Raw genomic sequence first — 115,343 nt, 5'->3', positions numbered from 1 at the left:
TCGCTTATAAAGGGCTTATATTTCACCATCAAAGCTACTTCAGCGTCTTAAAGGACGCCGAAGCCGTTTTTGCTTGGACATATTTCTTCGAGCTTGTACATACAGCTGAATAAGAGGGGGTATGTGATGTGGACAGCCTAATGATGTTTATGCAGATTGTGCTGATTAATGTTTTGCTTAGCGGAGACAATGCGATTGTCATTGCCATGGCGAGCGGGCAACTCCCGCCAGAGCAACGCAAGAAGGCTGTTTGGTGGGGCGCTGTGGCAGCGGTAGGACTTAGATGTGTGCTGACGCTGGTTGCAATTCAGTTGCTCCAGGTGCCTTTCTTGCAGGCTGCCGGGGCATTGCTTTTGTTCTATATCGCGGTCAAGCTGCTTGCGGATGCCGGCAGTGAGCTGGATAATCATACGGTCAAGAAAGTGACAACGATTGGATCGGCAATCTGGACGATCGTTGTTGCGGACTTCGTCATGAGTCTCGATAATGTACTGGCCATCGCAGCCGTTGCCGAAGGCGATCCTATTCTTATTATGCTAGGCATTGCACTCAGTATTCCGATGATTATTTGGGGTAGTCAGATGCTTGGGAAGCTGTTGCACAAATTCCCAGCGCTTTCCTACATCGGTGCAGCATTGCTTGCTTATGCAGCTGGAGAGATGCTCATGCATGATCCAGGACTGAACAAACTGTTGTTCCACGGGTCCAAAACACTTGCCGAGGCCATACCTTTGCTATGTATACCGCTCGTTATTGCACTTGCGGTTGTGAAGAAAAAGCCGGTATTATGACGATTATTGTGCGCTCCGTTCACGCAAAATAAGGCGGGGCGGTTTTTTTTTTGTTAAGACCCCTTAAACGTACTGGTATTTTCAGTTCAATTCCTATAAACTAATATAGATAAAAACTGTCGTCTTTCGTCATCATATGCGATTGACGTTGTAAGGAGCGGACGCGCGAATGCCTAATAACAAATATTCCGCTGGAATTATTTTGCTGTTAGCTGGGCTCGTTATTTTGTTGGGCAAGTTAGGTGTATTCAGCTTCCTTGGTGCCATTTTCTGGCCGCTGCTCGTTTTAATCCCCGGAGTGCTTCTGCATGTGTTATACTTCGGCAGATTGGTTCCTGCGGTCGTGCTTGTACCAGGCGGAATGCTTGTCGTATATGCCCTACTGTTTGTCGTTTGCAACCTTTTTGGATGGGATAGCTTGAAATATTTGTGGCCGTTGTTTATTTTTGGTGTAGCAGCAGGCCTTTACGAATATTATTTGTTCGGTTCATCCATACCGCGTGTGGTGCTTTCGGCATCTATTGCGCTTGCTGCCGCGTCGGCCGTGTTTGTCGTTCTTGTGCTTCTATGGAGCTGGGGGATTTATGCGATTGCTGCCGCGCTGATTGCAGCAGGTGGATGGATGATGCTAAGCAAACGCAAGCGTTGGTAAAAGTTTTAAATAAAAAACAATTGGAGTGGATTACAAGTTATGCAAGCAAGAGAGAAACTACGGAATATCGCCATTATTGCCCACGTTGACCACGGTAAAACAACATTGGTTGACAAACTGCTTCAACAATCAGGTACGTTTCGCGATCACGAAGCAGTACAGGAACGCGCAATGGATTCAAATGATCTTGAGCGTGAGCGCGGTATTACGATCTTGGCTAAAAACACAGCTATTAACTACAAAGACTATTTGATCAACATCGTGGATACGCCTGGACATGCTGACTTCGGCGGCGAGGTTGAGCGTATTATGAAAATGGTTGACGGCGTGCTCTTGGTTGTTGATGCGTTCGAAGGCTGTATGCCGCAAACGAAATTCGTATTGCGCAAAGCGCTTGAATCGAACCAAACACCAATCGTTGTCGTAAACAAAATCGACCGTCCTAATGCTAGACCTCAAGAGGTAGTAGATGAGGTTCTAGATTTGTTTATCGAGCTTGGCGCCAATGATGAGCAGCTTGAGTTCCCAGTTGTTTATGCTTCAGCGCTTATGGGTACATCCAGCATGGATCCTGAGAAGCAAGATGAGAACATGGAAGCACTTTACGAGACAATTGTTAGCAACATTCCTTCACCAACTGAAGATACAACCCTGCCATTGCAATTCCTTGTTACTTTGCTTGACTATAATGAATACCTAGGCCGTATTGCTGTTGGACGCGTTAACCGCGGTATCATCAAGCAAGGTCAAACAGTAGCTGTAATGACTCGTGAAGGCGGCAATAAGCAAGCCCGTATCGAGAAGCTATTTGGTTTCGTTGGTTTGAAGCGTGTTGAGATTGAAGAAGCAGGCGCAGGCGATATTATCGCAATCGCAGGTATCCGCGAGATCAATATCGGTGAAACGATCGCTGATTCTCAGAAGCCTGAAGCGTTGCCAGTTCTCAAAATCGACGAGCCTACTCTTCAAATGACGTTCCTTGTCAACAACAGCCCGTTTGCAGGCCGTGAAGGAAAATGGGTTACTTCCCGTAAGCTTCGCGAGCGTCTCTTCAAAGAGCTTGAGACTGACGTTGCACTTCGTGTAGAAGAAACGGACAGCCCGGATGCATTCATCGTTTCTGGCCGTGGTGAGCTTCACCTTGGTATTCTAATCGAGAACATGCGTCGTGAAGGCTTTGAGCTTCAAGTATCCAAGCCTGAAGTTATTATCAAAGAAATCAACGGTTCGAAGCAAGAGCCTTACGAGCGTCTATTGATCGACACGCCTGAAGAAAGCATGGGCGCTGTTATGGAGAGCCTTGGAACTCGTAAAGCTGAAATGCTCAATATGATCAACCACGGAAATGGCCAAGTACGTCTGGAGTTCAAAATCCCAGCTCGCGGCTTGATCGGCTACCGTACACAATTCCTAACACTGACACGCGGCTATGGAATCATGAACAACGCTTTCGACAGCTACGGCCCACTTGCTGGTGCAGGCGTAGGCGGACGTCACCAAGGCGTGCTCGTGGCTAGTGAGAACGGAACTTCAACATTCTATGGCATGATGGGCGTTGAGGACCGCGGTATTCAATTCTTGGAGCCGGGTACTGAAATTTATGAAGGCATGATCGTAGGCGAGCATACGCGCGAGAATGACATCATCGTCAATATTTGTAAAGTGAAGCAACTGAACAACATTCGCTCTGCTGGTAAGGACGACACCGTAACACTGAAAAGCCCACGTCTGTTCTCGCTTGAGCAAGCGCTTGAGTACTTGAATGATGATGAGTATTGTGAAATTACACCGAAGACGATCCGCCTTCGTAAAAAAATCTTGAATAAGAGCGAGCGCGAGCGTGCGGACAAAAACCGTAAAAATGCTCAAGCAAGCGTTTAAGAGCAAACCATTAAACAAACGTAAGGTTTTGCACCTATGCAGAGCCTTACGTTTTCTTTAAGAATATAAGTGGGATTATAAGTGCTTATGCTTATAGTCCCACTTATATTTCACCCGATTCCTTGTTGCGCTGCAACTAATTGACGGCGCAAGCCGTTTACATTCACTGAAGGGGGTTTGCGGCATGCAGGCATGGCTAAGCGACCATAAGCTAATCTCGTATCTAATCATACTGGGCTTTACGATATACATATTCAATAAAGTGTTTCGTGCGCAGCAGAAGCTACCGTTATTCAAAGAAATACTTGTGTATGCGTTGATCGCCTTCGGCTCCTTCGTCCTTATGATTCTACAAGTAGACAAGCTGCCGATTATTCAATGTATGGGAGTAGCTGTTCTTATGATGATGATGCTAAGAGGACGCCAGCTCTATGACAAGTGGAAGGGTAACAAAGCAGAGCGTGCACCGCAGGAAGTGAAATCTGGCGAATGAAGCTGGAGGATGCTTTATTCAACTGGCTGCAGATCAAAGTGGTAGCAGTTGGCAGGCCGGATGACCAAGCTGCGCTTGAAACGTTGACTTTTTTCGAGCAAATTCTATCAGAGGATCATGGTCTGTCTAATTATGTCATTATGAAGACCGACGATACGATGATACATGTGAAATATGAAAAGGATGGACGTTCCAAGCTTCAGCTATACCCACGTGAGCTCGGCGAACAGCTATTGACGGACATTGAATCTAATCCCAAATACAACTGAACTTGAAGGTGGAACATATGAGCAAAGGATCAACGACATTACCTCCAAGAACGAGTTCTCGTCAACCTGCCAAACCAAAAAAACAAAAACCGGCCAAGAAGCGCTCGTTTCTTAAAACGTTTTTTGTAATTGTGTTTGCGATTCTGCTTATAATGGCTGCGGGACTTGCTTATTTATATTTCAAAGCAGATGAGGCAGTTGAACAAATATCTTCACCTGTCGATAGTGAGGTCGTTATACCGCCAGGAGAAACAGTCGACAAAAAAGCGGTTGCTATGCTGCTGATGGGTATTGATGCGAGGGCTCACGGTGGAGGCTTGAATACCGACGTCATGATGGTAGCCGTCTTCAATCCGAATTCGAAATCAGCAACGATTGTCACAATTCCACGGGATACCAATATCAATGTGGACGGATACAGAGCGCGGAAAGCGAACAGTTTCTATGCCGATTTCTATATGAATGCATTGAATGAGAAGAAGCTCAAAAAAGAAGCGGCATATGCGGATGCGAAGCAAGAAGTTAGAACGGTAATGAGCACGTTTTTTGGCATCGATATTAAGTATTCTGCTGTTATCAATTTCCAAGGTTTTGCTGATGTTGTCGATGCGCTTGGCGGGGTTACAGTGGATGTTGATATGCGAATGAAATACAAAGACAGTGCGGACGGTACGAACATTGATCTACAACCAGGCGTTCAATCTCTAAGCGGAGAGAAGGCACTGGATTTCGTTCGTTACCGGAAGTCGAATAACGGCAAAAACATGTCAAGCGACTTTGACCGTAATGCACGCCAGAGCAAGGTAATCAGTGCGCTGACAGACAAGCTGAAATCGTTTGACGGTGTGACCAAATTGCCTGCTTTGATTGAAGCCGTTGGTAATAACCTAACGATGGATATGCCTTCCAAGGAAATCAAAAATATGATGACAACCTATTTGGGCATTAGCGCCAGTGATGTTACCTTTATTCCGCTAGAAGGTACTTGGAGAAGCCCATATGTCTATTTAGATGATGCGAAGCTGGAAGAAGCTAAGGCCGCGCTTCAAGCAAAATTGGCTGAATAACCATAGACGATCGTTAATATGTTAGTTATAATACAACTACAGAGGCCATAGTTGAATCTGTTCAGAAGGAGGTCATGCGAATGACCCATACCGTATCTGCAATAGCCGAGCCAATGATCGACGTGTTTTCCATGCTATCTCTCGTTCCTGTGCATAAGCTGGTTACGGTTTCTGACGATTGGACCTCGAGCATGCCAAGAGTGCGGGACGCGATGCTTGATGCCGCGTGCTTGTCCGCTACTATTGTGTGCGATCAACCGAATAACATAAATGCCGGCGGCAACAGGGTTGTACAAGTTTCTGCGGCTATGAAGAAAGCCTAGTGGTATGCCACTAGGCTTTTTGTGTCTTCAAGGGGATGTTTACAATTTCTTATTCATTGTTGGAGCTTCATGATGCTCTGGCTCCTGCGGGATGAGGTCACGAGGAAGCTGTGGAATTAATCTTCCCATAATATCGGCCATCTCTTCGGCGAAACCGGCGATCGGTCTGCCGCGCTTGATATCTGCTCCAATTTCATTGATGCGTTGGGAGAGATCCATGTCCGCTGTAACGAGTGCATCGATGCCGTAAGGATCTTTGCGGAAGGCTTCAGCAACTGAATATTTAATTGTACCGACTCTTGACCTTTCCATCTTGGCTTCAACATCAATGCCGACAATCGCGGTATTCCCGAACACGACACAGTGCGCGTTCGTTACTCCATCAATTCCTTTGGCCAACTGTTCCAGATGTGCCGCAACTTGCTCTGAATTTTTAATTTCCTTCTTACGCGGTTCAGTCTGTTGAGTATGAACACGGCCATTATTTCGTGGAGAGGGTGATGTCTCATTACGTGCGGCGGTGCTGCAGCCTGTCGCTACAATCGCAACAATGATCGCAGAAGTAAGCCATTTGAACATGTTTGCCACCTCTTTTTCTCGTTGAAAATGAAAGTTACTTGTCCGCCATAGTGTACCCGCAGCAGCGAATTGCTATGTATGGCCTCTAATGATATCCAACGCCGGGAGGGTTCTCATGAAAAAAATATTCGTGCTCGATACAAATGTGCTGCTTCATGATCCGCAAGCGATTTTTGCTTTCGATGATAATGAAGTCATAATTCCCGCGGTCGTGTTGGAGGAAATTGATTCTAAGAAGAGGTTGGCTGACGAATTAGGAAGAAACGCGCGCCAAATATCCCGACTGCTTGACAAGATGAGAGAAAAAGGACATTTGCACGAAGGTATTACACTTCCAAGCGGCGGTCTGCTGAAGGTGGAGTTGAACCATCGCAGCTTTATACGCGTTCAGGAAATGTTCGGTGAAATGTCCAATGATAATCGGATATTAGCGGTAGCGCTGAATTACCATATAGAGCAAGAAAATGAAACGGAGAAACGGAACATTGTTCTCGTAAGCAAGGATGTACTGGTACGGATTAAGGCAGACGTGCTGGGGCTCCAGGCGCAGGATTATCTGTCTGATAGAGTCGTTGTGTCGTCAGAGTTCTACGCAGGTTATATGACGCTGTATGTGCATCCTGCAGTCATTGATGAGTTTTATACGTATCGTTTCTTGACCGTGAATAACATGCATTTGAATATTCGTCTGAATCCGAACGAATTCGTTATATTGAGAGATGAAATGGGAACTTCGAAGTCGGCGCTACTGAAGGTCAGCCAGGATGGGGCAAGGCTTGAGCCATTATTCCTAAGCAATGATCCGGTCTGGGGCATAACCGCTCGCAACGCACAGCAGCGTATGGCGCTTGAGCTGCTGCTGAATGATGATATCCCGCTTGTTACGTTATCGGGCAAGGCAGGAACGGGTAAGACGCTTCTCGCGCTTGCAGCAGGCTTGCTGAAAACGGAGGATGAACACAAATACAAGAAGTTGCTGATTGCACGGCCGGTTGTCCCAATGGGCAAAGATATTGGTTATTTGCCAGGGGAGAAAGAAGAGAAGCTGCGTCCATGGATGCAGCCGATCTACGATAATTTGGAATATTTATTTGATACCAAGAAATCAGGCGATATCGATAAAATATTGATGGGGATGGGAAGTATTCAGGTGGAGGCGTTAACGTATATCCGCGGACGCTCCATTCCAGGACAATTCATCATTATTGACGAGGCGCAAAATTTAACGAAGCATGAAGTGAAAACGATCGTGTCGCGTGTTGGTGAAGGAAGCAAAATCGTACTCATGGGTGATCCCGAGCAAATTGACCATCCTTACCTTGACTCTATCAGCAATGGGCTCACGCATATCGTCGAGCGATTCAAAGCTGAAGGAACGAGCGGTCATATGACGCTGGAGAAGGGTGAGCGCTCGAAGCTGGCGCAGCTAGCAGCAGATTTGCTATAACGGCTAAGGCGGCAACCCCCTCGGTATGAGGGGGTCTTTTTTTGTGCTTGGCATGTTCACTAATCATGTTCATTTGGACAAAGCTTGAATTTATTGTTATCCTGTTTTTAGTAGATTTTAGGATGAAAGGAAGAAGGCTGTGACTCCCAGAAAATATGTGCCGTTTTTATTAGGTGCTTTATTGTTGGCGGCATTGCTGCTTATCCCCTTCTCAAAAGACGCTAATCCTGCAAGCATAGGCAAGCCGGATGGCAAATCCAATTTACAGACCGTACCTGGTGAGCTCATTGTCGATCAACTTACGAACATTCATGTAAACGTTTCCTTGACGTATATACAGTTCCAACAGTTGCAGGAGCTCAATCGCAATTTCATGATGAAATACCCACATATCCAGGTGAAGCTTGTAAATGAGCCATCAAAGAGGGATGCATATACGCAATGGTCGCTTCAGAGTCAACGTGGCGAGGCTGCCGATATTATGCTGCTGGACAACGGGTGGGTGAGGCCATTTGCAGTGAAAGGCTTCCTCAAACCCGCAGACAGTATAATGACAGGTGATACGCTTACGGATCAAATGGCTGGTTTGCTGGAACCGCTCAAATGGAATGGTTACTTATGGGGTGTTCCGAAGGATTTGAATCCCTATTTCGTCGTGTGGAGCAGTGCGCTGCTGGAGGAAGTGGGATTAAAGGAGCCTCCGCTAGATTGGCTTGGCTATCAAGCAGCTGCGCTTAAGATGATAGAACTTCATCCTGAAGCAAGCATAGTCAACTGGGGGGCAGGAGATCTTTATCAGCAGCTTGTGTGGCTGTCAGCTTTCCGCAACAATCTAAGCGACGGTCTGCAGGTGTTGCCTGTCAGCGAGAACCAGATGATGCAGCTCGGATGGTTCCAGGAGCGAAGGGCGAATATCAGCCGAATTGACGGGGATGAAACAGCTGCTCTAACCAAAGCATTCGAAACGAACAAGCTGCTCGCTGCTATTCTGACTTGGAATGATTATGAGAAGCTGCCAGAGTCTGTTCGGGGCAAGCTGAATGTGAATCGGGAGCAGATTCATTACCCATGGCTAAACGGACGCAGCTATGTCTTGTCTTCCAGCAGTAGGATGGAAGACGAAGCGATGTTGTGGATCCAAGAAATGTCCGATATCAACAACCAGCAGCTTGTTTATGATCGATCGGGACAGCTGCCGGCAAGAGCCTCATTATATGCGTTCAACAGCTCTTTGTTAAGGGAACAGGCACATATCCCGCCAGAATGGTGGACGAAAGTGCTCAACGCCAAGAAAGCAGATCAGCAGCTTCCGATTCCAGATCCGCATTGGCCTGAAAAGTGGCAGCAGCGTGAGCAAATATGGCGTACCTATTCAGAGACTACGCTTGAAATATCGGCATATCTGGACGCTCTGAATGAGCTTGATCAATAAAAAGAGCCGTTCTCGAGTGAATAGAGAACAGGCTCTTTTTTGAAATATAAGAATTTATAAGTTTGTTAGCTTATAAAGGGCTTATATTTGACCGTCAAAGCTCCTTCAGCGTCTAAAGGACGCCGCAGACGTTTTTGCTTGATGAAGACGGCTTTTATTCGAGTTAATCGTTCAAAATTTAATTCGCTAAAGCTTCAAGCTTAGCTTAATCGTAAGCTCGCCGTCCTTCATGTCAACAGACTTTGCTTTGAGGAAAGAAACAATAAGGTCAGGGTAGAAGCCAAGATCAAATTCTTCTTCCAATGCGCTTTTGGTCGTATCAGGCAAGGAAAAACCGTTGAACAGCAGCTCGTCAACGTGGAACATGATGGCATTCTTAGGCTCATCCTCGATCGTATAATGGCCGCTTATTTTTATTTCCATGTTCTCACGTTTGCCTTGCGCAATAACCTGGCCATTCACAAATGTGAATTCAAATTGATTGAAGATGTCATTCTGTTCTCTGAGAAAAGCGTTCAAGCTGTCTTGCGGCACTCGAATCGTGTAATTAAAGCCTTTAATCTCAAGAAGGTCTTTATTGTCCTGTACCCAGCCTGGCAGTTTCTTCATCGCTTTGGAGAGCGCGCGAAAATATTGTTTCACCTCAGTGATACCGGCTGTCTCCCAATAGGAGGTCAGCTCCGTCATTAAGATTCGAATTCTCTCGGCATCAGAGCGGCCGGACAGCTCCTGATCAAGCTCATTCTCAAGCGTCAGTACGCGCTCTCGTTGTGCTCGAAGCTGCTCTTCTACGGCGATCAATTCGTCACTTCTGGTTTGCAGTTGACGGTAGCCTTCCTTGACCTGCTTGTATTGATCGACATAAGTATGAAGGGTATGCTTATCATGGGTAAGTATAATTTCCGCATAATCGAGCATTTGGAACAGCTCTGATAACGAATTGAACGAGAGAAGAGCGCTAAGCAGAAAGTCTCGTTCACCCATATAATAAGCGCGCAGGACGCTGCCTGCTTCATCTTGCTTGTCCGCTATTTGCTGCTCTTGCAGTACAAGCTGTTTCTCAGTGTCTGTCATGGTCAGCATGAGCTGTTGCTTCTGTTCTCCGATCCGGGCAATTTCTTTATCGATTTCAACGACAGATAAGCTCTTCTCAAACAAAGCGTGCAAATCCGATTCATCAGCCGTTAGAGGTGCTGCCCACGCGGTAACTCGGAACAGGAGCGCTGTAACGAGCAGCAACGCCGTGGCTGCTATGGAAATACGATTGCGCTCAGGTGGCAAAGTCAACGGCATCGTCCCTCCTCAGCATTCATTTTATGCGGCAATCCATTCTATTATATCTTACATTTGGAAAAGGATGAACCTCATCATGTATGAAAAAGAGCTATCTGCTTCGATAGGAGCGAGCATTGCGGCTTCCAGTAAGACTGGCAGCTATGTCGACATGCAAGGCAACGCCGTTCACGTACCGTGCATCTCATTCCTAGACTACATGAATGTATGCTTATATGATTCTGATTACGGTTATTATCGGTCGGGTCAATCGCGGGTAGGCAAGCAAGGCGATTTCTATACAAGCTCAGGTATAGGTGCGATTATGGCCGAGGTGCTGGAGGGCTATGTTCATACCTATGCGGCAGCGATAGGCGTACCTCTAAAGCTTATCGAGTGGGGAGCGGGAACGGGCAGGCTGTCAGCCCAAATCGCAGCTTCCGTCTTGAAGAGAGATAGCAAGTGGCAGCACTTGATACAGCATATTCTTATTGAGGATCATCCTGGGCACCGGGAAGCAGCGCAGGAAGCTTTTGCACAATACGAAGCAATGGGGTTGGCTCCTTTATTCGAATCCTCGTCAGATGCTTGGGAAGCCCGCTGGCTTGGAGAGCCTGCACTAGTTATAGCTAATGAGCTTCTTGATGCATTTCCTGTACGCCGCGTTCAAACCGTAGCTGGCGAGCTGATGGAGCTTGGAGTGGCTGGCGATGCTGAGAGGGGCTTTTATGAGGTGCTGATGCCGCTGGAGGATCATCGTGTTCTAGAATGGCTTGCAAGAGACGGTATTAAGCTAGAGGAAGGACAACGTACAGAAATTCATACGGGGGCGAGTGAGTTTTTAATAAAGCTCAGTAAGGTAATGAAGAAATCAAGGCTTGTCCTGATTGATTACGGGCATGAAGCGGCTGAATATACGGCTGAGCACAGAATGGATGGCACATTGCTTTGCTACTGGCAGCATACCGTGAGTGATAATCCCTATATCAGGGTCGGCCAACAGGACATCACTTCTCACGTCCCATTTACCTTTGTGCGCAAGGAAGCGGAGGCTAACGGCTGGAGATTCATTGCGTATATGACGCAGAAACAATTTTTAATCGATAACGGCGTATTGGAACTTCTGCAAAACCATCATAATCCAGACCCCTTTAGCGAGGAGGCTCGGAAAAACAGGGCAATCAGGCAGCTGCTGCTAAGTGATCAAATGAGCGAATCGTTCAAGGTGATGATTCTGGATAATAATTAGCCTGTCCAAAGAAAAGGTGCCAGTCCTCGCGGACTGGCACCTTTTCTTAAGTATGTACGCCTTTCAGCTTCTGTACTTATACTCCGAACCTGTGAAAGGTTTGGGAACAATCTGCCTTCTACCAAGCTTAGTTGCTTAGGTTAGAACGGCAAGTCCATCTTGAAGACCGACCAATACGTGAAACCCACGAATGAAATGATCATATATCCCCAGAACATAACGATGTAAGTTCTTTCGGAGAAATTCAAGTAACCTAGAAATACGAAAGCAACGGCTTGTGCGAAAAACAAAAGCGCAAATTCCGTCATATGGCCTGCGAAAGCCATTAGTCCGATTACCAGGGTCCAAAAACCAAGTACCCGATACATGCGTGCCATGATAATATCCCCCTCTCGCTGCGACCCGATTTTCTAATGATCATTATAACGTTTGGTGAAATAAGTGTAAACCAAAATCAGTGATGAAATCACTTTTTTTTTGTTTAGGACAGGGAACTCCTGCTTATTCATACTTAGTTTGCTCAAATATAGGAGCAAACATGTATGAGTATGCTGAAAAATGGTTATACAAATTAGTATCCAATAGATTCTATGAACTCTACCAAGGGCATAGAGATAAAGTAAGCGCCTTTACGTTAGGAGGTTTTTGTTGCATGACAGCAATTAGACAAGATGCGTGGAGTCCAGACGATGATTTAATTCTCGCCGAGGTGACGCTGCGCCATATTCGCGAAGGTAGTACACAGCTTGCAGCTTTTGAAGAGGTTGGTGAACGTATAGGACGTACTTCTGCTGCCTGCGGATTTCGTTGGAACAGCTGTGTCCGCAAACGGTATGAGGATGCCATCCAAATCGCTAAACAGCAGCGCCAGAAGCGCAATTATTTGAAAAAACAAACCGTTGTAGCAACACCGCACGTTTCATCTATTGCTGTATTCGAGACAGATGAGCGTAGTTTCAAAGCAGAGGGCAGCACGATTGAAGAAGGTCTATCTGTAGATGCCGTCATTCGTTTTCTCCGTGGATGGAAGACGAGTTATCAAGATTTAACGCGTCAAATGAAATGGTATGAGAAGGAACTGAAAGAAAAAGAGGAAGAGCTATATCGATTGCGTGATCAGAATGAGAGATTGTCCAAAGAGGTTAACAGTGCTCAAACCGACTATCGTACCGTTAACGATGATTACAAAACATTGATTCAAATTATGGATCGGGCAAGAAGACTTACGGTGCTTACCAATGATGATGAAGCAAAGCCTAGATTCAAAATGGATGCAAATGGAAACTTGGAACGTATTGAATAAGTGCTATTGAAAGCGAAGAGAGGCTGACCTTGCAGAAGGTATAGCCTTTTTTTTATGCCGGAAAGCTTGCCCTGTTTTCCTATCATTTGATACGATAATGTCCAAAAGCGATGAGCAATTGTTGCTCAGAAGGGGAGTATAAGGTGCAAATCGATGTTATTGGCGGAGGCTCGCTCGGACTTTTATTCGGTGCAAAGCTGGCTGATGCAGGCGGAGTTGTGACCATTTGGACGCGCAGCAGTGAGCAGGCGGCTCTTCTGACCGAGAAGGGTGTTACGCTGCGGGAGCTGGGAGAAGGCGGAGAGCGGAGTGTTGCGGTTCTTGGTGCATCGGCGCTCGAAGCTGAGCGCAGCCATTCAATATTGCCAAGACGAAGCGAACGCGGTACGCGCTGGATTATAGTAGCGGTGAAGCAAACAGATGTGAATGAGCAGCTTCTATCACTGCTTCAGAAGTTGGCAACAAGTCGTGGAAGGGATGGAACTGCGATTGTTTGTTTACAGAACGGTATAGGCCATCTGGAGCGCATCATGGAAAGATTGCCCAGCATTCCGTTATATGCTGTTACTGTAACCGAAGGAGCGAAACGGTTGGACGGCCATACGGTTGAGCACACAGGCAAGGGTGAGCTCTGGATCGGGGAATGGACAGCAAATGGACGGAAACGAGACATTTTTGAAGATAAGTCACTAGAAATATTGGTTTCTATACTGGAATCGGCAGGATTTGCCACTTTTCTGTCGAATAACTGGGATAATCGTATGTATAACAAGCTGCTTATTAATGCGGTCATTAATCCGCTGACCGCTATATTTGATGTAGAGAATGGCCAATTGCCGCTGCATCCCTCGCGCGAGCAGTTCATGCGTGCGCTGCATGCGGAGACGGAGCAAGTTCTCATCCAGGCTGGGATGCTTCCGCAGCAGGACAGCTGGCAGACGATTATAGATGTATGCCGCAATACAAGCCGCAATGTTTCCTCTATGCTGAGTGATATTCGAGGTAGAAGAGCGACAGAAATTGATGCTATTAATGGAGGTGTTGTCATGCTAGCCAGGAAACTTGGGCAGCGGGCGCCGCTAAACGAAGCAGTGATTGCACTTGTGAAAACGCTGCATCCGAAGCCGAATATGGAGGAGTGAAGCAAGATGGACATGATCTGGCAGAGTGTTAAGCATGTATATGCTTATTTGGCCGTTATTCCAATCATACCTTTCGCAATCATCTTATTTGGTTATGGGGCTTACGTCCAAGACCGCAAGAAAGCGTTCCGAATGGCCATGGATATTACAACGGCATTATTGATCGGCTGCGTAGCCGTTCTGTTCGATAGGCTTTTCAACAGTCAGTTCGGCCTATACGGTATTCTGTTGTTTATGATTATAGGTGGCGGGCTGCTCGGCAATGCTCAGTTCCGCAAACGGGGCAAGGTGGATGGCAAGAAGATATTCCGGACCATTTGGCGGCTGAGTTTTTTTACGATGAGTTTGCTTTACATACTCTTTATGTGTATCGGAATTGGCAAATTAATGTTCACCGCATAACAGAAATAAGATGTGCCGTGCGCCTCTTCCAGAAAGAGGTGTTTTTCTTTTGACGGACGGCTTCTCCTTTGTGTACAATTGTACCGTTACGTTAATTCATATGAAGTCGCATTGGCGACATTTATACGGGAGGTTACAGGCTGCGCTATGAGAGAAGAATCGTATTCATTGCCAAGCGCTCAGCCTTTGACAGAGGCTTATATACGTCGTGAAGATGAACGCGTTGCAGCCTTATACGGCTATCATGCGGGAGCGGAAGAAGACTGGGAAACTAGGTTGAAGCAATTGGGGCAAAACAGCTCCAAGAGAGCAGACGCTGCCCAATTGGCTCGTGTGCTGCGTGCCTATAACGAAGCAGCCCATGCTGCACCGGAAGTGTTTGATTCCATCGCGGCAATAGCAAGCGGTGCTCCTGTTGTCGTAGGCGGACAGCAAGCGGGGCTATGGACGGGGCCTTTACTTGTCATCCATAAGGCTGTGTCTATTATTGGAGCAGCCAAATCAGCTAGCAAGCAGCTAGGTCAAACCGTCGTTCCTGTGTTCTGGATTGCAGGAGAGGACCATGATTGGGATGAGGCCAATCACGCTTATGTGATTACGACCGAACAGGAGCTGCGCAAGCTGTCTGCTGCAAGGCCCGATGGTGGACGCACTTCGGTCAGCCGTACTCGGATAGAGGATGACAAATGGGATCAGCTGCTTGAAGAACTTGAGCAGGCACTGCCTTCGTCAGAGTTTAAGCCTGTTATGCTGGAGGAGCTGCGGCAGATGTCTCGCAGAGCCCGGTCGTTATCTGATTTCTTTGCGTCCATACTTAGTCATCTGTTCGGGAAGCACGGCCTCGTTCTGCTTGATGCGGATGATGCAGAGATTCGTCAACTGGAAGCGCCGATGTTCAAAACCATCATTGAGCGGAATGACGAATTGGAGCGGTCCTATCAATATTCCGCTGGTCAGATCAAGGAGCTTGGCTATGCTTTGCAGGCAGATGTTACGTCTGGCAGTGCGAATTTGTTTATTTTCAATACGGCGAACGGCGAGGAAAGAACGCTGCTGCACAAGAAAGATGATGTTTTTCAAGATCGTAAAGGGCTGCTTTCATTGACAAAGTCGGAGCTGCTCTCCGTTGCTGAGGAACAGCCGACGCGGCTTAGTAATAATGTATTAACAAGACCGATCATGCAGGATTACTTGTTCCCCGTGTTAGCAACCGTATTAGGTCCAGGTGAGATCGCTTATTGGGCGTTGACGGGTGAGGCATTCCGAACACTCGGCATGGAGATGCCGATCATCGTTCCAAGGATGTCCTATTCATTGATCGAAGGAACGGTTGCCAAGCATATGGACAAATATGAGCTTTCATTCGGCGATGTGATGACCTGCTTCGAGGAGCGCAAAGGGCAATGGCTGAAGCAGCAGGATGGCTTGTCAATTGAAGAGCAGTTCGCGGAAGCGAGAGAATCGTTCGAGGAGCAATATAAACCGCTGCTCGCGCTTGCAACGTCTGTCCAGCCTTCACTTGCCAAGCTTGGGGATACGAATCTCCAGAAAATAATCGAGCAAATCAACTATATGTCTGCGAAAACGGTCGATGCGTTCAATAAGCAGTTCGAAGCTTCGACAAGACAGCTGGACCGGATTCATCTATCCATTAAGCCTTTAGGCAAACCGCAGGAACGCGTACTCAATATGACAGCGTATTGGAACCGTTATAGCCTAAGCTGGCTTGAGAAGCTTTTGGAAGCACCTTACAGCCGTACGGGCGGACATGAAATTGTATATTTATAATTGATTCAAGGAGGACATCACATGACCACAGCTAACAAAAGCATCATTGCCGACTTATCATTGGCACCAGAAGGTCGCTTGAAAATCGACTGGGTGGCCGCACATATGCCTGTGTTAAACACGATACGCAAGCAATTCGAGCAAGATCAGCCTTTTAAAGGACTAAAGGTTACAATCGCCCTTCATCTAGAAGCCAAAACAGCTTATTTGGCAAAGGTGGTTAAAGCGGGTGGCGCTGAAGTTACCATTACAGGCAGCAATCCATTATCCACACAGGATGATGTATGTGCAGCGCTTGTTGAAGATGGCATTACGGTATACGCCAAATACAATCCGAGTCCAGAAGAGTTTAAGGCGCTTAACGTCAAAGCGTTAGAATGGAAGCCGGATTTGATCATCGACGACGGCGGCGATCTGGCAACCATTCTTAATTCAGAACATCCGGAGTACGGTGAGAACCTTCGCGGCGGAGCCGAAGAAACGACAACGGGCATCATTCGTCTGAAAGCGATGGAGAAGGACGGTTCTTTGAGGTTCCCGATGGTTGCTGTTAACGATGCTTACTGTAAGCATCTGTTTGATAATCGTTATGGTACAGGTCAATCGGTATGGGATGGTATTAATCGCACGACAAACCTGATGGTTGCCGGCAAAACAGTCGTTGTTGTTGGCTACGGCTGGTGTGGCAAAGGGGTAGCGATGCGTGCCAAGGGTCTTGGCGCTAATGTTGTCGTTACAGAAATAGATGCGATTAAAGCTGTGGAAGCGTATATGGACGGCTTTGCTGTAATGCCCATGCTGGAAGCGGCAAAGGTTGGCGAGTTTTTCGTTACGGTTACAGGCAATCGGGATGTCATCCGCGGTGAGCACTACGAAGTGATGAAAGACGGAGCGATTATTTCCAACGCCGGACATTTCGATGTAGAAGCGAACAAGCCGGAGCTGGCTGCTTTGTCGTCAAGTGTACGTACCGTTAGACGTAACATTGAGGAATATAAGCTGAATGATGGTCGGAGCATCTACTTGCTGGCAGAAGGAAGATTGGTTAATCTGGCGGCTGGCGACGGTCATCCTGCAGAGATCATGGACATGACATTCGCGCTGCAAGCAGTCGCGCTCAGATATGTGAACGAGCAATATAAGGAAATTGGAAGCAAAGTGGTCAATGTTCCTTATGAGCTGGATGAGCAGGTAGCGAGATTGAAGCTGCAGTCGCTTGGATTCGGGATTGATCACTTGACAGAAGAGCAGAAGACTTATTTGGACAGTTGGAAAGAAACAGAATAACGGATAGAGAGAAGCCGCGAGCATTCGCGGCTTTTTTTTGTTCACGTATAAGGAAGTTGAGGGGCGAGCTCATATTTTTTCAACACGATTTGCTGAAACGATGGATTTTTAGAAAGGACGTCGCCAGGTGTTTCTTCTTACATAGTGAAATAATAGTGTAACCTTTTATTCCCAACTGCCGTCTGAAAGGTAATAAAGAGAAGGGGGTTTTGAAATGAACAGAAAAAGCAGCAGGATCGTTAGCAGTTTATTCGTTATGCTGATGGCATTAATCGTGATTGCGGGCTGTGCTAGCTCGAACAGCAATACCGCTTCTTTTGAAGCGCTGTCAGATTCTAAAGGCGATTCATTCCATTTAACGGAAAATGAGGCAGCGATTACATCAGCAGAACAGGAAGCGCCAGCGATTCAGAGCGGTGAAGCTGGTTCTAGTGATGGGGCAGGTGGAGGATTAACAGCTGATACAGCTGCTGATCTGAACGGTTTAAACCAGAAAATCATATATACAGCCACGTTAAGCATGCAAGTTGAACAATTGGATGTGGCGGCAACCTCGTTACGCAATGCCATCCATCAAAGCGGTGGCTATATCTTGCAATTTCAGGACACGAAGCATGAGGGTGAAATTGGTTCAAGCTATACGATCAAAGTCCCGGCTGCGGGGTTCATGCCGTTTATTGATCGCATCGAGCAAATTAAGCATAACAGCTTCGAAAGAAATATCGGCGGCAAGGACGTTTCTGAGGAGTATGTTGACCTTGCTTCGAGGCTCAAGGCGAGACAATTGGTTGAAGCCAGACTTCTCTCGATGATGGATAAAGCAGTCAAAGCAGAAGAATTGTTGAAATTCTCGGAGCAGCTCTCTGTTGTACAAGAAGAGATCGAACGGATTAAGGGTCGTATTCGATATCTCGATAACAATGTGGCTTTCTCAACCGTTGAGCTGCGTATGTACCAGACGGATCAGCATTTAACCGAAGCTCGTACGGAAAAGCGGGGCTTAGGCGGTCGGATGTCTGATGCAATTGCTAGCAGCACGAAGGTCGTTTGGGAGGGGATTAATCTTCTGCTAGTCGTCTTGGCAGGTGCAGTTCCCGTACTCGTGCTGCTTGCAATTGTTGGTATTCCTCTTCTATGGCTAAACCGCAGCAGGAAACGCAACTCAGTTGAAAAGCCGACTGATCGTGGAGCAGATGAGTAAGTATGCTTGTTTGGAACATTAATATTCATTAATACTATGAAATATTTCTGAAAAATCCTGCTCATGGAGCAGGATTTTTATTTTAGGTGGCGAACTATTGTATCTTAGTGGGGAAAAGTGGGGCAAAGTGGTGAACTTGGGGGAAGGGGTGGTTCAAAGTCATGTTTATGGGTGAATATCAACATAGCATTGATGAGAAAGGCCGAATCATCATACCTTCGAAGTTCCGTGAATCACTTGGCACCTCGTTTATTGCAACCCGCGGTTTGGACAATTGCTTATTCGTATATCCCATGAGCGAGTGGAGTGTCTTAGAGCAAAAGCTGAAGACGCTGCCGCTAATGAAATCAGACGCACGCGCATTCACCCGGTTTTTCTTCTCCGGGGCGACGGAATGCGAGCTTGATAAACAGGGAAGGGTAAATATACCTGGCCATTTGCGTGAATACGCAAAGCTGGACAAAGATTGCATGGTGCTTGGCGTTTCCAGTCGTGTTGAGATTTGGAGCAAGCAGACTTGGGACGGTTATTACGAACAATCAGAGCAAACCTTTAACGAAATTGCAGAGAAACTCGTTGATTTCGATTTCAACTTCTAGAATAGACAACAAGAATGGGAGGGCTAAGGCGTGTTTCAGCATATTACAGTGCTTTTGGAAGAAGCGGTTGACGGTTTGGCTATTAAGCCAGATGGTATCTACGTTGATTGTACGCTTGGAGGGGCGGGGCATAGTGAGCTTATCGCGTCCCGTTTGGGCGAAGGAGGTCGGTTAATCGCATTCGACCAGGATGATTCGGCGCTGGATAATGCTCGCATTAGGCTTGCACCTTATATGGATAAAGTAACGCTGGTAAGAAGTAATTTCCGTGATTTGGAGCAGGAGTTAAGAGGTTGTGATGTGCCTATGCAGGACGGGGTCCCGCAGGTGGACGGCATTCTGTTCGACTTGGGTGTATCAAGCCCGCAGCTGGACGAGGCAGAGCGTGGGTTCAGTTACAATCATGATGCGCCGCTTGACATGCGTATGGACCGTGAGGGAGATCTAACCGCTTACGAAATTGTGAACACATGGGAAGAACGGGATCTCTCACGTATCCTTGATCGGTATGGTGAAGAGAAGTTCGCACGCTCGATCGCAAGAAACATTGTAAAAGCACGTGAAAAGTCACCGATAGAGAAGACAGGCGAACTCGCAGAGCTCATTAAAGTATCCATTCCGGCCGCTACGAGGCGAACCGGCGGACACCCAGCCAAACGGTCTTTCCAAGCGCTTCGTATTGCAGTAAACGATGAGCTTGGAGCAGAGGAAGAAGCGCTGGAACAAACGATTCGCTGCTTGAAACCTGGCGGACGCGCATCCGTTATTACGTTTCATTCGCTGGAGGATCGCATTTGCAAGCAGATGTTTGCCAAGTTTGTAGAGAAATGCACATGCCCGCCTGATTTTCCGTTATGCGTATGCGGGAACAACGGCTCCGTGAAATTAGTAAACCGCAAGCCGATTCTTCCATCGGAGAGAGAGCTTGAGCTAAATCCGCGTGCAAGATCGGCAAAGCTTAGAGTGGCAGAAAAATTGTAAGAGGGGGATTTAAATTGGCGTACGTGAATGGCAATCTAGCGCTGCAACCTAAGCGAAAGCAGGATCAACAACCTGCAATTAAAGAAACAAAACGACTTGTAAAAACTCGCAAGTCATTGCCGGTCCAAGAGAAGCTATTGTATATGTTCACTGTACTAATGTGTGTTGTAGTCGCTGGTGTCATTATCTTTAGGTACGCTCAAATCTACGATATGAATCTGGATATCAAGAAGCTGAACAGTGAGTATCAGACCTTGAATGTAGAAATGGAAGATTTGAAGAAGCAGGTAGAGATGCTTAACGATCCTGAACGTATTCGCAAGCTGGCAGAGTCACAGGGCATGGTAAGCTCGACTGAAGGCGGAATAACGGTAAATACAGGCGATGATGAAATAAAATCGGCATTGAGTGAATAGGGTGATCGATGATGAAAAAGAAAATTAGAGTGCGTACGCTGCTGTTTGGAGGGGTCATGACCCTCCTTTTTCTTGTTTTAATAACCAGAATCTATATTGTGCAGGTCGTGGAAGGTGCAGAATGGTATGAACGTGCCAAAGTGAGATGGTCGACTGCGGAGGAACTGGTAGCCAAGCGAGGCACTATTTCAGATCGCAATGGCAACCTGCTCGCTATGGACACGATCGCTTATAATGTATCCATTGATCCTAAGACGATCAATGATGAGGAACTTGCAGATGATATCGTTAATGGCCTGCATGATATTCTTGGCATATCAAAGGAAGAACTAGAGAAAAACGTATCGGCTAAGAAAGAAGACGGTACCTATGTCGTTAATCGTGAGCTCCGCAATGGGGGCTGGCAAATCGACAAAGCAACAGCAGATAAGATCCGAGAATTCAGGAAAGTGCTGGCTGAAGAGAAGAAGGTAACCTCAGTAGGTATCGATCTAGCAGAGAGCTCGAAGCGATATTATCCGAGGAAGTCGCTTGCAGCGCAAGTAGTAGGCTATCTGAATCGTGAAGGCGAAGCAATGACGGGGATTGAAGCCTCATTCAATGAGCAGCTAAGTGGTGAGAATGGCTATATCAAATACGAGAAGGACGGTAAGCGCGTGCAGCTTGCAGAAGGTGAAGTTGAGCTGAAGCAAGCGCAGGACGGTCAAAATGTTGAATTGACGATTGACAGCGAAATTCAGGGTTATGTGGAGGAAGCGCTGCAGGAAATTGTGAAGAAATATGCGCCTAAGAGTGCTACGGCGATCGCAGCCGACCCCAATACGATGGAAATTTTGGCGATGGCGAATATGCCGCAGTATGATCCGAACATATATTGGAAAAACAATGCGAACTCCTACAATCATGCGATCAAATCCTTGTATGAGCCAGGGTCCACATTCAAGATCGCAACGCTTGCTGCTGCGGTAGAAGAGGGAGTCTTTCATCCTGAGGAAATGTATAAATCCGGTCAAATTACGCTTAAAGGCGTACCAACCCCCATTCGTGATATAAAACGCGGGGGCTGGGGAACCATCTCGTTTCTTGATGGCTTGAAATATTCAAGCAACGTTGCCTTTGTTAAGCTCGGTTATGAGAGAGTAGGCGAGGAAAAGCTGCGAGAGTACTATAAGAACTTTGGATTTGGACAGAAAACGGGCATTCAGCTCGGGAATGAGCTGACAGGTACGATTAATTTCCGTTGGCAGAGTGATATAGCGCGGGCAACCTTCGGGCAAGGGGTTGTGACGGTAACGCCGATCCAACAGGTTGCAGCGGTTGCAGCTGTCGCTAATGGTGGCAAGCTGCTTCAGCCACAAATTGTGAAAAGCATAACAGACCCTGCTACAAAGACGACTACGAAGATTGAGCCTAAGGTTGTTCGGCAGGTCATCTCAGAAGAAACCTCGCGCAAGGTAGGCGAATATTTGGAGCAGGTCGTTTCCGATCAGGAAAAGGGAACCGGCAAGAACGCCTACATTGAAGGCTATCGTGTAGCCGGCAAAACGGGCACCGCACAGAAGGTTGAAAAAGGCATTTATTCGACTACTAAATTTGTCGTTTCCTTCATCGGATATGCGCCTGTCGATAATCCGAAAATCGTTGTTTATATCGTCGTTGACGAACCGAATGACCCGCTTGTTGGGGGAGGAAAGGTTGCTGCGCCAGCGTTCCAGCAAATTGTGCTCAAGAGCTTGCGCAAGATGGGCGTAGCACCGAATTATGGTCCCGATTCAGATAATGCAGCGAAGGAAGTTACGATGACGGTTCCTAAGGTAACCGAGTTGCAGGTTGCTCAGGCAAAGGCAGAGCTGAAAGCAAAAGCGATTACGTTCGAGCTTGTTGGAAACGGAAAAACGGTGCTTCAACAAATTCCTGCGGCAGGATCAGTCGTTCATCCGACGCAACGAATTTATTTGATTACTGAGCAGAAAGAAAAGCTATCAGTTCCGGATCTAACTGGCGTTTCACTGCGAGATGCGCTCGAGATTACCTCACTCATTGGAATCCGTCTCATTCCTGAGGGACAAGGCTTCGTTGTATCACAGAATCAAGAGACGTTAAATAACGTCAGAGTACTGAATGTCGTACTTGCACCGCCAACTGGTGATGACACCCCAGCAGATCAACAAGCAGTTGATTCTGCTGAGGATGGCGGCGCAGATGATCAAGAGTCTTCTGATGAAGAGCAATTGGATCAGTCAGATACCGCGTCTGGATCAGATTCTGCGGAAACGCCAGACAACTCCACTTCGGAATAAAGGCGTATCGTCTAGCTGGTGACCTTAGTATACTTCCGAACAAGGATAGCTTGTTCTATCCTCCGCTTGTCCCGAATAGTCTGGAATGAGCGTCAATATGCGCTCCTTTGCAAACAGTCAAGCGGAGGGGGAACAAGTCGTGAAAGTATCCAACGTAACGGTTAGACGACGTTTATTCATCGTGCTTATATTGGCAGGGGTATTATTCCTTGCCCTGTGTTTGAGATTAAGCTATGTGCAGCTTTGGAAGGGCGAGGAGCTCGCGGACAAAGCAGAAAATTCATGGAGACGGGATATTCCATACGTGGCTAAACGCGGTGAGATCGTTGACCGCAATGGCATCCAGCTCGCGTATAACGTCAGCTCCCCAACCGTGTACGCAATTCCTGTACAGATTAAAGACAAACAAGCGGTCGCTTCTGCGCTTGCGCCGCTTCTGGATATGTCACAGGAATCACTGTATGAGAAAATAAAAACAAAAAAAATGATCGTAAAGCTGGGACCTGGCGGCCGTAAAATCACGATAGACAAGGCTGATCAAATACGGGACCTTGCACTTCCAGGTGTAGTCGTTGCAGAAGACAATAAGCGATTCTATCCGTTCGGAAGCCTTGCGGCCCATGTGCTGGGTTTCACCGGAATCGACAATCAAGGCTTGACAGGTATTGAAGCCAAATACAATAAGGAGCTTAGCGGCATTGGAGGGAGTGTTTCCTTCTTGTCTGATGCTGCAGGCAGGCAGATGCCGAATTCGCCCGATACATATGTGGAGCCTAAGGATGGGCTTACGATGCAGCTTACCATCGATAAACAAATACAAACCGTAATGGAGCGCGAGCTTGATCAAGCAATGACGAAGCTTCAGCCTAATGGCATTATCGCGATCGCCATGGACCCTAATAATGGTGAAATTCTAGGGATGGCAAGCCGGCCAACCTTCGAGCCTGACAAATATCGCGAAGTACCCACGGAGGTTTATAATCGCAATCTTCCGATATGGATGACTTACGAGCCGGGGTCTACCTTCAAAATTATTACGCTTGCCGCGGCATTGGAAGAAAAAAAAGTTGATTTAAACAATGAGCGTTTTTTTGATCCAGGCGCAATAGAGGTGGGCGGTGCGAGATTGCGCTGCTGGAAGAAGGGCGGTCATGGTAGTCAAACGTTTCTGGAGGTTGTAGAAAATTCATGCAATCCAGGCTTCGTTACATTAGGCCAGCGACTTGGGAAAGAGAAGCTTTTCGACTATATTAAAAATTTTGGATTTGGGACCAAGACGGGCATTGATATCGGCGGAGAAGAAAACGGAATCTTATTTAAGCTGAGTCAGGTTGGACCTGTTGAGCTTGCAACAACTGCTTTCGGGCAAGGGGTTTCGGTTACACCCATTCAACAAATCACAGCAGTGTCCGCAGCGATTAACGGGGGGACGCTTTATAAGCCACATGTTGCAAGTGCATGGATAAACCCGGAAACGGGCGAGACAGTTGAGACTGTAAAATCAGAAGTGGTACGAAAGGTTATTTCTGAGGATACCTCCAAGCAGGTTCGTGAGGCACTGGAGAGTGTCGTTGCCAAGGGTACCGGACGCAATGCGTTTATTGACGGGTATCGTGTTGGCGGGAAAACCGGGACTGCTCAGAAAGTGATCAATGGGCGCTACTCGCCAAACGAGCATATCGTATCTTTTGTCGGCTTCGCGCCTGCAGATGATCCGCAGATTGTTATCTATGTTGCTGTTGACAATCCGCAGGGCATTCAATTCGGCGGGGTCGTCGCTGCACCGATCGTCCGCAACATCATGGAGGATGCGCTTGCCATCCTTGAGGTGCCGTCACGTGAGAAGCAAATCGATCGTGTCTATAAGTATGGTGAAACGCCAATTGTTACAGTTCCTAATCTGATTGGCAAAACAGTATCGGATCTGTATGAGGATTTGAATATGGATTTCACACTGACGACGGCAGGTTCGGGCAAAATGGTCATTCGCCAAGCGCCAGCGGCAGGAACACGGGTGGACCGCGGCTCGACGATTCGGATCTATTTGGGCGAAGAAGATAATATATCCCACTCCCATTGACTATAATGGTAGTTAGCGAGGGCGCAGCGGCGGGAATCCTGAAGCAGGCAGCGCTCTAGGGAGGAGTGGGGCAGATGCGTTTAAAGGATGTTGCGGAGCTGCTAATAACGTCGCGTCTCATTGGCGATGGGGAGACCCAGTTAACGGGAGTCGAAACCGATTCACGAAGCATTACCGCAGGGCAATTATTCATCTGCTTGCGGGGTCATACGGTGGATGGTCATGCTTATGCTCCTCAAGCAGTTGCGGCGGGAGCTGCGGCGCTGGTTGTTGATCGGGTTCTTAATCTACAAGTCCCCCAGGTGGTCGTCAGGGACGGCCGCTTGGCGATGGCTGTCATTGCCAATCATTTCTACGGCTATCCGAGCGATAAGCTGAAGCTGATTGGTGTAACGGGCACGAACGGCAAGACGACGACGACTTATTTGATTGAACAAATATTGAATGATCATAACCTGGCTACAGGTGTTATTGGAACCATTGAGCGACGATATGCCGGAAAATCCTATCCGATGACGAGCACTACACCGCAGACACTTCAGCTTCAACGCTATTTGAGCGATATGCTGAGTGCAGGAACTAAATATTGCGCCATTGAGGTTTCTTCCCATGCGTTGGAGCAAGGGAGGGTAAAGGGGTGCAGGTTCCGAACAGCTGTGTTTACGAATCTTACGCAGGACCATCTGGATTATCACGAAACGATGGATCGTTACGCGGCAGTCAAAGGATTGTTCTTCTCCAGGCTAGGTAATGTTTATTCATCCCAGGCGTCAGGTCGAACCTATGCTGTGCTGAACGCGGATGATGCTGTCGCTAACGAGTATACAGAGCTGACGGCAGCAGAGGTCGTTACTTACGGAATTGACAAGGCTGCAGATGTGCGTGCCTCGAACATAAGAATTACAGCGAAAGGTACGACATTTCGCGTCCAAACCTTTCGTGGGGAAGCGGATGTCACCTTGCAAATGGCAGGTAAATTCAATGTGTATAACGCACTAGCAGCTATTAGCGCTGTTCTTATTGAAGGCGTGGAACTGTCAGCGATAACTGCGAGTCTGAGCGCGATTCCCGGTGTGCCTGGCCGTGTAGAAGCCGTCAATGCAGGACAGGATTTCGCGGTAATCGTTGATTATGCACATACGCCGGATGGGCTTGAGAACGTGCTGCGGGCTATCGAACAATTCGCAGAGAAACGGATCATCTGCGTATTTGGATGCGGCGGTGATCGTGACCGAACGAAACGTCCGCTCATGGGGAATATCGCGATGAAGTATGCAGATTATGCCATTATTACATCCGATAATCCCCGAACGGAGAAGCCGGAGCGTATTCTTATGGACATCGAGTCCGGTCTGATTAGCAGCAGAGTAGACCCGTCTGTTTATGAAATAATAGCAGACCGAAGAGGGGCCATTCAAAAAGCGGTTGAAATGGCAAGCCCCGGCGATGTAGTATTGATTGCGGGGAAAGGTCATGAGACCTATCAGGATATTAACGGTGTCAAGCATCCGTTTGACGATCGGATAGCAGCGAAAGAAGCGATAAGGGGAATCATACATTGATTAAACGTACGATCAAGCAAATAGCCGAGATGAGCGGCGCAAGATGGAATGGAAAAGAAACAAATTTGCAAATAGAGGGCGTCACGACTGACTCGCGGCAAGCTGCCGCGGGCCAGTTGTTCGTTCCGCTCGTAGGTGAGCAATTCGACGGGCATGCGTATTTGAAGCAAGCCGTTGATAACGGAGCAGCAGCAGCGCTCTGGCAGAAGGGGCGCGAAGTGCCTGCAGGACTTGAAGAAGTGCCGCTGCTGATCGTAGGGGACACATTGATAGCCTTGCAGAGGCTGGCAACGGCTTATCGCAGTGAGCTGTTCGTCCGCGTGGTCGGCATAACGGGCAGCAATGGCAAAACAACGACGAAGGACATGACGGCTTCCATTCTTGGAACCTCTTATAAAGTTCATAAGACAGAAGGCAACCTTAACAACCACATCGGCCTTCCGCTTACGGTGCTTCAGCTAGATGAGGATACCGAGGTAGCCGTGCTTGAGATGGGAATGAGCGGATTCGGCGAGATTGAGCTTCTCACCAAAATCGCACAGCCGGATGCGGCGATCATTACAAATGTCGGAGACGCACATTTGCTGCAGCTTGGCTCAAGAGCTGGTATTGCCAAAGCTAAGCTTGAGATCGCGCTTGGGTTAAGTGAAGATGGATTGCTGCTCTATAACGGCGATGAACCGCTGCTAGAAGAGGAGCTTGCACGAGCCATATTACCGGCAGGCATCATTCGACGTACATTCGGGCTGTCTGAGCAAAATGAATGGTCTGCTGCTGACATTGTAATCGAATCAGAAGCGGCTTCGTTCACAGCGATCTACAATGGTTCGCCCAGCGGCCTCGGAACGGTGCGCATACCGGTACCTGGGCAGCATAACGTCAGCAATGCGCTAGCAGCCATTGCAGTTAGCCGCTTCTTCGGCGTCCCTGCAGCCAAGATTGCGGAGGGGTTAAGCCATCTGAAGCTCACGGGGATGCGAATTCAGCCGGTGCGTGCCTTCAATGGCGCCATGATTTTAAATGATGCCTATAACGCGAATCCTACTGCGGTGCGAGCAGCAATCGACCTTGTTGAGCAGCTTCGCGGCTACAGCCGGAAGTGGATTGTACTTGGCGATATGCTTGAGCTAGGACCTGACGAGCAGGCGTTGCACTTTGAGACAGGTGCCTACATTACGCCAAGCAAAGCAGATGCTGTCTTGACGTATGGAACACTCTCGGAGCATGCTGCCGAAGGTGTCAAATCCCAGTTCCCACATTCTGATGGGACTGCTGCAGTACGACATTTTGATAGCAAAGAAGAACTGTCAAGCTGGCTTCGTGATCAACTACAGCCAACAGACCTTGTGCTAATCAAAGGCTCGCGCGGCATGCGGATGGAACAAATTGTTCAAGCTTTGGAAGTGGGGTGAGGAAATGGATATGATGGTCATTTTATTTTCAATTGGCGCCTCTTTTTTGCTAGCGGTTTTGCTCGGACCATTGTTCATTCCGCTGCTTCGAAGGTTGAAGTTTGGTCAGCAGATTCGTACGGAAGGGCCGCAAAGCCATCTCAAAAAAAGCGGTACCCCTACAATGGGCGGCATCATTATCATGATTGCGCTCATGATTGCATTCTTGAAATTCTCAGATAAAACGCCGGAATTTTGGGTGCTGCTGACAGCCTCACTTGGATTTGGTCTCGTAGGATTCTTGGATGATTATATTAAAATTGTGTTCAAACGATCGCTCGGCCTAACGGCGCGTCAGAAGTTGTTCGGACAGCTTCTGTTCTCGATTATCGTTTGTGCCATGCTTTATAATATGGGACATAGTACGGAAATTACGGTGCCTGGTACAGGATGGGGCTTTGACCTCGGGTGGTTTTATTATCCGCTTGTTGTCATTATTCTGTTCGCATCAAGCAACTCGGTCAATTTCACAGATGGATTAGACGGATTACTTGCAGGTACAAGTGCAATTGCTTTCGGTGCATTTACAGTTGTAGCTCTGCAAACGTCGGCGCATGAATCGGCTGTTTTCTCAGCAGCGATGATCGGAGCGGTACTAGGATTTCTCGTATTTAATGCTCATCCTGCAAAGGTGTTCATGGGCGATATGGGCTCGCTCGGAATTGGCGGCGGGATCGCAGCGGTAGCTATTCTCACCAAGACAGAGCTCCTTCTTATCATCATAGGCGGCGTATTCGTGCTAGAGATGTTGTCTGTTATTCTGCAGGTGGCCTCGTTTAAGCTTAGAGGTAAGCGGATTTTCAAAATGAGTCCGATCCATCATCATTTCGAGCTGAGCGGCTGGTCGGAATGGAAGGTAGTCACCGTTTTCTGGCTTGTGGGATTAGTGCTTGCTGCAATCGGTCTGCTATTTGTACTATACTAAGTAGAAAAGTAACAGAAAGCGGCTTCCAAGATTATTTGGAGCCGCTTCATGTATCCATAGGAGGGAATATCATATATGAACCATCCGGCATCGTATGAAGGTCGCCGTGTTGTCGTAATAGGTTTGGCTAGAAGTGGAGTTAGCGTTGCAAAGGTATTCCATCAGTTCGGTGCAGAGGTTGTAGTTAATGATATGAAATCTCGCGATTTATGTCCCGAAGCAGATGAATTGACTGCTTTGGGCATTTCTGTGATATGCGGCTATCATCCAGATGATCTTGTAACGGAAGAGACGGCGCTGCTTGTCAAAAACCCTGGTATTCCCTATTCCTCACCGCCTATTATGCGTGCGGAGGAGCTTGGCGTCGAAATTATTACGGAAGTAGAAGCAGCTTATTGGCTGTCGCCTGCGCCTATTATTGGCATTACAGGCTCGAACGGCAAGACGACGACAACGACTTGGATCGGCAGCATCTTGGATGCAGCGGGTCTGAAACCGATTGTGGCAGGTAATATTGGACGTCCATTATGTGAAGCGGCACTAGAAGCGGCACCCGATCAGTGGATCGTTGCGGAGCTAAGCAGCTTCCAACTCAAAGGAACAAGCGCGTTCCGTCCACATATTGCGCTTTTATTGAATATCGCAGAAACACATTTGGATTACCATGGAGACATGGACGATTATGTAAATTCTAAAGTGAAGCTGTTCGATAATCAATCTGAGGATGACATTGCCATTATTAACTGGGATGATCCCGAGTGCAGAGCCATCTCCGAATTTTTGGCAGCAGAGGTCATTCCGTTTTCGTTGTATGAGAAGCTTGATTCGGGTATTTACATAGATCCGCCGTTCGTACGTGATGAAGGGATTACGGAGGATGAAGCAGATACGGATAGCAGGCAAATCGTTTTCAAGCAGGCTGACGGTGTAGAGACGATTATACTGCCAGTGTCGGAGCTTGGCATTCCTGGCGTTCACAATGCCGCTAACGCGCTCGCAGCGATTGCAGCAAGCATTGGTGCGGGAGTTGCGCTAGAACAGCTTTTGGCACCGCTCAGGGAGTTTAATGCCGTAGAGCATCGCCTTGAGTACGTAAGAGAAGTGGATGGAGTGAAATATTACAACGATTCAAAAGCGACGAACGCAGTTGCGACTACGATCGCTGTGCGCTCATTCGCATCGCCTATCATCCTGCTTGCAGGCGGTCTTGATCGCGGTTCCGATTATATGGAGCTCGAACCTTTATTCCGCGACAAGCTGAAAGCACTCGTAACGTTCGGACAGACAAGTGAGAAGCTGTCGCTCGTAGCAGAAAAGGCAGGTTTAGCAAGGGTGGAAATCGTCGAACCTAATGAAGACGCAGAATCCGTCCTAAGGCAAGCGGTGAAGCAAGCGGCAGCAATAGCAGAGCCGGGTGATATCGTTCTTCTGTCGCCTGCATGCGCGAGCTGGGATATGTTTGCCTCATATGAGCAGAGAGGGCGCATTTTTAAAGATTCGGCGCATACCTTGTAAGTAGGGGGCATGTCCCTACTTTCCCATGCTAAGAGGTGTGTTCGTTATGGCCAAGGCACGTTCTGCCCCGGATATTTGGATGCTGACAGCAATCGGGCTGATTCTTGCAATCGGATTAATTATGGTTTACAGTGCAAGCGCTGTGCTTGCCTTTCATGAGTTCGGCGACCGCTACTATTTCGTGAAGCGGCAGCTGCTCTTTGCTGGACTTGGAATAGGTGCGTTACTGTTTACGATGAATACGCATTACACCGTTTGGAAAAGGTGGGCTCCCATGGCATTGATCGTATGCTTTGGGCTGCTGCTGCTTGTATTAATTCCTGGTGTGGGTGTTGTTCGCGGCGGGGCGCGCAGCTGGCTCGGCATCAGCTCGTTCGGTATTCAGCCTTCCGAATTCATGAAGCTGGCTATGATTTTGTTTCTATCGAAATGGCTTTCGGAGAAGCAGCAGACAATTACTCTGTTCACGAAGGGGCTAATGCCGCCGCTCGGCCTTGTTGGACTAGCTTTCGGTCTCATCATGCTGCAGCCTGATTTAGGTACTGGGGCGGTTATGGTTGGAGCTTCTATCATTCTGATCTTTACAGCTGGGGCTAGAATGGCTCACCTTGGGGGTCTTGCGCTAATCGGTGTCGCAGGTTTCATTGGACTTATTATTGCTGCTCCTTATCGATTGAAGCGGATAACCAATTTCCTTGATCCGTGGGCAGATCCGCTTGGCGGCGGGTATCAAATCATTCAATCGTTATATGCAATCGGTCCTGGCGGGTTAGTTGGTCTCGGACTTGGCATGAGCCGGCAGAAGTTCAGCTATTTGCCAGAACCTCAGACCGATTTTATTTTCTCTATTTTAGCTGAAGAGCTCGGCTTTATTGGTGGCGTTACCCTTATCTTATTGTTTCTGATTGTAATATGGCGTGGCATTCGCGCTGCGATCGCTGCTCCCGATACATTCGGAAGCCTGCTTGCAGTTGGGATCACGGGAATCGTAGGTGTTCAGGTTCTCATTAATATTGGTGTTGTAATTGGGATGATGCCTGTTACAGGTATCACATTGCCTCTTGTCAGCTATGGAGGCTCATCATTAACGCTGCTGTTAACCGCGCTTGGTATTTTACTGAACATATCCCGTTATTCGAGGTGAGGCTTCATGCCATACACTAAGAAGGACAGGCAACAATACGGTGTTCAATATGCTTTAGCTGGTATCGTTACAACGATTATAGTGTATGGAGTATGGATAAATGTAACGGACGAATACATTCGGCGAACAATTTGCTGCAGGTTGCGCTTCGCTGCTGCGGGTTGTTTTGCCGAATGCTGTTTTACCTTGTTTGAAGTGATTAAGGTTACACACATGCTATTTATGATGCATTATACGGATATATGTAAACGAAAGTGAAGCAAAGCGTTGTAATCATGCAAATGAGCGCCGTATGGGCCATTGTCACACAAGAGCCTATAAGGGCATAAGATACACTATATTCGTGACCGTCGCCCAACCGGAGCGGTTATTGCAGCAAAGCGACTAACGGCAGACTCGCAGGGGCTGTTGACAGTAGCTGCAAATCATTTTATTCTCATTTTTTACAGCAGACAGGTTTTGCTTCACAAAACCTTTAGGAGGTACAAATAATGGAAGCATTTAAAGCGGAATTGGAACAAGCCAATCTTGGCGAAGTTTTGTACAATGAGCCGCTCTCGAACTATACAACGTGGAAAATCGGCGGTCCTGCCGACATCTTAATCCTCCCTCGTAGCAAGGAAGAATTGGTTTCAGCGGTGCAGCTGGTGCAGAAACATCAGCTGCCGTGGACTAATTTGGGCAGAGGCTCGAACATGCTGGTGAGCGATAAAGGGATTCGCGGTGTTGTAATAAAACCGCACAGAGGGTTAGATTACGTGCGTTTTGAAGGGTCTCTAGTTACGGCAGGCGCTTCATATTCATTAATAAAGCTATCAGTCATGGCGGGTAAAGAAGGGCTGACCGGGCTTGAGTTCGCAGGGGGAATCCCAGGCACGGTAGGCGGAGCCGTTTATATGAATGCTGGCGCGCATGGTTCGGATGTGTCACGTATTTTTAAATCAGCTGATATTGTACTGGAAACAGGAGAATTGGTCCGCTTTGAACGCGAGGATATGAAGTTCTCTTATCGCCATTCTATTCTTCATGAGCAAAAAGGCGTCGTTGTTGAGGCTGTCTTCGAGCTGTTACCAGGAGATAAGAAGGAAGTTCTTTCCACAATGGCCTCTTATAAAGAGAGAAGATTGAGAACACAGCCTCTGCAGCTTGCATGTGCCGGAAGTGTGTTTCGCAATCCGCCGGGTGATTTTGCAGCTAGGCTCATTCAAGAGGCTGGACTCAAGGGCGAACGGCTTGGTGGAGCGCAAGTGTCGGAGCAGCATGCCAATTTTATTGTGAATACAGGGCAAGCAACAGCTGAAGACGTTCTCGCCCTCATGACTCATATCCAAAGCATCGTTCAGGAACGCTATGATATCCTGCTCGTGCCGGAGGTATTGGTGGTGGGTGAACGGTAATTCGGAGGTGATACATTGGACAAATTGGTGATTGAAGGCGGGAAACCACTCTCAGGAACCATAGTTATCCAAGGAGCGAAAAATGCCGCTTTGCCGATTCTGGCTGCCAGCTTATTGGCCGATGGCACAACAACATTAGATCATGTGCCAGATTTGCTAGATATTGATGTAATGCTGAACATTTTACGCGAATTAGGATGTCGGGCTGAGCATACTGGAGGAACGGTTGTACTGGATACGGAAACCGCACATATTTCCCATGTGCCGGAAGCTTTGATGAGGCAGATGCGTTCTTCTATTTTTTTGATGGGCCCCTTACTTGCTAGGTTTGGTGAAACGCAGGTGTATCAGCCAGGCGGCTGCGCGATAGGTGAACGAAAGATTGATCTACATTTGGAAGGTTTACAGGCACTTGGTGCAGAAATAGAAGAACTGGGTAATCGTATCATATGCCGTGCTGATAAATTACGCGGTGCAGACATTCATCTGAGTTTTCCGAGTGTGGGTGCTACGGAAAACATCATGATGGCTGCTGCGCTTGCAGAAGGCCGCACAACGATCAGTAATGCTGCAAGAGAGCCTGAGATTCAAGATTTGCAAGGCTTTCTGAACGCGATGGGCGCCAAAATCATGGGTGCTGGAACCGACACGATAACGATTGATGGGGTACAGTCGCTAACACCATGTCGTTATAAAATCATTCCAGATCGGATTGTAGCGGGTACAGTGATGGTAGCCGCTGCCGCTACGCGTGGGCAAGTCACTCTTCAGAATACACAGCCTGCTCATTTATCTTCATTAATTCATGTTCTTCGCCGCGCAGGTGTTCAAATTGTTATTGACGGTGATATAATTAAAGTTGGCTGTGCAGCTAGACCGAGAGCTGTCGAAAGAATCGTGACTTCTCCGTATCCGGCGTTTCCTACCGATTTGCAGTCACAGGTCATGGTTTTGCTAACGCTGGCTGATGGTGTGAGTGTATTGAAGGAGACGATTTTTGAAGGCAGATTGAAGCATGTGGATGAACTCTCACGCATGGGTGCAGACATTCGAGTAGATATGAATGCAGCTTTCATTCGCGGGGTTCCGAGGCTGTATGGCGCAACTGTTGAAGCAACCGATCTTCGAGCGGGTGCCGCTCTTGTTATTGCCGGATTAGCGGCGCAGGGGAGGACGGTCGTCGAGCAAATTCACCACATCGATCGAGGCTATGAGAAAATCGAAACGATGCTGTCTAGGCTTGGTGCGCGAATATCGAGATACACGCCTGTGCCTAATAACTAATACTATGCGCGTGAGCTGCTAGATAGAAACAGCCGGTACTCTTATTGATGCTAAGCGCAAGCTGAAGCATAGAGGATAACCGGATGTTTTTTGGGGAAAGAAGGGACAAGTTATGAGCGCGCAGATGCCTGTGTTAAAGGAACCTGCAAAAAAAAGAATGGGTAGTAAGAAGCTTTTGTATATTCTTATCCTATTATTTCTGGCTCTATTAGCCGTGTTGTTTTTTAATTCTTCTATTAGTAAGATTTCGGAAATTCAAATTGAGGGTACTAGATTTGTATCCAAAGATGAGATAAGTAAAACCTCAGGGATTTTGATTGGCGATGCTTTCTTCCGTACCTCTTCCAAAACGATTGAAGAAAGAGTGCTTACACTGCCGCAAATTAGTAAAGCAACAATAACCAAAGTATTTCCTGGTCTGTTGAAAATTCAAATTGAAGAGTTTCCCGTCGTTGCGTTCGAGCTTTCTAAGCAAGGCGAACTGACAGCGCTTTTATCGAATGGCACCACCGTGGAGGCGGATAACGACGAAATGCAGCTGGTGGACAAGCCGGTGCTATCTGGCTGGACGGAAAATGATCCCAATAAAGCAGAGCTTACGAAGCAACTTGGCAAAATTTCATCGAAGCAGCTGTCTGATTTATCTGAGATCATTCCATATCCTTCGACTGCTTATCCTGACAGGGTGATCATGTATACACGAACGAAATTCGAAGTTATCACTGCGGTTTCTGTGCTGCCCGAAAAAATCGAAGCATTGAACGCCGTAATTGAAACGCAGGAGCCGGGTAAAATAACGATGTTGCTAGCAGATACTTATGTTCCTTTTAAAACGGAAAGTCTAGAAAATGTAGACTCTGAACAAAAAGAGACTACTCAATAGCTTCAAAGAATGGTAGAATTTTATTTATCGCAATTAAACTCGCTGGGGCTGGATAACATTAGGTAATATAGGGTCTCGCAAGGGGCGAGGCTCGACATTAAGCGAAAAACAACGAAAAATCTGTTGAAAAAAGAGGGAAAATATTAAAGGCGTTGAATATGTAGAAAGACCTTAACAGTGTGGGAAAATAAATATTTATTTGAAACGGAGGTGCCGCAAGATGAGCAGCAACGACATCATCGTCAGTTTGGACATCGGTACATCCAAAGTTCGTGCTATTATTGGTGAAGTGAATAATGGAACCATTAATATTATTGGAGTTGGATCAGCCGACTCAGAGGGTATACGCAAAGGAGCAATTGTAGATATTGACCAAACTGTGCAGTCCATCCGCAATGCTGTAGAGCATGCGGAGCGCATGGTAGGCATTCAAATATCAGACGTTTATGTTGGGATTCAGGGCAATCATATTGCTCTTCAAACCAATCGAGGCGTCGTTGCAGTATCCAACGAGGATCGTGAGATTGGCGAGGAAGATATTGAACGTGTATTACAAGCAGCAAAAGTAGTCGCTCTTCCACCAGAGCGAGAGATTATTAATTTGGTACCAAAGCAGTACTTGGTTGATGGTTTGGAAGGTATTTCTGATCCGCGGGGTATGATTGGCGTTCGCCTAGAAGTTGAAGCGACAATCGTAACGGGAACGAAGACAGCTATACACAACCTAATGCGCTGCGTAGAGAAAGCCGGCTTACGTATTTCAGGAGTTATTTTGTTATCGCTGGCTTCTGGAGTTGTATCGCTTACAAAAGATGAGAAATCGATGGGTACCGTTCTTACGGACATCGGAGCGGGCTCTTGTACGATTGCCATATACGACCAAGGTGGCCTGGCAGCAACTTCGACGCTTCCAATTGGAGGCGAGTATGTGACTAATGATATTGCCTACGGCTTGCGCACGCAAAGCGATCAAGCTGAGAAAATCAAATTGAAGTACGGGTGCTCCAATGTTTTGGATGCAGCAGAAGATGTGAAGTTCAAAGTTGTGAGGATGGGCAGTAATGTGGAGAAGGAATTTTCACAAGTGGATCTCGCCAGCATTATTGAGCCCCGTATGCAAGAAATCTTCCATTTGATCAGGCAGGAAGTACGTAGACTAGGGTATGGAGACAAGGTTAACGGTTATGTACTGACTGGCGGCTCCGTATCGATGCCAGGAACGCTCGCTTTAGCACAAACCGAGCTGGAGTCTACTGTAAGAATCGCACTTCCAGATTATATTGGTGTCAGAGACCCTGCATTCAGCAGTGGAGTAGGGATGATACAATATGTGTCGAAGTATATGGGCGCTCGTGGAACTGGAGCAGTGAAGAAAACGGCAAGCCGCAAAGCAAATCCAACACCTTCAACTAAACCCGGTATGTTCGAGCGGATTAAGAGTATGTTTAATGAATTTATTTGAAAATATAAGATAATATAAGTTTCACCTTTGAAATATAGGAAAGCATATGGTTTCACCATCCTTTCTCTATATTTCTTGGAATGAAACGCGCCGCGCCGCCAGAGGACGGCGACAGCCGTTTCACCTTCTACGATGCTTATATTTTACCGCGAAACGTTGCTGTACCGTATCGCAGGATGCTAACAGCAGTTTACGCTTGACTGGGGGAAAATGAAAGATGTTGGAATTCGACTTTGAGCTTGAGTCGTTGGCTCAAATAAAAGTAATAGGTGTAGGCGGTGGTGGCAGCAATGCTGTCAACCGTATGATAGAGAACGGCGTTAAAGGTGTGGAGTTCATTACGGTGAACACGGATGCTCAGGCGCTTCATTTGGCGAAATCCGAGCATAAGTTGCAAATCGGCGATAAGCTTACACGCGGTTTGGGTGCCGGAGCTAATCCAGATGTTGGCAGCAAGGCTGCAGAAGAATCACGCGAAATCATCATGAACCAATTGAAAGGTTCAGACATGGTGTTTGTCACGGCAGGAATGGGCGGTGGCACCGGTACAGGTGCAGCACCTGTTATTGCTGAGATTGCTCGCGAATGCGGGGCATTGACAGTAGGGGTAGTAACAAGACCTTTTACATTCGAGGGCCGCAAACGTTCGGGACAAGCTGAGCTTGGGATCGAAGCACTGAAGGAAAAAGTAGATACGCTCATTGTTATTCCGAATGACCGTTTGCTTGAGATCGTAGACAAGAAAACGCCAATGCTTGAAGCATTCCGTGAAGCGGATAATGTGCTTCGTCAAGCCGTTCAAGGTATTTCTGATTTGATTGCTGTACCGGGTCTAATCAACCTTGACTTTGCAGACGTGAAAACGATTATGACGGAGCGCGGATCAGCGCTGATGGGTATCGGTATCGCTACTGGTGAGAACCGTGCGGCAGAAGCGGCAAGAAAAGCGATTCAGAGTCCGTTGCTTGAAACGTCGATTGACGGCGCACGCGGTGTGATTATGAACATTACGGGCGGCAGCAATCTATCTTTGTATGAAGTCAATGAAGCAGCCGAAATCGTTATCTCCGCATCCGATCCGGATGTCAACATGATTTTTGGTGCGATTATTGACGAGGATCTGAAAGATGAAATTAAAGTAACCGTTATTGCAACGGGATTCGAGCATAAGGCGCCTGCTCCGCGTCACGTGCCGCAACAAAAGCCAGAAGCGATCGATTCTAGACAACCTGGAACGACAAGTGGCGTTAAGCCTTTCGGCGCAAACAACACTTCAAGTGATCAACTGGAAATTCCAGCATTCCTTCGCAATCGCCCACGCAGCGATCGCTAGAGCACTAACTTTATCCGTCTTCTCCAATTATGGGGAGGGCGGATTTTTTGTGTACAGTCAGATAAGTATGCGCCAGCCCGTGGTTGTTGCAATTGGCGGTGGTATACATGGAGCTAAAGGGACGCTGTAAGTGCGCATATGCTCTTAAAGTGAAGAAGTAGAGCCGGTTGGTGTGCTGTAAGCGCACATATGCGCTAGAGCACTTGAACTGTGTAAACGGAGCTAAACGGAAGCTGTAAGCGCACATATGCTCTTACGTGGAAGAAGTAGAGCCAGTTGGCGGGCTGAAAGCGCAAATGTGCGCTTACAGAGCACCGGAACTGTGTAAATGGAGCTAAACGGAAGCTGTAAGCGCACATATGCTCTTATAGGGAAGAAGTAGAGCCGGTTAGTGGGTTGTAAGCGCAAATATGCGCTTACAGAGCGTCGTATATTAGCTATAACTCATGGGAGATCAATTCTAGCTGCTGCGGGTTTAGTTTGTAGCAGCGAACTCGCTGGGTGCCCTTGCCTGCTGGCAGCAACAGTTGTTTGTTGACCATGCTGTGAAGCAGCTTCTGAGCATTGCGTTTATCGATTTTTAGAAGCCGAATTACATCTGAAGGTCGAATGTGAAGCTGGGAATGAATGGCGTATCGTATCACTTCCAGCTGCAAGAATCGTTCTGCACTTGTTTCCTGCTTCCTGCCGATTAAGCTCCTACCCATAAATTGTTGAAGAAGCTGCTGACACATACGCGGCTTTTCTTTGATGTAGTCATAGGAGAAGCGCAGCAGCTTCCAGCCATCAAGTACGAGATGATTTTGGCGCATTAGGGAGTCTGAAAATTGCCAGCGTGAAGTTTCAGTTGCATGGGAACGAAAGCCGTCAATTTCTACTGCTAATTGTACGCCGTTTTTGATGTAGGCAAAGTCGAGATACCGAATGCCATCACGGAAATCGGCGATTTCATATTCCGGTACTAAACCGTCTAGCTCATGAAACGCGGGGAGCCATACATTCTCAAGAAATAGCTTCTCGGCATGTCCATGTCCTTGTTCTAATCTTCGCTTGCTATCGCCCTTTCGTTCCATTAGATGCTTGTCCAGCCATTGCTTATGAATTGCATGAAATGACAATCGCTCATCCTCCTCAGAAAATAAAAAAACACCGCATACTACGGGAGAAATTCGTTCCCTAGTAAGCGGTGTTCTTCACAGCTCTATATATCGAAAATCATAATACATCTTTCGTCACGGTACAAGTGGTATTGGCTTAATTCCTTTGCAATTTCTAAAATATGAGAAAGCACTCCTCTAGTTTATACAATAAGACAGTACAATCTCTATATTTTTCGGAATGAAACGCGCTGCGCTGCCAAGGACGGAGACAGTCGTTTCACCTTGTCAGCAAGCAGATTGAAAATTAGTAGTTTCTACGAGCAGTTGTGCTGCAAGTGATCTTTTGTAAACGAGCCGCTTTCATGTCAGTGTTTTGACGAAGGACCCAGGCGGTTTTTATACTCCTACTCGACAAAAAAAGATATGTCATGCTGTCATGAATAGACAGACTTTGAAATAGGATTTTAATATACTAGTCTCAATCGTTCTCTCGGGTGCCGGCTGCAGGCCCGTTTACCGCAAGTTGCAGGAAGGTGACCGAAGTGGCCATTTATGTAGATGTCATGTTTTTGCGAGAGCTGCTCGTGGATGGCGCAATTCTATTAACTTCCGCATGGGCGCGCAATCTGAAACCAAAGCCATGGCGAGTGTTAGTAGCTTCTGCTGTCGGAGCTTGTTATGTGGTGTTCATGCTTTTTCCGCAATTATCTTTTTTGTTTACGCTCGGAGTTAAGGTCGGGATATCGCTGTTCATGGTATGGATAGCATTCGGCTTTGCATCCATTCAGCATTATCTGCGAAATGTGGCGGCTTTCTATGCTGTTAACTTTGTTGCTGCGGGTGCTGTGCTTGGGCTGTATTATTTGTTCATGCAAGGTTCAGGCGAGGTATGGAGAACGATTACGTTCGTGAATGGCAGCATGCGTGTCGAGCTCAAGATGGGATTGTTTTATTTGATTGCTGCGTTTTGTATTGGACTTTATCTGTATCGTTCCGTGTTGACGCAGAAAAGAGAGCGGGAGTTGGTGCAGACACATTTGGCAGAGGTCAAAGTTTTGATTGGTGAACGGAACTATGTTTGTACGGGACTCATAGATACCGGCAATCAGCTTTATGATCCTCTTACGAGAACCCCTGTTATGGTTATGGAAGCATCCTTATGGCAAGATGATTTGCCCGAATCGTGGTTGAATAGCATACGAGATGCACAAGTAGATCGTCTTGTGGCGGGAATGGATGATCAGATCTTTGTTTGGCAAGATAGGCTCCGCCTTGTTCCATTCAGAGGCGTTAACCGAGGTTCGCAGTTCATGCTGGCGATAAAACCGGATGCGGTCGAGATAACTAGGGAAGGACAAGTTTTTGAAACGCGGAAGGTGCTGATCGGGCTGGACGGCGGCAAGCTGACGTCTGATGGGGCATATCGAGCCATTATCCATCCGTCTATGGTACAACAGTAAATTACGTATGCTCATACAAACGAGGAGGGATGGGCCAGATGCTCGTCAAGTACAAATTGATCTTTCAGTTATATTATTACCGTGTCATGTTTTTATTCGGATTAAAAAGTGAAGAGATTTATTACATTGGTGGAAGTGAAGCGCTACCACCGCCTTTAACACGTGAAGAGGAAGAATATTTGCTGGAAAAGCTGCCTACTGGCGATACGGCTATTCGCGCGATGCTGATTGAACGAAATTTAAGATTAGTCGTCTATATTGCTCGTAAGTTTGAAAATACCGGCATTCACATTGAAGATCTCGTATCAATCGGCGCGATAGGGCTAATAAAAGCAGTCAACACATTTGATCCTGAGAAGAAGATTAAGCTTGCTACCTATGCCTCGCGTTGTATTGAAAATGAAATATTGATGTACTTGCGCCGTAACAGCAAGACACGGACAGAAGTTTCTTTCGACGAACCGCTTAATATTGATTGGGATGGAAACGAGCTGCTCCTCTCCGATGTGCTCGGAACAGAGAATGATACGATTTATCGCAACATTGAAGAACAGGTTGACCGGAAGCTGCTTCATAAAGCACTCGATAAGCTGTCGGAGCGCGAGCGGATTATTATGGAGCTGCGCTTTGGTCTGGCTGATGGCGAAGAGAAAACGCAAAAGGATGTAGCTGATCTTCTTGGTATTTCACAATCCTATATTTCTCGTCTGGAGAAGCGAATTATAAAAAGATTACGCAAGGAATTTAACAAAATGGTGTAATCCCGCACCCTGCCTACAGTTGTCGAATGATGTCGCAATAGGAATAAAAAGGCCTCCTGAGGAGATAATGTACATTAATGTTTCTCCTTGGGAGGTAATCACGTTGACCCGAAATAAAGTCGAGATCTGTGGAGTGGATACTTCGAAACTGCCCGTCCTGAATAATGTCGAAATGAGAGAATTGTTTACGGCATTGCAAACCCGCAATGAGTGGGCAGCAAGAGAGAAATTAGTTAACGGCAACCTGCGGCTAGTGCTTAGCGTTATACAACGGTTCAATAATAGGGGAGAGTTTGTAGACGACTTATTCCAAGTCGGCTGCATCGGACTTATGAAGGCGATAGATAATTTCGATCTTGGCCAAAATGTCAAATTTTCTACCTATGCCGTACCGATGATTATCGGAGAAATACGCCGTTACTTGCGAGATAACAACCCGATACGCGTATCGAGGAGCTTGAGGGACATTGCCTACAAGGCGCTTCAGGTGAGGGACAGCTTGACGAATAGAAACTCGCGCGAGCCAACGATATTTGAAATATCAGAGGCGTTGAATGTTCCAAAAGAAGATGTAGTATTCGCTCTTGATGCGATTCAAGACCCGGTATCGCTGTTCGAGCCGATTTATCATGATGGGGGAGATCCGATCTACGTCATGGATCAAATCAGCGACGAGCGCAATAAGGATGTATCGTGGATAGAGGAAATTGCGCTTCGCGAAGCGATGCATAAGCTGAATGATCGGGAAAAAATGATTTTATCTATGCGCTTTTTCGAAGGAAAAACGCAAATGGAAGTTGCCGATGAAATCGGCATCTCACAGGCGCAGGTTTCAAGACTTGAGAAGTCGGCTATCCAACAAATGCAAAAACATGTAAAGACCTAAAAAAACGGTGCCGCGAGGCACCGTTTTTTTGCGTAAATACGGTACATAAGGTAATCCATGCATTCAAAAGATTAAACGTGAAAGAAAAAGGCATAGCTGGGCGCAAGCATAGGTTCCAAACCGTGCAACGGTATATCCCTAGTGCGTTTAAAAGTTTGTATGAGCTTGTATGAAATCATGTGCAGCCAACTGTTTTTTTGAACAGAAGGACATTTTGGGCGAAATGCTCATATAGTTATAGGAGAGGTAAATGGACGATCACTCTACTTGAAAAGTGGTGAACGGAATTGAAAATATCTGATTTTCAGACTAAGGATGTCATTAATATTGTAGATGGGAAAAAACTAGGCCAAATTAGTGATTTGGAGCTTGATTTGCGTCAGGGACGCATTGATTCAATCGTCGTACCCCAGTTTACAAAGTTTTTGGGGATGTTCGGCGGCGGAGGTACAGAGGTTGTTATCCCATGGCGCAATATTGTAAAAATCGGAGCCGATGTTGTGCTCGTTCGGATGGATGATACGAAACAGCTGCGCCCGGAGGAAGAGGATTTGCACGCTCGTTCATAACAGGATAAACTGGCTATAGCTGGCTTGCGATGCAAGTCAATAATAGAGGTGAAACAAAATGGAAGCATTTGAACGTAAGCAATCGGCGAAGGAACCTTCGCTTTTTTTATTGTCACAATGGAACGAACGTTATGCAGGCATGACTGCGGGATTTACAGGGAGGGACGGTGGCGTTAGCCAAGCGCCATGGGCTTCGTTCAATATGGGGATGCATGTGGGTGATTCGGATCAAGACGTCATTGCGAACCGTAAACGGTTGACGAACGCGATAGCGTGGAGCTTTGAGGCGTGGACCTGCGCGGAGCAGGTGCATGGGAATCGCGTCTCGCAGGTTAGGGAGCAAGACAGAGGACGCGGAAGAGCCTCGCTGGATGATGTGCTTAAGGATTGTGATGCCATCATGACGGACGTGCCTGGTGTGCTGCTCGCGTCTTTCTATGCCGACTGTGTACCGCTATATTTCTATGATCCACAGCATCATGCCGTTGCCCTTGCGCATGCAGGCTGGAAGGGAACCGTCCAGCAAATTGCTGCGGAGACGGTACGAGCGATGCAGGAAGCTTACGGCACGAGCCCTGAGCGTCTGATCGCGGCGATAGGACCATCCATTGGAAGCTGCTGCTATGAGGTTGACGGCCCTGTTATTGCGCATGTTGAGCGGCTTCTGGATGAACTTAAATTAGAAGAGGGGGAGGCAAATAAGCTGCTTCTGAAGGGCCCGAGCGGCAAGGCGAGCTTGAACTTGAAAGAAATAAACCGACAGATTATGATAAAAGCAGGAATTTTGCCGATCGGTATCGAATTAACAGAGTGGTGCACCGGATGCAGGACGGATTTATTCTATTCTCATCGCAAAGAAGGTGGCATGACCGGCCGCATGGCCAGTTGGATTGGCATTCAGGAGAGGTGAACCATGTCGTTAACTTTTGAAGATAGAATACTGCTCGTAGAAGACAGAATAGCGAGAGCTTGCGAGCGATCAGGACGCAGCAGGGACGATGTGCAGATTATTGCCGTCACTAAATACGTGTCTTTGGACACAACAAAGGCAGCACTTGCCCATTGTTTTCGTCAATTAGGTGAAAATAGATGGCAGGATGCACAGGAGAAATGGGAAGCGATTACCGAGAACACAGGTTCAGGAACAGACGATCAGCCTGTCTGGCATTTTATCGGTTCATTGCAATCGAATAAAGTAAAGGATGTCATCGGGAAATTTACATACATGCATTCGTTGGACAGGCTGTCGCTTGCGGAGACGATTGATAAACGGGCTAAACAGCTCGGCATTGTCGTTCCCTGCTTTATTCAGGTCAATGTGTCAGGAGAAGGCACGAAGCAAGGTTTAGCTCCTCAGGAGCTTCCGCTGTTCGTGGAGCAATTGGCTCGGTTCAAAGGCATAACCCCTATTGGTCTTATGACAATGGCACCGTATGAAGCTGAACCCGAGCAAACAAGGCCGGTGTTCAAAGCGCTGCGCGAGCTACGTGATGAGATCCAAAGCAGCTCAGAGTACGGTCATACGATCACCCATTTATCAATGGGGATGTCGAATGATTTTGATGTAGCGATTGAAGAAGGCGCAACTTGGATCCGATTAGGTACGATACTTGTAGGAAAAGAGGAGGAATAGACAATGAGTGTCATGAATAAAGTGATGAGCTTTCTCGGCTTGCAGGATGAAGAAGAAGTTGTAGAGAGAGAACGGGTTGTTCAACCAGAAGAGCAAGAAGCTGAAACTTCTCCCTTCGAAGCACGTAAAAACTCAAAGAGCAATAACGTCGTCAGCATCCACTCGCAGAAAAATGTTCGCGTGGTGCTTAGCGAGCCTCGTTCTTATGATGAAGCGCAAGAGATTGCAGATCATCTGCGTTCGCGGCGTGCTGTTATTGTGAATCTGCAACGCGTGCGCAATGATCTTGCTGTTCGGATTGTTGATTTCCTTAGCGGCACAGTGTACGCTTTAAGCGGAAGCATATCTAAGCTTGGCCCCAACATTTTTCTATGCACGCCTGATTCAGTGGAAATTCAAGGTGCTATAACGGAAATGCTGGCGGAGGAGAACGACTACAACAAAATGAGGTGACCTTGAGTTAATGAATGAAGTTTATAGCATAATTAAATTAGCCCAGCAGATCTACACGTTTATGATTATCGGTTACGTACTTCTCTCTTGGCTACCGAATGCTCGAGAGAGCTTTATCGGCGTCTTTCTGGGCAAGGCTGTAGAGCCGTACTTAGGCATATTCAGAAGATTTATACCGCCAATTGGAGGCATGCTGGACCTATCTCCGATTCTAGCTGTATTCGCGCTTCAATTCGTAGCAGCAGGCTTAATTGCAGTAATTGGATTTTTTATTTAAAGGAATGATCACGCATGAAACAAGGCATATACAATCATTTCCATCCCGATGAGAAACCTTTTGTTGATCGGGCTGAGGAATGGATCGAGCGGTCCGCACAGCAGCATGAGCTGAAGCGGACCGATTTTTTAGACCCTAGGCAAGTGCAGATTGTTACGATTCTTGCTAACCGCCATCCGGATGTTCATGTACGCTTCGATGGTGGATACGAGCAAGCAGAGCGCAAGCGCGCGATTATTGGGCCTGATTACCGAGATTTGGATGACGAGAGCACAGGCATTTCTGTGCTTTCTGTCAATGGGCCAGGCCAAGCGCAGCTTGAATTAGATCACGGCGATTTTTTGGGTGCCTTACTCGGACTCGGCATTAAACGCGATCGGATTGGCGATATCCATGTGCATGAGCAGTTTTGTCATATTGTCGTTATGGATGAAATAGCCGATTATTTAAACATACATTTGAGACAAGTTCATCGCATCAGTGTTCTGACCGACACACTCCCCTTGGCACAGCTGCAGACGGTCGTACCTAAGCTGGAGGAAATGAGCTTATCTGTTGCTTCCATGAGGCTCGATGGCATTGCAAGCGATGTCTATCGCATTAGCCGTTCCAAAATCGTTGATCCGATTCGCGCTGGCAGATGCCGTGTGAATTGGAAGTCGGAGGAGGATCCCTCGGAGCAGCTTAAGGCTGGCGATATCGTTTCCTTCAAGGGACTCGGTCGATTCAAAGTACTGGAAGTGGATGGCGTGACAAAAAAAGGCAGGATTCGAGTCAAGGTTGGTAAATTTATTTGACCGGATGCAGGATTCTACCTTTGCTTGTCGAATTTGTTCTCATTCAAATTGTATTTCTCGGTTGCAAGGGTCATAAATATATAGAGGAGGTGCGCCAATGCCGTTATCGCCATTGGACATACACAACAAAGAGTTTGGCCGGAGATTACGCGGTTATGACGAGGATGAAGTCAACGAATTTCTTGATCAGGTCATCAAAGACTATGAGTCATTAATTCGTGAAAATAAAGAGATGCAAAACCAAGTGCTTGGTTTGCAGGAGCGTCTGAACCATTTCACCAACATTGAAGAAACGTTGAGCAAAACGATTATTGTTGCACAGGAAGCTGCGGATGAGGTAAGAAGCAATGCGAAGAAGGAAGCGCAGCTTATCATCAAAGAGTCGGAGAAGAATGCTGACCGCATTATCAATGACTCGCTAGCGAAATCCCGCAAAGTTTCACTTGAGGTCGAGGAACTGAAGAAACAAGCTTCCGTTTACCGTGCCCGCTTTCGCACATTGGTAGAAGCACAGCTAGAGCTGCTCTCTGTAGATGGATGGGATACGCTTGAACCGCATTCGAGACAGTCGGAGCATGAGTTGACTCGAGGCTAGCACTCGCAACATTAGGTGAATTGCTATTTGACATTTGACCCTACGGTAAGCTATAACTATTAGTAATAAATTGATGATTCAAACTTCGCTGATAAGAACAAGTACGTTTTAGCTTCACTCCTCAGAGAGCCGGCGGCAGCTGAAAGCCCGGCGTGTGTGCTATTACGGAATATCCTCTTTGAGAAGCGGCGCCGAACCTGCGTGAGCAGCAGTAAGTGCTGACGGCTGTCCCCCGTTATAGGGAACACGAACGACATGTTCAAATATAGGAAAGTATAGCTTTCGGTTATACATTCTCTATATTTCTTGGAATGAAACGCGCCGCGCTGCCAGATGAGGGCGATAGCCGTTTCGCCTTGGTGACTAAGGTGCCGCATGAAGCACAGCGCAATTGGGCTGTATCCTTCAGTTGCTTGCTTATCATATGATAAGACTTGCTAGCGGAACAAGGGTGGTAACGCGACTAAGCCTCGTCCCTTCTCATAGGGATGAGGCTTTATTTTTGTTTACAAACAGGAGGCTGAAGAGATGCAACGCGTAGATGTTAAAGAACGTGCCCGTACTCGCGAGATGCGTGTGCTGAATCAATGGAAGACAGAAGATACCTTTAAGAAATCGATCTCAAACCGGGAAGGCAAGCCAAACTTCGTGTTTTATGAAGGCCCGCCAACCGCAAACGGTGCACCGCATATCGGCCACGTACTTGGCCGCGTAATCAAAGACTTTATTTGCCGCTATAAGACTATGGCTGGCTACCGCGTCATTCGTAAAGCTGGATGGGACACACATGGTCTTCCAGTTGAGCTCGGCGTTGAGAAGCAGCTAGGCATATCCGGCAAGCAAGAGATTGAAGAATATGGCGTTGAGAAGTTTGTGAAAAAATGTAAGGACAGCGTGTTCGAATATGAGAAGCAATGGCGTGAGTTGACAGAGGCAATTGCTTATTGGACAGATCTAGACAATCCTTATATCACGTTGAAGAACCAATATATCGAAAGTGTATGGCATATTTTATCCACGATTCACGGGAAAGGCTTACTGTACCGTGGTCACCGGGTGAGTCCATATTGTCCGGATTGCCAAACTACGTTGAGCTCGCATGAGGTAGCCCAAGGCTATGAAGACGTTAAGGATCTAAGTGCAACAGCGAAGTTCAAGCTTGTAGAGACTGGTGAGTTCGTCCTAGCTTGGACGACAACGCCTTGGACGCTTCCGGCGAACGTTGCGCTTGCTGTAAACGCTGAGCTTAATTATGTTCGTGCTTCCAAAAACGGTGAGGTTTATATCGTAGCTGAGAACTTAGCTGAAAAAGTGCTAAAGGACGATTACGAAGTGTTGTCGGTCGTCAAGGGGTCTGAGCTTGCAGGTTTAAGCTACGAGCCGCCATACAACTATGTGGCTATCGACAAGGGACACATCATTATTGCTGCCGACTTTGTTAGCGATACAAGCGGAACAGGTATCGTTCATATCGCGCCTGCGCATGGTGAGGACGATTACCGAGTATCTCGTGAGAACGGCATCAGCATGCTGAGTGTTGTCGATCTTGCAGGCCGTTATGTAGCAGAAGTAACAGATTTTGCTGGTCGCTTCGTGAAGGATGCAGAGCTCGATATTGATATCGTCAAAAATTTGAGCGAACGCGGTTTACTGTATTCGAAAGAGCGTTATGAGCATAGCTATCCATTCTGCTGGCGCTGCAAATCTCCGCTGATCTATTACGCGATGGAGAGCTGGTTCATTAATACAACTGCCGTTAAGGATCAATTGATCGCAAACAACAACAGCGTTGATTGGTATCCAGGTCATATTCGCGATGGCCGCTTCGGGAAGTTTCTTGAGGATCTAGTGGATTGGAACATCAGCCGCAACCGTTATTGGGGTACGCCGCTGAATGTGTGGGTTTGTGAAGTGACAGGCAAGGAATATTCACCGGGCAGCATTGCTGATTTGAGAGCGATGGCGATTGGTGAAGTACCAGAGGATATTGAGCTTCATAAGCCTTACGTTGACGGTATTAAGCTTAAATCTCCGTTCGCTGAAGGTGCGGAAATGATCCGTACACCAGAAGTAATTGACGTATGGTTCGATAGCGGATCTATGCCTTTCGCACAGCATCACCATCCTTTCGAGAACGAAGAGCAATTCGCAGAGCAATATCCAGCAGACATCATTTGCGAAGGTATTGACCAAACACGGGGCTGGTTCTACAGCTTGCTCGCCGTATCAACACTTTATAATGGCAAGGCACCTTACAAAGCGGTAATCTCGACTGGACATATTTTGGACGAAAACGGTCAGAAAATGTCCAAGTCAAAAGGTAATGTTATTGACCCTTGGGAGATCATCAATGAGTATGGAACAGATGCGTTCCGCTGGGCATTGCTGGCTGACAGCGCGCCGTGGAACAGCAAACGTTTCTCTCGCGGCATCGTTGGTGAAGCAAAATCGAAGGTTATAGATACGATTGTAAATACACATGCTTTCTTCGCTTTGTATGCTTCAATTGACGGCTTTAATTATAGCGAGCATGAGGAGAAGAAATCAGACAACAAGCTTGATCGTTGGATTGTTTCGCGCCTGAATAGCTTAATCAATACCGTTAATAAAGGTCTTGAAGTCAATGATTTCCTGAATCCGGCGAAATCGATCGAGGTTTTTGTTGATGAGCTGAGCAACTGGTATATCCGCCGTTCTCGTGACCGATTCTGGGGAAGCGGGCTTACAGCTGATAAATTAGCTGCATACCAGACACTTCGCAACGTGCTGCTAACGTTGTCGCGTGTAATAGCTCCTTATGCGCCATTGCTGGCAGAGGATGTCTACGGCAATTTAGGCGGCGAAGGCAGTGTGCACCTCGCGGACTACCCGAAAGCGGACGAGGCAGCGATTGATGAGACGCTGGAGCGCGACATGGAGAGCGCGAAGCAGGTCGTTGAGCTGGCTCGCAACGTGCGCAATGAAACGGGCATCAAGACACGCCAGCCTTTATCGGAGCTCATCGTATCACTTGACCGAGACTTTAACGTATCGGACTACGAGGATATTGTGAAGGACGAAATAAATGTGAAGTCGATCACCGTTCAACATTCAGACAGCGGCTTTGTTGATTTCACACTTAAGCTGAATTTGAAGGTCGCAGGTAAGAAATACGGTAAAAACGTTGGACCGATCCAAGCACAATTGAAAGGTTTGGATGCAGAACAAACGCGCAGCATCGTAAATGGAGGAAGCTTTGAATTTACGGGAGCGGACGGCGAGCAGCTATCCATTGCTGTTGATGAGCTTCTAGTTGAGAAGCAAGCGAAGTCAGGTTTTGCATCCGCATCCAGCAATGGTGTAACCGTTGCGCTGAATACGGACATCACACCAGAGCTAGAACAAGAGGGCTGGGTTCGCGAAGTCATTCGCGCCGTTCAGGATACGCGTAAGAAGTTAGATCTTCCGATTGAGAAGCGCATTGATCTGGTGCTAGACGTGGACGCAGAGCTTAAAGCGTCACTCGATGCATTCGAACAGGTGCTGCGGGATAACGTGCTTGTGCAGACGGTGGTCTTCGAAGCGTTGCCGGAAATGGAAAGAGTTGCGCTTGGCGACAAAGAAATAGGGATTTTCATCCGAGGTTAAGGTTATAGTATAGAGGATCATTACACGCAGAAAAACGAGGCTGTCGCCTGCCGGCTGCTGCAGCAAGCGACCGAATGGTCGCAGTGCTTGCAACGGCTGGCAAGTCAGGCCTCGTTTTATTGTTGACCCGAAGGGATGCCTCTTATGAAAACAAACAAGCCGGAACAACCGAAAATAGGCAGTGAGGAACAAATTTCGTTAGGCAGTCTCGATAGGCGGCTGCAGAAAATTGCTGCTGATTTGGAGCATACCCAGATAGCGGAGTATGTGGACTTGTTAAACAGACCGCGAACGCTGATCTGGAAAAACCTGCTTGCTGGTACAGCAAGAGGCGTTGGAATCGCTATCGGCTTCACTTTTTTTGCTGCAACTATTCTATACGTACTGCGTATTCTTGGCGCTTTGAACCTGCCGATTATCGGCGACTACATAGCGGATATTGTTAGGATTGTACAAATTCAGCTGGAAGGCAAAACCTATTGAGAATCAATTATTTTGGGCATCGTCCGTCTCAAGTCCATGGTCACCCTCACCTGTATCCAAATAATGCATATATTCACGATTGCGAATGACGGAAACGTGACGCCCGGTAATATCGGTAGCAAGAAAGCTCTCAAGCGGCTCAACATACCCATCATTCTCAAGAGCATCAATACCTACATGTTCATAATCGGTAACGTCTCGGTTCTCAGACATGGCAGGTGAATCTGCATTGCCCCATTGCTCGACAATCTGCCAAGCGTCTTCCCCATCGAAGCCGTTATAGGAATCTTGCTCATCCATACTGGTACGTCCAAATGGAGGATCAAGCACGAGTTCCTCAACTGGCCTGCGAAGAGACAAATGCTGCCTTGGCGCATGCTCAATACATTGAAGCGTATCGGGAACGGCATCCAGCCTCTCGAGAGGGATGGGTTCATTGCAGGTCGCACATATGCCGTAGGTACCGCTTGTTATAGCGTTCAAAGCGGCATCAATTCGTCTAAGATGAAGTTCTTCCTGTTCCAGTAAAGCAACATCCTTCTCCCGCTCATAGAGCTCGGTTGCCGTGTCGCCGGGGTGATTGTCAATGGATGTGAGTTCGCCGGTATCATCACGCAGCGAATGGGACAGGCCATAATGATCGTTGCTTTCTAGTCGGTGTTCAATTTCACGCTGCTCATCAAGCAATCTGCTTTGCAGCAACTTGATATGAGCGGTTGTTGGCATGGTCATTTGGAGCACCCTCCTTAACAGGGAACATAATTGCAGAGTTAGCTTTTGCAAAAACGCGGATTTTCAGTATGGACTTCAATGGAAGATCACACGGCAGCGCTGGCTCTCATTTGGCTTGTTATGCTACAATTGGCTGGTAATCGATAATAACGCACGCGGTTTGCTTGAAATATAGCAAAAATATGAGTTTGCTCATGCTTTCTCTATATTTCTTGGAATGAAACGCACTGCGCCGCCAGAGGACGGCAACAGTCGTTTTGCCTTGCTTGATGTGAGCCGCCATTCGTTAAAAACGTTGCTTTACAAAAAAATAGGAGTGATATGATGCGTTTTTATTATTACTGGGTAGCGGTTTTAGTGTTTATCCTTGATTTTGTAACCAAAAGATTAATTGAGTCAAAATTAGAAATCATGGAGCAAATTAGCGTTATCGGTAATTTTTTTCTCATTACATCGCACCGAAACCGGGGTGCGGCATTCGGCATTTTGCAAGAGCAGCGCTTTTTTTTCATCATTATTACGATCGTAATCGTAGCAGGTCTTATATGGTACATACAGGCAATGAAGAAATCTGCAAAGCCTAGACTGTTAATCGGACTCGGACTTGTGCTTGGAGGAGCGATAGGCAATTTCCTTGACAGAGCTCGGTTCGGCGAAGTAACTGATTTCCTGCAATTCAATTTCGGAAGCTATGCGTTTCCCATATTCAACGTGGCCGATTCGGCAATCGTCTGTGGTGTGGCCCTAATACTAATTGACACCTTGTTATCTGCAAAGGATGAGAAGGATCGTTCGCAAAATGGAGAGGACAAGGATCAAAACAATCATGAGCAGCAACCTGTATAACGAAGAACCATTGGAGTGGATTGCAGAAGCGGAGCAATCTGGAGAACGTGTAGATAAGTTTGTAACGGACAGTCTGGATGACAAGGCAGTATCCCGAACGCAGGTGCAGGAGTGGATTAAAGCCGGCGCCGTTCAAATTGACGGGAAAGTAGCGAAAGCGAATTTTAAAATCGTAGAAGGCAATCAGGTTGTCCTGCATATTCCTCAGCCCGAGGAAGCTGCAATTATCCCTGAGAATATTCCGTTAGAGGTTATCTATGAGGATTCGGATCTGATTGTTATCAATAAGAAACGCGGTATGGTGGTACATCCAGCGCCTGGACATTCTTCGGGCACGCTTGTTAATGCCCTCATGTATCATTGCAAGGATCTGTCCGGCATTAATGGCATGATTCGTCCAGGTATTGTGCATCGTATTGATAAGGATACAACCGGTTTGCTAATGGCAGCCAAAAACGACCTCGCCCATATTTCACTTGCCGAGCAGCTCAAGGATCATACGGTTACGCGGAAATATATTGCCCTCGTGCATGGCAATTTGCCGCATGATCAAGGCACGATTGACGCCCCAATTGGACGTGATCTAAATGACAGGAAACTATTTACGGTAACAGAACGCAACAGCCGGCATGCGGTCACTCACTTTCATGTATTGGAGCGGCTTGGCGATTACACGATTGTAGAACTGCAGCTGGAGACGGGACGTACTCATCAAATTCGTGTGCACATGAAGTACATCGGTCACCCGTTAGCAGGAGATCCTGTATATGGCCGGAATAAGACGGTTGCGTTGAAAGGACAAGCTCTGCATGCAACACTGCTTGGCTTCACGCATCCGCGAAGCGGAGAACGATTGGAATTTGAAATGCCGCTGCCTGCTGATTTTGAATTTGTGCTTAGCAACTTGCGCTCGAGATAAATCGAAACGTGCAAAAGTGCAAACTTTTCACCACTTTATTCATTATTTAGAGCAAAGAAGTACGTTATTCTAATGAATATGTACAGATGCAAATGAAAAATAAGGATAGGTGACAAGAAATGACATCCATTAACCAAAATTACTTGGAGCTGCAAGGCAGCTACTTGTTTTCTGAAATTGCTAAACGCCGTACGAAGTTCATTCAAGATAATCCGACTGCTGAAATTATTAGCCTAGGAATTGGCGATGTAACTCGCGGTTTGCCTGATGCTGTACTGAATGCTATGCACAGTGCGGTAGACGAGCTTGCTGCACCAGGTTCATTCCGTGGTTACGGACCTGAACAAGGTTATGACTTCCTTATTAACGCGATTATCGAAAATGACTATAAGGCCCGCGGCATCGAGATTGCGACGAATGAAGTGTTCGTAAGCGATGGCTCGAAATGTGATGTCGGTAATATTCAAGAGATTTTCAGTGAAAACAGCATCGTTGCGGTACAAGATCCCGTGTATCCAGTATACGTAGATACGAATGTTATGGCTGGCCGTTCAGGCAAGTACAACCAGGAGACGAAACGTTACGAGAACATCGCTTACCTGGAGTGCACAGCTGAGAACGACTTCAAACCAAGCTTGCCAGATCGCAAGGTTGATATTATTTACTTGTGCTATCCGAACAACCCGACTGGTATGACGTTGACTAAGGAAGAACTTAAAGTATGGGTTGATTATGCTAGAGCGAACAACTGCATCATTCTCTACGATTCAGCTTATGAAGCGTTCATCCAAGAAGAAGATGTTCCACACAGCATTTATGAAATCGAAGGTGCTCGCGAAGTAGCCATCGAATTCCGCAGCTTCTCCAAAACAGCAGGCTTCACAGGCGTACGCTGTGCATACACAGTTGTTCCGCGCGAGCTGAAGGGCCTAGATGCAACTGGTAATGAAGTGCTGATCAACGATTTGTGGAATCGCCGTCATACGACCAAATTTAATGGTGTATCCTATGTGACACAACGCGGTGCCGCTGCGATCTACTCAGCAGAAGGCAAAGAGCAAATTAAAACATTGGTTGATTACTATATGACCAACGCAGCGATTATTCGTGACGGACTAGCTTCGCTTGGTTTGGAAGTGTTCGGCGGCGTCAATGCGCCTTATATCTGGCTCAAAACACCGAATGGCATGGACTCATGGTCATTCTTCGACAAGCTTCTGACGGAAGCGAACATTGTAGGTACGCCAGGTGTAGGCTTCGGTCAAAGCGGACAAGGCTATTTCCGTCTAACGGCTTTCGGAAGTCGCGAGAATACGGAAAAAGCGGTTGAACGGATTCGTAAGTTAAGCCTTTAGTATCCAGCGCTATCTCTGCATAGCTCATCGGGATTCGACCACACTATGTACAAGCGGAATTACTCTTTTGTACTTGACATTGCTCGTCTGGCGTGGGATAATTCTTATGATAAACAGCAGTACCTTTAACTCAGTCCCGAGAGGCTGGCAAGGTAGCGTGAATAACAAGTCTATAGAAGAGAACAATAGGACAGCCTGCATGACTGCTTTCTGTGACGGAAGCAGTGAAGGCTTGTACCCTATCTCTTCATGACTTTCACAAGCTCCTTGCGATTTCTGCAAGGAGTTTTTTTGCGACCTGGCATTTGGGCGATAATGGAAGGAGTCAGCGGGAATGACGGAGGAAGAGCATTTGGTCATCATGGATGAAACAGCGATTCGTCGTGCATTAACGCGAATTGCTCACGAAATTGTGGAGAAGAACAAAGGGATCGATAATTGCGTAATTGTCGGCATTCGTACAAGGGGCATTTACTTGGCCCGTCGGATTGCAGAACGTATTGGAGAAATCGAAGGCAAGCCTGTACTTGTGAGCGAGCTCGATATTACACAATACCGCGATGACCGTAAGGTAGGAATGGGGGCGGATGTGGAAATCGCATCCGCAATCGGAGACACTGACGGCGTTCCTTTCAATGTCCATGACAAACGAATCATATTGTTCGATGATGTGTTGTATACCGGTCGGACGATTCGGGCGGCAATGGATGCGCTTATGGATTATGGGCGGCCGCAAAGCATCCAATTAGCTGTGCTCGTAGATCGGGGTCACAGAGAACTGCCGATTCGACCTGATTTCGTCGGCAAGAATGTACCGAGTTCCAAGCAAGAGCAGATTGAAGTGGCTCTTACTGAAATCGACCAGATTGACCAGGTAACAATCATTAACCAGAGGGGGCAAGCCGGATGACGATTACGAAGCTTAAACAACAGAGTTTGCTCGGATTAAAAGAGCTTAGCCAAGAAGAAATTGAGTCGATACTTGATCGCGCGGCATATTGGGAAAACCACGGTACAAAGGTTCACCAGACGCTGCAAGGCAAGTTTGCAGCCAATATGTTTTTTGAGAACAGCACGCGTACCCGCTTCTCCTTCGAAGTGGCAGAGAAGCGTCTTGGCACGGAGGTGCTGAACTTCTCGTCCGCTGTATCAAGCGTTCAGAAGGGTGAGTCGATCTACGATACCGTTCGCACGCTTGAATCAATGGGCATCGATGTTGGTATCATCCGCTTGAAGCCGATCGGCGTACTTGCTGAGCTGGCAACCAAAATCAAGGTGCCGCTTATTAACGCGGGCGACGGTAACAATGAGCATCCAACACAAGCGCTGCTGGACATGTATACGATGCGCAAGCATTTCGGACATCTTAAAGGCTTGACGGTTTCGATTATAGGCGATGTGCTGCATAGTCGAGTGGCAAGATCCAACCTGTGGGCGCTGCAGAAATTCGGAGTCAATGTGAACTTCTGCTCACCGCCTAACATGCAGGCAACTGAGCTTGATGTTAAGTATGTAAGTATGGACGAAGCGCTGAAGTCGGATGTCGTCATGATGCTTCGCGTGCAGCTTGAGCGTCATGAGAGTGGGATGCTGAGCTCAGCCGAGAGTTATCGTGAGCATTATGGTCTGACGGTGGAGAGAGCGAGCAAGCTGGCTAGCCACGCTATCATTATGCACCCGGCACCGATTAACCGAAACGTTGAGATTGACGACGAGCTGGTCGAGCACCCGCAATCGAGAATTTTCCCACAGATGGAGAACGGGGTTCCTGTCCGTATGGCCGTCATCGAGCGGGCACTTAGCTAGCAGCTGCAACATAAACTGAACAATTCCGGAGGGTGAATAAACGATGTCATTATGGATTATTAACGGTAACGTATGGAATGAAACTTCCGGCAGCCTCGAGAGCAAACATATCCGCATTGAAAATGGCATAATTGAAGCCATTGTAGACGGTACGCAAACGCCTGATACTGGCAGTGCACAAGTTGTTGATGCACAGGGCAAGCTAGTATCACCTGGCTTTATCGATATGCACGTCCATCTGCGTGATCCTGGCTTTGAATATAAAGAAGACATTGCAACAGGCACACGTTCTGCGGCGAAGGGCGGGTTTACGACCATTGCTTGCATGCCGAACACACGTCCTGTTACAGATACTGCAGAGACGGTTCGCTACATTACCAATAAAGCAGAGCAGGTTGGTATTGTGAAAGTGCTGCCTTATGCTTCAATCACCAAAAACGAGCTTGGCCGTGAGCTTACCGATTTCGCATCGCTCAAAGAAGCTGGAGCGATTGGCTTCACGGACGACGGTGTCGGTGTGCAAAATGCGCAAATGATGAAAAACGCAATGGCGCTAGCTCAGTCTATGGATATGCCGATTATCGCGCATTGTGAAGACGATACGCTGGTGGAGGGCGCATGGGCTTCGGAGGGCGAGTTCTCCCGCAAGCATGGTTTGAAGGGGATTCCGAATGAATCCGAAGCGATTCATGTCGGCAGAGACATTCTGCTAGCTGAAGCAACAGGTGTGCACTATCACGTCTGTCACGTGAGCACGGAGCAATCGGTTCGGTTAATTCGCCTTGCTAAACAGATTGGTGTGCGTGTAACCGCTGAGGTATGTCCGCATCACCTGCTGCTCTCAGACGAGGACATTCCGGGCCTTGATGATGCGAATTGGAAAATGAATCCTCCACTTCGTACGCCGCGCGATGTTCAAGCGGTTATCGAAGCAATCGAGGATGGTACCATCGATATGGTTGTTACTGATCATGCACCTCATAGTGCGGAAGAAAAGGCTCGCGCTGTCCAGCTTGCACCATTCGGAATCGTCGGCTTCGAGACGGCATTCCCGCTCTTGTACACGAAATTTGTACAAACAGGCAAATGGACCCTCGGGTTCCTCTTGCAGAGAATGACAGCTGACCCTGCCCGTGTATTCCGGCTTCCGACAGGTCGACTGGAGCAAGGTGCACCAGCGGACATAACGATTGTCGATCTAGAGAACGAGCGGGCGGTAGATCCAAGCACGTTCGCATCGAAGAGCAACAATACGCCGTTTGGCGGCTGGAAGCTTAGCGGCTGGCCGGTAACGACCATTGTAGACGGCGCAGTCGTTTGGTCGGAATAAACGCTTTTAATCGCTTACTTAAGCTAATATATAGGATGATTCAACACCTGAGGAGTGAAACGGATGCAAGCAAGATTATTGTTGGAAGACGGTACATTATTTACGGGCCTCTCGTTCGGCGCTGAGGCGCAAATGATGGGCGAAGTTGTTTTTAATACAGGAATTACAGGTTATCAAGAGGTTCTATCAGATCCATCCTACTGCGGACAAATCGTTACAATGACATACCCGCTAATCGGGAACTACGGCATTACACGCGACGACTTTGAAGCGATGCGTCCGTTCATTCACGGCTTTGTCGTACGCCGTCATGAAGAAGTGCCAAGCAACTGGCGCGCACAATATTCCCTAGGACAGCTTCTCAAAGAATACGGCATTCCGGGTATCAGCGACATCGACACACGGATGCTAACACGCAAGCTTCGCAACTACGGTACAATGAAGGGCCTTATTACAACAGGCAATGAGCGTATCGAAGAGCTGGCTGAACGTCTGAACATCTCCAAGCTGATGACAGACCAAGTAGCACGTACATCTACTTCACATGTGTTCTCGAGTCCTGGTCAAGGCGAGCGTATCGTCCTTGTAGACTTCGGTGCCAAAAGCGGAATTCTTCGCGAGCTGACGAAGCGCGGCTGTGACGTAGTAGTCGTTCCACACAACACAACAGCAGACGAGATTCGTCGCCTTGCACCTGATGGCATTCAACTGTCGAATGGCCCTGGGGACCCGCAGGATGTACCTTATGCTGTGGAAATGATTTCTGAGCTGCTGGGTGAATTCCCAATCTTCGGTATTTGCTTAGGCCACCAGCTGTTTGCCCTTGCATGCGGAGCTCAAACGACGAAGCTGAAATTCGGACACCGCGGCGGAAACCACCCAGTCAAAGAATTAGCAACAAACCGCTGCTATATTACTTCACAAAACCATGGTTATACGGTATTGGAAGAGTCGGTTAAGAATACACCGCTATCCGTTACGCATATCAACAACAACGACCGTACGATCGAAGGATTGAAACATAATACATTCCCAGCATTCTCGGTTCAATATCACCCAGAAGCAGCTCCTGGACCTTACGATTCCAGCTATCTGTTCGATGAGTTCCTGCAAATGATCCGTACGCATAAGAAAAATAACCCACAAAAACCTCGTCAAGCAGTGTTGTCGGAGACGTTAAAAGGAGAGCTTCAGTATGCCCAAAAATAATGAACTCAAAAAAATTCTCGTTATCGGATCCGGGCCAATTGTCATCGGACAAGCGGCGGAATTCGACTATGCCGGTACTCAGGCTTGTCAAGCGCTGAAAGAAGAAGGCTACGAGGTTGTTCTTATAAACAGTAACCCAGCAACAATCATGACTGATACGAATATGGCTGATAAAGTGTACATCGAGCCAATCACACTAGATTTCGTATCGCAAATTATCCGCCAAGAGCGTCCGGACGGACTTCTTCCGACGCTAGGCGGACAAACTGGCCTTAACATGGCGGTTGAGCTTGCCCGTGCAGGCGTACTGGAACGCGAGAATGTGAAGCTTCTGGGAACACAGTTGACTGCGATTGAGAAAGCTGAGGATCGTGACTTATTCCGCGACTTGATGCGTGAGCTTGAGCAGCCTGTACCGGATAGTGATATCGTCACAACCGTTGAGGCAGCTGTTAGTTTCGCGAATACAATCGGCTACCCGATTATCGTTCGTCCTGCGTACACGCTTGGCGGTACAGGAGGCGGTATTTGTGCGAACGAAGAAGAGCTTCGTGAGACAGTGGCTTCAGGTATTCGTTACAGCCCGATCAGCCAATGTTTGATCGAGAAATCGATCGCAGGCATGAAGGAAGTCGAGTATGAGGTTATGCGCGACGCGAACGATAACTGTATCGTTGTCTGCAACATGGAGAACTTTGACCCGGTTGGCGTACATACAGGCGACAGTATCGTTGTAGCGCCTAGCCAAACGTTGTCCGATCGCGAGTACCAAATGCTTCGTTCAGCATCACTGAAAATCATTCGTGCACTTAACATTGAAGGCGGCTGTAACGTACAATTCGCCCTTGATCCACAAAGTTATCAATACTATGTCATCGAAGTTAATCCGCGGGTTAGCCGCTCGTCGGCGCTGGCTTCCAAAGCAACTGGTTATCCTATTGCCAAAATGGCTGCTAAAATCGCAATCGGCTACACGCTTGATGAGCTTGTCAATCCGGTTACAGGCCAAACCTATGCATGCTTTGAGCCTACCCTTGACTATATCGTATCGAAAATTCCACGCTGGCCTTTCGATAAGTTCGTGAACGCGAACCGTAAACTGGGCACGCAAATGAAAGCAACGGGCGAAGTAATGGCGATTGGCCGTACATTCGAAGAATCGATCCATAAAGCTGTTCGCTCACTTGAGATTGGCGCACACCGCATTCATCTGAAGGAAGCATCGTCCCTTGAAGAGTCCGTACTTCGCTCACGCCTTGAGAAGCCGGATGATGAGCGTATGTTCCTGGTTGCAGAAGCGTTCCGACGCGGCTTCCAACTGCAAGAGATTCAAGATATCACCAACATCGACTGGTGGTTCCTGGATAAAATCGAGCAAATCGTAGCGTTCGAGGACCGTATTCGCAGCGAAGCTACATTGACGGAGCAAACGCTCTATCAAGCGAAGCGCAAAGGCTTCTCTGACCGCTCTATTGCTGAGATTCGCAAAGAAGGCTTCCCGAACGGCAGCCACACGAACGAAGATGATATCCGTGCTTTGCGTGTACAGCTTAACCTGAAACCTGTTTACAAAATGGTAGATACTTGCGCAGCTGAATTCGAAGCTTCAACGCCTTACTACTACTCCACATATGAAGTAGAGAATGAAGTTACCATTACCGATAAACAGAAGGTGCTTGTGCTTGGGTCAGGTCCGATTCGGATTGGTCAAGGTATCGAGTTCGACTATTCAACCGTACATGCGGTTTGGGCTATTCAGAATGCAGGTTATGAAGCGGTTATTATTAATAACAACCCAGAAACAGTATCGACAGACTTCAGCACTTCGGACAGACTTTACTTCGAGCCGCTGTTCTTCGAGGATGTAATGAATGTTATTGAGCAAGAAAATCCAATTGGCGTTATCGTTCAATTCGGCGGTCAAACTGCAATCAACCTTGCAGCGCCTCTTGCCAAAGCAGGCGTACGTATTCTTGGCTCCAGCCTTGAGAGCATCGACGCTGCAGAAGATCGCAAGAAGTTCGAAGCTTTGCTTCGCGGATTGAATATTGCACAGCCAGATGGTAAAACGGTCATCTCTGTTGATGAGGCGGTTGTTACGGCGCAAGGACTTGGTTATCCGGTACTTGTTCGTCCATCTTACGTACTCGGCGGGCGCGCAATGGAAATCGTATACTCGGATGAAGAATTGCTTAGCTACATGGAGGTTGCTGTCAAAATCAACCCAGAGCATCCGGTACTTATTGACCGCTACATGTTAGGTAAAGAGGCAGAGGTTGACGCGATCTGTGACGGCGACACAGTTGTCATTCCAGGTATCATGGAGCATGTCGAACGCGCAGGGGTTCACTCCGGTGACTCGATCGCCGTGTATCCGCCACAGTCTCTGTCGGAAGATATTAAACAGCAGATCGTTGACATCACAATCAGCATCACGAAAGCACTGAATGTTATCGGACTTGTGAATATCCAGTTCGTAATCCATCAAGAGAAAGTGTACGTGATCGAGGTGAATCCGCGTTCGTCTCGTACTGTTCCTTTCTTGAGTAAAGTTACGAATATTCCGATGGCTAACCTGGCTACGAAAGCAATCCTAGGCACGAAGCTTGCAGACCTCGGTTATGTAGATGGCTTGTGGCCTGAGGATGAATATGTTTCAGTGAAGGTTCCAGTGTTCTCCTTCGCTAAGCTTCGTCGTGTAGACCCAACACTTACACCTGAGATGAAGTCTACAGGCGAAGTAATGGGACGCGATGTACAATATGCGAAGGCTCTATATAAAGGACTTATCGGAGCAGGAATGAAGATTCCAACTTCAGGCGCCATTATTGCTACTGTTGCTGACAAGGACAAAGAGGAAGCAACAGAATTGCTGCGCGGGTTCTTCAATCTTGGATACAAAATCATTGCAACAGGTGGTACGGCTAAGGCTTTGGAAGATGCTGGACTTATCGTGACGACCGTCAACAAGCTGAGTGAAGGCTCACCTAACATTCTTGACCTCGTTCGTGAAGGCCAAGCACAGTTTGTGGTTAACACGCTGACAAAAGGCAAAGCCCCTGAACGCGATGGTTTCAGAATTCGTCGTGAAGCAGTTGAGAACGGCGTAGTATGTATGACATCGCTTGATACGGTTCGCGCATTGCTTGTCATGCTGGAGACATTGAACTTCTCATCTCGCTCCATGCCGGTATTGCTTCAAAAAAAATAAGCTCTTCGCAGCTTAAAAAGTACGGCCAGCGTTAATTGCTTTGCTAAGCTCCTTTGGACCTATAGTCCATCCGGAGCTTGGCAGGAAGCAAACGTATGGCCGTTTATTATGCAAATAAGCAAAGAAATGAGGAAATGACGGATGAAGTTAACGAATGAGCAGGCAGCAGGACGGATTATGGTCGCGCTGGATTATCCAGATGCGAATGCGGCTGAACGATTGATCTCAGAACTTCAGGGCATTCCGTGCTATATGAAGGTAGGAATGCAGTTATTCTACGCGGCAGGCCCTTCGTTTGTTCAAAGCTTGAAAGAACGAGGCTACTACGTGTTTCTCGATGTGAAAATGCATGATATTCCGAACACGGTTAAGGGCGGGGCAAACAGTGTGGCGAAGCTCGGCGTAGATATGTTCAATGTTCATGCCGCAGGTGGCAGCGCGATGATGGAGGCGGCACTGGAAGGTGCGGATATGGCGATATCAGGCAGCGGTTTGAAAATGCCATCCATTATTGCAGTTACACAGCTAACGAGCACTAACCAAGCGACACTAAACGAACAAATCGGCATTGAAGGGACAGTCGAAGCGGCTGTCATTCGCTATGCAGAACTGGCTCGAGGGGCTGGACTTGCTGGAGTCGTTGCGTCACCTTCAGAGGTAGAAGCAATTAAAGCAGTATGTGGAACTTCTTTCCAAACCATCACACCAGGCATTCGTCCGACTGGTTCGGCTGTTAATGATCAATCACGAATTATGACGCCGAGCGAGGCGCTGAAGCAAGGTACGGATTATATGGTTATCGGTCGTCCCATTACAGCTGCGGCGAATCCAAGACTTGCACTAGAGATGATAATTGAGGAGCTGACTTCCCATGAGTAATGTAACACTAACAGAATTGCCTGATCTAATTGCCAAAAGCTTGCTTGAAATTGAAGCTGTCGCGTTGCAGCCGAATGATCCATTTACTTGGACCTCAGGCATTAAATCTCCAATCTATTGTGATAACCGTCTTACGATGACCTATCCGGCTATTCGCGATCTGATCGCAGAAGGCTTCGCAACCATTATTCGCGAACGCTATCCCGATGCGGAGGTTATTGCAGGAACATCAACTGCGGGCATTCCACATGCAGCTTGGGTTGCGCAGAAGCTGAACTTGCCAATGGCCTATATCCGGGACAAAGCGAAAGGACACGGCAAGCAGAACCAGATTGAAGGCAAGGTGCTTCCTGGGCAGAAGGTCGTTGTTATTGAGGATTTGATTTCTACTGGTGGCAGCTCCATTAAAGCAGCGCTTGCGGTTAGAGAAGCCGGTGCAGAAGTATTGTCCGTGCTTGCTATATTCACATACGAGTTCGACAGTGCGAAACAAGCCTTTGAAGCTGAACAGGTACCACTAACAACGCTTTCCAATTACAGTGCGCTTATTCAATCTGCCGTCGAGCTTGGGAAGGTTGCTGCCGAGGATGTAGTAACACTACAAGCTTGGAGACAAGACCCACAAGCTTTCGGTAAATAGCAGCACGCTGCATATATCAAAAGGCATGTTCTCTTGTACAGGAGAATATGTCTTTTTTCTTGGAATTCTACAAAAAAATTTAAAAAATTTAACAAATGACTATTTCCAATTGCAATATATATCCGATAAACAATATAGAGATGATGAACTAAGAGGCGGGATGAGAAATGAGATTGTCGTTACGTTTTAGATTGGCTTTACTTGCAATTGTACCACTTGCGTTTTATTTTTTTACTGGTTTTTATTTGCTTGATCAGCAAGGCTCTAATTTTAACCAAATGAAAGATGAGATTTATGAAACGTCAAGCAGAGTAGATTCGTTGATTCTGAATGCAGATCGTGACATGTACCAAGCCTATCAAGCTTATTTGCGAATCGAATCAGGCACACTTGATCAGGCAACCGCAGATGCTGCACGTGAAGATTTGGCTCTGAACATTAAGCAAGTCGATGAACGTGTCACTGAAGCACAAACGATCTTGTTCAAAAAAGGACTGCAAACGCTGGCTGAAGGAGAGTCAAAGCGCAGCATTGATCAAATATTGATCGAATTCCGTGCGAATTATAATTTCTGGACCGAAGCAGCAGTGAAAGCGGCAGCAGACGGAACAGCAAAGTTTCAAAATAGTCAAATTGACGACAGTTTCAAGAAAAGTCGTTCGGGTATAGATGAAATTGGTCAAAGCATTGCCGTATACGCAGATATGATTATCGTTAACATTACGGAGGAGCTGTATACTACACAGCTTACTGTGTTTATCATTATGTTATTAGTAACGCTTGCTATTAGCTTCGCCGTCTATTTTACGATTAGGCATCTGATGAAAACAATTAAAAGCGTTGTGTTTAAAACGAAAAGCGTAGCCGAGGGTGACTTGACCGTGCTTCCGGATACGAAGTACAGCAAGGACGAGCTTGGCAGCATTTCTCGCTCAGTTGATCATATGATTGAGGCTATGAATCGATTAATTAGCGGCATTGCAGGTAATGCGGCTGAAGTAGCCAAGTCTACAGACGACCTTACGACGACTTCCAAAGAGTCTGCTGCTGCAGCTGAACATGTAGCCCAAAATATCAATGAGGTAGCCAACGGGTCAGAGGTACAGGCTAGAGGAGCGGAGGAGACTTCTCGTGCGATTGAAGAGATGACAATCGGCATTCAGCGCATCGCTGAGAATACGGCGTCAATTGCGGAAAAATCGTCATCAACCTCCGAGCAAGCAGGACTCGGCCATGATTCACTGCTTCGGCTGATCTCACAGATGGATGAGGTTTCCACAGTGGTTCAGAAGCTATCCACAACGATAGGTACGTTGGAGCATCGCTCCAAAGCAATCGGGGCAATTGCTGATAATATTACGACTTTCGCTAACCAAACGAATATTCTGTCCCTAAATGCTTCCATTGAAGCGGCACGTGCGGGTGAGCATGGCAAAGGGTTCGCAGTCGTTGCAGGTGAGATACGGAAGCTGGCAGCGGGATCGCTAGAATCTGCGGATGGTATTAATCAGCTTGTGAATGAGACGAGGACTGAGATCTCAGGTGCGTCTGCATTCATGGCTCAAACGCTTGAGGAAATGGAACGAGGAACCGAAAGGGTTCGTGATGTACGTCAGAATCTGGATATTATCGTAGCCTCTATTACTCAGATGAGCGAGCAGATTCATGAGAATTCAGCAATAACGCAGCAGATGTCTGCAAGCTCGGAGCAGGTTAGCGCATCGATGGAGCAATCAGCTTCAACTGCGATTGCCAACCTTGATAAGACGGAGAGCGTTGCAGCAGCAACGGAGGAGCAGCTTGCTCTGATGGATAACATTTCGTCCGCAGCCAATCATTTGAAAGATATTGTGCATGATCTGGATCAAGCGATTTCTCATTTTAAAGTGAAATAATTGTGAACGATAAGCTGCCGCTGGCGGATTGCGAAAGCAACTGTCGGGGGCAGTTTTTTTGAAAAAATATAGGAAAAGATATGAGTTTGCTCATCCTTTCTCGATACGTTTCGGCGAAATGATAGCTTCTAGGAAAAGGAAGTCGTCAGGCGTTTCTTCTTAATAAAAAAAGTTTTTAAAGTTGTTTGAAATTGACGTAACTTTTTGAGCATGTCCTTCGTCTATCATGTAAGATTAGAATTATGAAAGCTGGTTAAGGAGGGATCGGAAGCGCTAATGGCCATTCCGCAGGAAGAAGATCAGAGTACAGAAGCGCAGCTTGAGCCCGCCGAGGAAAGACGCAATCTACTGACAGTCAACGATGTAGAACGTACGTTTCAAGTGGGTGGTTCTCCGCTGCATGTATTGAAGGGCATCCGAATGGAGCTCAAGGAGAGCCAGTTGGTAATGCTAAGGGGCAGATCCGGATCAGGCAAGACGACATTGCTGAATTGCTTAGGTGGGCTCGATACGCCTAGCAAGGGAGAAATCTTGTTTAACGGCTTGCCTTTCCATAGTATGAGCGATAATCAGCGTACGTTAGTAAGGCGTAAGCACATGGGCTTTATATTCCAAGCTTTTGCGCTTATGCCGCTTTTGTCCGCTCGGGAGAACGTTGAGCTCTCTCTACGCATGGCCGGCGTTCCGCGTGCAGAGTGGAAAGAAAGAGTTCTTCAATGCTTGGAACTGGTTGGTCTCGAGAGACGCATGAATCACAGACCCTTCGAACTATCCGGAGGTGAGCAGCAGCGTGTTGCCATTGCGAAAGCCATTGCGCATAAGCCGATGCTGCTGCTGGCCGATGAGCCAACTGCTGAGCTCGACTCTGGTATGTCGGCACAGATCATGGCGGTTTTCCAAAACATCATTCGCACTGAACAAGTTTCTATTTGTATGACTACACATGATCCTACGATTTTGGAGGTTGCCGACCATGTCTATGAAATGGTGGACGGGAAATTTATTTAAGCGTTCAATTGTTGTTGTGATGAGCGTTTCCCTAATATTTGCAAGCGGGTGTTCATTATTGCCTGCAGAAGATGAAGAAGAGGTATTGCCTGAGATTGCTCCGCCCCAAATATCGAAGAAGCCTGAATATGAGGTGACAACGGCTACTTTGGAGACGAAGGTACAGGTTATTGGCAAGCTCATTTCCTTGGAAGAAGAGACGTTGTTCTTTACGTTAGACGGCAAACACTTGAAAGAGCTTAGCGTGAAAGCCGGCGATTCGGTGAAGGCAGGTCAGACGATTGGGCAGCTTGATGTCGATGATCTGGTTAAGACGCTGCGTATGGAAAGACTCGCATTCAAGAAAGAAGAAATTGCGATGAAGGAAACGCTTCGCCAGCGTGACGAAATGGATCCAATCGAGTTCGAAGAGAAATCGATTGCCTTCGAAGAACGCAAGCAGAAGCTGGTAGACATGGAAGAGGAGATCGGCAAGGCTACTTTGACAGCTCCTTTCAGCGGGACGATCGTTACGCTGAATGTGCAGAAGGGTGATTTGATTAAAGCCTATGCACCGATTGCAATCGTAGCGGATACCAGTAAAATTACAGCAGCCGCGAAGCTCACGAAAACCGAGCTTGAGAAAGTAGCTGTTGGACTTGAGGTTGTTGCGAACATTAGCAATGTGGGCACATTCAAAGGCAAGATCAAGCTGCTGCCTGTGAAAGCAGAAGAAACGAATAATGGTGGGGGAACACCTGGTGAAGCGAAGCCGGAGCGGCCAGAGGATTTCCTTATTGTCGATCTGAAGGATTTGCCGAAAAACCTGAACCGCGGAACACCGTTGTCCATTAACATCATAACGAAGCGCACCGAAAATGCCATTGTTATTCCTCCTTCAACGCTTCGTTCGATCGGTTCTCGGACTTATGTGCAGGTTATTGATGCCGAAGGCAAACGTGAGGTTGACGTAGAGGTCGGTCAGCAAACCTCGACGCAGATCGAAATTCTGCAGGGGTTGAAGCCGGGGCAGAAAGTTGTAGGTCGATAGCCAATGGGAATTCCGCTGTTTCGTTTTTTGTTCCGCAAAATGTGGAACACGCGCTGGCTAACCTTAAGCACGCTGGCAGGACTGACACTGGCGGTTGCTTTCGCAACAAGCATTCCGATGTATGCAGATGGCGCACTCAAAAGGGTTGTTGCCGAATCGCTTCAGCAGAAGAGCGCAGGACTGCCGGCCGGCTCCTTACTTATGAGGTACCAATCGCCTGCTGGTGGCAAAACCGATATAAACTCGCTAACGGAGCTTGAACGGTATATTACGGATGGGGTGCCTAAGGAAATTGGTTTTCCGTTTGGTACGTATGTCAACAGCTATTCCATTCGTGGTTCCGAGGTTGTACCTGAGGATCCAGCCAAAGTGGATGCAGGTCGCAATCGCCAATTGACGATGATGACGATGTCTGGCCTTGAAGCCAACACGGAGTTAACGCAAGGCAGATGGTTCGTCAACGCTGAGGGCGACGGTGAGCTGCTCGAAGCCGTTATGTTCGAGGAAGCCATGTACCGCAATGATGTACATATCGGCGATGTGTTTGAATATCCGATATACGGCGGGCTTGACCTAACCTTGCGTGTCAAAATCGTCGGGGCTGTTAAACCGATCTCCGATACGAGCTCTTATTGGTATCAAGGGATGGAGAGCCTGTTGAGCACGCTGCAGATAAGCGAACCAGCATTCGATAAAGTGCTGCTCGCGAAGAAAGGCATTCCGCTTCATAACGCAAGCTGGTATTATGCTTTCGATCTGTCGGAAATTCAAACGAGTCAATTAACGCCGCTTGGGAAGACGCTTGAACGATTGAATATCGAATTGTACCAGCGTCTGAAGGATACAAGGGTTGAGATTTCCTTTGCATCCACCCTTACCGAGTTTAAAAAACAAAGTCTTCAATTGCAGACGCTTCTCTTCACACTTGCTGCTCCTATGCTGGCTATGGTATTTTTCTTTATTGCAATGAATGCGCGCCAGTCGCTTGACAAGCAGCGAAGCGATATTGCTGTGCTTCGAAGCCGTGGAGCGGGGACACGCCAAATCATTTGGATTTACTTGCTCGAAGGCGTTCTACTTGGTGGCATTGCGCTCGCCAGTGGACCGTTTATCGGCTGGTTTATGGCGAAGAGCATCGGTTCAGCGAATGGATTCTTATCCTTCGTCAACCGAAAGTCTATACCGGTTGGCTTCTCAACAGAAGCCATGATTGCAGGTGCAGCGGCAGTCGTGCTGGCACTTCTTGCGACAATTATTCCTGCTGTTATCTACGCACGATCGTCAATTGTCAGCTACAAGCAGGATCTTGCTCGATCTGACCGTAAGCCAAGCTGGCAGCGCTGGTACTTGGATGTGCTGCTGATTGGAGCGGCTGGCTACGGCTGGTATATGTTTAATGAGCGTCAAATGCTGACATTTAAAACCGGTATGACGACGGATCAATTGAACGTTCAGCCGTTTCTTTTCTTCGTTCCGGCACTGTCTATTTTTGCACTAGGATTATTTTTCTTGCGGCTGTTTCCTTGGCTGCTCAAGCTATTTACATGGCTCGGACGCAAGTTTTTGCCTGTACCGCTTTATTTGACACTCATGCAGCTGTCACGCTCATCTAAAGGCTATTATCCATTAATGATTCTGCTCGTTCTGACTCTCGGACTAGGTGTATACAACGCATCAGCAGCACGAACGATCGATTTGAACTCGACGGAGCGCACGCTTTATAAGTATGGTGCGGACGTCACGATTCAAACGGTATGGGAAGGTTCAGCAGAACTCACGACGACGCCAAGTAATGGCGGTTCAGGCGGGAATGGCGGTGGTTCAGGCAGTGGTGGTTCAGGTGGCGGAAGCGGCGGCGGTTCAGGCGGTGGCTCCGGTGGTGGATCTGGAGGTGGCGGCGGTCAAAGCGTACCAACTAAGATCATGTATACCGAACCGCCATTTGAATTGTTTCGCAAGCTTGAAGGAGTAGAATCGGCAGCAAGGGTACTTCAAGCAAAAGGAAGTGTCGTTATTTCTGGTAAGTCCATCGGTCAAGGTACCGTTATGGGCATCGACAATGTCGATTTCTCCAAGGTAGCCTGGTTCCGCAATGATCTATATGCGGTTCACCCGTTTAACTATTTGAATAATCTTGGCGTGTATGAGAATGGGGCATTGATTCCATCTAAGGTAGCTGAGAAATATCAGCTCAAACTTGGCGATCCGGTGTCGGTTGGCTTCGCGGAAGGCAAGGTGGATTTTGTCGTAATGGGCATCCTCCCTTACTGGCCAAGTCAATACCCGGATAAATCACCATTCATCATTACGAATTTGGATTATATCTATGATCAGTTACCGCTTATTCCCTATGAGGTATGGATCAAGATGAAGCCTGATGCAAAGGTCGCGCCAATCGTTACGGAGCTGCAGAAGGCTGGGATTGAGATTGCTTCTATTAAGGATGTTAGAAGTGAATTAATCGCGCAATCGAAGCTTCCAACACGCGGCGGTGTGTTTGGAATATTGAGCTTAGGGTTCCTAGTATCCGTTGTTATAACATTGGCTGGCTATGTATTGTTTTGGTTCTTTAACCTGTCGGGACGTGTCGTTCAATTCGGTGTGCTTCGTGCGATGGGCTTATCCCGGAAGCAGCTTACGGGCATGCTCCTGCTGGAGCAGTTATTCACAGCAGGGCTTGCGATTGGACTTGGTGTTCTCATCGGCAAAGCAGTCAGTTTGCTCTTCTTGCCATTTCTTCAGACAGCAGAGAATGCGGCAGAAACGGTGCCGCCGTTCCGAGTTATTTTCGATTCGAATGATACGAATCAGTTGTTCATTGTAGTCGGTGTGATGATGCTGATTGGTGCCATGCTGCTCTTCCTTCATATCAGAAGGCTGAAAGTGCATCAAGCGGTCAAGATGGGAGAGGAACGATGACAACAGCGATGATCGATTGCGAGGGTCTTGTGAAGATATACAAAACCGACGATCTGGAGGTCGTCGCTCTGCAGGGCCTCAACTTGAAAGTAAACGAAGGCGAACTGATGGCAATCATCGGCAACAGCGGCAGCGGGAAATCCACGCTGCTCAATACATTGGGCGGTCTTGACCGCCCTTCAGCTGGCCAGGTGCATGTGGGTCCTTGGGATCTTCTCAAAATAACCGAAGAGGATCTTGTTAAGTACAAGAGGGAGACAGTGGGCTTCATATGGCAAAATAATGCTCGGAATTTGCTTCCATACCTCTCTGCACTTGAGAATGTAGAAATGCCGATGATGTTATCGGGCAAGGTTGACCGCGCATATGCCAAGCAATTGCTGGAGTGGGTCGGACTGAAGGAGCGGATGCATAACAAGCTTCATCAGCTGTCAGGAGGAGAGCAGCAGCGGGTCGCAATTGCGATTTCACTCTCGAATCGTCCGAAGCTGCTGCTTGCCGATGAGCCAACAGGCTCTGTGGATACAGCTACTTCAGATCTGATTATGGGCATCTTCCGCAGACTTAATCGCGAGATTGGCATAACGATCGTGATCGTTACGCATGATCTCACACTCGCAGGCAAGGTTGACCGCGTGGTCGCTATCCGTGACGGCTTAACGAGCACAGAGTTTATAAAACGAAATCCGAACATTAATGCTGATGGGGGTGAGGCTGACCTTCCCGTCGCTGCGAGTGGATTGCAATCTGTGCACGAGGCCTATGTCGTAGTAGATCGGGTTGGACGGTTACAAGTGCCTAAGGAGTATTTGACAGCTTTAAACATTAAGGACAAAGCAACGATGGAGTTTGACGGCGAGCGGATTATTATTACTCCGCCGAAATCATTGGGGGGTTAAATCGTATGAACAAAAAACGTTTTTCAGGATTGGGTATTCGCAAATTGACTTTAGTTAGCTTAACGCTTGCGTTGCTAATTGGATTGCTGGCTGCATGTAGCAGCGGTTCAGAGGATTCGACAGAGAAACGGGTACTGCGGATTGGCGTTTTGTATGGTGGATCGGATAATGAGCCGTACTTCCGTCAGCAGTATACCGATATGTATGAAATGTCTCATCCGAACATCGAGTTTCAAATCGTAGGTGCCATCAATTACGATGATCAACGCTTCGAGCAGTCTGAGCCAGCGAAACCGGTAACCCAGGCTGATCCGTATGAGAAAATGAAAGAAATGCTGAACGGTTCGAATCCAGTTGACGTAGTCGTTCTCGATTACAATATGCTTCGCCGCATGACCCAGGATAACTTGCTTCAGCCTCTAGATCCATTAGTTTCTCAAGATAAATTCGATCTTTCCGATTATGTTCCTACCGTAATTGAGGGAATCAAGTCTGCGGGCGACGGCAATCTATATGCCTTGACACCAACATTCAGCTCTTCCGCACTCTATTACAATAAGAAGCTGTTTAGTGATGCTGGCGTAACGCCTCCAACGGATAAAATGCAGTGGGCAGATGTGCTTAACCTTGCGCGTCAAGTAACGAAAGGTGAGAATGAGGATCGTACATTCGGATTTTCATTCAATCGCTGGCCATCTGACGGCTTTAACGACACACAAATTTACAGCCAAGCGCTTCAACTGAAAATGTGGGATGACAAAGGTGAGAAAATGCTCGTAAACAGCGAGCAATGGGAAAATGTATGGAATACCGTGTCTTCCCTTTATCAAGAAGAAATTATCCCTACACAAGAATATGTTAACAGTATTAATGAGAAGTTAATTGCTGATGGCGGCAACGGTAATGATCCGTTCTATGGCGATCTGTTCATCAAAGGTAAAGTAGCGATGACGATTGGTGATTACGGTTATATCAATGAATTGAAGAAAGCATCGGATAACGCATCCAAAATCAAGGATTTCGAGCCGGTTGACTGGGATGTCGTGACGGTTCCGGTTCACCCGAATGATCCTGAGGTAGGCGGAAGCATTGCGCTGAGCCAATTGATGGGCATCAACAACAAAGCACAAAATGATAAAGACGCTTGGGAGTTCATTAAGTACTCGAACAGCAAAGAATGGGCGAAGTTGAAGTCGAGAAGCACTTACGAGATGGTTGCACGCAAAGAGTATTTGACGCCAATCGGTGGCTTGCAATACAACATGAACGCTTTTACTACACTTAAGCCGCTTCCTCCGACAAGCACGGATGCTGAGAAGATATTCCGCGATAAACCAGGTATTTGGGAAGCTCAATCACCAGGATATGAGCTTTTCCAAGAGGTTATTAAGAAGACGAAAACAGCAAAAGAAGCACTTGCCGAATGGGAAACTCGCGGCAACGCTGTGCTTGAACGCCTGAAAACGAATCCTAATGGAGAAGTGGACGGCGGAGGCGGCCCGATCGACATCATGCCAGTGCCTAGATAAGGTAGATAATCTTAAAAGCCTGGAAGCGATGCTACAATCGCTTCCAGGCTTTTTGTGTGGAAAATAGTTATCCTCTTAGCAGAAACGATTGATACGCAGTCCAGGAGCCGTTATCGGTCTGGTAGAGAAGGTGAACGCGGTCGATTTTTGAAGAGAGATTAATCTCCTGCATGCGAAGGTTCCCGTATAGATCATGCAGCTCATCGGCTGAGAGCTCTTGCCCGATCGTAACATGAGGTGTGAAGACATACTTTGCTGCTTCAAGGACGAGTGGACCGCTGCATATGCTATCGTGAAGCTGCTGCGTCATATTCGTGTCTTCCAGAGCCATGTAGAGTACGTGGTTGACAGGGTAGAAGGTAGAAACACGGTTCAATTGGATAGTGAACGGAGACAGCGTAGAGGTTACTTGCTCCAAATGCTCTACAGCATGCTCAAGCTCCTCGTGCGTCCATTCGGCTGCTTCCCTAATTGTTAGATGAGCAGGGATGGCGGAGTAGTGAGGATCATGCCGTCTTCGCAAGCTGTTCGCGAAATCCTGTACATGCTTTTCCGGAAAAACAACGATACCATATAACATGGGCTTCAGCTCCTTCGAAATGGTCTAATTTGAGTATACCCGATTTGCATATAAAGTAAGAATCGATGTATGTCTTATACGGATTGTTGTAAGTGAAATAGAGAGTGTAAGCTCTTGTTGAAGATTACTGCTGCTTGCAATGGTAATATTCCAATTTCGGGGTATTCTAATGACTATAGCCTTTATGGATGCGGTAAATGGCGGCTTAACCTTATAGCAGTGGAGGGATTCGCATGAGATGGGTGTATTGGGTTCGCCTATACGAAACGAAGTTCCAAGCGGGTTGCTTGGTTAGAAGAATGGAAAATGATTGGTGGATTAATGGTTATGAGAGTCCACATGAAGTAGAAGTATTTCGATCGAAGAAAGGTCGATTTGGGGTAAGATTTATCCCTTAAAATAGATTAAAAAATAAATTAGAATATTTTGCTTGACTTAAAACATGCAACTATAGTATATTATTTTATGTCGCCATTTCAAGAAGCTTTGCTCAAATGGATAACGTCGCGGGGTGGAGCAGCCCGGTAGCTCGTCGGGCTCATAACCCGAAGGCCGCAGGTTCAAATCCTGCCTCCGCAACCAACCTTTCGATGAACACGTTGAAATATACGGTTTACGAGGGCCCTTAGCTCAGTTGGTTAGAGCGGTCGGCTCATAACCGATTGGTCGGGGGTTCGAGTCCCTCAGGGCCCACCATAAGCAAACTTTTACAACATGCCGGGGTGGCGGAACTGGCAGACGCACAGGACTTAAAATCCTGCGGTGGGTGACCACCGTACGGGTTCGATTCCCGTCCTCGGCATAAGAAGAAAAGACTAAGATCCCTTGATACATAAGGGGTCTTTTCTTTTTGTACAGCTATTTCCTATTCGACAAAATCAAGAAGAATGAGCGTCATTTTGACCGTTGGGGACGGATTGGGGACGAACTTTCGGATCGAACTTATCAAGGTGCGAAGCAGTCTTACGACTGAGCTTTTTTGTAACGTGAGCATACGTGTCGCTGGTGACTTGCGAAGTAGCATGTCTAAGGCGATGTTGTATTTCTTTTATTGATGCGCCTTGCTCCAGCAAGTAAGTTGCATTCGTATGTCGGAGCCCATGCAGGGTTACATACCTGAACTTATTATTATCGCACCAGTCTTTCCAGCGTTGTGTGGGTGTTGTGTGATAGTAAGGTTTTCCTAACCCGGAATGGAAAACGAAATTGCGAGCGCCACCTTGCCACTTATCCATCAGTTTCATTTTAAGTTTTCGGTTCGCTTTGACGTGAGTAGCCAACTCGTCCATATACCATAGAGGCATGTCAACGTAATCGTTAGAAGCTTCGTTCTTAGTGTCGGTTATATCAGCTTTACTATTTTTGGTACTAGAAATACTTTCATCAATTCGCAGCCTGGAATTTATAAAATCACAGTCATCAATTTCAAGCGCGATCAATTCGCCACGTCTAAAACCACCTACGATTGCACCAAGAAAATACATACGCCAAACAGAGTCAGTTTCGAGAAGTGCATTAATGACTGCTGTCGCTTCATCCTCCTCGTAATAGTTCTTTCGATCCTTCCTAGCTTTTTTGTCTTCTTTACTAATCTGTGGGCGTTTGACGCCATCAAGTGGATTGATTTTAAGCACGTTCCACTCCGCGGCCCTCTTAAATATGCTCATAGTCACGTCATACGTGTACTGGATCGTCCGAGATGACAGTTTGTCTTTGCCGCCGCGCTTATCGACGCGAGCGCCTGGCTTTCGCATATCGGCAAACAGTTTTACCAATTGCATTGTTGTGATCTCGTCGATGCGCTTGTGTCCAATTTGTGGAAGCACATGGTTATTGATCTTCGAGCAGTGTGATTGTAGAGTGGTACCCTTTTTTAGTTCTATTTCCGCATATTTCGGTATCCACTCTTTCTCATAGAAATCTATGAATGTCAGTTTGGCAGGGGCGATGTAATTCCCGCTAAGTACTTCCAGTTTGAAGGCTGCTAATTCATCATCCAAATGATCCTTCAAGCGTTTTGTCGTTTTCAACAAGGCTTCGTCTTCGATTTCGATAGTTTTCCTTGGCCGATTACGCGTGCCATCCGCATTTAGCCCAAGGTCTACGGTAAGACGCCACTTGCTCGCACCGCGCTTCTCAATGCTTCCTTTTGCCAATTTTCTTCCTCCTAAAGAACGTATGTTCGTTTTTTTGGTATATGTAAACAGCCTTTCAGCCGAGAAGCGAAAGAATGAATTGTTATGATTTTTTTTATGTTAAAGTACTGCTTTTAAATTGCTTTGTGATCGAGGATATTCATCTTCCCACGGTTTTAAAAGCCCATTTTTGAAAAATAGGGTTTCTGATCCACAGGTAACACAATAACGAGCATTGCCTGCTGCAACAGTGTCACATTGCCATTCTATATATCCGTTATTATCATAATCAACATTAGAGCATTTATTATTAACTGGTGCAGCGCAAATTTTACAATATGACCCTTGATCTCCCACCTCTTCATTCTGACAACGTCCACATACTGTAACACGTCCATTTAAGTCTGTTGTATGGCCTGAATATATCATGTTATCGTACCTCTTTCCTTTTATAATTTCTTCGGATCCACAAATAGGGCAGAAATTACATTGCTCATCAGAAAAAACTGCCTGACAATCTAAACAACTGTGTGCATATAGGTGGTGGTGAATTGCTTTGTTAAACAGTTTAATTAAGTTGTCCTTGAATATTTTACCCATTTCAAGTCCTCTTCTAATAAAGCTCAATACGTTTACAGCAGCCTCATTAGAAATTAAACATATATCCGATATAGTTACAACATCAAGTTTGCCTATTGCAACTAGTACACTCGAAGGGGCTAATAAAGATCGTGCGAAACAGTTCGCTTCTTTTTCAAAAACGTTATATTCTTTTTCAGATAAACGATTCCTTGTCAATTGAGTCCTATCTGATCTTTCATTGTGCTTTAATAAGTAGTGGCCTAACTCGTGAGCGATCGTCCATCGAATATGCCCCAAATTCGATATCGTATTATTGTACAGAATCAAGTAGCGTCCTTGTTCTGGCATGTACCAACAACATCCGCTCTCACTATCTGTAATTTCAACAACATCAGCAATAGTAATATTATGGATCTCAGAAAACCATGTATAGCTTTTGATCTGTAGATTAGGAAATGAGTCATAAAGCCGTTCCAATTCTATAGGCAGAGAATCGATTTTGAGAGTCTCTAATAACGCTCTCGCCGTTTTTTCAGCAGTAGCAAAGTCAGCTTTTATTGTTATCTTCCCCTTCAAACGCTTCTTCAAACGCCGCTTTGACCATATTTAACATCTTCTTCTTGTCTGTTGGAGTCATATTTTTTGCTGCTCTTTGAATAGCTCTAATTTCTGGTTCGTCAGTTAAATGGGGCATGGTTGATACTTCTAGGATGTTTATCTGTATCGGTTGTTCTTGAATTGATACGTCTAAATCTTTCGTTGAGTATCCTGCAGCTTCAAATAGACTCTTATCGTCAACTATGAATTTATATGGATTTTCATTGGCAATTTTCTTTAACAAGTCCAATGAAGGTTGCACTGTAGAAATTCCATAAGCGTAATCTTCTATGATTCCTAGATCAATACCTGTATCCTCTGCAAACTGCTCACATGTTCTTCTATTCATGATAATCCTAAATAGCTCCTCGAACCTAGTAAGATCAAAGCCATATAGCACAATATCAACTGATACTTTGAAATGGTCAGCAACTTTTTGAATTTTATCAATAGATGGTGAATTCTTATCCCAGTTATAGATTGCACCATTACCAAAACCTAATTCTTTTTCAAGCTTTGGTATTGAAGTTTTAGCATCCTTACATAAAACCCTAATATTTTCTACGATACTCATTCCAATTCTCCCTTTACTGCAAAATTTGAACCTAATATTTTCGGGAAAACTGTTGACTACCCTAAAATATTCGGGTAATATGATCTCAACAGCTTAATTAATAGCAAAAAGCAACAAAAAAACAGAGGTCGAATGACCTTCTTTTAAAAATCGTTCCCAAACGACGTTTATTTTGTTGTCGCTTCTTTCTGATATTAGAATATTTTCTGTCTGATGTCAACGATTAAGCTGTTATTTAAACAAAAAATTGGAAGAAGGTGAATGCGAATGGCGAATTACACTGAATTTGGAGCTGAAGCACGTAAGATTATGCTTCAAAAAAATATCAAGATGAAAGACGTTGCGAAAGAAGTTGGCGTTTCTGTAACATATGTGTCTGAAATTTTCAAAGGCACGCGTCCTGGTAAGAACCAAAAGCCAATCATTGCTAAGATGCTTGGCTTGGAGAGCGAGGTAATGGCATGAACCTTCGCTTAGAAAATTGGTTTGGGCACGAGATTCGCTTCGCTTTGGATGCGACAGGCGAATGGGTTGCTATTGCCAAAGACATTGCTTCTGCATTGCAATACAGCGATACAAATGCTATGACGCGGCATCTTAAAAGTAAATTTCTTACAACCGTCAGATTGACGGGTATGAATCAAAATTTCACTGCTTTATACGAACAGGGGATTTACAAAGCGATAACTCGATCACAAAGACCAGAAGCAGAAGAATTTGAAGACTTTATGTTTGATATTATCAGACAACTTCGGCATTCAACTGGTCTCGAAGGGTTCCAAGTTTTTCGGCTGCTCGATAAGGAACATCAACGTGAAGCTATGGCTCGGTTGTCTAAATCACTGGGAAATCCGGTTCAATTGGATTTTATTAAAGCAAATACGATTGCCAACAAGGCAGTCAGTCTAGCACATGGCCATAGCAAAATGATCAAAAAAGGCGAAATGACTCCAGATATGTTGATTGATAGAGGGCCGATTCTAGATGAAACGGTTGAGCTTATGGGAGTGGCTGAACGTTTTTCGTTACCGATCAAGGTTAGCGAAACAATCTATCAGAGGCACACTAGGAAGGTGACGATATGAACCTTTCAATAGAAGCTACAATTCGCGCCATAATTGCAGAGGAAGTTGCTGTTGCTGAACGACGCATTAGGGAAAGCCTGAGCGTTCAATCAGATGTAACACTATCGTTTCAGGAAACTTGTGATTATCTATCCATGAGTGAATACACGCTTCGCAAGCTTTGCCGCACAAAGAAAATTCCACATCGATTAGTTGGAGCTGACGGCAGCAAGAATCCGCGATACCTATTTAGCTCTGGTAGCTTAGATAAGTGGATGAAGCAGCAAGAGCAGGTTAACTACAGGGAGCAAACGCCATGACTACGCTAAACGAATCGACGAATCATATTCGTCTTGTTGATACCATTAAGCAGCTTTGCAAGAGCAATGGGACATCTATTTCGAAAATTGAAAAGGATCTATGGTTTGGCCATAACACGATTTACAAGTGGGAAAAGCATTCTCCATCGATTGAAAAAGTGCTTCAAGTCGCCCGTTACTTAAATGTTTCTGTTTTGCAACTGATTCACAATTCAGATTGTATCGAGTCTTCAACGCCAATCGAACCAACTGAACTGGACAAGCTCCACGCTGCATTTGAGGAAGCTGTCCAAGTCAGGCTGCATGAGATCCAACTTGTTGCTGATAGATTTGGACAGTTGCCCATCGACCCTGTAGACAATTCTTCGCTGATGATCGCTGTTAATACTGAAGCACATGTAAGGTACTGGAAGGCGGTGTACAACAGTGAACAAAGCTGAGTCTGTAAGTTTTGCCGCATTGGAAGTGTCAGAGGCTATCGCATCATTGGAGAAAGCCAAGAAGGCGCTTCTGGATGCACGTAGCGAGCATTATCTGCCAATCGCTATTAAGCTGGCAGATCTGAAACAGATCTATGGCATCCTGACAGATGACGAGGAGGCATAAGGTGGATAGCCTTCTTTATTCTAGCGAAGGAGGTGAGAGGGAATGAGTGTAACAGGCCGCGTATGGCGTGAGCTGACGCATGATGAACGTATGGTATGTCTGCGATTTGCAGCTTGGGAGAATCAGAAGCGCATGAAAAAGGCTATCACGGGTTAGGAGCCGTAATAGCCGGATAAATCAAAATAGTAGGGCTATTGTATCATGCAATGGTCTTGAACGGAAGAGGGTAGATGTATTGAATACAGCAGCTACTCAGCTCGAAAACGTGATTGACCAGCATCATAACCTAATTGGATTCGTTGTTAGGCGGTACCGTTGGGCGATTGGACAGCACGGAATTACAAGCGATGACCTGGAGAGTGAAGCTATGATTGGCATGATTAAGGCACATCATCGTTTTGATCCAAGTCGGTTGAATAAGTCTGGCCATCCTGTCCGCTTTGCTTCATTCGCGATTCCGTATATTTTGGGCGAGGTGCGCGATTTTCTAAAAAAGAATCAGCCATTGAAGGTGTCACGAAACATATACGAGCTGGCAGGGAAGATTTTGAGAGGCAATTTATTGGATAAGCCAGCAGCCGCGATTACAGAGGAAATACCCTGTAATGAGGTAGAAGCACAGCGGGCCCTGAAGTATCTTCGAGAGTCTAAGCCAGCATCATTGGAAGCTCCCGTTGGCGAGGATTCTTCTACATTAGCAGATATCCTGCCAGCAGGAGTGGACGAAACGGCAGCCGACGTCTCGCTATTTGAGAGCCAGTTGGATCCGTTGGAACTAAAATGGCTCGAGTTGCTCATAAGGGGAAGCGATGCGGAAACGGCGGCAAAAACGTTGAATATTTCCACTACTCGAATGCGCTGCTTGTCTGCAGAGCTGCGTCGTAAAGCTATACATTTCTTCGATTATAAAGGAGGCAGCACCTTGAAGCAGTTGACCAAGGCTTCATATGTAGCGCTAAAAGAGAAAGGCATTTCAGATAACAAGATTTCCAAAGACTACGGCATTTCTACAAGCTTCATATATGAAAGTAAGAAAAAGTGGGGGATAGTCGGATTGACACGTAAGCAAGGAGCCTTTGTTGAAGATGGACCTGCACAACCTCCGAGCTTATCTCAGCAGCCGCCAGCGGACAACTGGCAGGAGAAATACGAGGGGCTGTCGGCGGAATATGATGCTTTTTGGGAACAGCGGAATGAGCTGCAGCAAGAGAACGAGTTGCTGAAGGCCTTGCTTAAAAAATATCTGTAGGAGGCGGTTCGCTTGTCTCAAGTCGTCATAACCCTATTGCCGCCTGAATGCCATGTCTGCGGGCAGAAGATGGAGAGCCAATTTCTTCGACCTTTTCCGGGAGCACCTGACATTAAGGCCTGCCCGATCTGCATTGCAACCTATACACAGGAACGCCAATCCAAAAGCAAAGGAAGAGGAACACATGATCAAAATAACCAAACTCGAAGCAGAAAATATCAAACGCGTAAAGGCCGTTAAAATCGAGCCGATACAGTCCGGACTAACCATTGTGGGTGGCCGAAACAATCAAGGGAAAACCAGTATTCTCGATGCGCTTGCTTGGGGGCTTGGTGGTAATCGCTACCGTCCATCACAGGCGGAACGGGAAGGATCGGTTGTGCCTCCTTATCTCCATATCGTGCTCAGTAATGGCCTGATCGTCGAGCGGAAGGGTAAGAACAGCGACCTGAAGGTCACTGACCCGAACGGCCAGAAGGGCGGTCAGCAACTCCTAGATAGTTTCGTCGAAGAGTTGGCTATCGATCTACCAAAATTCATGAACGCCACGAACAAAGAAAAGGCCAACATCCTGCTGCGGATCATCGGTGTCGGTGATAAGCTGCATGCGCTAGAGGTCCAAGAGAAGGAATCTTTCAACCGCCGGCATGCCATTGGTCAAATTGCTGACCAGAAGGCAAAGTTTGCGAAGGAACAGCCGTATTTCCCTGATGCGCCTAAGGAGCCTATTTCCGCATCGGAGTTGATTCAGCAGCAACAGGGCATCCTTGCCCGCAACGGCGAGAACCAGCGTAAGCGGCAGCGACTGAGTCAGTACCAAACGTTGTATGCGAATCAAGGCCAAGAGGTAGAGCGGCTGAAAGCTATGCTAACGGACGCCGAGGCTAAGTATGCTCAGACTGGGGTGGATCTTGAAGACGCCCAGAAGGATTCCCTACAGCTTCATGATGAATCGACAGCAGAGCTTGAGGCTAACATCCAGCATCTCGACGAGATTAACCGCAAGGTACGTGCGAATCTGGATAAGGACAAAGCTGAAACAGATGCAAGTGATTACCGTCAGCAGTACGACACGCTGACAACTGAGATTAACGGGATCCGCGCACAGAAAACAGAGCTATTGGAAAACGCTAATTTGCCGCTTGAAGGCCTGTCTGTTGAGGATGGAGAGCTGATCTATAAAGGGCAGCGCTGGGGAAATATGAGCGGATCTGACCAGCTTAAGGTTTCTACTGCTATCGTACGTAAGCTTAAGCCAGATTGCGGCTTTATCCTGCTGGACAAGCTCGAGCAAATGGACATGGATACACTAAATGAGTTTGGTGCTTGGCTGGAACAAGAGGGCCTTCAGGCAATTGCCACAAGAGTTAGCACTGGGGAGGAATGCAGCCTAATTATAGAAGACGGATATGTAGCTGGGCAAGAAGGTGTAACGCTCCAGCAGCCTCCAGGAGAGATTGATCCGGGTCCAACATGGGAATCATCATCGACTGCAAATTGGAAGGCAGGTGAATTTTAATGCAAGTCATCAGCGGTAAGGTTCAGAAGGCAAAGAAGGTCGTTATCTATGGTCCGGAGGGAATTGGTAAGTCATCGCTGGCAGCTCGGTTCCCACGTCCAGTATTTATTGATACAGAGGGATCCACTACCGAATTGGACGTTGATCGGACGGCGAAGCCTTCAAGTTGGGAGATGCTTAACCAGCAAGTCGCATGGGTTAAGCAGCAGGGCAACAGGTTCGGAACACTAATAATTGACACGATTGACTGGGCGGAAATGCTTTGTGTGGAAGGCGTATGCTCCTCTCACCAGAAGAAAGGCGTCGAAGATTTTGGCTATGGTAAAGGTTATATCTTCGTGGCCGAGGAGTTTGGACGCTTCCTGAATCTGCTTAGCGATGTTATCGAAGCTGGTATTCATGTCGTGCTATCAGCCCATTCGCAGATTGTGAAATTCGAACAGCCGGACGAGATGGGGGCATACGACCGTTATCAGTTAAAGCTTGGTCAGAAGACCGGCTCACGGACGGCAGCTCTCGTCAAGGAATGGGCCGATATGGTCCTCTTCATCAATTACAAGACATTTTCGGTGGCAGCAGATAAGGATGGTAAGAAGCATAAGGCACAGGGTGGAACACGCACGGTTTACGCCACGCATCACCCGGCGTGGGACGCAAAGAATCGGCACGGGTTGCCAGATGACTTCCCACTCGAATATACATTTATTGCTCATATCTTCGAGCAGGGAGCAACGGTCCCAACTGGTGTTAATCCACCGTCACAGCTAATCCACCAAGTACAGGGACAAATGAACGGAGGGGATACGTCGCCGCAGACACAAGCACCTGCCGCAACAGCTCCACCTGCAGCACCGATAAACCAATCACCAGCTCCATCGGTGGTCGTGTCGCCGCTTGATCCTAATATTCCGAAATCACTTCTGGATCTGATGACACAGCACCATGTGACAGAGTCAGAGATTCAGATTGTCGTTAGTGCACAAGGTTATTACCCAATGAATACGCCAATCGCCAATTATGATCCTAATTTTATCAATGGTGTGTTGGTTGGAGCTTGGCCGAAAGTATTTGAAAAGATTCAAGAAGCGAGAACGCAACTTCCGTTCTAACAAAAAATTCTAGGAGGACTTATACATGACGCAAATTAACGAACGTGAACTGGGATGGGACGACACAATTGAAAAGGACGGTGGAGGCGGCTTCGTGCTGCTTCCTGCGGGAGATTACTTTTTCACGGTTGCTAAGTTTGAACGCAGTCGCTTTAACGGAAGCGAAAAAATGCCAGCTTGCAACCAAGCAAAGTTGGAGTTGACTGTTCATTCTCTTGAGCATGGAGACGTAACTGTATTTCACAACTTGTATTTGCACACTAAGACTGAGGGCCTACTATCCAATTTCTTCTCTTCCATTGGTCAAAAACGTAAGGGCGAACCGTTGCGTATGAACTGGAATGCAGTTATTGGTGCGAAAGGCAAAGCGAAGATGGAAGTCAGGAACTATAAGAGCCAAGGCGAAGACAGATCAGCAAATCAGGTCAAATCGTTTTTTGCCTATGAGGATGCTTTCCCGGCAGGGCAGCAGGCACCGGCACAAGGCTACCAGCAGCCGCAAGGGTATCAGCAACAGCCTTCACAACAAGGGTACCAAACGCCACAACAGCCACAACAACAATATCAGCAGCCGCAGTCCCAAATGCCATTCCCTCCTGCTGGTCAACAACCAGGCGGTTATGTCCCAGGGCAGTTTTAGGAGGCTATCATCATGGCTATGAAACTACGAGACTATCAAGAGGAAGCCCGCGCGTCTATTCAGACGGAGTGGGAAAAGGGAGTCCGGCGAACGTTGCTGGTTCTCCCGACAGGCTGCGGCAAGACGATCGTGTTTTCAAAGGTAATTGAGGACCGGGTTGTATTGGGCGAGCGCGTGCTCGTCCTTGCACACCGAGGTGAGCTGCTGGACCAGGCCGCTGACAAGTTGGAGAAGTCCACCGGATTGATATGCGCAACAGAGAAAGCGGAGCAGACGTCGATCGGTAGTTGGTACCGTGTTGTCGTCGGTAGCATCCAAACATTAATGAGGGATAAGCGGTTGCGGCAATTTGCTGCAGATCACTTCGACACGATTATCATCGATGAAGCTCATCATTGTATATCTGACAGCTATCAGCGCGTGCTGCAGTATTTCGAGGGAGCCAACGTTCTAGGCGTTACAGCTACGCCGGATCGTGGCGACATGCGTAACCTTGGATCCTACTTCGAGTCATTAGCCTATGAGTACACGCTACCCAAGGCAATTAAGTCAGGGTATCTCAGTCCAATCAAGGCCATGACGATTCCGCTGCAGATCAATCTAAGCGCAGTTGGCCAACAAGCTGGAGACTTTAAAAGTAGCGAGCTGGGAACAGCGCTGGACCCGTATTTGGATTCAATAGCTGCAGAGATGTGGAAAGTGGCGAATGATCGGAAGATTGTTGTTTTCCTACCACTCGTTAAGACTAGCCAGAAGTTTGCTTCTATATTAAGTGCAATTGGATTTAAGGCTGCTGAGGTAAACGGAGATTCACAGGACCGTTCGCAGATATTAGAGGACTTTGATAGTGGTAAATATAACGTCTTGTGCAACTCTATGTTGCTAACCGAGGGTTGGGATTGTCCAAGCGTAGATTGTGTTGTTGTCTTACGACCGACTAAGGTACGTAGCTTGTATAGTCAGATGGTCGGGCGAGGTACCCGGCTGTTTCCGGGCAAGGAGGATCTATTGTTGCTCGACTTCCTTTGGCATACAGAGAAGCATGAGTTGTGTCACCCGGCACACCTTATCGCAGAGAATGAGGAAGTTGCTCAGGCTATGACTAAGCAGATCGAAGAGGCAGGCATACCGATGGATCTGGAAGCAGTTGAAAAGACAGCTGCCGAGGACGTCATTGCCCAGCGTGAAGAAGCTTTGGCCAAACAGTTAGCAGAGATGAAGCGCCGCAAAAGGGCATTAGTTGATCCACTGCAATTTGAAATGAGCATTCAGGCTGAAGACTTGGCCAGTTATGTTCCTTCCTTCGGCTGGGAGATGGGGCCGCCGAGTGATGCCCAAGTGAAGACGCTTGAGAAGCTTGGAATCCTTCCTGACCAAGTAGACAATGCAGGCAAGGCGACTAAGCTGCTCGAGCGCCTAGATAAACGACGCGAAGAAGGTCTAACAACGCCGAAGCAGATCCGTTTCTTGGAGCAACGCGGCTTTGAACATGTTGGTACCTGGTCATTCGATACGGCTAAGAAGCTGATAGATCGGGTTGCAGCCAACGGATGGAAGGTACCGGACGGCATTACTCCTAACGGGTACCGACCAGAAGCCTGATACAACATATTGAATAATTAAGTGACCTAGTAAAAAGGAAATACCCCTCCAATACCTGAAGGGGTGGTTAACGAGGAGGGGGTGGCTGCCGAGTTATCCCAGACTTATTTTATTCAAGTACTTGATAAACGGTACCTGATGCACGGAGGAATGAGTTGCTACGTTTATTAGTAACCTTTACCATAGCCTCCGATACCGCCGACATTACCGCAGCCGCCGAAGCTTCCAATACCACAACTACACGCTATAATAACCAACAAAATAAACAGTACCAGAATAAAACCAATATTGTGATTAGCACCACCAACAAATCCAGACATCAATCATGCACCTCCTACGTTTTGAGTACTCTTTAAGTTATGTACTGGTGTTATTAAGTGACTGGGTATTTACAGAGGAGGTAAATGACCAATTCCAATTGTCATTAAGGGGTATTAGCAAGGGATGTATATGAATACAAAAATACATGAGTAAAGTACTTGTAAGCAGGGGCGGAACTTATGAAAAAATTGCCCCTGCAGTAAGTGCTTAGTTAATTTCTATTAGAAGATTTATTTTTACCATTGCAAAAACATGAACACATAATGACCATTTGCTTTTTTTTCTCATTGATTTTCAACCTCCTATCTATAGTTGGAGTGCCGGCCAGCAACTCTTGAAGTAATCATAAGTTGTTATTTAGGTTATAGAAAGCTCAGATTTTTTGATAAATCTTACCTTGACCTAGTGTTATTGAATGTGGTAATAGAAATCGATTACGCATATTTCGTGGTTAATATCAACAAGAAAATCACGCAAAACCACGCAAATATTTTGAGAGGTAGGGTAGCACGTATGGAACATAAACTGGATCTCATTGCTTTATTAGGCTACGTTGATCCTTCCTATCTAAACTATCAGGAATGGGTCAACGTAGGCATGGCCCTCAAATACGAAGGCTATACAGCCAGTGACTGGGATGAATGGAGCAGAAGAGACGGCGGAAGATATCGCCCAGGAGAATGCTTCAAGAAGTGGACAAGTTTCGAGGGGTCTGGCTCACCAGTTACAGGCGCTACGATTACTCAGATGGCCAAGGATAACGGTTGGATGCCGCGTTCAATGGGACGGGAAGATCGTGAGCTCGGCTGGGATGATGAAATATCGGGCGGCGATTATGTTGTCGTCGATCGGAATTGGATAGAAGGCAAGGAGATCCACGAACCCAAGGATTGGAACCCAGTACAGCAGCTAACCAAATACCTTCAAACGTTGTTCGAACCTGCTGAAAACGTGGGCTATGTTACGGATACGTGGCAGAACGATGAAGGCAAGTATTTACCCACTAAAGGGGCATCGGATCGTACTGCTGGCGAGCTGATTGAATTACTTCACTTGTGCGAAGGCGATATAGGCAAAGTCTTTGGTGATTACAAGCCAGAGGCAGGGGCTTGGATCCGCTTCAATCCTCTCGATGGTAAAGGTGTCAAAAACGATAACGTCACTGAGTTTCGATATGCGCTCGTCGAGTCTGACACTATGGACATTGAGAAGCAAAATGCCATCATGCGGGAGCTAGAGCTGCCGATAGCTGCTATGGTTTACAGCGGAGGTAAAAGCCTGCATGCCATCGTTCGAGTAGAAGCCTCTAATTACGATGAGTACCGTAAGCGCGTTGACTATTTATATAACGTCTGCAAGAAGAATGGACTGGCCATCGATAACCAGAACCGAAACCCGTCTAGGCTGTCACGTATGCCTGGCGTTGAACGTAACGGCAAGAAGCAATTTATTATCGATACGAATATTGGTAAAGCGAACTGGGCCGAGTGGCATGAGTGGATTGAAGGCGTTAACGACGACCTGCCGGATCCGGAAAGCTTGGATGAAACTTGGGATAACATGCCGGTGCTGGCTCCACCTTTGATCCATGGCGTGTTGCGACAAGGTCATAAGATGCTTATGGCTGGACCGTCTAAGGCAGGCAAGAGCTTCACATTAATTGAGCTGAGTATTGCCATAGCAGAGGGTGACAAGTGGCTTGGATGGCAATGCACGCAAGGCAAAGTATTATACGTTAACCTTGAGCTCGACAGAGCCAGCTGCTTGCACCGCTTCAAGGATGTGTACCAAGCGCTCGGCATGTCAGGACATAACATAAGCAAAATTGATATCTGGAACCTGCGTGGGAAGTCGGTACCGATGGACAAGCTGGCACCGAAGTTGATTCGGAGAGCGGCCAAGAAAGGCTATATCGCTGTTATCATTGACCCGATCTATAAGGTCCTGACGGGCGACGAGAACAGCGCCGATCAGATGGCACACTTCACTAACCAGTTTGACAAGATAGCAACGGAGCTCGGCGCTAGTGTAATTTACTGCCATCATCATTCAAAGGGTTCACAAGGCGGCAAGAAGTCGATGGATAGAGCATCCGGCAGTGGCGTGTTCGCCCGCGATCCGGACGCGCTGATCGATTTGGTAGAGCTCGACATAACGGAAGCTTTATTGAAGCAAGAGGAAAACAAGGCTGTATGCAAAATCTATCAACAGTACTTTGAAAAATACAATCCAGCCTACCTGAAGGAGCATGTCTCTCAGGATGATCTACTAAGTGCTAAGGCGATTGAGGACCATGCCAAGCGTGCTATGCCTGATCAGATGGGGAACGCATGGGAAGAGATCAAGCAAGCACTGCAGAGCGTACGTATCCGTTCAGCTTGGCGTGTGGAAGGCACACTGCGAGAGTATCCGAAGTTTGCACCGGTCAATATGTGGTTTCAATACCCGATCCATAAAGTGGATGATAGCGGCAGCCTGAAGGACATCGAGCCGGAGGGTGAGTCATCAGCTCCTGCATGGAAAAAGGCAACGGACAAGCGGTCATCTAAGGCTAAAGAGGAACGCAGGAGTAAGGCCGAGGAATTTGAGGACGTTGTAAGTAACTGTAATTTTGGAGAGCCGCCTACTGTACTTGATGTCATCGCATGGTATGGATCTACTGGCAAAGAGGTGGCCGAGCGTACCGTACGAGATTGGATCAAGAAATATGGTTATGAAATTGATCGTTCGATTGGCTTCCGCATTGTCAAGAAAGAAGAACAAGAGGATGAATAGTTGCGGCGGCAATCATGTTTTATGGATGTTGCGAGTTCTCGCGGCAATCATCATTTTAAGGTCGCCGCAACTTGCGAAAGTATGATTGCCGCAATGCCGCGATAAGTTGCGGGGATCTCCTATATATACACGCGATTGTATGTTTAGACTTAATGACTAATCTACTAAGGTAACCGGTAGGGAGAGAGAAGGTCGCCGCTACTGATTCCGCGGCGCCCCCTTCTCCTACAGCCTTAGCGGTTGCGCGAAAAAAGAAAAAAGAGAAGAGGATGATGACAGTGACCAAAAAATATTGGGAGAATGAAACGCCAGAAACAATAGAGTTCGGCAATTCATTTATGCGCTGTTTTGATAAAGCCGGTAAACTCCAATTCGGAATAAAATTAAACGGGAACTTTATCGTCAAATATGTTATCGATCGGAAAGAGTTGTTTGCCGATGATCAGGCTGCTAGCTATCTTCGTGGATTGATAGACGATTGGGAGGAAATGGCCGAGGGTCAGCAAGATGACTGAATTTTTTATGGCGATGAAACCGCCGACAGCAACGCATCAGGAGAAGCAGGTTGCCGTCATGGATGGTAAGCCGGTATTTTACGAGCCGGCCGACCTAAAGGCAGCTCGAGCGAAGCTGACGGCGCACCTTGGACAGCATGTTCCAGCGAAGAAATATACCGGAGCTCTCCGGGTCATCGTGAAGTGGCTGTTCCCTATCAAGGAAGGCAGCAAGCATTACGACGGAGAGTGGAAGATAACGAAGCCAGACACTCACAACCTTAACAAGTTACCCTTCGATATCATGACAGATCTTGGATTCTGGAAAGATGACGCAATCGTTGCGAGTGAGATTATAGAGAAGTTTTGGGCCGATCAACCAGGTATCTACGTCAAAATCGAGGAATTGTAGCCTATGGACTATCAAGCATTTTATAACGATGTGGTTGCTTGGATCGCTCAAGTTAACCAGACAGCTGCTCAACATGGATTAGGAAGTGAGATGTTTTGGGCTTGGGTAGCTGATTCGTGCGGAGTGATCAGCAAGAAGTATCAAGATAACCGACTTGTCATTAAGCAAATGGTGATGCTGGTCGAGTGGCTGGAGGGAGTATACGAAGATAGGAATGTGGCAGGCAGCAAAAACGTGAATTAGGTTTTACTGCCGGTCATCTGTAGTTCATCTACACAAGTCCCTAATTAAGTTAAATAAACATATCCTGTCTCAGACAGTGAGACTTTCAAAAAAACAGTCAAATTATCTGCAATAATTACAATCAGGAATTTGAACGATTCCACTACTCGTTAAAATAAAGTCTGGATTACTTGGTGGGGGGCAGGACTGGTCCCAGCGAGCACATCTACGATCAAAATGTCCAGTAGATTGACTTTGATACTCACAGCACCTAAAGCCTCCGAGAAAACTATCTGATTGGTGAGATTGGCTCGGCATAGTTTTTTGATTATTGGTAAATACAGGATGGAAATTGGGATTGAAAGGAGCAGGATAGCACCAGCAATTGATAGGGTAATAATTCATCTTCTGATTCCGCGGGTTTTGATTTTCCAAGAAAAAGACACCTCCGTATTGTTTGTTATAAATTATGTGGGTATGAGGCTAGTGGTGAATTTTTGACTTGAAAACAAAGCAATCTAGAGCGGATGCGCAGAGTTAGAGTAGTGAGTTATGGATTAATCGGCCGTAATCAGGAGTATAAACGATGTTCAAATGAATAGAGACGGCAGGGTGTATGTGATCGGTAAGTATTGAGAGACAACATGAGAGGAGCAGGTGCGATGACCGAACAAGAGACGATTGAACAATTAAGCAATTATAAGCGGATGATGGCAAGGATTAGTGTCCTTGAAAACTACTCAATAGGCGTGGGTATGACAGTTAGTCGGCTAAATGGTGACGATCAGCTACAGGATCTACACCGTAGGCTGAGAGTTATGCCCAGCTACATGTACCTGGGCAAGCGCGAACAGCAGCTAGAGGCTATAGCACACGCGTATCTGTCCCAATATCCTGCAGGCGTTAAGAGCCAGTTGGCTGTTATCCCGCAGTACGGAGCTGATGCAGAGGATGACAAGCTGTTGCAAGAGCTCCGTACTAAGATCAGCAAGGTGATTGCAGCAAGAGGGTACGATATTCGAGACGATCTCGATGCGGTGCTTGACCGACTGACTGAGCTGCAGGACTTGCAGGATGAGATTAATCGAATTGATACGGTACTGGCCGCGCTTGAAACATACAAGCCTGATTATGCAGAAGTATTGAAAATGGTTCACGTAGAAGGCCACCGAGTTGATGAGATTCGTAATCTGCTTAGCATATCGAATCGGACTTACTGGAGACGAGTTGCTGACGCAGAACGGGAGTATAAAATGTTGGCACGATAATGGCACAAAATTGGCGCACATACGTTCTATACAAGGGTGTCAAGCCGTGATATTATGATAGTGTCGAAAGAAATGTAAACGAGCAGAGCCGCCCTTTGATGGGCGGTTTTTAGTTAGAAGGAAATACACTCTCGTTGTCGAAATATGATGTTGAGGGGGAGTGTACATGCGAGCACCGCGCGATAAGGTATCTATTGCAGAAGTTTTAGCTACTGATCCGGATACCTTGGAGGAAATCATTAAGTTTCATGATGCATCAGTAGGTGAATTTTTCTTTTTGAAAGATGAGCCTAATCAAGTTCACCTCATCGTTGAAGAAGTGTTCGATGAAGTAGATAGAGAACATAGAGTTAGAAATGAACGTGGCGAAGTAATAGACTATTATGAATTGGCATTGCCGCTCTTTTCAGGAACAGCAATGATGGACATCATTCGGCAACACTGCCAAACAGAAATTCGGTCTGCCTATGGTCAATGGATGATTATTCTGCAAGGCGCTGATGTTATACAGAGTGAAGAAGGCGAGGATCTAATCGCGCTGCTTTGGAGAGTTCTGAAGAAAGTACATCTTGAATATCCGATATAAGTGAGTCGCCAATAGGCGGCTCTTTCTTTTTTAGAACAACATAAAGCTGGAGGTGGTGATTGTGTAGTGGACTGGGTAAAGATTCGTCAATCTTGGGAAACATCAACCATCAGCTTCAAGGATATTGCCGATGAATACGGGATCAAAGATGCCACGATCCGCAGTCGTAAAAATCGGGAAGGCTGGCAACGCAACAATGCAACGCAACGGAAACGCAACGTTGCAACGAACGGGAAGAAGGCTAGGGCTGATGCTTCCAAGCGAAAAGGGGCAGGCAACCCTGATCCACCGAATCAGTTTGCAAAACGGAACTCGGCAGCTGTAACGCATGGCCTGTTCCAGAAGTATATGCCCGCTGAGTCGCTGGAGATCATGGAGCAGCTTCAGCAGCAGAGCCCACTTGATATCGTTTGGGATAACATCATGATTCAATACACGGCCATTATTCGGGCTCAGCAGATCATGTACGTTAAGGACCGGGAAGATCAAACAAAGGTCGATAAGAAGCTGACCGATACAGGCATTGAATACGAGATTCAACACGCTTGGGACAAGCAGGCAACCTTCTTGCAAGCGCAGAGCAGGGCTATGAGCACGTTGCAAAGCCTTATCCGACAGTACGATGACCTGTTACGCACTGAGTTGGCTACAGAGGAGCAGAAGGCTCGTATCGATGTACTGAAATCTAAGGTGCCGAACAAAGACGGCGTTGATCCTAACGCCCAGATAACGGCATTGGCCGATCTGATCAATAACCCAGCTCCTGAGAGGGTGCTGGACGATGATTGATTATGCACCCTTAACAGCTAACCAGGCTGATTATATACGACGAAGTAAGGACTCATGGCTCAATGTGGCTGAGGGTGGTAAGCGAGCTGGCAAGAACATTATCAACCTGATAGCCTACGCCATGTGCTTGGAGATCCACCCAGATAAGCTTCACTTGGTATTCGGTGTCAGCCTGGGCGCAGCCAAGATGAACGTAATCGATTCTAACGGCTTTGGTCTACAGTGGCTATTTGAGGGGCGCTGCCGAGAAGGAGAGTACAAGAACCGCGATGCGCTGTACATTCAGACCAAGACTGGTGAGAAGATTATCATCATTGCCGGCGGCGGTAAGGCGAACGATGCGGCGCGGATCAAGGGTAACTCATACGGTACGGTATATGGCACTGAGGTTAACGAGTGCCATCAGTCATTCGTGCAGGAGGTATTTGACCGTACGTTAGCTAGTAGCTTTAGGCAGCTGTTCTTCGATCTTAACCCTAAGCCACCGTCACATTGGTTTTACAGAGATGTGCTGGACTACCAGGATGAATTGCTGGAGCGCGGTGAGAATCTTGGATACAACTACGGACATTTTACGGTGTTGGGCAATCTGAGCATTCCGAATGATCGCTTAAAGTCTGTGCTGGCTACGTATGACAAGGATAGCCTGTGGTATAAGGCTGACATTCTGGGCAAGCGAACAGCTGCCACAGGGCGAATCTACACAGGCTATAGTAAGACTGTTGTGGTCACACGGCAGGAGATTAAAGACTTCCGCTTTATCGAGTTCAGCATTGGTATCGATATCGGAGGCACTGACGCTACGGTGGCCACGCTGACAGGCATTACGCCTCGATATAAGGATGTTGTGCTGCTGGATGGCTATTATCACAAGCAAGGCAAGGAATCAGGATACACGCATGACAGGTATGCACAGGAGATCGTCAATAAGATAGTCGAGTGGTCGGAGATGTATCCGGCCTTTTTGTCGTGTACTCATATTTTTGCTGAGAGTGCTGACAAGTTGTTCCGACAGGCGCTAGCAAATGAGCTGCGACGCCGGGGCATTCATATACAAGTGGTGCCTGCCTACAAGAAAGAGGGCATCGTGGATAGGATCCGGTTGACGAACATCCTTATCAACCAGGGCCGCTATAAAGTCATGGCGCACCTTAAGCCGTGGCTTGAAGCGCTGGAGAATGCGACTTGGGATGAGAAGGAGCGAATGGCTGGTGAATGGGTACGAACCGATGACGGCAGCTATCCAGTGGACTGTTTGGACAGTAGCGAATACGCCGTGCAGCCGTTTAAGCGCAGATTGGAGGTGTAGGACATGAAACCAGTACAGACAGACACCGCTAACAGAGTTATGAAGGGCTCAGGCGATGTGCAAGATTTGCCGATAACGCGAATCGAATATGAGGATGGCGTAGGCTTAGAGAGTTGTTGGGAGTTGAGTGACGAGGAAATTCAACAGATTATAGAAACGAAGCGTATTCACATTCTCGTTCTTGGAAACTGGCATCCTCCGATCTTGCCGAAAGTGAAACCTGAGATTGAGGAGTGATAAGCGATGGGCTTATGGACGGGGGTGAAGAACATGGTCATGAAGATGCTGAAGATACAGCCGGCTGCTGAGAACCGAGTCATTACGATAACGGAGCCGCTTAGCTACGGTACCAACGTGCTACGCAATCGGCTCTGGTTCCGAGGTGATCCGTCCGAGCTGGAGCAATTCGCTATGCAGACGGCCACGGACAACGTGAGCAAAGCACGCTTCTGGGCGGCCAGTGCATCACAGGGGCTACGCATCCGAAAGATTCACAGCGGGCTGCCATCCATGATAGCCGGTACGTTGAGCGACATAATCATAGCGGATCTGGATGCAATCGAGTTGAAGCCACAGGAAGTAGCTGACAACTGGCAGGCAATAGCTGAGGATAACGGCTTTGATAAGCTGCTTGGCGAGAGCATCACGGATACGCTGGTTGCTGGAGATGGTGCGTTTAAGATTACCGTGGATCCAGAGGTGACTCAATATCCGATCATTGAGTATTACAGCGGTGAGCAAGTAGATTACAAGCGGCAGCGCGGACGGCTCCAAGAGGTACTCTTCTACACTGACTATAGACATAAAGATCGTGACTATAGGCTGGAAGAAACATTTGGCAAGGGCTATGTAAGGAGTAGGCTGCTGGATGCTTACGGCAAAGAAGTAGCATTGGCAACGATACCTGAGACTACACACCTTCAGCCAGAGGTTACGTATGACGGCGGCTTTATGATGGCCTTACCGATGCAGTTTTACAAATCGCCTAAGTGGACAGGACGCGGTAAGTCGTTGTTTGATTCCAAGAATGACGAGTTTGACGCATTGGACGAGGTCATCAGCCAATGGGTGGACGCGATCCGCGCTGGAAGGGTCCAAAAGTACATTCCAGAAGACATGATACCGCGCTCCAGTGAGACAGGCGAGCTGCTGCGGCCTAACCCGTTTGACAATCAATTTGTTAGGTTGGGCTCGTCGCTTGCAGAGGACAACAAGGGTCAGGTTATCACGGTGCAGCCGGCTATACTCTATGAGGCGTTTGTCGAGTCCTATGCATCGGCACTGGATATGTGTTTGCAGGGCATAATCAGTCCTTCCACGCTTGGTATCGACTTGAAGAAGCTTGATAATGCCGAAGCTCAGCGTGAGAAGGAGAAGGCTACGCTGTATACTCGCGGCAAGCTTGTTGAGGTGCTGAACGAAGTCATACCACAGCTCGTCGATACTGTGTTAAAGGTATACGACACGATGCGGAACCGTACAGCAGCCGATTATGAAGCTACCGTGACATTTGGGGAGTATGCTTCGCCATCGTTTGACGCTGTTGTAGAGACAGTAGGTAAGGCGCGTACGTTTGGTGTTATGAGCGTGGAGCGCGCCATAGAGGAAATGTACGGCGACACATGGAGCGAAGAGGACAAAGCTGCAGAAGTCGAGCGTCTGAAGGCTGAACAAGGGCTGCTGGAAGCTAAGGAGCCAGCGCTCAATCAAGATCCACCGCCTGATGATGAGGAAGACGATCTGGACGTTGATGATGAATGAGTAAATACAACATGCGTCAGATAATGGCTGAAATGGAGCTTGATCTGATTAAGAGCATGAAGCGTAATTTTCCCAGACATGAAGCGGAACAAGATAAACACGGCTTCAAGTGGACTCAATGGCAGGCCCGCAAATTATCAGCGCTCAAAGCTTACCAGAAGCGTAACGGCGGTATCTTAGAGGAGCACATGCCGGTAGCTTACGAGGCTATTGATCGGAGTATTCGCGGTTCTTTTATGCGAGGTGCCCGCAAGGTAGGGGATTTCGCTGGGCGGCTGTGGAATCGATTCGGATTCGGTAGGCGCAACGATATTACACGTCCTATACCGCGCATGGATGATGATAGCAACTTTTTTAAGATCAATGAGCGCCGTGTAGGGTCGTTGGTAAAAGCCTCACAAGGTGAGCTCAGAGCTACACAGCATGCTATTCTGCGGAAGATGGATGATGTATATAGGCAGACGATCTTCCAAGCTCAAGTTTACATGAACAGCGGTGCAGCGACATTAGGCAAGGCAATTGATATGGCGACAAAGGACTTTCTCGACAAAGGAATAGATAGTATTACCTACTCAAATGGCCGCCGCGTCAATATCGCCAGTTATGCTGAGATGGCGCTGCGTGCTGCTTCCCAACGTGCGGTGTTTGCCGGTGAAGGGGCTAGGCGAGACGAAATAGGCGTGCGTACTGTCGTTATATCAGCTCATAATAATTGCTCACCGCTTTGCCTGCCGTGGCAAGGTAAGGTATACATTGATGATGTGTACAGTAAGGGCAGCGAGAAAGACGGAAAGTACCCGTTGCTTAGTAAGGCGATTGCTGCAGGCTTATTTCATCCCAACTGCCGGCACAACATGGCGACGTTCTTCCCTGGGGTGAGCCGGTTGCCTGAGCCAGTGGATGATGAAGTCGCGCTAGGCAACTACAAGGCCGAGCAGAAGCAGCGGTATATGGAGCGTCAAATCCGGAAGTACAAACGGCGCGAGGCTGGCAGCGTCGATCCTGAGAATCAGGCAACGGCTAGGGCTAAGGTGAAGGAGTGGCAGAAGAAGCTTCGTGGTCATTTAGCTGAACATGATTATCTGCGGCGTGATAGTAGTAGGGAGCAGAACAAGCTACCGATTGATAAAAAGCCAGATAACGGGCTGAATAACGGCAATAAGAGAATAACAATTCAGCCCGAACACCTGTCCCATGCGTCTAAAGGGGAATTTACGAATCCGAAGAATCCTAAGAAGCAGGCCGTTGGTAAGTTCGCTAAAGGCGGTCATGGTGAAGAAAATATCCAGTTGTTGGAACAGCATGGCATCCCGTATAATATCGTTAAAGAGTATACGAATGGTGTACGTATCGGTAACGTGCCTGATCACAAGCAGCCAATTAAGCAGACCGGTACGAAGCAAGCTTGGTTTCCTAAGGACTGGAGCGCAAAGGATATCGATGATGCTGCTGTGTATGTGGCCAATCTGACTGATTCATCTAAATTTCAAATGACGCCTAAACGCGCAAATGGTGAGCTAGTTGCTGTATTCAAGTACGCTGAGTATAAAGGCGTAACGGTCGGCGTCTGCTACGATGCGAAAAAGGGTGAGGTAACAACTATATTTCCAGACGAAACACAGCGGTTAGGAGGCGAAGCAGATTGAGTGGTAATGAACTGATTACAAAAAATCTAGAAATAATTGAAATGATGACACAAGATGGAGCTTCCCCGCCGTTGGATGAGTACTGGGAACCGATTGTAGATGTTCTGAGTAAGGACATTGGAACAACGAAAGACTTGCTGCTGAACTGCACAACTCATGAGATTTGGTTAATGGGTGGCTACTTCGAGGACGTTTCCTACAACCTGCAGAGTCAGGAGTTCATTGATTTCTTGCGCGAGCTTCAGCAGAAGTATCCTCAAATCGACATAGAAAAAGGCATACAGTGGGCAATAGACGCCATCTTAGATTAGGCACTGTTACAGGACATTGTAAATGAATTGAGGTGGAAGTATGACGAAGACTTCAAAGCAGCAAGAGCGCCTAGTTGGGGGCATTGATGATGGTTATTTGGATAATCTTAATCCTGATGACCCAGACTTCTTGGAGAAATATATTGCTGCCATAACACAGCCACATGAACTGGCTGAAGAAGAGAAAAAGTAGAAGCACTCACGCATAGGCGAGGGTGCTTTTTTGTTGCCGTCTTTTGGTTACTGTAGACGTTAAAGAACAGCTCATCACCGGACGCGACCGGGTTAACAAGCGAAGATGAATGGAGGACGAACACATGAATAAGGAACAGTTTATAGCATTGGGATTGACCGAGGACTTGGCCGAGAAGGCTGCTGCCGCTTCAGGAGACGAATTGAAGGGGTTTGTACCTAAAGCGCGTTTTGATGAAGTGAATACATCCAAGAAGACAGCAGAGGATACGCTGAAAGAGCGCGACAAGCAACTGGATGAGCTGAGCAAGACGGCGGGAGCCAGCGAGGAGCTGAAGGCTCAGATCACGAAGCTACAAGGCGAGAACACAGCAGCTAAAGAGCAGTATGAATCTGATCTGAAGGAACTGACGCTGACCAATGCGATTAAATCCGCTTTGACGGGTAAGGTGCACGACGAGGCGCTTGCTACTGGACTATTTGACCGCTCCAAGCTGGTCATTGATGGTGACAAGGTCGTCGGGTTGGATGAGCAGCTCAAAGGGCTTCAAGAGTCTAAGGCGTTTCTGTTTAAGACTGAAGATCCGAACCAACAGCAACAGCAAAAGCCAGGCTTTCAAGTCGGTGGCGGCGGTAATCCAACGCCTCCTGCTACAACAACGTCCCTTAAAGATGCCCTAACGGCACATTTTCAAGCAAAATAATAATAGGAGCTGATATAAATGCCAGTAACATTGACAGAAGCAAAGAAAAACGTGCAAGATGCTCTCACTTTGGGAGTCATTGATGAGTTTCAAAAAAACAACTTTCTGCTACAGAACCTTACCTTTGATGACGCGGTATCTCCTACAGGCGGTGGCGCAACACTTACTTATGGTTACACTCGCTTGATCACTCAGCCAACAGCTGCTTTCCGGGCGGTAAATGCAGAGTACACGCCACAGGAAGTGATAAAGCAGAGGTATAACGTGGATTTGAAAGTATTCGGCGGAACATTCCAAATTGACCGTATTATTGCGGGTATGGGCGGAATCGTTTCAGAAGTACAACTGCAGCTTGAACAAAAGGTAAAGGCAGCGCAGGCACTATTTAATGATACCGTCATTAATGGAGACAGTGCAGTTGATGCACTTTCGTTTGATGGCTTAGAAAAGGCGCTTACTGGCTCCAGCACAGAGTATGTTCCAGCAACTGCAATTGACCTTTCCACTTCTGCTGCTGTTGATACGAATTACAAAGTATTTCTAGATGAGCTGGATGAATTCCTAATGGCTATTGACGGAACGCCTTCAGCAATCATGGGGAATCTTAAGCTAATTGCAAAAATCAGAGCATGTGCGCGTCGAAGTGGAGCTTATACGATTACAAGAGATGATTTCGGCGGACAGGTAGAGTCGTATAATGGTGTTCCGCTTGTTGATCTTGGCGCTAAAGCTGGAACGAATACTCCTGTTGTCCCTGTCGGATCTGGAGCCAATGCCGGATTGACATCGTTGTATGTTGCTCGACTTGGCATGGACGGTTTTCACGGTGTATCTATGGCTGGTCATCCTCCAGTGAAAACATGGATGCCTGATTACACCACTTCTGGTGCTGTTAAAACAGGTGAGGTGGAGATGGTTGCAGCTGTCGCTTTGAAAGCTACAAAGGCAGCTGGTGTAATGCGCAAAATTAAGGTTTCTTAAGGGGGAAACGTTCATGGCTAAAATTATAGCGCCAAATGTTCAATACAATGGGTTATCCGCCAGTGTTAATTTCATTAATGGAATTGGTCTGACGAACGATCCTCATTTAATTGAATGGTTTGAGAATCAAGGATATACAATTGAAGACGACGAAGCAGAAGTGGACAAGGCTGCTGAAGCTGCTAAGAAAGAAGTCGAGAAGCAGCTTAAGGCGCTCCGTAAGAAAGCTACTGAGCTCGGCATTGAAGGTGTAGCCGATAAGGACTCCGATACACTCACAGCAGAAATAGCTGTTGCTGAGCAGAAGTAGGTGATCGTATGGCCTACGCAACAGCAGATGATTACGCGCAATATGGTAATGGACAGATACCAGCAGAGGAGCTCGAGCGTGAGCTGCAGCTAGCATCTGATCAAATAGACAGCCTGACCTATAACCGCATCGTTGGACGCGGAATGGTCGGGCTGTCTGCATTTCAGCGGACAAATGTAATCAAGGCTGTGTGCCAGCAGGCTGGCTTTAGTTATCAGTACGGTGATTATCTGACGATGCCACTTGCTGGCTACTCTGCCGGCAGCGTATCTTTGTCGTTTAAGACTGTTGAGGGCGCTGGTGGTGTACAAACAACAGAGGCTGTCACAAGCCTGCTGCGAGCTACAGGGCTGACGAATAGGGGGCTATGCTGATGCGTGGAAAGCTTCCGTTCCCGACATGGATTCTGGTAACACCGATCAAAGTCTATCATACCGAATTAAGCGAGGACCAAGGGCCTGTCGAGGAGTTAATCTTCGATGGGCTTTGTTGTTACGACGAGAAGATGCGTCAGACGCTGGATAAGGAACGTCGCCTAGTGACGCTCTCAGGCAAAGTAATCATTCAGGGTGACATTAACCCTGACAAGCTGATTGAGGGCTATGTCGTTGTTGGAGGGGCACAGCGTTCCATATTTCGTTCAGCTCGCCCACATAATCCTGACGGCAGCATTTTCTCCACCGAGCTGGAGCTGAGCTGATGGGAAAAGTCAGGGCAAGAGGACGTATGTACCCACAATCCGTCATGAGGGTAATTCAGGCAGCGGAAAAAGCGCTGGAACAAACCTTAGACGCGTCAAAGGACAGCATCCTAGGTGACATCATGACGGCTGAGGTAGTGCCGAAGCAAACAGGCGAGTTGGAGCGTAGTGCCATCATCGATGATTCACAGTCTAAAAAGGGCAAGGTGACGCTGATCTACGATACGCCGTATGCTCGCCGGCTCTATTTTCATCCGGAATATAACTTTAGGCGAGACAAGAATCGTAACGCACAGGGCCTATGGCTCGAAGAGTGGGCGAACGGTAAGAAGGACAATGTCGTTAAGAAGGTATTTAGGGACCTTTGGAAGCGATTTGCAGGGGGCTTGATACGATGATGACACTTGCACAGGTTAAGGACTGGCTTAAGACGCAGGTCGATTGCCCAAGCTGGTACATCGGCAAGCTGGACGGTAAAAAGCCGCAATGCATCGGCGTGTACAACCTTAACGGCGGTGGTAAGCAAGTTATCGCGCTTGGTGGTTTGGAGCAAACGAGTTATGCGATTAAGGGTGTATCTATTCTTGTGCACTGGGGTAAGAATCCTGACGTTGCAGAGATTAAGGCCAATGAGGTCTTCACTGCAATGTTTGGCCAGATGGCTGAGATTAATGGCCGTCGTGCCATATTCGATATGCGTACGCCGGAGCCGGTGAACGTTGGCACGGACGACGAAGGGATTTACGAGTACGTGATCGAGGTCACGATTTATTACGAGAGGTAGGGATTTAGATGGCTGAAACAGGCGTTTTCCCGGTTCATAATAACCTTTTTAAAATTGGAACCGCTGGTCGAGCATCAACAGCGGCTGAGATGATGACAGTCAAGGATTTGGAAACATTCACTATTAGCATTGATGGCAATACAGAAGAGTGGTCACCGATGGACCAAGGCGGTTGGACGCGTCGTGCCGTAACAGGTAAGGGCATGACGATCAGTTTTAGCGGCAAGCGTAATTATGGTGATCCAGGCAATGATTACATTGCAGGCTTGATGATCGGTACCGGGCAAGAGGTCGAAACGAAATTTGAGTGGACGATGCCGAGCGGCGCGAAGCTGGTTATGGAATGCGTAATCAATCTGACAGCTCCAGCAGGTGGCGACAGCACGAATATTGATGGATTGGAATTTGAACTATTGAGCGACGGCAAGCCAACATTTACGCCGGCTGCACCATAAGGGGGATAACAGATGTCAAAGGTTATTAATCTATCGGGCAAGTTTAGCAAGGATCAGCCGGCTATTGAAATCGATAAGAAAAAGTACCCGATCGACAACGGTATTCAGGCAGTCCTCGCTTTTCAGGAGGCAGCTGATAAAGGCATACAGGGAATGCTCGATGCGCTGAAAGGTGCGTTGGGTGCTGAAGCGTTCGACGAAATCGGAGTCATGAGCTTTAGTTTGGAGAATGTCAAAATACTGTCTACGGGGATTCTTGCGGCTCAGTCCGGAATCTCTTATGAGGAAGCTGCTGCGCGATTTCAACGGGCAGAGTCAACCAAATAGTTGGTATGACCTGTATGATGATTGGCCACTTATTGAGGCGAGCATAGCGGCACAGTACAGCATCCGGATCCGGCAGCATGGAGATATGTCTTGGGACGAGTTTTGTGCGCTGCTGTCCGGTCTGATGCCTGAAACACCACTAGGCAGCATAATAGCTATCAGAGCGGAAAACGATGCCAAAGTACGTAAGGGCTGGAGTGCAGATCAGCGGCGCATTTATAGCGACTGGCGCAAGCGAAGCGCTGAGAGGAAATTAGTTGACCATGAAGAGCTACTAGACAGCATGAAGAAGATGGAAGCCGAGATGGCCCGGCTATTTGGAGGTGGGGGTTAGATGGCAGCAGGAAGTGCAGGCAGTATCGATTTAGATTTAGGATTGAACCTGGGCGAGTTTAACCGCCAACTCTCCGGATTAGCTGGGCAAGCTTCAAACCAATTGGCTAAGGCTTTTAAAGGAATAGGTGGCATTGTTGCTGCTGCTTTTGCGGTTAATGGTCTTATTCAATTTGGTGACCAAGCTATAAAACTAGCGTCTGACCTGCAGGAAGTACAGAACGTTGTAAACGTAACGTTTGGTAGCATGAAGCAAGAGGTCGATGCCTGGTCAAAAGATATGATCAATAGTTTTGGCTTGTCTGAGTTGTCTGCGAAAAAGTATGCATCTACAATGGGTGCCATGCTCAAGTCATCGGGCTTGGCAGGAGAGCAAATGAAAGACATGTCCAAGAACCTGACCGAGTTGTCAGCAGACATGGCGTCATTTTACAACCTATCAACAGACGAAGCCTACTATAAAGTCTTTGCCGGGATGACTGGAGAGACGGAACCCCTTAAAGCGCTGGGCGTCAATATGAGTGTGGCTAATATGGAGGCCTACGCTTTATCTCAAGGCATCCAAAAGAGTTACGAGAAGATGTCACAAGCCGAGCAGACACTATTACGGTACAACTACTTGTTATCTGTTACTGGTGATGCACAGGGAGATTTCGCACGTAACGGAGATAGCTGGGCCAACCAAATCCGTATTATGACCGAGCAATGGAAAATCTTCCAAGGCACGATGGGTATTGGCTTTATCAATATTCTGACGCCGATCGTAAAGGGCTTGAACTGGCTCATAGCCAAGCTACAGATAGCCGCGGCCTATTTTAAAGCCTTTACGGAGATTGTTTTTGGTGATGCAGTAGGCGCTTCTGCGGCATCGGCAGCAAGCGCAGCGGAGCAAGCAAGTGGCTCCGTGGCTGATATGGGAGACGCATCAACGAGCGCCGCCGACAAGGTTAAAAAAGCAGGCAAAAAGGTAAAGGGTTCTTTGGGTGGATTTGATCAGCTCAACACAATTTCGCAAGGTGCTGCTAAGGCGCTGGATGATGCTGCAGATAATGCAGCTCTCGCCAATTTAGGTGCAGGAGTTGGAGCTGGAGTAGACTTAGGCTCGTTTGATATGCCAGAACCTGATATATCCATTGATGGTTTTAAAGCCAAGCTGACGGACATGCTTAGAGTCACTAAGGCCACTTGGCAAGAGATGTGGTCAATTGCGCAGGACTTTGGCCGTCGGTTAAAAGAAACGTATTCCGGACTTGGTAAAGCCATGCAGCCGATCGTTGACATGAAGGAGCCGCTAAAAGCTGCCTTTATGGATGTGGGGCAATCCGTAAAACGGTTAACGACTGATTTTATTATGCCGGCTAGCGAATATTTAGTATTCGACTTTGTGCCAACTATTGTAACGAGCATGGCTCAAAACTTTGCACCTGTGTTTGCAAATATTGGTGTATCAGCCATGGAGCTATTCGCAAAGTCGATGCGCAATTCAGTCAACACATCCGTTGCACTTTGGGATAGCACTTGGCTTCCGGCATTGGAGCGTGTCAAAGAGAGCTTTACAGGTATCCTGCCAACAATTGCTGGTGCATTGCAGAGCTTAATGGATAACACGCTCAAGCCTGTTGCTGATTACATGATCAATGAGTTTGCCATTCCAATTTCTTCTGAGATTCAAAAGACATTTGTACCGATCTTCGCGGACGTATTGACCGCATCGTTCGAAGAAGCGGCTTTAGGATTTGAAAAATCCGTTAAATTCATAAATGATGTCTACGAGACGGTACTAAAGCCTGTTTTTGAGTTGATAAAGAAGGTTGTAATGGATGCCTTAGGAATCGTTAAAGCGCTTTGGAAGGAACAGGGCGAAACTACGATAAAAAATATCAGGGAAACAATGGGTACGATACGGGATCTGTTCTGGAAACTCTGGGACGACGTCCTTAAACCTATCATCGTGCCATTCTTAGAAATGCTATCTGATGTTTGGGAGAAGCATCTTAAAGGATTGGTAGAGGAAATTGGTAAGTTTATTTTCAAGCTTGTTAATGCCGTAACGGAGATATGGAATAAATTTATCTGGCCAATACTCGGCTTTTTACTAGACGAGCTCAAGCCCACATTTAAAGTGGTGTTTGATTTTATCGCAGGAGTTGTAGGCACGGCGATTGGCGTTATAGCGGATGTGATGAAGGGTATGTTAAGAACCTTTGGCGGCGTTATCGATTTTATAGCAGGTGTGTTTACAGGCAACTGGAAGAAAGCCTGGAATGGTCTGCAAGATTTTATGGGTGGGTGGACAGATGCATTCGTTGGTGTATTCCGAGGTGCGGTTAACCTCATTATTGATTTAATCAATGGAATGACGGGAGCCATCAACACTGTGAAAATCGACATCCCTTCATGGGTTGGTAAGATACCAGGCATGCCGGATGGAATCACCAATTTGGGCTTCAACATACCGAGAATCCCGAAGCTCGCTAAAGGCGGTCTTGCCTATGGTCCCACGTTGGCAATGGTCGGTGATAACAAAGGAGCCTCTGTCGATCCGGAAGTTGTCAGCCCGTTGTCTAAGCTGCAGGATATGCTCGGCGGCAATCAGCAGCCAGTAGTGGCGGTGCTGGAGCAGATTCTACGTGCTTTGAAAGATAGTAATGCTAGACCTGCGGTGTTGCAGGTGGGGGAAGCAGAGCTTGGTCGCACAGCGGCGCGGGCTATTAATATTGCTAACCAACAAGCAGGCGGTGGCTTATTACAGATATAAGGAGGGCTAAGCGTGGAGCTTAAAGTTAACGGAGCGCCCATTGCGGCGTTTCCTTCAAAGTTTACGGTAACGACGATGGACTTAGATGATGGCGACTCAACCACTCGTACAGCAGACGGTAGCTTAAACCGGGACCGTATCGCTGTTAAGCGTCAGATTGATATGGAGTGGGGCGTACTAACCTGGGCGCAAATCTCTGCGCTGCTGAAGTCGATGACCAATGTGTTTTTTGAATTTTACTATCCCGATCCGCAGATTGGTACGTATACTACGAAAACGTTCTATGCTGGTAATCGACCAGCGCCATTCGCTGTGGGTAACGGTAATCAAGTTTTGTGGTCGGGGCTTAAAATAACCCTGACGGAGCAATAGCCATGTATCCAATATCTGAGGTGTTTTTAGACCAGTTGCGGCGTAGGGATCGGGACTTGCAAATTTATGCGGACATTGACGGCGTGACCTATTCGAGTGCTCAAATCGTAGATTTTCACATTGAGAATAGTATAAGAGCCGGTGAAGACTTCCAACTCGGTACAACGGTGCTGGGGATGCTGACGATCACCTTGCGCACGCAAGACGTTATTCCTGGCAATACACGTATTAGACTTTACCTTTCACAGTCGCTATCCTCATTAACTTGGGATCAAGCGACCTATCCGTGGAATGGAATGAATGTAACTTGGCTTGGTGATCAATCGGGGATGCCGCTTGGTGAGTTTTATGTCGATAGCCGAAAGCAAGTAAATGATGTGTGGGTATTTACCTGCTATGACAAGCTTGTTTGGGCTGACACGTCATACATTAGCACATTGAGTTACCCGACAACTCAGCAGGCAGTGTGGAATGAAATATGCGGTATGTTGGGCTACACTTACGACAGCAGCGTACAGATCAATCCGACCTACCAAATACAATCGGGTCCAGCTGGCTTCAGTATGCGGCAGGTACTTGGCTATATTGCCTCGGCTAATAGCGCATGCGTGTTTGTTGGTAAGGACGGCACGATCAAATTCCGTCGATTCGCGGCTGCTGATAACCCCGTTTGGTCTATGACTGGAGCTGACTACGTAAGGATTAAGCAACTCAATCCGATTAAGACGTATACACGATTTGTGGTGACCTATGACGAGGAAGATAAGCTGACTTATGAAGCAGGAAGCGGCGACGAGAATCATACGCTTTATGTAACGAATCCCTTTATGACGCAGGCCATGACAAATGCGCTACATGCTAGACTTAATGGTTTTAGCTACATGCCTGTTGATATGGACGCTCGTGGCTATCCGCAATTGGAGCCAGGTGACAGGCTCGGCATTGAGCGCTATGAGGGTGGTACATGGCTGGATACGCAGACACCTTGGCAGGATACGCATTTGCCATGGGATGGGGTAGGCAAATACCAGACCATTATTATGCATCAGGTGTTTTCGTATAGAGGCGGACTTAAGATGCGAATCGAGAGCCCATCGAAGTCTGAGCAGCAAAGCGAGTTTGTCGTTAAAGGTCCGCTGACACAGCAGATCGATCGCATTAACAAAGATGCAGTTAAATATGACAAAGCCTATTACGGCGTTACACACAGCCGGAACGAGGGCATTGTTGTACAGCGCGAGGATGGCAAGAGTAAGCTGACACTTAACTCTGATATCATGGATTGGCAGGTAAACGGCAGCAGCTCGCTTCATTATGATGCTGTGGCTAACCGTTTGAAGTTTACAGGGACGTTGGAAGGCGTTGATGGCGTGTTCAGCGGATCGCTCCAAGCTGCTACTGGTACATTCAAGGGGGAGCTTCAAGCAGCAAGCGGTACTTTCGCAGGATCATTGCAAGCTGCTTCTGGTACGTTTACTGGTCAGCTTGTGGCGGCGAGCGGCAGCTTCAGTGGTGTTATATCCGCTTCTTCATTTGTTGGTGGTACAGTTACAGGCGCTTTGATTCAGACAAAAGCTGCTGGACAGTATCCACGGTCTGAGATGTCTTCAACAGGAAATTTTTTTGCTGTTTATAAAGATGTAAACAACTATTTAGCCTTAGTACCAATCGGAGATTTTAACGATGCTCCTGGAATTAATATAAAACAAGGATCTGATGAAATAGTTCTTGGATTCGGTGCTGGTCTTACGAGCACAAAGGGGCTGTATTCTTCTTCTGAATTTGAATTATTTATGCCTAATGGCTTGCTCATGCCTGGAAATACAATGTGGTCCAACTGGACGAATATACGTAACCTTGATTCTGGGAAAAACCTCCAACAAGAGCTGAATGGAAAAGCAAATTCAGGTGTTTCAACAAGCCTATCAGGTGGACATAATCACGGCATACCAAACGGAACTAGGCTAGCAGTTGTAAATGCATCTGGAGTAGTTACAGGAAGCGTTATTTGGTCTGTTGCAGACAATCATAGCCATGCCCAAAGTTGAGTGGTATACTAGACTCAAAAATTGGGAAATGAGGTCGAATTATGAAAAAGGTTGTCATCGCATTTTTAGCAGGGGCGCTACTAATGGCTTCGGGACAAGCACTTGCAGATGGGATATCTAAAATCGGTAAAAAAATCGATGGTGAAGCAAAAGTTGTACTTAACGGGAAACAACTAAGCAACGCTGTAATAAGCGAGGGCAAAAGCTATGCGCCGGTTCGCGATATTGCGGAGGCGTTGGGCGCTTCGACTTCCTATACAAAAGGTGTGATAAATATCGAAAATGGACTATCAAACGATGCACTGGTTGAAAAATTAAGATCTCTTAAATCGGAAAAGGCATTTATTGATAAAAAGATAGTCGATACACAAACATCAATAGATTATTTATTGAGTGAAGATAGTATGTTGAGCAGGCTCGAAAAACTATTAGAAACACCAAGCACCAATGAAGTTATACAAACAGAAAGAGTTGCCCAGCTTACAATATACAAGCAATCTCTCGCAGATAAGCAAAAAGAATTAGCAGATTTGAAAGCGCAAGTAGCAATAATAGACGCTGAATTAGCAACACTACAATAAACACAAGGGTCGTCCATACGGACGGCTCTTTTATTTTGAAGGAGGCAGTTATGGCACAAGTACAGCACGTACTAAACATTACGATCGATCCCTTAAAGCCCGTACCCGAGATTTGTGCGATTATTCAAGCTATAGTGCCTTATCACCAGGGGCAGGAGGAGGCAATCCTGCTTGGCGTGCAGGAGGCTTGTGAAACTCGTCTGAAGCAACTGAAGGGAGATGAACAGCATGGCTAACCGCTTCACGAACCTGCAGGGCAATCAGCGTATAAGCGATACCTATACTGAGATAAATGAAGGCTTTGACGGTGTAGAAGGTGACATAGACGCACATACTGCCGCAAACACTGCCCACGGATCTACATCGGCAGCAACGGCTGGCCGCATGATGCAACGTGACGTGAACGGACGATCAAAGGTTGCTGCGCCGGCAGCATCGGACGACATTGCCCGTAAGGATACGGTGGATGCTGCTATTTCAACAGCGGCAGCTGATGCCACCTCGAAGGCCAATACCGTTCAGAGTAACTTAATCACGCATACTGGGAATGCTTCGATCCACACCACACAAGCCGAGAAGGATAAGCTTGCAGGAATTACGGTTGGAGCTGGTGGAGCTGGATCGGCAACAGATTCGGTAATTGGTAATCGAACAGCTGATCCAAATACAGCTACAGCATATGGGCTGACAGGCACAGTAACTCAAATTTGGAGTTGGATCACCAAATATTTCAAGGCAGTTACCGGCAAGGCAAACCCATTTGATACGCCTGATATTACGCTGGCTGCTACTAAGACACACGTAGATGACAGTGTACGACACCTTACGGCTGAGGAGAGAACTGCTTGGAACAATAAGGTGGATAAAGTGGCAGGCAAGCAGCTTACAACGGAAGATTACACGACTACTGAAAAAAGCAAGCTTGCAGGGACAGCTACTGGAGCCGAAGTAAACCAAAACGCTTTTGCCAAAGTAAACAATATGGACGCGACCGGAAAGTCTGACACCCTCACATTGACTGGTGGTGTCGGTATCACGATTACGAATAATCCTGGGACAAGGACTGCAACGATAACAGCAACCGGATCAGCAGCACCTGGTGCCCACGGCACTACTCATAACGAGGATGGGGCAGATCCGATACCAGAACTTGTAACGGCTAAAGCAGACATCGTTGCGCTTAAAACCGCTCAAATGGAGGCTGCATCCATACCGGTGACGATTAAGCGGGGACTCAACTTAGTTAACACATCGGGAGCATCACCAGCAGAGATTATTGTGCAAGGCAGGTCGCTCGTTAACTTGTTGGGGAAAATAGGAAACTTTGAAGTTGATACTAACAGCGATGGCGTGGCTAATGGCTTTGAGGCATATCTCAGCGGGGCTACAGCATCTTTAGAATCAACAAACGTAAAATACGGTACAAAGGCACAAAAAATTACTGCTAACAGTAGTGATACCAGCGCGATAAGAGAGATACGCATTTCTAACCTACCGTTTGATGCAAACAAGTATTACCTTGCTTTAGTTGATGTTGTTACAGATAGGTTATCTCAAGCAAACCTAGTGATAAATAATGGGAGTGCAGACTTAGGTAATGTCATTACAACTACTAACAAAACAATTTATCGAAAGTGGCAACAAGTAACGGCAGCCACTAATGGTGCTTTTAAAATAATGAATTTTAATAATGTAGGTGTTACAGGCTGGGTTCAGTTTGATGGTGCTCGAATTTATGAAATAAATGCCACAGATTATGCAAAAATCGATGTTGATCCGGATTGGACAGGTGCAAAGCTTGCGGAGAAGTATCCATACGTCGACAGCGTGCAGCATTTGCAAGGTGGCGTTGTACGCACATTAGATTCTCAAAATATTCATTATGCTAATTTCCCTATGCTCGTGGGTAATTTGGATCGGACTATCGTTGATACGTACGATAGTGCAAAAGGAGTCGTGTCTAGAAAATGGAAAACAGGAGTATCACTTGACGGATCTTACCCGTGGACAGCATCAAGTTCGGGCACGGGATTTAAGGCTATCGGACTCGCCAATTCAGGTGGATATTTTGGAGACCGACTTCGAGGGGTTACAAATGTCCCGTATTGCAAGATGTTTGACGAAAGAATTATTCGCCTAGGAGGCACATCAAGTGCCGGTGATCTGATTAGTATAAGTTGGTGGCAGCATCTAACAGGTAATGATTTCTATCTATCACTATTCAACGCAGATACGGGTTGGGTTGATGCAGTTAATCCGTCTGTTAATGCAATAAAAGCGGTGATGAACGGGTGGAAAGCAACAGCGAACAGCGGTACGGCATATACCAGTTGGGTATCGATTCTGACGGGAGCAGCGCCTGCTACTAATACAGATGCTTACTGCGCAGCAAATAAGGCTGCAGGCTGGACAGCGTGGGCAACATTAGATTACATGATTGCCCAATCCTTCGAAGAGACGGTTATCGGAGACAAAGGTGCAATCGCCCTGAAATCTGGAGGCAATCTGGTCGAGTTGTTGGATGGTTTTATTGTACGAGAAAAGATTGCTGCACCATACCTATCATCGGGTTCTTATTATAGTAATATGTCGGCGCAGCCATCTACTAAGTTTAAAAATCGGGTAAATGAAATTAGTGCGGTTTACAAAAACGGAGTAATCGATACTAGGTGGGTTTTCGGAAATTACGTTTCCGAGAGCGATATCGCTCTTAGTGGCATGATGTTTATGTCTATCAGTGCTGCGTATTATGATCCTACAGCTGAATACAATGTAACGTATCAAGTACTGGATAATTACCTCTACACATCATCTATAATTAATACGACGATCATTTATCAATCCACGTTAGGTAGCTCGGTGTCTAAAAATGTACAGGACATTGCGGATATAAAAACCCATAACGGTGTACAGGATTGGAAACTCTTGTTGGACGAAGCGTATGCTGCCAATACCAGATACGACCTTAATGCTCATGTTGGATCACGCGGAACTGTTCATGGTATAGCAACCACAACTGAAGCAGGCTTTCAGAGTGCAGCCGATAAAACGAAACTAGATGGCATCCCGGCGACTGCGGGTGGTGCGAATAGCGCTACGGACACTGTAATCGGAACGCGATCTATTGACGATACCATTGCTGCAGCCACAGGAGCTGATACACCAACTCGTTTATGGAGCAAGCTTGCGTACATGATCAAAGCAATTACGGGTAAATCATCATGGTTTACAGCGCCAGCGACAACGTTAGAGGCAACCAGCTTGCATATCGCAGCCACAACAGGCATACACGGAGCGGTGAGCACCGTCACTGCTAGTCGGCTCATGCAACGCGATGCCAATAGCCGTTCACAGGTGGCAGATCCGGCAGTTGCACAAGACATAGCAACAAAAAACTATGTAGACACGACTGTTCCGTGCGTAATGGGGTCGTATACGGGTAACGCCGCAGCTACTCGTGACATCACGTTACCGTTTACGCCGCGCTTAGTTTCAGTATTAAACAACGGTAACGGCTTTTATCAACCTTCAAACGTGCTGCTATGGGCATCTACAACCAAAAACGGTCATGATAACAGCAACAATCTTACGTTGTCAGTCGGGGCAAATAAGTTTGTAGTGCGCATGACAGGCTCGACAGGGAACGCAAACATCAATGGAGAGCTCTACGAGTATATCGCCTATAGATAAGGAGGACGTAATAATGATCATACACGCAGACGGAGGATATGAGACAGGCGCATGGTTGAGCGCTGAGACGTACCCGAACTCGCACTTTATCGATGACAATTCGGCATTGGGGGACAAAGTAAAAGCTCTGTATCCGTACTATACGCTTGATGTCGTTGCTGGCGTGTTGGTTGACGTTACAGCCCGCGCGAAGACACCAGAAGAAATTGAGTTCGAAAGTATGCTGCCTTTGAAAACTGCAGAACAATTGCGAATCGATCAACTGGAAGAACAACTCGCTCTTCAGCAAACTGTCATTGATGCACTGGTATTAGACGCATTAGGAGGTGGCGGCGGTGTTTGAATCTCTAAAACGGTTATGGGATGCACAAAAGGTAGATGAATCAACACTTCGCAGGGCTGTAGTTGTAAAAGGCTGGATAAGTGAAACGCAATTTAAAGAAATTTCAAACTTAGATTTTTAGGCTCCGCTTCGGCGGGGCTATTTATTTTGAGGAGGCGTTTAGAATGTCAAAGGTTCAAACAATATGGACAGCAGCCGGTGCAATCGTTGTGCCGGCTTTTGAATTTTTATACGGAGCAGGTGAAGCGGTGTATACGTCGATGATTGCACTACTATTCTTTATTTTAATGGACTGGATCAGCGGCACAAGAGCCGCCAAAAAAGATATGAGCTACGGCAGCTCCTATGGCATCGATGGTGTGGCTAGGACACTATTCATGCTGCTGTTGCCTGCTGGTGGTCATCTCTTAGACCTTGTATTTAAACTGCCAGGCATCCTGTTTGGTGCGTTAACAGCTGGACTTCTATACCACGTTATACAGTCTATGGTCGCTAATTCTATACGCGCAGGATGGGGCGAGTGGCTGCCACTTAACGTGCTGGAGGCTTTGCTTAAATGGGTTGGCAGCGAGTTGGACAAAAAGGTGCAGAGGGCGACGCAGCGCGGTGGGGTAACGCCTGTGACCGATGAGGTGACAAAGGATGTCAACTAGCTATGTGAAAGACCATATACCAAAGGGGACGGCGAACAATCGTCGTCCTGCTTTGTCTATGGCAGCTACGACAATTACGATTCATAACACAGGTAATCCAAGCAGCAGCGCAAAAAACGAGAGAGCCTGGCTGACTAACTCGACGAATACCCGTACTGCTTCCTTTCATATCGTAGTGGATCAATTAGGCGCGATCGAGTGCCTGCCACTGAATGAGAACGCTTGGCATGCTGGTGACGGCAGCGGATCAGCTAGCGGTAACTGCACATCGATCGGCATTGAGATATGCGAGAGCGGCGACTACGCAAAGACGCTGGACAATGCCGTTGAGCTTGTCGCCAGCATGCTTAAGGTTCGAGGTTGGGGAGTTGATCGCCTGCGCCGGCATTATGACTGGAGCGGTAAGATCTGCCCACGTAAGATGTATGATGAGGGCAAATGGACAGGCTGGACGGGGTTTAAAGCAAGAGTGGCTACGAAATTGCAGCCTACTAAAGAGGAGGATCAACCAATGACGGCAACCGAGAAAAAAGCGTTTGAGGATTTGACGAAATTAGTTAAAGAGCAAGGTAAGCAACTTGAGCAGTTGCAGCAGCTTGTGCCAGCACCTGCATGGTTTGGTAAGGAATTTAAAGATAGGGACTTAGGCAGTATCATCCATGATCCTAAGTTCACAACGGAAGGTTGGCGCATTCTTGCAGTATCATTACGTGCTATTCATAAGATTAAGTAGATGGATACCTATACAAAAAAATGTTGTGAAATTTGAACTGGATCGGTCATACTTTGAAATTACAAAAAAGAGAATGAATATCATTGATTAAACTGAAAATTAGTGGTAGAACAGGTTCGAAGTACAATCGTCATTAGAACATAATGCAAACATAAGTGAGGATTTAAAGGTTATCAAAATCATAGAATGATTTATTTCGATGTTTTTCGACATTATGAGTGCTAATACAGGACATTTTCACTATGTACATCCATCCCAAATAGTGGGATATTGTATAAATGATTAAAAATATTTTTTAAAAAATGGAGGTTTTTGTATTGAAACTGAAAAAAATATTCAAAAGTATTACAGTAGTGGCTTCGCTTGCAATAATTGTTCCGACATTATCATTTGCTCAAGAGAAAGTAACACCAATCGAATCAAATAATACCTTTGTAAAAGATGGAATAATATCAGATTCAGAAAAACAAACATTAATCGATAAACTTGGAATGTTAGAGGTTTCAGTTGATAGACTTCCAGCAGAAATTCTTGAACAACTACTTGAAGAAGATGCAGTATTATTAGGCGGTGGAATAGAAGAATCCTATGACTTACAATCAGAAGGGAATAACCTAAGAGGAGGAACTTTGACGCAAAAAGACATGTCACTAGTTGGATATGCCTATTCTACAGCATCAGACAGGCCAGGATATAAAAAAATTAACTTTATATTAGAATTTGATTGGAACATTGATCCATTACAAAAATGGAAAGACTCGATGAGTATTGGATGGCCAGTAACGAATTTGTTCGTATTACCTATGGACCCTGTTTCTGGAACGGTGCAACAATTCAAATCATCAGTTAATGCATATAATCCAACATATCAGCAGTGGGATACTGTTACCAGTACATCCCCGGCAGATTGGGAAAACGGTACTGGAGTTGGTCAACATGTTGATTTGAAAGCCGCCAGAAGTGACCACAAAGGATGGATGCAACAGTTTGCTTATGTACCGAATACTAAATCTGGTTATTCGAATGTGAAGTTTAGATACGCACATTCAGTTTTTTTACTAACCCCGACGTTTAGTGTTTATCCAGTAGGATTTGCAGTGACTCCAGGAAATTCCAATGAGCATTTAGATTATGGTATTGAATTAACTTGGTAATTTAAATAGGACAATACGTTCCTTAAATAGAGGCAGACTTTTATGATATAATAAAAGTCTGCCTTTTATTCATAAAATTCGGAGGAGCTGGTTGTTTGAGGAAATTAGGAGTATATATACTTAATTTGATAATTAGCGTAATTTTATTTTCGGTTTTTTCTTTATTGTTGAGCGGTCAGGGAGATAACGATATGACAATGATTTTCTCTTTACTAATTGTTATTTCCCTTCAAGCCTCATTCATCTCAACACTTTTAATATATACAAAACGATCTCAACGCAATTAATGTGACAGCAAGTTATGTTTAACCCAAATATCCCTATGATAGCTTTGTTGGTGGTTATTTAAAATATTTCTTCATCCTATAGATCTATCAGTAAAAAAGAAAGACATTACAGCACTTGCTCGTTCTTGAGTAATATTGAAATGAGCAGATTGATCAAAACACAATTAAAATTAATGGTATGCACTACAGAAAAGCCGCCTGCGAGTTCAAGGTTCGCAAAGCGGCTTCGTTTTCTTTATTCACGTTTGAATCGCTTTGGGAAAACAGGTGTTATCTTAACGATCTCTTCCCTCGGTATAACCCATACCTCTGAACCGTTTGAAATCTTGACATGAGTCCCTTCAGCGTCCTCAAGGTAGCCCTCATGTGTAACCATTGTATCGAGCTCCAATACAACTACGCAGTCAAAAAAATCATCAATCCGCATTCATTTTGCCCTCCCTGTATAAAGAATAGTTCGACGGAATTGGTAATTATCCTTCATCGAATTTCCCAGTGTATAGATCGTCCAGTTGACATTTGAGCACCGACCTTTATCGTAGTGTCCCTTAATATGCGAGAACGTGCGTTCTTAACGAAAGGTGCTGTCAAAGTTTACACAACAGGTTAATATGCAGAAGAGCTGCATGGGAAAGCATCCTTGCGGCCCATTTATTTGGGGACGGATTGGGGGCGGAAGTTGCTTTTTTGTCCTGTAACTCGCTCGGAT

General features: G+C 46.9%; 115 protein-coding genes, 3 tRNA genes and 1 other annotated feature. Of the genes, 107 read left to right on the top strand and 11 right to left on the bottom strand.

The genetic code is table 11. The features are described 5' to 3' along the window. Positions 1–128: 128 nt before the first annotated feature. The 7 genes from FGT79_RS06645 (at position 129) to FGT79_RS06615 (ending at position 5,476) form a co-directional block, all read left to right on the top strand. Positions 129–791, top strand: a complete 663-nt coding sequence (locus FGT79_RS06645) for a TerC family protein (RefSeq protein ID WP_246096183.1) — start codon at positions 129–131, stop codon at positions 789–791. Positions 792–960: 169 nt separating this feature from the next. Next, entirely contained in the window at positions 961–1,443 is a 483-nt protein-coding gene (locus tag FGT79_RS06640; RefSeq protein WP_138751942.1) for a hypothetical protein, read from the top strand. A 39-nt stretch (positions 1,444–1,482) separates the two neighbouring features. Then, positions 1,483–3,324 (top strand): translational GTPase TypA, encoded by a 1,842-nt coding sequence (typA, locus tag FGT79_RS06635; protein ID WP_138751941.1) that lies wholly within the window; start codon positions 1,483–1,485, stop codon positions 3,322–3,324. Positions 3,325–3,508: 184 nt separating this feature from the next. Beyond that, positions 3,509–3,817, top strand: a complete 309-nt coding sequence (locus tag FGT79_RS06630) for a YlaH-like family protein (RefSeq protein ID WP_138751940.1) — start codon at positions 3,509–3,511, stop codon at positions 3,815–3,817. Then, positions 3,814–4,086 (top strand): hypothetical protein, encoded by a 273-nt coding sequence (locus tag FGT79_RS06625; protein WP_138751939.1) that lies wholly within the window; start codon positions 3,814–3,816, stop codon positions 4,084–4,086. The genes FGT79_RS06630 and FGT79_RS06625 overlap by 4 nt, the downstream gene beginning before the upstream one ends. 17 nt (positions 4,087–4,103) lie before the next feature. Further along, positions 4,104–5,153 (top strand): LCP family protein, encoded by a 1,050-nt coding sequence (locus FGT79_RS06620; RefSeq protein WP_138751938.1) that lies wholly within the window; start codon positions 4,104–4,106, stop codon positions 5,151–5,153. 80 nt (positions 5,154–5,233) lie between these two features. Beyond that, positions 5,234–5,476: a hypothetical protein gene (locus tag FGT79_RS06615; protein ID WP_138751937.1), complete on the top strand. Its 243-nt coding sequence runs from the start codon at positions 5,234–5,236 to the stop codon at positions 5,474–5,476. 39 nt (positions 5,477–5,515) lie between these two features. Here the strand turns inward: FGT79_RS06615 and FGT79_RS06610 are convergent, their stop codons facing one another. Then, positions 5,516–6,055, bottom strand: coding sequence for a YhcN/YlaJ family sporulation lipoprotein (locus FGT79_RS06610; protein WP_138751936.1), 540 nt, complete (start codon positions 6,053–6,055; stop codon positions 5,516–5,518). A 115-nt stretch (positions 6,056–6,170) separates the two neighbouring features. Here FGT79_RS06610 and FGT79_RS06605 point away from each other — a divergent pair, with 115 nt between their 5' ends. Together FGT79_RS06605 and FGT79_RS06600 are read left to right on the top strand one after the other, a co-directional pair. After that, complete coding sequence (locus FGT79_RS06605) at positions 6,171–7,502, top strand: PhoH family protein (RefSeq protein ID WP_138751935.1); 1,332 nt, start codon at positions 6,171–6,173, stop codon at positions 7,500–7,502. Between the two features lie 139 nt (positions 7,503–7,641). Next, positions 7,642–8,934 (top strand): ABC transporter substrate-binding protein, encoded by a 1,293-nt coding sequence (locus tag FGT79_RS06600; protein ID WP_138751934.1) that lies wholly within the window; start codon positions 7,642–7,644, stop codon positions 8,932–8,934. Positions 8,935–9,120: 186 nt separating this feature from the next. On the opposite strand, the gene FGT79_RS06595 is transcribed toward FGT79_RS06600, so the two are convergent. Next, the gene (locus FGT79_RS06595; protein ID WP_171056104.1) at positions 9,121–10,227 is read right to left on the bottom strand and encodes a coiled-coil domain-containing protein; all 1,107 of its coding nucleotides are present in this window, start codon (positions 10,225–10,227) and stop codon (positions 9,121–9,123) included. A gap of 76 nt (positions 10,228–10,303) precedes the next feature. Between FGT79_RS06595 and FGT79_RS06590 the strand changes: the two genes are divergently transcribed. Beyond that, positions 10,304–11,455, top strand: coding sequence for a class I SAM-dependent methyltransferase (locus tag FGT79_RS06590; protein WP_171056103.1), 1,152 nt, complete (start codon positions 10,304–10,306; stop codon positions 11,453–11,455). Between the two features lie 140 nt (positions 11,456–11,595). Here FGT79_RS06590 and FGT79_RS06585 read toward each other — a convergent pair whose 3' ends face one another. After that, positions 11,596–11,832 (bottom strand): DUF2626 domain-containing protein, encoded by a 237-nt coding sequence (locus FGT79_RS06585; RefSeq protein WP_053375484.1) that lies wholly within the window; start codon positions 11,830–11,832, stop codon positions 11,596–11,598. A gap of 275 nt (positions 11,833–12,107) precedes the next feature. On the opposite strand from FGT79_RS06585, the gene FGT79_RS06580 reads away from it, so the two are divergent. The 21 genes from FGT79_RS06580 to ftsZ all read left to right on the top strand — a co-directional run bounded on the left by FGT79_RS06580 (position 12,108) and on the right by ftsZ (position 37,910). Beyond that, positions 12,108–12,758: an RsfA family transcriptional regulator gene (locus FGT79_RS06580; protein WP_138751931.1), complete on the top strand. Its 651-nt coding sequence runs from the start codon at positions 12,108–12,110 to the stop codon at positions 12,756–12,758. Positions 12,759–12,901: 143 nt separating this feature from the next. After that, positions 12,902–13,900, top strand: a complete 999-nt coding sequence (locus FGT79_RS06575) for a ketopantoate reductase family protein (protein ID WP_171056102.1) — start codon at positions 12,902–12,904, stop codon at positions 13,898–13,900. 6 nt (positions 13,901–13,906) lie between these two features. Further along, positions 13,907–14,302, top strand: coding sequence for a DUF3397 domain-containing protein (locus FGT79_RS06570; protein ID WP_138751929.1), 396 nt, complete (start codon positions 13,907–13,909; stop codon positions 14,300–14,302). Positions 14,303–14,449: 147 nt separating this feature from the next. After that, complete coding sequence (gene bshC / locus FGT79_RS06565) at positions 14,450–16,090, top strand: bacillithiol biosynthesis cysteine-adding enzyme BshC (protein WP_138751928.1); 1,641 nt, start codon at positions 14,450–14,452, stop codon at positions 16,088–16,090. Positions 16,091–16,111: 21 nt separating this feature from the next. After that, the gene (locus tag FGT79_RS06560) at positions 16,112–17,377 is read left to right on the top strand and encodes an adenosylhomocysteinase (protein WP_138751927.1); all 1,266 of its coding nucleotides are present in this window, start codon (positions 16,112–16,114) and stop codon (positions 17,375–17,377) included. A 214-nt stretch (positions 17,378–17,591) separates the two neighbouring features. After that, positions 17,592–18,578, top strand: a complete 987-nt coding sequence (locus FGT79_RS06555; protein ID WP_138751926.1) for a DUF4349 domain-containing protein — start codon at positions 17,592–17,594, stop codon at positions 18,576–18,578. 161 nt (positions 18,579–18,739) lie between these two features. Continuing rightward, the gene (gene mraZ / locus FGT79_RS06550) at positions 18,740–19,177 is read left to right on the top strand and encodes a division/cell wall cluster transcriptional repressor MraZ (protein WP_138751925.1); all 438 of its coding nucleotides are present in this window, start codon (positions 18,740–18,742) and stop codon (positions 19,175–19,177) included. A 30-nt stretch (positions 19,178–19,207) separates the two neighbouring features. Next, positions 19,208–20,158 (top strand): 16S rRNA (cytosine(1402)-N(4))-methyltransferase RsmH, encoded by a 951-nt coding sequence (rsmH, locus tag FGT79_RS06545; protein WP_138751924.1) that lies wholly within the window; start codon positions 19,208–19,210, stop codon positions 20,156–20,158. Positions 20,159–20,181: 23 nt separating this feature from the next. Further along, a complete protein-coding gene (gene ftsL, locus FGT79_RS06540; protein ID WP_246096317.1) occupies positions 20,182–20,574 on the top strand; it encodes a cell division protein FtsL in 393 nt (130 codons plus the stop codon). A gap of 8 nt (positions 20,575–20,582) precedes the next feature. Beyond that, a complete protein-coding gene (locus FGT79_RS06535) occupies positions 20,583–22,874 on the top strand; it encodes a penicillin-binding transpeptidase domain-containing protein (protein ID WP_246096181.1) in 2,292 nt (763 codons plus the stop codon). A gap of 139 nt (positions 22,875–23,013) precedes the next feature. Further along, positions 23,014–24,954, top strand: a complete 1,941-nt coding sequence (locus tag FGT79_RS06530) for a stage V sporulation protein D (protein ID WP_138751922.1) — start codon at positions 23,014–23,016, stop codon at positions 24,952–24,954. A gap of 74 nt (positions 24,955–25,028) precedes the next feature. Then, positions 25,029–26,516, top strand: coding sequence for a UDP-N-acetylmuramoyl-L-alanyl-D-glutamate--2,6-diaminopimelate ligase (locus FGT79_RS06525; protein WP_138751921.1), 1,488 nt, complete (start codon positions 25,029–25,031; stop codon positions 26,514–26,516). After that, complete coding sequence (locus FGT79_RS06520) at positions 26,513–27,928, top strand: UDP-N-acetylmuramoyl-tripeptide--D-alanyl-D-alanine ligase (protein ID WP_171056101.1); 1,416 nt, start codon at positions 26,513–26,515, stop codon at positions 27,926–27,928. The genes FGT79_RS06525 and FGT79_RS06520 overlap by 4 nt, the downstream gene beginning before the upstream one ends. A 4-nt stretch (positions 27,929–27,932) precedes the next feature. Then, entirely contained in the window at positions 27,933–28,892 is a 960-nt protein-coding gene (mraY, locus tag FGT79_RS06515; protein ID WP_138752951.1) for a phospho-N-acetylmuramoyl-pentapeptide-transferase, read from the top strand. Positions 28,893–28,967: 75 nt separating this feature from the next. Then, the gene (gene murD / locus FGT79_RS06510; protein ID WP_138751920.1) at positions 28,968–30,407 is read left to right on the top strand and encodes a UDP-N-acetylmuramoyl-L-alanine--D-glutamate ligase; all 1,440 of its coding nucleotides are present in this window, start codon (positions 28,968–28,970) and stop codon (positions 30,405–30,407) included. A 46-nt stretch (positions 30,408–30,453) separates the two neighbouring features. Further along, positions 30,454–31,551 (top strand): stage V sporulation protein E, encoded by a 1,098-nt coding sequence (gene spoVE / locus FGT79_RS06505; RefSeq protein WP_138751919.1) that lies wholly within the window; start codon positions 30,454–30,456, stop codon positions 31,549–31,551. 491 nt (positions 31,552–32,042) lie between these two features. After that, positions 32,043–32,948 (top strand): UDP-N-acetylmuramate dehydrogenase, encoded by a 906-nt coding sequence (gene murB, locus FGT79_RS06500; protein WP_138751918.1) that lies wholly within the window; start codon positions 32,043–32,045, stop codon positions 32,946–32,948. A 15-nt stretch (positions 32,949–32,963) separates the two neighbouring features. Next, positions 32,964–34,232: a UDP-N-acetylglucosamine 1-carboxyvinyltransferase gene (murA, locus tag FGT79_RS06495; RefSeq protein ID WP_138751917.1), complete on the top strand. Its 1,269-nt coding sequence runs from the start codon at positions 32,964–32,966 to the stop codon at positions 34,230–34,232. A gap of 112 nt (positions 34,233–34,344) precedes the next feature. After that, positions 34,345–35,115, top strand: coding sequence for a cell division protein FtsQ/DivIB (locus tag FGT79_RS06490; RefSeq protein ID WP_138751916.1), 771 nt, complete (start codon positions 34,345–34,347; stop codon positions 35,113–35,115). A 220-nt stretch (positions 35,116–35,335) separates the two neighbouring features. Then, complete coding sequence (ftsA, locus tag FGT79_RS06485) at positions 35,336–36,577, top strand: cell division protein FtsA (protein WP_138751915.1); 1,242 nt, start codon at positions 35,336–35,338, stop codon at positions 36,575–36,577. Positions 36,578–36,794: 217 nt separating this feature from the next. Then, entirely contained in the window at positions 36,795–37,910 is a 1,116-nt protein-coding gene (gene ftsZ / locus FGT79_RS06480; protein WP_138751914.1) for a cell division protein FtsZ, read from the top strand. 437 nt (positions 37,911–38,347) lie between these two features. On the opposite strand, the gene FGT79_RS06475 is transcribed toward ftsZ, so the two are convergent. Next, complete coding sequence (locus tag FGT79_RS06475; protein ID WP_246096179.1) at positions 38,348–39,028, bottom strand: DNA-binding response regulator; 681 nt, start codon at positions 39,026–39,028, stop codon at positions 38,348–38,350. Between the two features lie 524 nt (positions 39,029–39,552). Between FGT79_RS06475 and spoIIGA the strand changes: the two genes are divergently transcribed. From spoIIGA to FGT79_RS06415, 12 genes are all read left to right on the top strand, one after another. Next, positions 39,553–40,470, top strand: a complete 918-nt coding sequence (gene spoIIGA / locus FGT79_RS06470; protein ID WP_138751913.1) for a sigma-E processing peptidase SpoIIGA — start codon at positions 39,553–39,555, stop codon at positions 40,468–40,470. Between the two features lie 38 nt (positions 40,471–40,508). Continuing rightward, entirely contained in the window at positions 40,509–41,231 is a 723-nt protein-coding gene (gene sigE, locus FGT79_RS06465; RefSeq protein ID WP_138751912.1) for an RNA polymerase sporulation sigma factor SigE, read from the top strand. 103 nt (positions 41,232–41,334) lie between these two features. Then, positions 41,335–42,117: an RNA polymerase sporulation sigma factor SigG gene (gene sigG, locus FGT79_RS06460; protein ID WP_138751911.1), complete on the top strand. Its 783-nt coding sequence runs from the start codon at positions 41,335–41,337 to the stop codon at positions 42,115–42,117. A 287-nt stretch (positions 42,118–42,404) separates the two neighbouring features. Continuing rightward, a complete protein-coding gene (locus FGT79_RS06455) occupies positions 42,405–42,686 on the top strand; it encodes a YlmC/YmxH family sporulation protein (RefSeq protein WP_138751910.1) in 282 nt (93 codons plus the stop codon). Positions 42,687–42,744: 58 nt separating this feature from the next. After that, complete coding sequence (pgeF, locus tag FGT79_RS06450; RefSeq protein ID WP_138751909.1) at positions 42,745–43,596, top strand: peptidoglycan editing factor PgeF; 852 nt, start codon at positions 42,745–42,747, stop codon at positions 43,594–43,596. A gap of 3 nt (positions 43,597–43,599) precedes the next feature. Beyond that, positions 43,600–44,319, top strand: a complete 720-nt coding sequence (locus FGT79_RS06445) for a YggS family pyridoxal phosphate-dependent enzyme (protein ID WP_138751908.1) — start codon at positions 43,600–43,602, stop codon at positions 44,317–44,319. Positions 44,320–44,322: 3 nt separating this feature from the next. Continuing rightward, positions 44,323–44,772 (top strand): cell division protein SepF, encoded by a 450-nt coding sequence (locus tag FGT79_RS06440; RefSeq protein ID WP_138751907.1) that lies wholly within the window; start codon positions 44,323–44,325, stop codon positions 44,770–44,772. 10 nt (positions 44,773–44,782) lie between these two features. After that, positions 44,783–45,049 carry a YggT family protein gene (locus FGT79_RS06435; RefSeq protein WP_138751906.1) on the top strand — a complete coding sequence of 89 codons (267 nt, stop codon included), beginning with the start codon at positions 44,783–44,785 and terminating at the stop codon, positions 45,047–45,049. A gap of 14 nt (positions 45,050–45,063) precedes the next feature. Continuing rightward, entirely contained in the window at positions 45,064–45,846 is a 783-nt protein-coding gene (locus tag FGT79_RS06430; protein ID WP_138751905.1) for a YlmH family RNA-binding protein, read from the top strand. 97 nt (positions 45,847–45,943) lie between these two features. Continuing rightward, a complete protein-coding gene (locus tag FGT79_RS06425) occupies positions 45,944–46,441 on the top strand; it encodes a DivIVA domain-containing protein (RefSeq protein ID WP_138751904.1) in 498 nt (165 codons plus the stop codon). A 79-nt stretch (positions 46,442–46,520) separates the two neighbouring features. Beyond that, positions 46,521–46,922, top strand: a binding site (T-box leader). A gap of 47 nt (positions 46,923–46,969) precedes the next feature. Then, positions 46,970–50,068 (top strand): isoleucine--tRNA ligase, encoded by a 3,099-nt coding sequence (gene ileS / locus FGT79_RS06420; protein ID WP_138751903.1) that lies wholly within the window; start codon positions 46,970–46,972, stop codon positions 50,066–50,068. Positions 50,069–50,212: 144 nt separating this feature from the next. Continuing rightward, complete coding sequence (locus tag FGT79_RS06415) at positions 50,213–50,551, top strand: DUF5665 domain-containing protein (RefSeq protein WP_171056100.1); 339 nt, start codon at positions 50,213–50,215, stop codon at positions 50,549–50,551. Positions 50,552–50,554: 3 nt separating this feature from the next. Here FGT79_RS06415 and FGT79_RS06410 read toward each other — a convergent pair whose 3' ends face one another. Further along, positions 50,555–51,283, bottom strand: coding sequence for a TraR/DksA C4-type zinc finger protein (locus tag FGT79_RS06410; RefSeq protein WP_138751901.1), 729 nt, complete (start codon positions 51,281–51,283; stop codon positions 50,555–50,557). Positions 51,284–51,607: 324 nt separating this feature from the next. On the opposite strand from FGT79_RS06410, the gene lspA reads away from it, so the two are divergent. The 16 genes from lspA (at position 51,608) to FGT79_RS06330 (ending at position 72,758) form a co-directional block, all read left to right on the top strand. Continuing rightward, positions 51,608–52,129 (top strand): signal peptidase II, encoded by a 522-nt coding sequence (lspA, locus tag FGT79_RS06405; RefSeq protein ID WP_138752949.1) that lies wholly within the window; start codon positions 51,608–51,610, stop codon positions 52,127–52,129. Beyond that, the gene (locus tag FGT79_RS06400) at positions 52,110–53,048 is read left to right on the top strand and encodes an RluA family pseudouridine synthase (RefSeq protein WP_138751900.1); all 939 of its coding nucleotides are present in this window, start codon (positions 52,110–52,112) and stop codon (positions 53,046–53,048) included. The genes lspA and FGT79_RS06400 overlap by 20 nt, the downstream gene beginning before the upstream one ends. Positions 53,049–53,167: 119 nt before the next feature. Continuing rightward, a complete protein-coding gene (locus tag FGT79_RS06395) occupies positions 53,168–54,403 on the top strand; it encodes an LL-diaminopimelate aminotransferase (RefSeq protein ID WP_138751899.1) in 1,236 nt (411 codons plus the stop codon). 334 nt (positions 54,404–54,737) lie between these two features. Continuing rightward, positions 54,738–55,313 (top strand): bifunctional pyr operon transcriptional regulator/uracil phosphoribosyltransferase PyrR, encoded by a 576-nt coding sequence (pyrR, locus tag FGT79_RS06390; protein WP_138751898.1) that lies wholly within the window; start codon positions 54,738–54,740, stop codon positions 55,311–55,313. Next, positions 55,310–56,209, top strand: a complete 900-nt coding sequence (locus FGT79_RS06385) for an aspartate carbamoyltransferase catalytic subunit (RefSeq protein WP_138751897.1) — start codon at positions 55,310–55,312, stop codon at positions 56,207–56,209. The genes pyrR and FGT79_RS06385 overlap by 4 nt, the downstream gene beginning before the upstream one ends. Before the next feature lie 43 nt (positions 56,210–56,252). Beyond that, positions 56,253–57,539: a dihydroorotase gene (locus FGT79_RS06380; protein ID WP_138751896.1), complete on the top strand. Its 1,287-nt coding sequence runs from the start codon at positions 56,253–56,255 to the stop codon at positions 57,537–57,539. 63 nt (positions 57,540–57,602) lie between these two features. Next, positions 57,603–58,748, top strand: coding sequence for a glutamine-hydrolyzing carbamoyl-phosphate synthase small subunit (gene carA, locus FGT79_RS06375; RefSeq protein WP_138751895.1), 1,146 nt, complete (start codon positions 57,603–57,605; stop codon positions 58,746–58,748). After that, the gene (carB, locus tag FGT79_RS06370) at positions 58,735–61,959 is read left to right on the top strand and encodes a carbamoyl-phosphate synthase large subunit (RefSeq protein ID WP_138751894.1); all 3,225 of its coding nucleotides are present in this window, start codon (positions 58,735–58,737) and stop codon (positions 61,957–61,959) included. The genes carA and carB overlap by 14 nt, the downstream gene beginning before the upstream one ends. Positions 61,960–62,100: 141 nt before the next feature. After that, on the top strand, positions 62,101–62,838 hold the full coding sequence (pyrF, locus tag FGT79_RS06365) for an orotidine-5'-phosphate decarboxylase (RefSeq protein WP_138751893.1): 738 nt from the start codon (positions 62,101–62,103) through the stop codon (positions 62,836–62,838). Continuing rightward, a complete protein-coding gene (pyrE, locus tag FGT79_RS06360; protein WP_138751892.1) occupies positions 62,831–63,478 on the top strand; it encodes an orotate phosphoribosyltransferase in 648 nt (215 codons plus the stop codon). The genes pyrF and pyrE overlap by 8 nt, the downstream gene beginning before the upstream one ends. A gap of 167 nt (positions 63,479–63,645) precedes the next feature. Next, positions 63,646–65,373 (top strand): methyl-accepting chemotaxis protein, encoded by a 1,728-nt coding sequence (locus tag FGT79_RS06355; protein ID WP_138751891.1) that lies wholly within the window; start codon positions 63,646–63,648, stop codon positions 65,371–65,373. Between the two features lie 276 nt (positions 65,374–65,649). Next, a complete protein-coding gene (locus tag FGT79_RS06350; RefSeq protein ID WP_138751890.1) occupies positions 65,650–66,381 on the top strand; it encodes an ABC transporter ATP-binding protein in 732 nt (243 codons plus the stop codon). Beyond that, positions 66,347–67,411: an efflux RND transporter periplasmic adaptor subunit gene (locus FGT79_RS06345; RefSeq protein ID WP_138751889.1), complete on the top strand. Its 1,065-nt coding sequence runs from the start codon at positions 66,347–66,349 to the stop codon at positions 67,409–67,411. Before FGT79_RS06350 ends, FGT79_RS06345 begins: the two co-directional genes overlap by 35 nt. A gap of 3 nt (positions 67,412–67,414) precedes the next feature. Beyond that, positions 67,415–70,330: an ABC transporter permease gene (locus tag FGT79_RS06340; RefSeq protein ID WP_138751888.1), complete on the top strand. Its 2,916-nt coding sequence runs from the start codon at positions 67,415–67,417 to the stop codon at positions 70,328–70,330. An 8-nt stretch (positions 70,331–70,338) separates the two neighbouring features. Next, entirely contained in the window at positions 70,339–71,229 is an 891-nt protein-coding gene (locus FGT79_RS06335; protein WP_138752948.1) for an ABC transporter ATP-binding protein, read from the top strand. 5 nt (positions 71,230–71,234) lie between these two features. After that, complete coding sequence (locus tag FGT79_RS06330; protein ID WP_138751887.1) at positions 71,235–72,758, top strand: ABC transporter substrate-binding protein; 1,524 nt, start codon at positions 71,235–71,237, stop codon at positions 72,756–72,758. A 67-nt stretch (positions 72,759–72,825) separates the two neighbouring features. Here FGT79_RS06330 and FGT79_RS06325 read toward each other — a convergent pair whose 3' ends face one another. Beyond that, entirely contained in the window at positions 72,826–73,338 is a 513-nt protein-coding gene (locus FGT79_RS06325; protein ID WP_138751886.1) for a 2'-5' RNA ligase family protein, read from the bottom strand. A gap of 233 nt (positions 73,339–73,571) precedes the next feature. On the opposite strand from FGT79_RS06325, the gene FGT79_RS30995 reads away from it, so the two are divergent. The 4 genes from FGT79_RS30995 (at position 73,572) to FGT79_RS06310 (ending at position 74,140) form a co-directional block, all read left to right on the top strand. Next, positions 73,572–73,736: a hypothetical protein gene (locus FGT79_RS30995; protein ID WP_171056099.1), complete on the top strand. Its 165-nt coding sequence runs from the start codon at positions 73,572–73,574 to the stop codon at positions 73,734–73,736. Between the two features lie 107 nt (positions 73,737–73,843). Then, positions 73,844–73,920: transfer RNA gene (locus FGT79_RS06320), tRNA-Met, on the top strand. A gap of 37 nt (positions 73,921–73,957) precedes the next feature. Further along, positions 73,958–74,034, top strand: a tRNA-Ile gene (locus FGT79_RS06315). Positions 74,035–74,054: 20 nt separating this feature from the next. Beyond that, a tRNA-Leu gene (locus tag FGT79_RS06310) sits at positions 74,055–74,140 on the top strand. Between the two features lie 76 nt (positions 74,141–74,216). Here FGT79_RS06310 and FGT79_RS06305 read toward each other — a convergent pair. The 3 genes from FGT79_RS06305 to FGT79_RS06295 all read right to left on the bottom strand — a co-directional run bounded on the left by FGT79_RS06305 (position 74,217) and on the right by FGT79_RS06295 (position 77,226). Then, a complete protein-coding gene (locus FGT79_RS06305; protein ID WP_138751885.1) occupies positions 74,217–75,494 on the bottom strand; it encodes a tyrosine-type recombinase/integrase in 1,278 nt (425 codons plus the stop codon). A 99-nt stretch (positions 75,495–75,593) separates the two neighbouring features. Further along, complete coding sequence (locus FGT79_RS06300) at positions 75,594–76,643, bottom strand: ImmA/IrrE family metallo-endopeptidase (RefSeq protein ID WP_138751884.1); 1,050 nt, start codon at positions 76,641–76,643, stop codon at positions 75,594–75,596. Next, positions 76,603–77,226 carry a helix-turn-helix domain-containing protein gene (locus FGT79_RS06295; RefSeq protein WP_138751883.1) on the bottom strand — a complete coding sequence of 208 codons (624 nt, stop codon included), beginning with the start codon at positions 77,224–77,226 and terminating at the stop codon, positions 76,603–76,605. The genes FGT79_RS06300 and FGT79_RS06295 overlap by 41 nt, the downstream gene beginning before the upstream one ends. Positions 77,227–77,493: 267 nt before the next feature. Here FGT79_RS06295 and FGT79_RS06290 point away from each other — a divergent pair, with 267 nt between their 5' ends. The 10 genes from FGT79_RS06290 (at position 77,494) to FGT79_RS06245 (ending at position 85,335) form a co-directional block, all read left to right on the top strand. After that, positions 77,494–77,691 (top strand): helix-turn-helix domain-containing protein, encoded by a 198-nt coding sequence (locus FGT79_RS06290; protein WP_138751882.1) that lies wholly within the window; start codon positions 77,494–77,496, stop codon positions 77,689–77,691. Next, positions 77,688–78,311 carry a BRO-N domain-containing protein gene (locus FGT79_RS06285; RefSeq protein WP_138751881.1) on the top strand — a complete coding sequence of 208 codons (624 nt, stop codon included), beginning with the start codon at positions 77,688–77,690 and terminating at the stop codon, positions 78,309–78,311. The genes FGT79_RS06290 and FGT79_RS06285 overlap by 4 nt, the downstream gene beginning before the upstream one ends. Beyond that, on the top strand, positions 78,308–78,610 hold the full coding sequence (locus tag FGT79_RS06280) for a helix-turn-helix domain-containing protein (protein ID WP_138751880.1): 303 nt from the start codon (positions 78,308–78,310) through the stop codon (positions 78,608–78,610). The genes FGT79_RS06285 and FGT79_RS06280 overlap by 4 nt, the downstream gene beginning before the upstream one ends. Next, a complete protein-coding gene (locus FGT79_RS06275) occupies positions 78,607–79,050 on the top strand; it encodes a helix-turn-helix domain-containing protein (protein WP_138751879.1) in 444 nt (147 codons plus the stop codon). The genes FGT79_RS06280 and FGT79_RS06275 overlap by 4 nt, the downstream gene beginning before the upstream one ends. Continuing rightward, positions 79,037–79,216 carry a hypothetical protein gene (locus FGT79_RS06270; RefSeq protein ID WP_138751878.1) on the top strand — a complete coding sequence of 60 codons (180 nt, stop codon included), beginning with the start codon at positions 79,037–79,039 and terminating at the stop codon, positions 79,214–79,216. The genes FGT79_RS06275 and FGT79_RS06270 overlap by 14 nt, the downstream gene beginning before the upstream one ends. Positions 79,217–79,451: 235 nt before the next feature. Then, positions 79,452–80,465, top strand: coding sequence for a sigma-70 family RNA polymerase sigma factor (locus FGT79_RS06265; RefSeq protein WP_171056098.1), 1,014 nt, complete (start codon positions 79,452–79,454; stop codon positions 80,463–80,465). A gap of 184 nt (positions 80,466–80,649) precedes the next feature. After that, on the top strand, positions 80,650–81,984 hold the full coding sequence (locus FGT79_RS06260; protein WP_138751876.1) for an AAA family ATPase: 1,335 nt from the start codon (positions 80,650–80,652) through the stop codon (positions 81,982–81,984). After that, entirely contained in the window at positions 81,984–83,093 is a 1,110-nt protein-coding gene (locus FGT79_RS06255; RefSeq protein ID WP_138751875.1) for an ATP-binding protein, read from the top strand. Before FGT79_RS06260 ends, FGT79_RS06255 begins: the two co-directional genes overlap by 1 nt. 25 nt (positions 83,094–83,118) lie before the next feature. Further along, complete coding sequence (locus FGT79_RS06250) at positions 83,119–83,733, top strand: hypothetical protein (RefSeq protein WP_138751874.1); 615 nt, start codon at positions 83,119–83,121, stop codon at positions 83,731–83,733. A gap of 12 nt (positions 83,734–83,745) precedes the next feature. Then, complete coding sequence (locus FGT79_RS06245; protein WP_246096176.1) at positions 83,746–85,335, top strand: DEAD/DEAH box helicase; 1,590 nt, start codon at positions 83,746–83,748, stop codon at positions 85,333–85,335. Between the two features lie 167 nt (positions 85,336–85,502). Here the strand turns inward: FGT79_RS06245 and FGT79_RS30990 are convergent, their stop codons facing one another. Further along, positions 85,503–85,655, bottom strand: coding sequence for a hypothetical protein (locus FGT79_RS30990; RefSeq protein ID WP_171056097.1), 153 nt, complete (start codon positions 85,653–85,655; stop codon positions 85,503–85,505). Between the two features lie 514 nt (positions 85,656–86,169). Between FGT79_RS30990 and FGT79_RS06240 the strand changes: the two genes are divergently transcribed. From FGT79_RS06240 to FGT79_RS06085, 34 genes are all read left to right on the top strand, one after another. Then, the gene (locus FGT79_RS06240; RefSeq protein WP_138751873.1) at positions 86,170–88,431 is read left to right on the top strand and encodes an AAA family ATPase; all 2,262 of its coding nucleotides are present in this window, start codon (positions 86,170–86,172) and stop codon (positions 88,429–88,431) included. A 272-nt stretch (positions 88,432–88,703) separates the two neighbouring features. Further along, positions 88,704–88,946, top strand: a complete 243-nt coding sequence (locus tag FGT79_RS06235) for a hypothetical protein (protein ID WP_246096316.1) — start codon at positions 88,704–88,706, stop codon at positions 88,944–88,946. Next, positions 88,939–89,337 (top strand): RusA family crossover junction endodeoxyribonuclease, encoded by a 399-nt coding sequence (locus tag FGT79_RS06230; RefSeq protein ID WP_138751871.1) that lies wholly within the window; start codon positions 88,939–88,941, stop codon positions 89,335–89,337. Before FGT79_RS06235 ends, FGT79_RS06230 begins: the two co-directional genes overlap by 8 nt. Positions 89,338–89,340: 3 nt before the next feature. Then, positions 89,341–89,580, top strand: a complete 240-nt coding sequence (locus FGT79_RS06225; RefSeq protein ID WP_138751870.1) for a hypothetical protein — start codon at positions 89,341–89,343, stop codon at positions 89,578–89,580. Between the two features lie 641 nt (positions 89,581–90,221). Beyond that, positions 90,222–90,827, top strand: coding sequence for an ECF-type sigma factor (locus FGT79_RS06220; protein ID WP_138751869.1), 606 nt, complete (start codon positions 90,222–90,224; stop codon positions 90,825–90,827). Between the two features lie 166 nt (positions 90,828–90,993). After that, positions 90,994–91,413, top strand: a complete 420-nt coding sequence (locus FGT79_RS06215) for a hypothetical protein (protein ID WP_138751868.1) — start codon at positions 90,994–90,996, stop codon at positions 91,411–91,413. 66 nt (positions 91,414–91,479) lie between these two features. Beyond that, on the top strand, positions 91,480–92,202 hold the full coding sequence (gene terS, locus FGT79_RS06210) for a phage terminase small subunit (protein WP_138751867.1): 723 nt from the start codon (positions 91,480–91,482) through the stop codon (positions 92,200–92,202). Further along, the gene (locus FGT79_RS06205; protein ID WP_138751866.1) at positions 92,195–93,511 is read left to right on the top strand and encodes a PBSX family phage terminase large subunit; all 1,317 of its coding nucleotides are present in this window, start codon (positions 92,195–92,197) and stop codon (positions 93,509–93,511) included. Before terS ends, FGT79_RS06205 begins: the two co-directional genes overlap by 8 nt. A 3-nt stretch (positions 93,512–93,514) precedes the next feature. Then, positions 93,515–93,748: a hypothetical protein gene (locus tag FGT79_RS06200; RefSeq protein WP_138751865.1), complete on the top strand. Its 234-nt coding sequence runs from the start codon at positions 93,515–93,517 to the stop codon at positions 93,746–93,748. 6 nt (positions 93,749–93,754) lie between these two features. After that, positions 93,755–95,272 carry a capsid protein gene (locus FGT79_RS06195; protein ID WP_138751864.1) on the top strand — a complete coding sequence of 506 codons (1,518 nt, stop codon included), beginning with the start codon at positions 93,755–93,757 and terminating at the stop codon, positions 95,270–95,272. Positions 95,273–95,283: 11 nt separating this feature from the next. Continuing rightward, a complete protein-coding gene (locus FGT79_RS31800; protein WP_246096175.1) occupies positions 95,284–96,918 on the top strand; it encodes a phage minor capsid protein in 1,635 nt (544 codons plus the stop codon). Beyond that, on the top strand, positions 96,915–97,229 hold the full coding sequence (locus tag FGT79_RS06185) for a hypothetical protein (RefSeq protein WP_138751862.1): 315 nt from the start codon (positions 96,915–96,917) through the stop codon (positions 97,227–97,229). Before FGT79_RS31800 ends, FGT79_RS06185 begins: the two co-directional genes overlap by 4 nt. 40 nt (positions 97,230–97,269) lie before the next feature. Next, positions 97,270–97,422: a hypothetical protein gene (locus tag FGT79_RS30985; RefSeq protein ID WP_171056096.1), complete on the top strand. Its 153-nt coding sequence runs from the start codon at positions 97,270–97,272 to the stop codon at positions 97,420–97,422. 124 nt (positions 97,423–97,546) lie between these two features. Then, positions 97,547–98,125, top strand: coding sequence for a phage scaffolding protein (locus FGT79_RS06180; RefSeq protein ID WP_138751861.1), 579 nt, complete (start codon positions 97,547–97,549; stop codon positions 98,123–98,125). 18 nt (positions 98,126–98,143) lie between these two features. Then, positions 98,144–99,106: a major capsid protein gene (locus tag FGT79_RS06175; RefSeq protein WP_138751860.1), complete on the top strand. Its 963-nt coding sequence runs from the start codon at positions 98,144–98,146 to the stop codon at positions 99,104–99,106. A 13-nt stretch (positions 99,107–99,119) separates the two neighbouring features. Beyond that, positions 99,120–99,416: a hypothetical protein gene (locus FGT79_RS06170; RefSeq protein WP_138751859.1), complete on the top strand. Its 297-nt coding sequence runs from the start codon at positions 99,120–99,122 to the stop codon at positions 99,414–99,416. Between the two features lie 8 nt (positions 99,417–99,424). Further along, on the top strand, positions 99,425–99,790 hold the full coding sequence (locus FGT79_RS06165; protein ID WP_138751858.1) for a head-tail connector protein: 366 nt from the start codon (positions 99,425–99,427) through the stop codon (positions 99,788–99,790). Beyond that, complete coding sequence (locus FGT79_RS06160) at positions 99,790–100,116, top strand: hypothetical protein (RefSeq protein ID WP_138751857.1); 327 nt, start codon at positions 99,790–99,792, stop codon at positions 100,114–100,116. The genes FGT79_RS06165 and FGT79_RS06160 overlap by 1 nt, the downstream gene beginning before the upstream one ends. Continuing rightward, positions 100,116–100,514 carry a hypothetical protein gene (locus FGT79_RS06155; RefSeq protein WP_138751856.1) on the top strand — a complete coding sequence of 133 codons (399 nt, stop codon included), beginning with the start codon at positions 100,116–100,118 and terminating at the stop codon, positions 100,512–100,514. The genes FGT79_RS06160 and FGT79_RS06155 overlap by 1 nt, the downstream gene beginning before the upstream one ends. Beyond that, positions 100,511–100,900, top strand: coding sequence for a minor capsid protein (locus FGT79_RS06150; protein WP_246096173.1), 390 nt, complete (start codon positions 100,511–100,513; stop codon positions 100,898–100,900). The genes FGT79_RS06155 and FGT79_RS06150 overlap by 4 nt, the downstream gene beginning before the upstream one ends. Before the next feature lie 8 nt (positions 100,901–100,908). After that, positions 100,909–101,355, top strand: coding sequence for a phage tail tube protein (locus tag FGT79_RS06145; protein ID WP_138751855.1), 447 nt, complete (start codon positions 100,909–100,911; stop codon positions 101,353–101,355). A gap of 12 nt (positions 101,356–101,367) precedes the next feature. Continuing rightward, complete coding sequence (locus FGT79_RS06140; protein WP_138751854.1) at positions 101,368–101,682, top strand: hypothetical protein; 315 nt, start codon at positions 101,368–101,370, stop codon at positions 101,680–101,682. After that, positions 101,585–102,016, top strand: a complete 432-nt coding sequence (locus tag FGT79_RS06135; RefSeq protein ID WP_342778461.1) for a Gp15 family bacteriophage protein — start codon at positions 101,585–101,587, stop codon at positions 102,014–102,016. Before FGT79_RS06140 ends, FGT79_RS06135 begins: the two co-directional genes overlap by 98 nt. Then, positions 102,017–104,773, top strand: a complete 2,757-nt coding sequence (locus FGT79_RS06130; RefSeq protein ID WP_138751852.1) for a phage tail protein — start codon at positions 102,017–102,019, stop codon at positions 104,771–104,773. 12 nt (positions 104,774–104,785) lie between these two features. Continuing rightward, entirely contained in the window at positions 104,786–105,145 is a 360-nt protein-coding gene (locus FGT79_RS06125; protein ID WP_138751851.1) for a DUF6711 family protein, read from the top strand. A 2-nt stretch (positions 105,146–105,147) separates the two neighbouring features. Next, positions 105,148–107,193 (top strand): hypothetical protein, encoded by a 2,046-nt coding sequence (locus tag FGT79_RS06120; protein WP_138751850.1) that lies wholly within the window; start codon positions 105,148–105,150, stop codon positions 107,191–107,193. A gap of 41 nt (positions 107,194–107,234) precedes the next feature. Next, positions 107,235–107,774, top strand: a complete 540-nt coding sequence (locus FGT79_RS06115) for a stalk domain-containing protein (protein ID WP_138751849.1) — start codon at positions 107,235–107,237, stop codon at positions 107,772–107,774. A 50-nt stretch (positions 107,775–107,824) separates the two neighbouring features. Next, a complete protein-coding gene (locus FGT79_RS06110) occupies positions 107,825–108,010 on the top strand; it encodes a hypothetical protein (RefSeq protein ID WP_138751848.1) in 186 nt (61 codons plus the stop codon). Then, positions 108,003–111,464 (top strand): hypothetical protein, encoded by a 3,462-nt coding sequence (locus tag FGT79_RS06105; RefSeq protein ID WP_138751847.1) that lies wholly within the window; start codon positions 108,003–108,005, stop codon positions 111,462–111,464. The genes FGT79_RS06110 and FGT79_RS06105 overlap by 8 nt, the downstream gene beginning before the upstream one ends. A gap of 13 nt (positions 111,465–111,477) precedes the next feature. Beyond that, complete coding sequence (locus FGT79_RS06100) at positions 111,478–111,807, top strand: hypothetical protein (protein WP_138751846.1); 330 nt, start codon at positions 111,478–111,480, stop codon at positions 111,805–111,807. Further along, positions 111,800–111,928: a hypothetical protein gene (locus FGT79_RS32220; RefSeq protein WP_281285903.1), complete on the top strand. Its 129-nt coding sequence runs from the start codon at positions 111,800–111,802 to the stop codon at positions 111,926–111,928. The genes FGT79_RS06100 and FGT79_RS32220 overlap by 8 nt, the downstream gene beginning before the upstream one ends. Before the next feature lie 43 nt (positions 111,929–111,971). Beyond that, positions 111,972–112,460 carry a phage holin family protein gene (locus tag FGT79_RS06095; RefSeq protein ID WP_138751845.1) on the top strand — a complete coding sequence of 163 codons (489 nt, stop codon included), beginning with the start codon at positions 111,972–111,974 and terminating at the stop codon, positions 112,458–112,460. Next, the gene (locus FGT79_RS06090; RefSeq protein ID WP_138751844.1) at positions 112,450–113,193 is read left to right on the top strand and encodes a peptidoglycan recognition protein family protein; all 744 of its coding nucleotides are present in this window, start codon (positions 112,450–112,452) and stop codon (positions 113,191–113,193) included. The genes FGT79_RS06095 and FGT79_RS06090 overlap by 11 nt, the downstream gene beginning before the upstream one ends. 317 nt (positions 113,194–113,510) lie before the next feature. Next, entirely contained in the window at positions 113,511–114,347 is an 837-nt protein-coding gene (locus tag FGT79_RS06085; protein WP_138751843.1) for a hypothetical protein, read from the top strand. Between the two features lie 522 nt (positions 114,348–114,869). On the opposite strand, the gene FGT79_RS06080 is transcribed toward FGT79_RS06085, so the two are convergent. Then, positions 114,870–115,061 (bottom strand): hypothetical protein, encoded by a 192-nt coding sequence (locus tag FGT79_RS06080; protein WP_138751842.1) that lies wholly within the window; start codon positions 115,059–115,061, stop codon positions 114,870–114,872. Between the last annotated feature and the right edge of the window lie 282 nt (positions 115,062–115,343).

Origin of the sequence: Paenibacillus sinopodophylli (assembly GCF_005930355.1) — a bacterium.
In the GTDB taxonomy this organism is placed as follows: Bacteria; Bacillota; Bacilli; order Paenibacillales; family Paenibacillaceae; genus Pristimantibacillus; species Pristimantibacillus sinopodophylli.
Note: the sequence above shows the minus strand (reverse complement) of the source record. Positions and strands in the feature narration are given on the sequence as shown.

Excerpts from the sequence above, each read along its gene's own strand:
- FGT79_RS06640 (WP_138751942.1), top strand. The coding sequence starts at position 961 with ATGCCTAATAACAAATATTCCGCTGGAATTATTTTGCTGTTAGCTGGG.
- typA (WP_138751941.1), top strand. The coding sequence starts at position 1,483 with ATGCAAGCAAGAGAGAAACTACGGAATATCGCCATTATTGCCCACGTT.
- FGT79_RS06630 (WP_138751940.1), top strand. The coding sequence starts at position 3,509 with ATGCAGGCATGGCTAAGCGACCATAAGCTAATCTCGTATCTAATCATA.
- FGT79_RS06625 (WP_138751939.1), top strand. The coding sequence starts at position 3,814 with ATGAAGCTGGAGGATGCTTTATTCAACTGGCTGCAGATCAAAGTGGTA.
- FGT79_RS06620 (WP_138751938.1), top strand. The coding sequence starts at position 4,104 with ATGAGCAAAGGATCAACGACATTACCTCCAAGAACGAGTTCTCGTCAA.
- FGT79_RS06615 (WP_138751937.1), top strand. The coding sequence starts at position 5,234 with ATGACCCATACCGTATCTGCAATAGCCGAGCCAATGATCGACGTGTTT.
- FGT79_RS06610 (WP_138751936.1), bottom strand. The coding sequence starts at position 6,055 with ATGTTCAAATGGCTTACTTCTGCGATCATTGTTGCGATTGTAGCGACA.
- FGT79_RS06605 (WP_138751935.1), top strand. The coding sequence starts at position 6,171 with ATGAAAAAAATATTCGTGCTCGATACAAATGTGCTGCTTCATGATCCG.
- FGT79_RS06595 (WP_171056104.1), bottom strand. The coding sequence starts at position 10,227 with ATGCCGTTGACTTTGCCACCTGAGCGCAATCGTATTTCCATAGCAGCC.
- FGT79_RS06590 (WP_171056103.1), top strand. The coding sequence starts at position 10,304 with ATGTATGAAAAAGAGCTATCTGCTTCGATAGGAGCGAGCATTGCGGCT.
- FGT79_RS06585 (WP_053375484.1), bottom strand. The coding sequence starts at position 11,832 with ATGGCACGCATGTATCGGGTACTTGGTTTTTGGACCCTGGTAATCGGA.
- FGT79_RS06580 (WP_138751931.1), top strand. The coding sequence starts at position 12,108 with ATGACAGCAATTAGACAAGATGCGTGGAGTCCAGACGATGATTTAATT.
- FGT79_RS06570 (WP_138751929.1), top strand. The coding sequence starts at position 13,907 with ATGGACATGATCTGGCAGAGTGTTAAGCATGTATATGCTTATTTGGCC.
- bshC (WP_138751928.1), top strand. The coding sequence starts at position 14,450 with ATGAGAGAAGAATCGTATTCATTGCCAAGCGCTCAGCCTTTGACAGAG.
- FGT79_RS06560 (WP_138751927.1), top strand. The coding sequence starts at position 16,112 with ATGACCACAGCTAACAAAAGCATCATTGCCGACTTATCATTGGCACCA.
- FGT79_RS06555 (WP_138751926.1), top strand. The coding sequence starts at position 17,592 with ATGAACAGAAAAAGCAGCAGGATCGTTAGCAGTTTATTCGTTATGCTG.
- mraZ (WP_138751925.1), top strand. The coding sequence starts at position 18,740 with ATGTTTATGGGTGAATATCAACATAGCATTGATGAGAAAGGCCGAATC.
- FGT79_RS06535 (WP_246096181.1), top strand. The coding sequence starts at position 20,583 with ATGATGAAAAAGAAAATTAGAGTGCGTACGCTGCTGTTTGGAGGGGTC.
- FGT79_RS06525 (WP_138751921.1), top strand. The coding sequence starts at position 25,029 with ATGCGTTTAAAGGATGTTGCGGAGCTGCTAATAACGTCGCGTCTCATT.
- mraY (WP_138752951.1), top strand. The coding sequence starts at position 27,933 with ATGGATATGATGGTCATTTTATTTTCAATTGGCGCCTCTTTTTTGCTA.
- murD (WP_138751920.1), top strand. The coding sequence starts at position 28,968 with ATGAACCATCCGGCATCGTATGAAGGTCGCCGTGTTGTCGTAATAGGT.
- spoVE (WP_138751919.1), top strand. The coding sequence starts at position 30,454 with ATGGCCAAGGCACGTTCTGCCCCGGATATTTGGATGCTGACAGCAATC.
- murB (WP_138751918.1), top strand. The coding sequence starts at position 32,043 with ATGGAAGCATTTAAAGCGGAATTGGAACAAGCCAATCTTGGCGAAGTT.
- FGT79_RS06490 (WP_138751916.1), top strand. The coding sequence starts at position 34,345 with ATGAGCGCGCAGATGCCTGTGTTAAAGGAACCTGCAAAAAAAAGAATG.
- ftsA (WP_138751915.1), top strand. The coding sequence starts at position 35,336 with ATGAGCAGCAACGACATCATCGTCAGTTTGGACATCGGTACATCCAAA.
- ftsZ (WP_138751914.1), top strand. The coding sequence starts at position 36,795 with ATGTTGGAATTCGACTTTGAGCTTGAGTCGTTGGCTCAAATAAAAGTA.
- sigE (WP_138751912.1), top strand. The coding sequence starts at position 40,509 with ATGCTCGTCAAGTACAAATTGATCTTTCAGTTATATTATTACCGTGTC.
- pgeF (WP_138751909.1), top strand. The coding sequence starts at position 42,745 with ATGGAAGCATTTGAACGTAAGCAATCGGCGAAGGAACCTTCGCTTTTT.
- FGT79_RS06445 (WP_138751908.1), top strand. The coding sequence starts at position 43,600 with ATGTCGTTAACTTTTGAAGATAGAATACTGCTCGTAGAAGACAGAATA.
- FGT79_RS06440 (WP_138751907.1), top strand. The coding sequence starts at position 44,323 with ATGAGTGTCATGAATAAAGTGATGAGCTTTCTCGGCTTGCAGGATGAA.
- FGT79_RS06435 (WP_138751906.1), top strand. The coding sequence starts at position 44,783 with ATGAATGAAGTTTATAGCATAATTAAATTAGCCCAGCAGATCTACACG.
- FGT79_RS06430 (WP_138751905.1), top strand. The coding sequence starts at position 45,064 with ATGAAACAAGGCATATACAATCATTTCCATCCCGATGAGAAACCTTTT.
- FGT79_RS06425 (WP_138751904.1), top strand. The coding sequence starts at position 45,944 with ATGCCGTTATCGCCATTGGACATACACAACAAAGAGTTTGGCCGGAGA.
- ileS (WP_138751903.1), top strand. The coding sequence starts at position 46,970 with ATGCAACGCGTAGATGTTAAAGAACGTGCCCGTACTCGCGAGATGCGT.
- FGT79_RS06415 (WP_171056100.1), top strand. The coding sequence starts at position 50,213 with ATGAAAACAAACAAGCCGGAACAACCGAAAATAGGCAGTGAGGAACAA.
- FGT79_RS06410 (WP_138751901.1), bottom strand. The coding sequence starts at position 51,283 with ATGACCATGCCAACAACCGCTCATATCAAGTTGCTGCAAAGCAGATTG.
- lspA (WP_138752949.1), top strand. The coding sequence starts at position 51,608 with ATGCGTTTTTATTATTACTGGGTAGCGGTTTTAGTGTTTATCCTTGAT.
- FGT79_RS06400 (WP_138751900.1), top strand. The coding sequence starts at position 52,110 with ATGAGCAGCAACCTGTATAACGAAGAACCATTGGAGTGGATTGCAGAA.
- FGT79_RS06395 (WP_138751899.1), top strand. The coding sequence starts at position 53,168 with ATGACATCCATTAACCAAAATTACTTGGAGCTGCAAGGCAGCTACTTG.
- pyrR (WP_138751898.1), top strand. The coding sequence starts at position 54,738 with ATGACGGAGGAAGAGCATTTGGTCATCATGGATGAAACAGCGATTCGT.
- FGT79_RS06385 (WP_138751897.1), top strand. The coding sequence starts at position 55,310 with ATGACGATTACGAAGCTTAAACAACAGAGTTTGCTCGGATTAAAAGAG.
- FGT79_RS06380 (WP_138751896.1), top strand. The coding sequence starts at position 56,253 with ATGTCATTATGGATTATTAACGGTAACGTATGGAATGAAACTTCCGGC.
- carA (WP_138751895.1), top strand. The coding sequence starts at position 57,603 with ATGCAAGCAAGATTATTGTTGGAAGACGGTACATTATTTACGGGCCTC.
- carB (WP_138751894.1), top strand. The coding sequence starts at position 58,735 with ATGCCCAAAAATAATGAACTCAAAAAAATTCTCGTTATCGGATCCGGG.
- pyrF (WP_138751893.1), top strand. The coding sequence starts at position 62,101 with ATGAAGTTAACGAATGAGCAGGCAGCAGGACGGATTATGGTCGCGCTG.
- pyrE (WP_138751892.1), top strand. The coding sequence starts at position 62,831 with ATGAGTAATGTAACACTAACAGAATTGCCTGATCTAATTGCCAAAAGC.
- FGT79_RS06355 (WP_138751891.1), top strand. The coding sequence starts at position 63,646 with ATGAGATTGTCGTTACGTTTTAGATTGGCTTTACTTGCAATTGTACCA.
- FGT79_RS06350 (WP_138751890.1), top strand. The coding sequence starts at position 65,650 with ATGGCCATTCCGCAGGAAGAAGATCAGAGTACAGAAGCGCAGCTTGAG.
- FGT79_RS06345 (WP_138751889.1), top strand. The coding sequence starts at position 66,347 with ATGTCTATGAAATGGTGGACGGGAAATTTATTTAAGCGTTCAATTGTT.
- FGT79_RS06340 (WP_138751888.1), top strand. The coding sequence starts at position 67,415 with ATGGGAATTCCGCTGTTTCGTTTTTTGTTCCGCAAAATGTGGAACACG.
- FGT79_RS06335 (WP_138752948.1), top strand. The coding sequence starts at position 70,339 with ATGATCGATTGCGAGGGTCTTGTGAAGATATACAAAACCGACGATCTG.
- FGT79_RS06330 (WP_138751887.1), top strand. The coding sequence starts at position 71,235 with ATGAACAAAAAACGTTTTTCAGGATTGGGTATTCGCAAATTGACTTTA.
- FGT79_RS06325 (WP_138751886.1), bottom strand. The coding sequence starts at position 73,338 with ATGTTATATGGTATCGTTGTTTTTCCGGAAAAGCATGTACAGGATTTC.
- FGT79_RS30995 (WP_171056099.1), top strand. The coding sequence starts at position 73,572 with ATGAGATGGGTGTATTGGGTTCGCCTATACGAAACGAAGTTCCAAGCG.
- FGT79_RS06295 (WP_138751883.1), bottom strand. The coding sequence starts at position 77,226 with ATGAGTATCGTAGAAAATATTAGGGTTTTATGTAAGGATGCTAAAACT.
- FGT79_RS06290 (WP_138751882.1), top strand. The coding sequence starts at position 77,494 with ATGGCGAATTACACTGAATTTGGAGCTGAAGCACGTAAGATTATGCTT.
- FGT79_RS06285 (WP_138751881.1), top strand. The coding sequence starts at position 77,688 with ATGAACCTTCGCTTAGAAAATTGGTTTGGGCACGAGATTCGCTTCGCT.
- FGT79_RS06280 (WP_138751880.1), top strand. The coding sequence starts at position 78,308 with ATGAACCTTTCAATAGAAGCTACAATTCGCGCCATAATTGCAGAGGAA.
- FGT79_RS06275 (WP_138751879.1), top strand. The coding sequence starts at position 78,607 with ATGACTACGCTAAACGAATCGACGAATCATATTCGTCTTGTTGATACC.
- FGT79_RS06260 (WP_138751876.1), top strand. The coding sequence starts at position 80,650 with ATGATCAAAATAACCAAACTCGAAGCAGAAAATATCAAACGCGTAAAG.
- FGT79_RS06255 (WP_138751875.1), top strand. The coding sequence starts at position 81,984 with ATGCAAGTCATCAGCGGTAAGGTTCAGAAGGCAAAGAAGGTCGTTATC.
- FGT79_RS06250 (WP_138751874.1), top strand. The coding sequence starts at position 83,119 with ATGACGCAAATTAACGAACGTGAACTGGGATGGGACGACACAATTGAA.
- FGT79_RS06245 (WP_246096176.1), top strand. The coding sequence starts at position 83,746 with ATGGCTATGAAACTACGAGACTATCAAGAGGAAGCCCGCGCGTCTATT.
- FGT79_RS30990 (WP_171056097.1), bottom strand. The coding sequence starts at position 85,655 with ATGTCTGGATTTGTTGGTGGTGCTAATCACAATATTGGTTTTATTCTG.
- FGT79_RS06240 (WP_138751873.1), top strand. The coding sequence starts at position 86,170 with ATGGAACATAAACTGGATCTCATTGCTTTATTAGGCTACGTTGATCCT.
- FGT79_RS06235 (WP_246096316.1), top strand. The coding sequence starts at position 88,704 with ATGACAGTGACCAAAAAATATTGGGAGAATGAAACGCCAGAAACAATA.
- FGT79_RS06230 (WP_138751871.1), top strand. The coding sequence starts at position 88,939 with ATGACTGAATTTTTTATGGCGATGAAACCGCCGACAGCAACGCATCAG.
- FGT79_RS06225 (WP_138751870.1), top strand. The coding sequence starts at position 89,341 with ATGGACTATCAAGCATTTTATAACGATGTGGTTGCTTGGATCGCTCAA.
- FGT79_RS06220 (WP_138751869.1), top strand. The coding sequence starts at position 90,222 with ATGACCGAACAAGAGACGATTGAACAATTAAGCAATTATAAGCGGATG.
- FGT79_RS06215 (WP_138751868.1), top strand. The coding sequence starts at position 90,994 with ATGCGAGCACCGCGCGATAAGGTATCTATTGCAGAAGTTTTAGCTACT.
- FGT79_RS06205 (WP_138751866.1), top strand. The coding sequence starts at position 92,195 with ATGATTGATTATGCACCCTTAACAGCTAACCAGGCTGATTATATACGA.
- FGT79_RS06200 (WP_138751865.1), top strand. The coding sequence starts at position 93,515 with ATGAAACCAGTACAGACAGACACCGCTAACAGAGTTATGAAGGGCTCA.
- FGT79_RS06195 (WP_138751864.1), top strand. The coding sequence starts at position 93,755 with ATGGGCTTATGGACGGGGGTGAAGAACATGGTCATGAAGATGCTGAAG.
- FGT79_RS31800 (WP_246096175.1), top strand. The coding sequence starts at position 95,284 with ATGCGTCAGATAATGGCTGAAATGGAGCTTGATCTGATTAAGAGCATG.
- FGT79_RS30985 (WP_171056096.1), top strand. The coding sequence starts at position 97,270 with ATGACGAAGACTTCAAAGCAGCAAGAGCGCCTAGTTGGGGGCATTGAT.
- FGT79_RS06180 (WP_138751861.1), top strand. The coding sequence starts at position 97,547 with ATGAATAAGGAACAGTTTATAGCATTGGGATTGACCGAGGACTTGGCC.
- FGT79_RS06175 (WP_138751860.1), top strand. The coding sequence starts at position 98,144 with ATGCCAGTAACATTGACAGAAGCAAAGAAAAACGTGCAAGATGCTCTC.
- FGT79_RS06170 (WP_138751859.1), top strand. The coding sequence starts at position 99,120 with ATGGCTAAAATTATAGCGCCAAATGTTCAATACAATGGGTTATCCGCC.
- FGT79_RS06165 (WP_138751858.1), top strand. The coding sequence starts at position 99,425 with ATGGCCTACGCAACAGCAGATGATTACGCGCAATATGGTAATGGACAG.
- FGT79_RS06160 (WP_138751857.1), top strand. The coding sequence starts at position 99,790 with ATGCGTGGAAAGCTTCCGTTCCCGACATGGATTCTGGTAACACCGATC.
- FGT79_RS06155 (WP_138751856.1), top strand. The coding sequence starts at position 100,116 with ATGGGAAAAGTCAGGGCAAGAGGACGTATGTACCCACAATCCGTCATG.
- FGT79_RS06150 (WP_246096173.1), top strand. The coding sequence starts at position 100,511 with ATGATGACACTTGCACAGGTTAAGGACTGGCTTAAGACGCAGGTCGAT.
- FGT79_RS06145 (WP_138751855.1), top strand. The coding sequence starts at position 100,909 with ATGGCTGAAACAGGCGTTTTCCCGGTTCATAATAACCTTTTTAAAATT.
- FGT79_RS06140 (WP_138751854.1), top strand. The coding sequence starts at position 101,368 with ATGTCAAAGGTTATTAATCTATCGGGCAAGTTTAGCAAGGATCAGCCG.
- FGT79_RS06135 (WP_342778461.1), top strand. The coding sequence starts at position 101,585 with ATGTCAAAATACTGTCTACGGGGATTCTTGCGGCTCAGTCCGGAATCT.
- FGT79_RS06130 (WP_138751852.1), top strand. The coding sequence starts at position 102,017 with ATGGCAGCAGGAAGTGCAGGCAGTATCGATTTAGATTTAGGATTGAAC.
- FGT79_RS06120 (WP_138751850.1), top strand. The coding sequence starts at position 105,148 with ATGTATCCAATATCTGAGGTGTTTTTAGACCAGTTGCGGCGTAGGGAT.
- FGT79_RS06115 (WP_138751849.1), top strand. The coding sequence starts at position 107,235 with ATGAAAAAGGTTGTCATCGCATTTTTAGCAGGGGCGCTACTAATGGCT.
- FGT79_RS06110 (WP_138751848.1), top strand. The coding sequence starts at position 107,825 with ATGGCACAAGTACAGCACGTACTAAACATTACGATCGATCCCTTAAAG.
- FGT79_RS06105 (WP_138751847.1), top strand. The coding sequence starts at position 108,003 with ATGGCTAACCGCTTCACGAACCTGCAGGGCAATCAGCGTATAAGCGAT.
- FGT79_RS06100 (WP_138751846.1), top strand. The coding sequence starts at position 111,478 with ATGATCATACACGCAGACGGAGGATATGAGACAGGCGCATGGTTGAGC.
- FGT79_RS06095 (WP_138751845.1), top strand. The coding sequence starts at position 111,972 with ATGTCAAAGGTTCAAACAATATGGACAGCAGCCGGTGCAATCGTTGTG.
- FGT79_RS06090 (WP_138751844.1), top strand. The coding sequence starts at position 112,450 with ATGTCAACTAGCTATGTGAAAGACCATATACCAAAGGGGACGGCGAAC.
- FGT79_RS06080 (WP_138751842.1), bottom strand. The coding sequence starts at position 115,061 with ATGCGGATTGATGATTTTTTTGACTGCGTAGTTGTATTGGAGCTCGAT.